Source organism: Deinococcus wulumuqiensis R12, from assembly GCF_011067105.1.
GTDB lineage: Bacteria > Deinococcota > Deinococci > Deinococcales > Deinococcaceae > Deinococcus > Deinococcus wulumuqiensis.
The window spans coordinates 1,145,007-1,257,296 of sequence record NZ_CP049357.1 but is presented as its reverse complement, the minus strand read 5'-3'; the positions used below and the strand labels follow the sequence as shown (position 1 = coordinate 1,257,296).

Sequence of the window (112,290 nt, the reverse complement as noted above, 5' to 3'; positions counted from 1 at the left end):
CACCTTCCGCGTTCGCCTGCCCCTGCCGGACGACGCCGACGAGGACGAGGACTTCGCCTGACCGGGAAGTCGTTCAGGTGAAGCGCAAAGGTCAGTAGCAAAGGTTAGTAGACGTGCCTTTCATTGTTCGTGCGCCGCACCCGCTATCCTCGCGCCATGAGCAGCAAAAAGACCCTGAACGTCACCTGGCTCGGTGAGCAGCGTTACCTCGGCGTGAGCGAAAGCGGGCACCAGCTCCTGATCGACAACAGCCCGGTCAAGGTGGGCGTCTCGCCCATGGAAGCCCTGCTCGGCGCGCTGGCGACCTGCACCGCCTACGACGTGGTCGAGATCATGAAAAAGCGCCGCACGCCGCTCGCCAGCTACCGCATCGAGGTCGAGGGCGAGCGGGCCGACACCGACCCCAAACGCTATACCCGCATCACCGTGCGTCACATCGCGGCGGGTGAGGGCGTAAGTGCCGAGGCCCTGAACAAGGCCGCGCACCTGAGTCACGAAAAATACTGCTCGGTGGCCGCCAGCCTGAACAGCGAAATCGTGGTCGAGACGCGGCTGGAAGGCGAGTCCGCCGCCTCGTGAACGCGGAGGAGGCCGCAGCGCCGCTTCCCGTCCGCTTCCGCGTCTTCGCGCCGCGTGGCCTGAACGGGGGGAGACAGGACGGGGGCAAGCAGGTCAGCGTCTTTGGGGACGCGGCAGGCGACCTTCAGGCACGGGCGGCAGGCGCAGGCACGCCCCTGAGTGTCTTTGTCGAGGCGGCGGGGCTGGAAGGGGTGCGGCTGCGCACCTTTACCCCGCAGCGCGAGAAGGGCGAAAGCGACTCGGCGAGCGTGGCGGCGCTGAGCTGGCTGCAAAGTCAGGGCCTGCTGGCCGACTTTGCCGAGGTGCAGACCGGCGAAAGCCGCACCTCCGCGCAACTGTGCGGCGGCGAGTGGCTGCTCTCGCAGGGAGCGCCGCAGGTGTCGTCGTGTCCGCTGGGGCTGCCTGAACTCTCGCGGCGGCTGGGGGTCCATGTCGTCAGCGCCCACCTGTCGAGCGCCGGGCGGCCCAACCTGGTGCTGGAGGTGCCGGACCTCGATGCTCTGGACGGGTACGTGCCGGACGCCGGGGCCATCGTCGCTGTCGGTGAAATGGCCCGGAGCACCGGGCTGGTGCTCTACACCCTGGCGGCACCTGACGAGGGACCGCAGCGCCGCGCCGACGTGAGCTTCCGGGCCTTCGGGCCACAGCGGGGCTTTCTGGAGGACGCCGCGAGCAGCAACATGGGCGCCTGTCTGGTCGCGGTGCTGGGGGAGCGCGGGCAGTGGCCCGAGGGCAGCAACGTCCTGCGGGCGGCGCAGCGGCAACCGGGCCAGCCTGCCCTGCTCACCGCACAGTTTTCGGTGCCCGGTGAAGCCGTCTGGGTGGGCGGACGGGCCGAAGCCCTGTCCACCGTCGGAGAGTAATTCCGTCCCGTATCACACGGATTCCGATTGAATCTGGTAGTTTCAGATTCAATCCGACTTGCAAAGCTGCGCAGCAGAGCGGATGCGAGTAGGAAAAAATACGGATTCCGCGATATGGATGCACAGGCGGCGCTTTCCCGACTGTGCAGGAATTAAGCGGAATCCGTATCAGACGGCCCCGGTGTGCAGGGACGTGCCGGACGCCGGGCAGATTCCGGGGCCAGACTCCGGGCGCAGACTCCGGGCCAGGCCACAGAACTTCGTCAGGTGCCGCCCCTATGCTGGCGTCCGATGAGACGACTGCGTTCCTGGCTCCTGTCCCGGGGGCGTCGGCGGCACAGGCTGCTCGCGGCGCTCGCACTGCTGGGAAGTGGGCTGGGGCACGCGCAGGGCCTGCAGGGGGTTCCCGTGGGCCTGGGTCCGGTGCGGCCCGCGCAGCCTTTGTTCGCACCCGCTTGCGCTGCGCCGCAAAGCCCGCTGCAACGGGTCGTCTGGGACGTGACCACGGCAGGCGGCACCCGCACCGACCTGAGTTGCCACAACGCTTTTGTCGGCCTGCCGCGCACGCCGCGCAGCCCCGCACTTCTGCACGACGCCTTCGACGACCTCGCCGCCCAGATTCGGGCCGCCCGCAGCGAGGTGCTGGTCGCCAACATGCAGTGGGACTTCGGCCTGGGGTTGCCCGGCAGCACGGTGGCGGGCGCGGTGGCCGACCTCTACGCGCAGGTCCGGGCACGCCCCGCCGACTACCCGCAGGGCATGGCGGTGCGGTTTTCGCTGGGCGGCTACCCCGACCTCGTGCGCACGGTGGACGGCGGCACGCAGGCCCTGTCCCTCGCCCGTGACCTGCGGCTGCGCGGGGTGCCGCTCAGCGACCCGGCGCTCGGCTGGCGTGTGAGCATCCTCAATTATCCGTACTTTCCGCACAGCCACGTCAAACTGCATGTGATCGACGGTCAGGACCTCACGGTGGCGGGCTACAACTTCAGCTGGACGCAACTGCCCCGCTCGGAAGGGGGCAACTCGCAGCACGACGTGGGCTTGCGGATGCGCGGGCCGGTGGCGCAGGCGGGGGTGGCGGCGTTCGACGACCTGTGGCGGCACTCGCAGCAGCTTCACTGCCCGCCGGACGTGCTGCCGGTGGACGTGTTCGCCCGCTGTGCGCTGGGACGCGCCGAGGCGCCCAGTCATCCCCTCGCCGCGCAGTTCGCGCTTCCGGCGGGGCAGGCACGGGGCTACCTGCTCTACCGCCGTCCCGGTGACGACCAGGCCGACCGGGGGCACCTCGCCCTCATCGCGGCGGCGCGGCGCAGCATCGACCTGATGCAGGTGGACTTCAGCCCCGAGCCGGTCTGCTGGGGGGCGCACCTGGGGCCGGACGGGTGCGGGGCCGATGCGCCCGGTTTTCCGGTCTACCTGCGGGCGCTGCTGGGGGCGCTGGAACGCGGCGTGCGGGTGCGGGTGCTGCTGATGCCCAACAGCTCCGGCCTGGAGCGGCCCGGCAACCGTGCGGGCGTGGCGCTGCTGCGGGCCGAGGCGCGGCGGCGCGGGCTGGAGCATCTGTTCGAGGCCCGCTTCGTCACCTTCACCATGCACGACAAGACCGTGACCTTCGACCGCGAACTGGCCCTGGTCGGCAGCATGAACTTTCATTTCAGCGCCTGGGGTCCGCTGGGGCTGAACGAGGCGGCGCTCGTCACCGACGACCTGCAGGCCGTTTCGCAGCAGGAAGCGACCTTTGACCGCGTCTGGCAGTCGGACACCCTCAGCCGCCCGGTGCCGCCGGAGTGGTGGCTGCCCTACGTGCGGCCCTTCCCCGCCGCCTCATCTGCGGGTGCGGGCGCTTCTCTACACTGACGCCATGAAACGTTTCGCGCTGCTCGTGCCCCTGGTCGTCGCGCTCGGTTCCTGCGCTCCGGCGGTGACGGGGCCGCAACTCGGGCGCATCGTCAACGGCAGCACCGGCGAGGAAGGCACGGTGTCCATCGTGCGCGGCACCCTGCGTCCGGTGGTGGCCGACCCCTTCGCGCCCGACAACGTGACCATCGAAATCGGCGGGCAGACCTACCGGGGCCGCTCGCAGGTGGTGGGCCGCGCCGGTGCTGCCCTGCCCGCAGGCTGGGGCCTGAGCGTGGGCGTGGGCGGCAGCACCCGACCCGGCGACGCTGGGCAGGCGGCGCTCGGCTGGGACACCCGCCTCGACAGCCCCCGTCCCGCCGAGGTGAGCTACAGCGGCAACCTGATTGCCCGCACCGCCGGCGCCCGTGTCCGCACCCTGACCTGCACCCTCACGGTGGACGCCCGCGAGCGCGGCTTCGGAGAATGCACGGGCGAAAACGGCACCAAGTACGCCCTGCAATTCTGACGCGGGTTGAGAGCAAAAAGAAAAGCGCCTCCGCACCGGCACTGGGCGGAGGCGTCACAGTTCCGGGTTGTCCCGCTCATACGGATTCCGCTTCATTCCTGCACAGTCGGGAAAGCGCCGCCTGTGCATCCATATCGCGGAATCCGTATTTTTTCCTACTCGCATCCGCTCGGATTGAATCTGAAACTACCAGATTCAATCGGAATCCGTATCAGGGCTTGATTTCGCCCTCGTCGCCGTTTTGCCAGTAGGCGATGCGGAGAGCCTCGACCCGAATCATGCACAGACCCGGCGTGTCCAGGCCCTGCTCGAACCACTGGCCCAGGTCCGGCGTCCAGTGCGGCTGCATGGTGGGCCGGTGCTCGGTAACGGTGGCGCGGCCCTCGACTGCCACGAACAGGCCGCCCTTGCCCTGAAAGCCGAGGCTGACCTTGGCGTCTTTCTCGATGTCCTGCACGGTGCGCGAGTCCTTCCAGGTGAAAAAGTACGAGTTGCCGTCGTACTCGACTTCCCCGTTGTTGCTCATGGGGCGCTGCGCGATGTGCCCGTGTGAAGTGTGGGTGGCGAACATGCACAGGTCAATGCCGCGCATGTCCTGCGCGAGCGCCTTCAGCGTTTTCTGGGCCATGACAGGAGTGTGCCGCGCCGCAGCGGGCCGGCGGATTGCAATTCTTTCAAGGGGACTTGGGAAAGGCGGCGCAGAGAGTGCAGATAGACCGCTGCCGCGCCCGCTGCGGACCGCCGTGCTTTCCTCTGGGCATGACCTTCCGCGTCCGTCCCGCCGTGCTTGCCGACGTGCCCGGCATTCTCGACATCTACAACCACGCCGTGCTTCACACCACCGCGACCTACGACCTCGAACCCGTTTCGCTCGACTCGCGGCTGAGCTGGTTCAGCGCCCGGCAGCAATCGGGCTTTCCCGTGCTGGTGGCCGAGGGCGAGGGGGCAGAGGTGCTGGGCTTCGCCTCCTACGGGCCGTTCCGGGAAAAAGCCGGGTACGCCGCCACCGTCGAGCACAGCGTCTACGTGCGTGAAGGACACCAGGGCGCGGGCCTGGGACGGGCGCTGATGACGCCCCTGATCGCTGCCGCCCGTGAGCAGGGCCTGCATGTGATGCTGGGCGGCATCGACGCCGACAATGCCGGGAGCCTCGCGTTTCACCGTCGCCTGGGCTTCGAGGAAGTCGCGCACTTCCGGCAGGTGGGGCGCAAGTTCGGGCGCTGGCTGGACGTGGTGTTTATGCAGCTGACGCTGGACTAGACTCGCAGCCATGCAAGAGCTGCTGACCGTCATGCGCCGCCTGCGCGGGCCGGGGGGCTGCCCCTGGGACCAGGAACAGACCCACGAGACGCTGCGTCTCTACCTGCTCGAAGAAGCGGCTGAGGCAGTCGACGCGGTGGCCCAGGGACCGCAGGCGCTCGCCGACGAACTGGGTGACGTGCTGCTTCAGGTCGCCTTCCACTCGGTGATTGCCGAGGGCGAAGGGACATTTTCGTATGCCGAGGTCGAGCGCGGCATCGTGGACAAGCTCGTTCGCCGTCACCCCCACGTCTTCGGGCAAACGCAGGTGAGCGGCAGCGAGGAGGTCGTAAGCAACTGGCAGGCGATCAAGGCCGCCGAGCGTGGGGGAAAGCCCCGCAGCGCCGCCGACCGCGTGCCCGCCGCGCTCGGGGCACTCGCCCGCGAAGCCAAGACGCAAAAAATTGCTGGAACAGCCAAAACGGGTCGTGAGGGGGTCGCCGCCGCCCTGAACGCCGCCCCCGACAGCGAAGGTGGCGTGGCCGAGGTCCTGGCCGCTGCCGTCGCCTGGGCCAGAGGGCTGGGCGTGGACCCCGAGGTCGCGCTGCGGGCGCACACGGCCCGGACCCTCGCCGCTCTGCCGGACGAGGCGCGATGACCGGCCCCCTGCACCACGACCCACTGGACGACGTGCAGGCCGACCCCTGGGCGCTGTGGCTCTCGGGCCGCACCCGCACCGCGCTCGACCTGCCGCACTACCGCCGCGCCGCCGTGCTGGTCGCCCTGACCCGCGAGGCCGACCCCCGCGTGCTGCTCACCGTGCGCTCGGGCGACCTGCCGACCCACAAGGGCCAGATCGCTTTTCCGGGCGGCAGCCTCGACGCGGGCGAGACGCCCACCCAGGCCGCCCTGCGCGAAGCCGACGAGGAAGTGGGCCTCGACCCCCGCCGGGTCACGCTGCTGGGGGAACTCGACGACGTGTTTACCCCGGTGGGCTTTCACGTGACGCCCGTGCTGGGGCGCGTCGCACCTGAAACGCTGGAGACCCTCTGCGTCACGCCCGAGGTGGCGCAGATCATCACGCCCACGCTGGCCGAGCTTCGGGCGCTGCCGCTGGTCCGCGAACGCCGCACCTTGCCTGACGGAACCGAGGTGCCGCTCTACCGTTACCCCTGGCGCGGCTTCGACATCTGGGGCATGACGGCGCGGGTGCTGCACGACCTGCTGGAGCAGGGGCCGGGTTGAGTGGTGCTCCCGCTTGATTGAGAACGCGGCATGTCCGTAGCACCTGTCGAGAAGCCACATTCCCTTTGCCATGAGCTATGAGCTATGGGCTCTGAACAGCCTCTTCATGGCTCAGTGCCAGTCGGCGCACGAGGCTTGTGACCAACTTTGCACGGTATCCATAAGAGGCTGCCACGTAAAAAACCCCCACCCGCGACGGGGAGGGGGCTTTGGCGCTCAGGACAGCTCAGCGAGCGGGGGTGATGGTGACCGAGGCGTTCTGGGTCACGTTGTAGGTGTTGACGAAGGTGCGGTAGCCGGGGGCGATGATCACGACTTCGTGGCTGCCACGGGCGACGTTCAGGGCCAGGCTGCCGTTGCGGATGGTGCCCGCTTCCACGCCGTCCACGAACACGCGGGCGCCGTTCACGCTGCTGCGCACGACGAAGCTGTAGGTGCTGACCACAGGGGCGGGCGCGGGGGTCGCGGTGCGGTTGAACTCCACGTTCAGGTTCGTGGTGGTGTTGGCACGCACGGTGATGGTGGTGGTGTAGTCGGCGAAGCCGGGAGCCTTGACGCGCACGGGGTAGCTGCCGGGGGCGATGCCGCTGTAGGTGGTGTTGGCGGCGCCCAGGGTGCGGCCGTTGATGATCACGCTGCTGCCGGGGACGTTGGTGCCCACGAACAGGCTGCCGGTGGTCACGGGAGCGCGGGAAGCGACGCTGAAGAACGCGGTGTCACTCACCCAGCTGTTCTGGGGAATGGGGTTGACCACGATGCTCAGGGCCTGGGCCAGCTGGTCCTGACCACGGGTCGAGGCCGTGGCGAACTGGTCCTGGGTGGTCTTGAACGAGGTGATCTGGTCGAGGTTCAGCGGCTCGAGGCTGGCGAGGGCCAGGACCTTGTTCAGACCCACGGGGCCGGCCACGTTGAAGGTGAAGTTGTCGCCCTGCGCGGGGAAGGAGACAGTGGTGTTCGCCTTGACGAAGTTGCCGCCGCTGTTGCTCAGGCGGTTGGGGAGAATCTGGGTCACTTCGCCGCTGCTGTCCACGTTGAACAGGTAGACGTAGGCGTCGCGGTTGACGGTGGTGCTGATCCGGATGGATTCACCGTCGATGTACACGGGGTTGGCGTTGCCGGTGTTGTCCTTGTCCACGCGCACGCTGACGCTCAGGTCAGGCTGGGTGGGGTTCACGATGATGCTCTGGGCGCTGATCTTAGGGGCGGCGAATGCGGAGCTGGCCAGCAGGGCCACCGGAATCATCAGAAACTTTTTCATGTCGTCCTCCGGGAAAGAGATTAAGCGGGCGAAAGTGACGGGCCATGAGCGAAACAGGCTGGAACATTAATAGTGATTCAGCCCACCGTCAGGAAGGTGACGTGCCGCGTCAGTTTGCCTGCGACGACATGCTCCCACCGACGCGCCAGGAAAGCGGCCCCTGGAGGTCAGCGCCCTCTGGGCGGGTTGATGATCGGCTTTTGCCCCGCCTTGCCGTACCAGTCCACCTTGGCCGTGAACAGGCCGCAGTCGTCCTGGCGCAGCGCCGTTACGAAGCGGTTGTCGTACTTCAGGTTGCTCTTGCCGGCCTGACGCGAGAGCACCTTGCCGCAGCCGGGCCGCTCGGGAAGCGTGAGGCCGATGTAGGTGCGCCGGGCCTGTTCGAGGTCGAGGCGCACCAGCGGCAGCCAGGCCCCGGTGGGAACCTCCAGATTCAGGCCGTAATCGAGCAGCACGGCGTATTTGCCGGTGTACCCCAGCAACTCGCCTGGCTTTTTGAACCGGATTTCGCCGCCCTCAAGCCCCGCCACGATCACGCGGGGAATCCGGGGCGGCCCCCAGACCGCCGTGACCAGCACCGTGCCCGCCGTGACGCCGCGCAGGTCGAGGTCGGTGGAGTCCTCGTCGGAAATGGGGGTCTGCCACAGCCGCTTGCCGGTGCCTGGGGCAAACGCGGTGAGGGAAGCGCGGCGGCTTTTGCCCTCGCTGCTCAGGACCAGCAGTTTGCCGCCGCTGACCAGCACTTCGAGCGTCTGCGCTTCCCGGAACAGGCCCTTGTTGCGCCACATTTCCCGCCCGCCCTTTTGCGCGACGAGGGCGCCGGGCCGGGCGATATACGTGACCTTGCCCGAGGTGGTCTGGGCACGGGGGGCGGCCAGGGCACAGGGCCACAGGGCCACACCGGAAACCAGGGCGAAGGTGGCAAGAACGCGGCGCATCCGCCCAGGCTAAAGGCCGCCCCGCCCCGGCGTCAGGGGCCAGAGCGGGAAGAGGGCAGGGGAAAAGATTTAGGGACGGGAGGTAGGCTTTCTCAGGGCTTGAACCCCTGCACGCTGACGGTCAGGACGTAGCCGCCGTCCTTTTCCCAGGGCCGGATGCCCAGCGTGCCGAGGGCCTCGCGCCCGTTGAGGTCTTTCAGGCCGTAGGTCACCACCCGCAGCGGCCCGGTGGCCGTGTCGGTCAGGGCCTTCCAGCCCGCCGCCTTCAGTTGCGCCGAGTAGTGGTTGAACACCTCGCCCGCCGCCTTGTCGGTCTGCACCCACACGCTGCTCAGGCTGCCGGAGGGGCCGGTGGCGGGGTACTTGACCGCACTCTTGCTGCCGGGCAGGGCACGTAAGAGCGGCAGGCTGGAACGCGGCATGTAATTCGGCTGCTTTTTCAGTTGCGCGAGTTGCTGCTGGCCGATGGGATTGAGGACGATTTCCACGTTGCTGCTCTTGCCGGTAGAGATGACTGTGGCGTTCAGGGCAAAGGGCGTGCTGCCTTCACGGTAGAAGTTGAGAAAGTTGGGCTGGTAGTTGCCCTCGAAGCCGATGGGTTGGCCGGATTGCTGCATTTTCCAGCCCTGCGCCGTGAGTTGGGCTTGCAGGGTGTCGCGGGCAGCGGAGGCGCCCAGCGGCGCACTGGCGAAGACCCGGTAAAAAGCCGTGCCGTTTCCCGGATATTTGGCGCGGACTGTTGCCGCCACCTCGAACGGCGCCGGGAGCTTGAGCGGCAGCGCGGCGGGCAGGCCGTAGGTGACTTCAGCCTGCGAACCGGGGCCGAAGTTGCTGAGCAGCAGCCGCTCGGCGAGTTTCTGCGCCTGCGCCGGGGTGGGGGCGGGGCCACTGAGCGTCACGGTGGGCGCCGCAGGCACGGTCTGGGCCAGGGCAGAAGAAGCGAGAAGGGGAAGCAGGAGAGAGAGTTTTTTCGACATGGGGTCAGTGTAGGCCGCGCTCCGGCCCCGAACATCCGACTTTCGGTGGAGGCGCGGCCCGGCCAGGAGAGGGCCTACACTGCGGGTGCGATGCTTGACGTTCTGTCTGCCCTGAGTACCCCCGAGGCCCTGGTGGGCGTGCTGAGCCTGACCCTGCTCGAACTCGTGCTGGGAATCGACAACATCATTTTCATTACCCTGCTGGCTTCTCGTCTGCCGCAGCGGCAGCAGGCCCTGGGGCGCACGCTGGGGCTGGGACTGGCGGTGGTCACCCGGCTGGCCCTGCTCGCCAGCGTGACGTGGTTGACCGGGCTGACGCAGGCGGTGGCGACCGTGTTCGGTCACGGCCTGAGCGTGCGTGACCTCGTGCTGCTCGCCGGGGGCCTGTTTCTGATGGTCAAGAGCGTGCGCGAGATGAGCAGCATGGCCGCCGACCCGCTGGGCACCGACCCCGCCAGCCGCCAGCCGATTTCGCTGGCCTCGGCGCTGCTTCAGATTCCGCTGATCGACCTCGTGTTCAGCCTCGACAGCGTGATTACGGCGGTGGGTGTCAGCGGCAACTTCCCGGTCATGGCGACGGCGGTCATTCTCTCCATGCTGGTCATGATCGCCGCCAGTGGGGCCATCAGCCGCTTCATGGACGAGCATCTGCCGGTCAAGCTGCTGGCGACCGCCTTCCTGCTGCTGGTGGGGTCCTCGCTGGTGGTGGGTGCTTTCGGCGTGGAAGTGCCGAGCGTCTACCTGTACTTCACCCTGCTGTTCGCCGGACTGGTGATGCTCTTTACCGTTCGGGCCGCCCGCAATGTCCGCAGCACGCTGGTCGAGCAGGCCCGCGCCGAAGCCCGCGAGGAGCTGCGCCGCGAGATGGAGGAGCAGGACCTGCTCAGGTAACAGGTCGCTGGGGGCAGAGAGAGGGCGCCGCGCGTGGATTGACTTCGCGGCGCCCTCTCTCTGCTCCTGCGTTGGGGGGCGAGTTCAGGACGGGCGGAGCTTGTCCGGGGCCGCCGCAGGCGAAACCGGCTGCCGCTCTTCCTCACTGTCGGGTTGTTCGAGCGCCGCCGCGAGGTCGAGGTCCCCTTCTTCCATCTGGCGGCTCAGCTCGGCTTCCTTGGCTTCCTGCTCGGCTTTTTCGGCCTCGGCCTTTTCTTCTTCCTCGCGGTCGAGCTGCTCCTCCACCTTGCCGCTGATCAGCGCCATCGCCACCGCGTCGGGGATGTCGGGGGCGTCTTGCAGGTAGAACTCCTGGTAGATGGCCTTGATGATGATGAGAAAAGGGACCGTCAGAAAGGCCCCCACGATGCCGAACACACTGCCGAACAGCAGCACGCCCACCGTGACCGACAGCGGGTGCAACTTGCCCGCGCCGCCGAGGAGAAACGGCCCCAGCACGAAGCCCGACACCTGCTGAAACGCGAAAACGAACAGCGCGACGTACAGGCCCTTTTGCGGGTCGTCGGCAGCGGCGAACAGCACCGAGGGAATGGTCGCCACAATCGGTCCGATGTTGGGCACGAGTTCGCCCAGCGCGGCCAGAATGCCGAAAATCAGCCAGTTGTCCACCTTCAGCAGCATCAGCCCGAGCGCGGTGCAGGCCCCTGTAACCAGCATGACGAGGACGGTGGCGCGGCCCCAGGCGCCGAGCTGCTTGAGAATCTGCGCCAGGGCGCGGGCGGCGGGCAGGCGGTGACGCGGCGGCACCGCGCCCAGCACGCCGTTGACCAGCGGCACCGGGTTGCTCAGCACGAACACCACCATCACCAGCATCACCAGGCCCATGAACAGCCCGCCCACGACGGTGGACACGACGTTGGGCAGCCGCTTGGCGGCGGAGGTGGTAAAGTCCCCGGCCTGCTCGATCAGCCGGTGAACGGATGCCTCGGTGAGCACCGCGTCGATGGCGGGATAGCGGTTGATCAGGGTATTGAGCCGCTGTTCCAGAGCCGGCACGCTGTTGGGCAGGCTGCTCACCAGCATGCTGCCCTGTGCGATGAGCGGCGGCACGGCAATCAGGCCGAGCAGGGCCAGCACCAGCACCACCAGCACGACCGTCAGGGCGCCGGCGACGGGGCGCGGCAGCCAGTGTTCCAGCCAGCGGGCCACCGGGTTGAGTGCCGTGGCGAGAATCAGGGCCAGCGTGATCACCAGCAGCGCTGCCCCCACCTGTCCGAAAAAACTTAGTGCCAGCAGGATGGCGATGATGCCCGCCGCCACCGGCAACAGGTTGACGACCTGTACGCTCCCGGTGTTTCGGGGGGGCGGCAGCGAAACCGGAGACCAACGATGCTTCGTCATGTGTTCCTCATGATGACGGGTGAAGGCTGACGTGGCCTTTAAGGAACGGCGGTGAGCACAGGCGCCCGCGCAGGTCGTGCGGGCGAAAAAGCCCCCATTTTCTGCTATTTTGGAGGCCACCAAACAAGCGTTTGTTTTGTCGCCCGCGCCCGGAGGTGCCCCCATGCCCATGAAGACGAAAAACGAGTGGATGCAGAGCGTCTACCAGCCTGCCACCCAGAAATTTCCCGAGCGCAAGTACAACTTCAAGAACCTGTCCGACATGGACCCGGAGCCGATTTACACCGCCGACGACCTGAAGGACTGGGACGCGGGGCGCGACCTCGGCTACCCCGGCGAATTCCCGTACACGCGCGGCGTGCAGAGCAGCGTGTACCGGGGCAAACTCTGGACGATGCGGATGTTCGCGGGCTTCGGCAGCGCTGAGCAGACCAACGAACGCTTTCACTCGCTCCTGAAGGCCGGGCAGACGGGCCTGAGTACCGCCTTCGACCTGCCCACGCTGATGGGCTACGACTCCGACCATCCGTTCAGCAAGGGTGAGGTGGGCAAGTGCGGCGTGGCGGTCAGCAGCCTCGCCGACATGGAAATCCTGTTCCGGGGCATCGACCCCGAAGCGGTCACGACCTCCATGACCATCAACAGCCCCGCCAACGCCATCTGGGCCATGTACATCGCCAACGCGCAGAAGCAGGGCAAAGACCTGACCAGAGTCGGCGGCACCATCCAGAACGACATCCTCAAGGAATTCATCGCGCAGAAGGAATTCATCTACCCGCCCAGCCCCAGCGTGAAACTGGTCATCGACACGTTCGAGTGGGGGCCGAAAGTGCTGCCCAAGTGGAACTTCATCTCGGTGAGCGGCTACCACATCCGTGAGGCGGGTGCGACGGGCGTGCAGGAACTGGCGTTTACGCTGGCCGACGGCTTCCACTATGTGGAAAAGGCGCTGGAACGCGGGCTGGACATCGACGAGTTCGCGCCGCGCATCAGCTTTTTCTGGGACATCCACAACGACTTTTTCGAGGAAATCGCCAAGCTGCGGGCTGCCCGCCGCATCTGGGCGCGGCAGATGCGTGACCGCTACGGCGCGAAAAATCCGAAAAGCTGGATGCTCCGCACGCACTCGCAGACCGCTGGCGTAAGCCTGCCCGCGCAGCAGCCGCTGAACAACATCGCCCGCGTCGCTATTCAGGCCCTCGCCGCTGTGCTGGGCGGCACCCAGAGCCTCCACACCGACGCCTTCGACGAGGCGCTGGCCCTGCCCACCGAGGAAAGCGCCGCGATTGCCCTGCGCACCCAGCAAATCATCGCCTACGAGACCGGCGTGGCGGGTGTTATCGACCCGCTGGCGGGCAGCTACTACGTCGAGAAACTCACCGACGACATCGAAGCCGCCGCGATGGGCTACATCGAGCAGATTCGCATGATGGGCGGTGTGGAAGCGGGCATCGACAACGGCTTTTTCCAGCTGGAAATGGCCGAGGCCGCCTACCGCTACCAGCGCGAGGTCGAGACCAAAGACCGCATCATCGTGGGCGTCAACGAGTACGTGCAGGACGCGGTGGAAGTGCCCATCCAGATCATCGACCCCGCCGTGGAGGAGTTGCAGGCCAGCCGTCTCGCCCAGGTCAAGCGCGAACGCGACCCGCAGCGGGCCGAGAGAGCACTGGGAGCTTTGCGCGACACCGCCGTGACAGGTGCGAACTCCATGCCCGCCTTCCTGGAATGCGCCCACGCCTACTGCACCCTGGGTGAGCAGATGGACGTGCTGAAAACCGTGTACGGCGAGTACACCGAGCCGGTGATGGTCTAAATCCAGTTTTTGAGGGGCGCGGCGGGCGGGGCAACTCGTGGGCCGCGTCCTCTTCGATGCCGTTGATGTCCTGGGAGATGAAGCACAAAAAAATCCGCCCTTCTCGGACGGTGATAAAGACAGAATAACGACCTATACGCCTCCTGTCAAATCGATGCATTTCGTCATAAAAAATGCGTGCTGGACGCCCTTTGGCTGAGGGGCGGAAGAACGTTATGCAGCCTGGGCGGGTCATCCGGCGCCGTCCGTCTGCTGACCAATTGAACCGCGCAAGCCCCTCCCTTCAGGGATGGGGTGAGCGGTTCGCCTCCAAAGGAGGCATTGAGGCTGAAGCCTTGCATTAGATAGCTGCCTCATATATAACGCCCTTATGGCGAAATTGGCGCTCCGGTACAAGTCCAATCGCAATGTGGTTTACTCCTGCAAGTACCACGTTGTCTGGACGCCCAAGTACCGTAGAAGCGTGCTGGTAGAAGGCGTAGATGTACGGCTCAAGGACATCCTGAACGAGCTTTGCACCGACAAAGCGTGTGAACTGCTGGCAGTGGAAATCATGCCCGACCACGTTCACCTGTTGGTGGAGGTAGACCCCCAGTTCGGCATCCACACGTTCGTCAAGCTCGCCAAAGGGCGTTCCAGTCGCATTCTGCGCCAAGAGTTCCCGTGGCTGAAATCCCGGCTCCCGACCCTCTGGACCAACTCGTACTTTGTTTCGACGGTGGGCGGCGCTCCGCTGTCGGTCATCAAGCAGTACGTCGAGAATCAAAAGGGCGTCTGAATGAGGGCCTTCCGCTATCGCCTCTACCCCACCAAAGCGCAGGAAACGGCGCTGCTGGACACCCTGCACCTCACGCGGGAGTTGTACAACGCCGCCCTTCAGGAACGCCGGGATGCCTACCGAAAGGCGGGCAAGAGCGTCTCTGTCTACGAACAGATGCGCTCCCTACCCGAAGTCAAGGCAGTGCGCCCGGAGTTCAAGAGAGTTCACGCACACGTCCTTCAGGGCGTGGTCACTCAACTGGACCGGGCCTTTCAAGGGTTCTTTCGGCGCGTGAAGCAGGGCGTCACGGCGGGCTACCCCCGGTTCAAGGGGCAAGACCGCTGGAACAGCTTTGCGTTCAAGCAGGTCTGGGACAACAGCCGAGGGACGTGGTTCGGTCCCGGAAAGGTGCTGGACACTGGGCGTATCTACCTCCCGAACATCGGTAACGTGCGGATGAAGATGCACCGCCCGATGGAGGGCAAGCCCAAGACGCTCACCATCAAGAAGGAGGGCAACGAGTGGTATGCGGTCTACGTCTGTGATGCCCCCACCCGTCCGCTGCCCGACACGGGCAGCGCCGTGGGACTCGACCTCGGCACCACCCACTTCCTCATCACCTCCGATGGGGAGTTCGTGGACAACCCCCGCTTCCTTCAGTCCACCCTGAAAAAGCTCCGGGTGGCTCAGCGGTCCCTGTCCCGCAAGAAGCGGGGCAGCAAGCGCCGCAGGAAGGCCAGGCAGCACGTCGCCAGCATTCATCGCAAAGTGGCGCGGCAACGCTTGGACTTCCACCACAAGGCGGCCCGCACCCTCGTCAATCAGCACGACCTGATCGCCCATGAAGACCTGAACGTGAAGGGTATGGGGCAAGGCAATCTTGCCCGCTCGATTCACGATGTTGGGTGGGGCCAGTTTCTCAACCTTCTCTCCCTCAAAGCGGCAGATGCTGGACGGAGAGTCATCGGCGTAGACCCGCGCTTCACCTCACAACGCTGCCATGCGTGCGGACATACCGAGAAGGCCAACAGGCGCTCTCAGGCGATGTTCGTGTGTGTGTCCTGCGGCCATGAGGCGAACGCCGACCACAACGCCGCAAAGAATGTTCTGGGACGGGCTGTCCCTTCGGGCCTTAACGGGAGAGGACAACCTCATGCCGTGGTCTGAGAAGCCCCTGCCTTTAGGCATGGGGCCTGTCACCGCTGCACTACCATGCCCCCATGTTTCGCCGCCGCCCGCCCCTGCCCCCGTTTCCCCCCGGCGCGGTGCTGGTCGGCGGCGCGGCGCGGGACTGGTTGCGGGGGGTGACGCCCAGAGACTACGACTGGGCGCTGCCCGACCCGGAGGCCGGGGCACGGGCACAGGCGGCGCAGGTCGGCGGCTCGGCCTTTGCACTCGACGAGGCACGCGGCTACTGGCGGGTGACGGCGGGCGACGTGCAGCACGACTTCGTGCCTTTGCCCGCCAGCCTGGAAGACGACCTGCGGCGGCGCGATTTCACGGTCAATGCGCTGGCGATTCGGGAGGGGGGCCGGGTGCTCGACCTGCTCGGCGGGCAGGGCGACCTGAAACGCCGCGTGCTGCGGATGGTCTCGGAGGACAACCTGCGGGCCGACCCGTTGCGGGCGTGGCGGGCGGCGCGGTTCGTCACCACCCTCGGCTTCACGCTGGAGCGGCAGACCGAACGGGCCGTCCGGCAGGTGGCGTCCGACCTGAAAGCGGGCCACCTGCCTTTTCCCGCCTGGGAGCGGATTCGCGACGAGGTTCACGCGCTGCTGCAGTCGCCCGAAGCGGCGCGGGGGTTGCTCACCCTGGACGACCTGGGGCTGCTCGCGCTGACGCTCCCGGAACTGCCGGAAGGGCGCGGGGTGGAGCAGGGCGGCTTTCATCATCTGGACGTGTTTCATCACAATCTGGAAGCGCTGCACCAGCTGCTTGGGCGCCGCCCCGACGCCGACCTGCCCCTGCGCTGGGCCGCCCTGCTGCATGACGTGGGCAAACCGCGCACCCTGGCCCTCGACCCGGAAACGGGCCGCCGCAGCTTTCACGGCCATGACCGGGTGGGGGCCGACCTGAGCACGCAGATGTTGACCCGCCTCAAATTGCCCGGCGAGGAGGTCAAGCGGGCCGCCGCGCTCGTCAAGGCCCACATGGTTCAGCTTCCGGCCAACGAGACGGAGGCGCGGCGCTTCGTTCACCGCCGCCGTGACCTGCTCCCCGACCTGCTGAGCCTGATGCTGGCCGACCGCGAAGCCGCGCGGGGGCCGAGCAGCACACCGGGCAGCCGTCATGCCTACGCCCTGGCGATGGAGCGCGTCCTGGCCGCCCTGGAGGAGCAGCCTGCCGCCCCCGCGCCGCTGCTGGGCGGAGAAGACGTGATGGCGCTGCTCGGCTTGCTCCCCGGCCCCCGGGTGGGCGAGGTGCTGCGGGCATTGGCCGAGGCGCGGGCCTTGGGCGAGGTGGGCAGTGTGGAGGAGGCGCGGGCCTTCGTGCGGGCCTGGCCTGGAGGGAGAAGGGCAGCGGAGACAGGAAGTTAAGAAAGGCGCGCCGCCCCGGGGGTGCGTGGAAAGGGGAGGGGCTTTTAGACTGGGCGGCGTGACTGCAGCCAAGACCGCCAAGATGGCTTTCAAGACCCTGCTGCCTGTTCTGGAGCGGGCCGTGGTGGTGACCGACCGGGCCTTCAGCGGCTATATCCAGCCCCGGCGACTGCGCGGCAAGCTGATTTTGCAGCCGTACGTGGGCTGGGGCACCCCCGCCGAGGTCGAGCTGACCGGGCGGGTGCTGCTCCCCCGCGCCCTGGCGCCCGCCCGCAAGGGTGACCCGCGCTGGCGCAACTTTCGCAATGTGGTGCGCCGCCTGTTCTCGCGCGAGGTGGGCGGGGTGCGCGTGGCGGGCACGCTGGGGGGGCAGACGGTCAGCGGCGTGAGCGACAGCGACGGCTATTTCACCCTGCGCTTTGCCCCCGCCGCGCCCGTGCCCGCCGGGTGGCACGAGGTCGAGTTGCAGATGGAGGGCCGCCAGGAGGGGGCCGCCCGCGCCCGCGTGCAGGTGGTGGCGGGCGCCCGGTTCGGCATCATCAGCGACCTCGACGACACCGTGATTCAGTCGGACGTGACCAGCCTGCCCCGGATGCTGATGACCAGTCTGACCGGCAACGCCCGCACCCGCTCGCCGTTTCCGGGCGTGGGGGCGCTGTACCGGGCGCTGACCCGCGAAGGCGAGGCCCGCAACCCCATCTTTTACGTTTCGAGCAGCCCCTGGAACTTTTTCGACCTGCTGTGGCAGTTTCTGGACTACCGGCGGATTCCGCTGGGGCCGCTCTTTTTGCGCAACTGGGGCATGGACCTGCTCGGCGGACACGGCGGTTACAAGCACGGCGTGATCGAGCGGATTTTCCAGCGCTACCCTGACCTGAAGTTCGTGCTGGTGGGCGACAGCGGCGAAAAGGACCCGGAAATCTATGCCGAGGTCGTGCGCCGTCATCCGGGGCGAGTGCTGGCCGTCTACATCCGTGACGTGACCGAGGCGGGGCGGGACAGCAGCGTTCTGAAGCTGCGCGAGGAGGTCCGCAAAGCGGGCGTGGACCTGGTGCTGGCCGCCGACAGCCTCAACGCGGCGAGTCACGCGCTGGCGATGGGCCTGATTACTCCCGGCGAGTACCGCAGCGTCCTGACGAGTGTGGCCCGCACCTACGAAACCTGACGCGCGGCGGCTTGTCGATCCGGGCCGCAGGGCACAGGTCATCGGGCCAGTGTTCATTGGGGGAGCAGGATTCATCTGTCGGGAAGGCCAGTGTGAAATTATTCGCATGATGCGACCTCACCGCTGCACCTCACTGCTTCTTTTGGGTGGCCTGGCCTGGCTGAGCGCCTGTGGAGGGACGCCTGCCCCTTCCGGCCCGCCCTCTGCGGTGGTCCGGGGATCTGTCCTGTTTCCGCCGCAGGCAGGGACCGCCACCCTGACCAGTGGCGCAGGCGCCCGGCAGGTCAAGGTCCTGACCGCCGAGGTGGACGCTGGCGGCGGCTATCTGCTGACCCTGCCTGCGACCCTGCCGGACGAGGTGGTGTCCGCGTCTCCCGAAAGCGGCCTGCCTGTGACGCTCTGGCAATCGGACAGGCCGCTCACCTGCCAGGGAAGGCCGGTGCTCGACCATCCGGCGGCGCACCTGCTGGTCGTGGACGGCGGGTTCTACAGCGTGGGGGGTAAACGTGTCGGGGAGTTGCTGCCGCAGTCCACGGCTCTGGCCGACGATTCGGGCACCGTGACGACCCTGAAGCTGCTCGTCTACGCGGACCGGTCCGCCACCGTTCAGGGCACCCTGAAGTGCAGCGTGGGGGGCAGGGATGTGAGCGCCGCGCGGGTCACGCTCGATTACCGCTTCAAGCGCGGCTGGAACATGGTGGTCGTGCGCAGCGAGCTGGCCGCGACGTCCACCGAGCTGGATATCCGGGGAAGTGTCAGCCTGCCCCAGGGGCCGAGCTGGAAGTTTCTGCCAACCTTACGCTGCCGGCCCGCGCTACCCTCGGGGCCATGACGCTCTTTCGTTACCGTGCCTTTACCGAACCCGACTTTGAGACCATGCAGGCCCTCGACCTGGCCGCCCAGCGCCGTGAGGCCCCCGGCTACGACACCTTGCCCGAACGCGAACGCGAAGGCCGCCTGAGCAGCAGCCTCGCCGCCCTGCGGCACTACGAGCGCAGCGGGCACTCCTTTGTCGCTGAGGACCACGACGACCGGGTGCGCGGCTACGTGCTTGCCCAGAGCGTGTGGCAGGGGGACCGTCCGGCCCTGCTGGTCCGCGCTCTGGTGCTGGACGACGCGCAGGACGAGGACATGCGCCGGGGCCTGCTGCGGGCGGTGGTCAAAAGCGCCTACGACACCGCCGTCTACGAGGTCCACCTGCCCGTTTCGCCCGAACTCCGCGCCGCGGCCCAGGCCGAGGAAGCCCACCTGACCGGGCACTACGCCGTCATCCACCTCGGCACCCGCGCCGAGAGTGCGCCGGGAGAAAAGCTGCGGCGCGATGGCTGAGGCTGGGAACGGGTAAGGGTCCAGAAGAACCTCAAACGAAAAGGGCCAGACACGAGCAGGTGTCTGGTCCTTTTCGAAGAAGTAGGGCTTATACGGATTCCGATTGAATCTGGTAGTTTCAGATTCAATCCGACTTGCAAAGCTGCGCAGCAGAGCGGATGCGAGTAGGAAGAAATACGGATTCTGCGATATGGATGCACAGGCGGCGCCTTCCCAACTGTATAGGCCCGACTGTGCAGGAATTAAGCGGAATCCGTATTACTTGCGGAAGCTCGGGTTGAGCACCTTCTTGCGCAGGCGGATGCTCTGGGGGGTCAGTTCGACGAGTTCGTCCTCGGCGATGTATTCCAGGGCGTCTTCGAGCGAGAGGCGCTTGGGGGGAATCAGGGTCAGGGCTTCGTCGGCGCCCGAGGAGCGGACGTTGGTCAGCTTCTTGTTCTTGCAGACGTTGACGTTCATGTCCTGCTCGCGGGCGTTTTCACCCACGATCATGCCCACGTACACTTCCTGCCCGGCGTCGATGAAGAAGCTGCCCCGGTCCTGGAGTTTCCAGATGGAGTAGGCGAAGGAGGTGCCGTCTTCCATGCTGACCAGCGAACCGTTCTGGCGGGTCTTGAGGTCCCCGGCCCAGGGCGCGTAGCCGTCGAAGATGTGGCTCATGATGCCTTCGCCCTGGGTCATGGACAGGAACTGGGTGCGGAAGCCGAACAGGGCGCGGGCCGGAATCTTGAATTCCACGCGCACGCGGCTGCCCTGGGGTTCCATGTTGACCATCTGACCCTTGCGGGCGCCCAGAACGCCAATCACGGTGCTGGCGTGCTGCTCGGGCACGTCGATGACGAGGTGCTCGACCGGCTCGTGCTTCACGCCGTCAATTTCGCGGGTAATCACGCGGGGGCTGCCGACCTGCACTTCGTACCCCTCGCGGCGCATGGTTTCGAGCAGGATGCTCAGGTGCAGTTCGCCGCGTCCGGACACCACAAATTCGTCGGGGCGCACTTCTTCCACCTTGAGCGACACGTTGGTCATGACTTCCTTTTTCAGGCGGTCGTTCAGGTGGCGCGAAGTGACGTACTTGCCTTCCTTGCCCGCGAAGGGGCTGGTGTTGGGCTGGAAGGTCATGCTCACGGTGGGTTCGTCCACGGTGATGATGGGCAGGGCCTCGGGTTCCGCGAGGTCGGCGATGGTTTCCCCGATCTGTGCGTCCTCGATTCCGGCCAGCGCCACGATGTCCCCGGCGCCCACTTCGTCCACCTCGATGCGCTTGAGGCCCATGTGGGTAAAGGGCTGCACGACGCGGGTCTTGGTCATGGTGCCGTCTTTGTGCATCAGCTGCACGAATTCGCCCTTCTTGACGGTGCCGCGCGCCACCCGGCCCAGCACGATGCGGCCCAGGTACTCGGAGTAGTCGAGGTTGGTGACCAGCATCTGGAACGGCGCTTCGAGGTCGACCTTGGGCGCGGGAATGTGCTCCAGCACCATGTCGAACAGTTCCTTGAAGTCCTCGCGGGGCTGCTCGAGGTCCTTGAACGCCTTGCCTTCACGGGCAATCGCGTACAGCACCGGAAAGTCGAGCTGGTCGTCGCTGGCGCCGAGTTCGGCCATCAGGTCGAAGGTCAGGTTGACGACTTCCTCGGGGCGGGCGTCATTGCGGTCGATCTTGTTGACCACCACGATGGGCTTGAGGCCCAGCTCGATGGCCTTTTTCAGCACGAAGCGGGTCTGGGGCATGGGGCCTTCGGCGGCGTCCACCAGCACCAGGGCGCCGTCCACCATGCCCAGCACGCGCTCCACTTCGCCCCCGAAGTCGGCGTGACCGGGGGTGTCCACGATGTTGATCTTGATGCCGCCGTACTCGACCGCCGTGTTCTTCGCCAGAATGGTGATGCCGCGCTCGCGCTCCAGGTCGTTGGAGTCCATCGCGCGTTCGGCGATTTCCTCGCCGTGCTTGAGTTCCAGCGTCTGCTTGAGCAGGCCGTCCACCAGCGTGGTTTTTCCGTGGTCGACGTGCGCGATGATGGCGATGTTCCTGTATTCCATAGTTGCTCCCTCGGTACGGAGCTTTTAGCTTTCGGCCCTCGGCCTTCAGCCATCAGCCCTTATGAGCCTGAATTGGCACAAAAAAACCCGCCGCAATTCCAGAGTTCGGAAGGTGGGCGGGATACCCGAACAGAGATTCTAGCAGATGAGGTCGAGGTGCAGTCAGCCGGGGGCACCTTTCGCGCCGCGCAGGCTGGCCGCGCTTGAGGGAACCGACCAAAGGAACAAACAGGAGCGGGAGGCCAGAGCGTCTTGCCCCGGCCTCCCACTCCTGTTTGTCTTGCCGTCTTACTGACGGCGGCTGCTGTGGTCGCCCTCGGCAAACTCCTCGATCATCTTCTTGTTGAAGGCGGGCAGGTCGTCCGGATTGCGGCTCGTCACCACGCCCTTGTCGGTCACGCACTCCTCGTCCACCCACTGCGCGCCGGCCAGCGTCAGCTCGCGCTTCAGGCTCGGCCACGAGGTCATTTTCAGCCCCTGGGCGATGCCGGTTTCCGAGAGGCTCCAGGGGCCGTGGCAGATGGCGGCGATGGGTTTGCCCGCGTCGTACATGTCGCGGACGAAGCGCATGGCGGTCTCATCCAGACGCAGGCTGTCGGGGTTTACGGTGCCGCCGGGCAGCAGCAGGCCGTCGTAGTCGCTGGCCTTGACTTCGGAAACGGTCCGGTCCACCTGGTATTTGGCCTGCGGCTCGATGTCGCCCTTCATGGACTGAATCTCGCCGGACTTGAGGCCGATGAGTTCCGTCTGGCCGCCCGCCGCTTCGATGGCCTGACGGGGGCTGGTCAGCTCGACTTCTTCCACACCGTCGGTGGCGAGGATGGCGATTTTCTTGCCGGTGAGGTCTCTGGTCTGGGTCATGGCCCCAGGCTGACATCCGGCGGTGAGATGCAGGCTCAGGAGGGCCTTAAGATGACCTTGAGCCGGGCTGGCCACAGGAGCAAAAAAAGACTGCCCACTGAGGGCAGCCTGGACCAAACGTGGTTACTTGAGCTTGGCGAGCATAGCCTGGGCCGTCGCCACGTCGCGCTTTTCCCAGAAGGTGCTGCCACTCATGCCGACGGCCTTTTCCAGTTGGGCCTTGGCGCCCGCCTTGTTGCCCTGAAGCAGCAGGGCGTTGGCGTACTCGATGCGGTGAACGGCCTTGCCCGGCTCCAGGGCGATGGCCTTCTCGAAGTTGGGCGCGATCTGTGCCCGGCTCGCTCCGGTGGAGCTGCGGGCGATGGCTCCCTTGGCGTCCAGGTTGGCATGCCACAGGCCCAGGGCAACGTAGGCGCTCGCCAGGTTGGGGTTGAGCTTGACGGCGGTGTCGAGGTTCTTCTTCATGTCCTTGGCCATGCCCAGGCTCTGAAGAATGCCGCTGAACTGAGCCAGGCGTCCCTGGGCGCGGGCCAGCTCGAAGTAGGCGTCGGCATTGTTCTTGTCGGCGGCGATGGCCTGCTTGGCGTAGTCCTGCGCCTTGCTGAACAGCGCCTTTTTCTGGCCGTCGGCCACCAGACCCGCACCGTTGGTGGTCGCTTCGGCAGCCAGGGCGTACCCGGCGCTGGTCTTCAGGGCGGCGGCGGCGTTGGCGGCGTCTTGCCACTTGCCCTGCGTGTACAGGGCCTGGGCGGAAGACAGGGACTGGGCGCCGGCGGTGCTCACGGCGAGGGTCAGGGCCAGGGCGGACAGGGCAAACACAGGGTTACGCATGGACATTCCTCCAGAACTGTGCCCGGCACGGCGGCCAGGGACAAACACGAAACGGATGGCTGGGTTGGTCGTTTGGGAAACTGAACCGAGTATACACAATCAGGGGGCACCCGGAGAAACCCCCCGTTGGGGGCACGCTCGCCGGGTTGTTCTGCACCCGGTGCAGTTCTGTACACGGTCCAAAAGTCGGCCTGCTGTGGCAAAACTCACTGCCGGTAGGCCAGGACTGCGGGTGGGGGCGAGGCGGCTGGCTGGACTTCACGTCACCGGGGGAAGCCACAGGGTCTAGAGCAGTTCTCCGAATTACGTGATGCGCGGAACAGCGCCCCGCATCACTCCATTCTCCGCCCTGCTCAGTGTTTTGCACTCGCTCCGCTCGCCAAAAAGACGCAACGTCTTTTTGTCAAATGCTCTAGAGCAGCTCTCCGAATTACGTGTGTGTCGGAAGCAGCACCGCCACCCGCTCCATTCTCTCCTGCGGAGCTGTACCAGTCTGCTTCGCAGCTTTACAAGTCCGTCCTGCTCGTCGAAATCTACTCGCTCCGCTCGGACAAAATCACTGCGTTCTTTTGTCGAATGCTCTAGGCTGAGAACGTGGACTGGAAAGCGGCCCTGGCCGAGATACGTGCCGCGCTTCCGCCGGGGGCAGGCGGGGTGCAGCGCGGCAGCCTGCGCTGGCTGGAAGCCGAGCTGCGGGCCAGGGGCGGCAACCCGGCGGCGCTGCGCAACATCGTGTACCGCGACGTGGGCACCGCCGCCGACAAACGCCTGCTCGCCGGGCTGCTGGGGGAGCTGGCTCAGGAAGCGGGCCTGTCGCTCGACCTGCTGACCCCGGCGCAGGAACCGGCCCCGTTGCCGCCCGAGCTGGAACTGCTGGGCCGCAGCAAGAAGCGGGTCTACAAGCAATTTCTGGCCGGGGTGCGGGCAGGCCGCAGTCCCCGGCTGGTGGTGGCGGGCCGCGCCGGGGCGGGCAAGACGGTGCTGCTCGACCACCTCGCGGCGGCGCTGCAACAGGCCGGGGTGCCAGTCGAGCGTCTCAACCTCAGCGGCGACCTGCTGGCTCTGGCGGGCGGAGCAGGGCTGCGGGACCGGTCGTTCGCGTCGCTGGCCGCCCGGCAGCTCGACGTGGTGCGGGCACTGTTGCCGCCTGACCGCTTGCCTGTGGGCAGCGCCCTGCTGGTGCGCGTGACCGAGAACCTGCATTTCGGCAACGACCCGCCCCGCTTGCCCGGCGGCGTCCCCACGACCGCCGCTGCCTGGGCCGCCGAGGTGCTGCGCCGCCACATCCCGCCCGGGGTCAGTGTGCTGTTCGCCCTGGAGGACACGGCGGGGTGGCCGCCGGACGCCGGGGAAATCACGGAGTTGCAGCCCCCCACCCTGACCGAGGCGCGGGCCTACCTGATGAGCCGCCTGGGGGTGCCCCGCCCGGTGGCCGACAGTCTGGCGCGGGAAACCGGGCGCAACCTTGACCGCCTGGCGCTGCTGGCCGGCGCGGGCGGCAACGCGGCGCGGCTGCTGTCCGACCCCGACGTGCGCCGCCTGGCCTGCGCGGCAGCGGCGCTGCTTCCCCCACCTGCGGGCGCCCGTGACGCGGTGGCGCCGCCGGGCAACGCCCCGGTCCTGGCTGCCGGGGCGCTGGCCCTGGCGCTGGGCGGCGAAGTCACGGCGCTGCCCCTGCACGCCCGCAGCCTGCTCGAAGCGGTGACGGGGCCAGCGGGCGAGAGTGCGTCTGGAGAAGGGGCGTCCGGGGAAGGCGCGTCTGGGCAAAGTTCAACGGGCCAGGGTGAAGCGGGCGAAGGCGTGCTGGGCTGGCGCCCCCGGCCCCTGCTGTGGCTGGCGCTGCCGCTGCTGCCCGAGGCCGAGGTGCAGGCGGCGACCCGGCGCTTCGTGCAGGCGGCGCAGGGCGACCCGGCCCCCGAGGTGGTGCCCTACCGACTGGCGGCTCTGGCGGCGCTGGGCGAATGGAGCCTGCTCGAGCGTCATGTCCGCGCCCGGCCCGACGACGCCCGGCACCTTCCGGCCCTGTGGCGCCGCATCCGGGCCGGGGCGACTTCCCCCGAGCGTGAGGGACTGGCGCGGGCCGTCGTCACCCACCACGCCAGCCGGGGCGAGTACCACGCCCCCGCCGCCCGTGACGCGCTGTTCGTGCTGCTCGAAGCCGAGGGCGCCGCGCACGCCTGGGCACGTGTCAAGCTGGCCGAGAGCAGCCTCGACGCGGGCGAGTTCGGGACGGCGCAGACCCAGCTGGAAAAAGCGCAGCTCGGGGAGTTGACGGGGGGCCGGACGGACGACTGGAGCCTGGCCGCCCAGTCCGACGGGCTGCTGGTGCAGGCGGCGCTCGCCCGCTGGCGGGGTGACATCGAGGAAGCGACGCGGGCGGTCAATGACCCACGCACCGCGCAGTCGGGACCCCGGGCGCGGCTGTGGCGCGGGCTGGTCGCCAAGGACGCCGGACGCTGGGCAGAGGCGCTCGACCACCTCGGCGCGGTGCCGGACAGCAGTCCGCTGCTTTCGGCGCGGGCGCGGTATCAGGAAGGGGACCTGCGGCTGCGGCTGGGGCAGCCCGCCGCCGCCTACGCCGCCCTGAGCGACGCCGCCCGCCGCCTGAAAGCGGCCGGGGCCAACCCCGAGGAGCGGGCGCGGGTGCTGGGCCGGGCTGCCACCGCCCAGCGTCGCCTGGGACACGCGGCGAATGCCCTGCGGCTGTTCGGGCAGGCGCTGGAGCTGCTTCCTGCCGACCGGCCCCGTTCGGTGGACGCGGTGCTGCGGGCGCGGCTGCTGTCCGAGCAGGTGCCGGTGCTGCTCGCCCTGGGCCGCCCGGACGAGGCGCTGACCCAGGCGGCCCAGGCGCTGACCCTGCTGCGCGGCGAGGGGGGACGCCGGGCCGAAGTGACCTACCGGGTCCGCCGCACCCAGTACCGCGTGGCCCTCGCCTACCTGACCCGGGGGCGCGGCGTGCCGTACCTGCAACCCTTCGGCGGCCCCGAACACGACGCCCCCGACCTGATGTACGCCCGCACCCTGCTTGGCGACCTGTTGCAGGTTCCTGCGGGCCAGAGTGACCGTGAGCAGCTTCTGGTGTTCGACATGCACCTGGCGCGGGCGCTGGCGCAGCCCGACCCCCGGCAGGCGCTGGAAGACCTCGGCCGCGCCCTCGACATGACCGACCACCCCTACGCCGAGGCCCAGGTGCGGGCGCTGAGGGCCGAGGCCTTCGTGCGGGCGGGCGACCCGGCCCCGGCCCTGGGTGAACTCGGGCGGGCACACGCCCTGCTGCGCCGGGTGCGGCTGGGCTTGCCCGGTGCCCAGGAAGCCGACCCGGCCCTCAGCGCCCAGCTGCTCGCGGTGGAAGTGCAGGTGCAACTGGCAGAAGCCCCCCGGCAGGCGGGCGAAACTCTCCTGGGCCTGCGTCAGGCGCTGACCGACCCGGCGCTGCGGCCTTTTCACGCCGGAATCTGGCGCGAGGCGGGCCGCGCCCTGGAACGGCTGCACCCCACCCCGCAGGACGTTCTGGACGCTCTTTTTCCCGGCAGCGGGCCTCTGCCGCTGCGGGTCTCCGACGCGCTGGTGGTTCTGGCCGCGCCCGACGACCCCACAGCGCCAGAGGGGGAGTAGGGCTTGATACGGATTCCGATTGAATCCAGCAGATTTCTGGATTCAATCCGACTGAAAGGAGTAGGAAAAGATACGGATTTCGCGATATGGATGCACAGGCGGTGTAGTTCCGACTGTGCAGGAATTTAGCGGAATCCGTATGAGACGAAGTTGTCCGAATCGTGGCTCTGGGGGATTCGGAAAGGGCCGCCCCCCGCCGCGCTCTGTTTGGGTGGCGTATCAGCGGGAATAGGTCAGCAGAATCTCGGCTTCTTCGCCGGGAACCCCGCGCAGCATGTTGGTGCGCTGGTAGGTCAGCAGCACCTGACCGCTGCCGAGCTGGTGCAGGCTGAGCTGGCCGTGAATCCCGTTTTGACTGATGGGGTCGTAGCCGTGCATCTTCCACTGCACGCCGCCGCGCAGGTCGATGCTGCGGTCGGTGGCGGTGCTGGCCGACACCCGCACGGGCTTGAAGCTGAAGCCTTCGGGCACCTGCACCTCACCGCTGCGCAGGTCGAAGCTCAGGCCGCGCAGCAGCGCCGGAACGCTGGACTGCTCGGGAAAGGTCAGGCGCTGGGACGTGCGCAGCAGCGGCAGTTTCAGGCTTTTGCCGCTCGGCACCAGCACCGGCTGAAAGGCGAGGTACGCCCCAAACTGCTCGCGGGTGATGCCCAGCCGTGCGTCGTAGCTCGGCACCTGCCCCCGCGCCGCCGAGGCGAGCACCGTCCGCAACGCCGCCGGGCTGCCTCCCACCGAGGTCACGTGCTGCTGAAGGTTGACGGTGGCGATTCGTGAGCCGCGTTTGACGACCTGTACCGTCTGCTCGGGGCCGGGCAGCAGGGCCGTCACCCGGGCCGCCAGCGCGGCGGGCAACTCCGCCGAGGCCAGCGCGGAGGTTCCGGGACCACCCAGCCCGGCCGTCCCCAGCCCCAGCAGGGCCACGAGCGGCAGAAGGGAGCAGCGGGAAGCAGACATGGCAGTCCCGAACATAGGCCCTCAAAGTGAGAACTGGGCGCCGCTGCCCTCATCTGCCTGACCCCTCCGGCGCGGAATTATTCTTTGGAATCGCCAGAAGAGGGGCGCCTTCCTCTGCCCCGGTTCATCCTGTCTTTTCTTTGACTCGCCCTGTTGGGAAAATAGACAGAAATGCCCCATCTATTGTTCAAAGGGGTGTCAGTCCAGAAATTGCCGCGCTTTCAGGTGACTGGCCCGCAGGGTAAAGCGCTCGGCGTCGCTCGCCCCGCACAGCCGCCCGACCTGGGCGCGCGAGGCGCGAAACTGTTCGGGGGTCCACTGCCACTTGTAGAACGCGTGGTAAAAGGCCATCACCTCGGCGGCCACGTCCGCAGTTTCGGTGGTGTCCACGAACACCTCGGGGTAAGGACTGGCCGGGGCGTAGTACTGATAAAAGCGCACCGGCTCCCGCCAGGCTTCGAGCCGCCGGATGTCCTCGCCGCTTTCCGGCGCCGCGTCCCCGCCGAGGTCGGGCGCGGGGGAGAGGGCCGCCGCCTCCGTGCCCGCCTCGTTCAGAATCTTGGGAATGCGGGCGAGCGTGAGGGCGTCAAACGCGATTTTGGCCGTCATGCGGTGGTCGGGGTGCGGGTGGTCGTCGCTCCAGGTGAGAACCGCGTGAGGCCGGAAGGTCGCGTAGAGCCGGGCGAGTTGCAGGGCCTCGTCGCGTCCGCCGGTCATGCGGCTGTCGCCCATGTCGAAAAAGTGGTAGGCCGCGCCGATTTTTTCCGCCACCCACGCGCCGTGTTCGCGCCGCACCCGCCGCACTTCTTCGTGCGGAGTGTCTCCGAACTGGCTGGCGAGTTCGCCCAGGGTGGTCCACACCAGCAGCACCTCGTCGCCGCGCCGGGCGTGCTTGGCGAGGGTACCGATGCACCCGATTTCGTCGTCAGGATGGGCAAAGACCGCCATGATTCGCATAGGCAGAGTCTAGAACTGCGCGGGGGCTTGCGGGGCGTGACCGTCTACGCTCGGCGCATGTCACAGGAAATGTTCGAGCGGGGGCTGGAAAAGCGCCGCGCCGTGATGGGCGCCGAGTTCGTGGAGCGGGCCTTTGCCGGTGGGGAAGACGCGTTCGGGGCCGACTTCCAGCGCTTTCTGACCGAGTACGCCTGGGGCGCCGTCTGGGGCCGGGGCGGGCTGACCGACCGCGAGCGCCACATGGTCACCATCGGCATTCTGGCCGCTCTGGGCCGGGAAAAGGAACTCGCGGGCCACCTCCGCGCCACCGCCAACACGGGCGTCAGCGAGCGCGACCTGAGCGACGTGCTGCATCAAGTCGCCGTCTACGCGGGGGTTCCGGCAGCCCTGAGTGCGGTCAAGGCGGCCCAGGACATCTTGAAGGGCGCCCCGGCAGGAGAACAGCCGAAGGAGTAAATTTCATTCAAATTTATACGAAAAAGAGGTGAACGGAAGGTCGCACGGAAAAGAAAAGGGAGGCCACGCCCGGGCAGACCGCCCCGGCTCCCGGCAGCGCCTCCGGTACACTCCCGCTATGCAACTCGCGCCCTACATCGACCACACGCTGCTCAAGGCCACCGCGACCCTGGCCGACATCCGTATCCTCTGCGAGGAAGCCCGTCAGCACTCGTTCTACGCGGTGTGCATCAACCCGGTCTTTATCCCGCACGCCCGCGCCTGGCTGGAGGGCAGCGACGTGAAGGTCGCCACCGTGTGCGGCTTTCCGCTGGGGGCCGTCAGCTCCGAACAAAAGGCCCTGGAAGCCCGCCTGAGCGCCGAGGCCGGGGCCGACGAAATCGACATGGTGATTCACGTCGGCTCGGCGCTGGCCGGAGACTGGGACGCGGTGGAAGCCGACGTGCGGGCGGTGCGCCGGGCGGTGCCGGAGCAGGTGCTCAAGGTGATTATCGAAACCTGTTATCTCAGCGACGAGCAAAAGCGCCGTGCCACCGAAGCCGCCGTGCAGGGCGGCGCCGACTTCGTCAAGACGAGCACCGGCTTCGGGACTGGCGGCGCCACGGTGGAGGACGTGAAGCTGATGGCCGAGGTCATTGCGGGCCGCGCCCAGATCAAGGCGGCGGGCGGCGTCCGCACCCCAGCCGACGCGCAGGCCATGATTGAGGCCGGAGCGACCCGCCTCGGCACCTCCGGCGGAGTGGGACTGGTGTCAGGCGGCGAGAACGGAGCGGGCTACTGATGACGGCGCCTCAGCCCCGCGTCATCCTCGCCTCGGGCAGTCCGCGCCGCCGTGAACTCCTGGGCAATCTCGGCGTCACGTTCGAGGTGGTCGTGAGCGGCGAGGCGGAAGACAGCCAGGAGCGTGACCCGGCGCGGCTCGCCCTCGCACTCGGGCAGCTCAAGGCCCGCGCCGTGGCTGCCGCGCATCCGGACGCGGTGGTCATCGCCGCCGACACGGTGGTCGCCCTCGGCGGCACCCTGCTCGCCAAACCCGCCGACGGAGCCGAGAACGCCGAGTTCCTGCGGCAGCAGTCGGGCCGCACGCAGCAGGTCTACACGGGTGTTTGCGTCATCTCGCCAGTGGGGGAGCAGAGCGGTGTGGAGCGCACCGACGTGACCTTCCGCCCGCTGACCGAGGCCGAAATCGAGTTCTACGCCCGCAGTGGCGAGGGGCTGGACAAGGCCGGAGGCTACGGCATTCAGGGCGTCGGCATGGCGCTGGTCGAGCGGGTGGAGGGCGACTACTCCAACATCGTCGGGTTTCCGCTGGCGCTGGTGCTGCGACTGCTGCGCGGGGCCGGGGTGTCAGCCTTCGGGCAATGAGCGGCGGCGCACTTCGCTGAAGGTGTCACGCAGCAGCCGCGCCGCTTCACCGGCCCGCACGCCGCCCTGCACCTCGGGCCGCCAGCCCCAGTGTCCGGCGAGCAGGTCGCTGACGCCGCCCAGCGCCCCCGCTCCCCGGTTCGCGGCGCCGTAGACAATGCGCCCGACCCGCGCTTCCAGGGCCGCCCCCAGGCACATCGGGCAGGGTTCGAGCGTGACCACCAGCGTGCAGCCGGTCAGGTAAGGCGTGCCGAGCGTAGCCGCCGCCTCCCGCAACGCGGCGAGTTCGGCGTGCCGCGTCATGTCTCCGTGTTCCTGTGAGGTGTTGCGGCCCCCGCCGATGACCTGCCCGCCCGGGCCGAGGACCACCGCGCCCACCGGGACTTCCTGCCGCTGCGCCGCCTGCCGGGCCAGGGCCAGCGCTTCGCCCATCGCGGCGTGCAGCGGGTCTACCGGCAGGCCGAGCGTTTCACGGGCGCCTGCTGCCCACAGCGGGGGCCGCGTCCCCACCCACTGCACCGCGCCGCGTTCGTCGGTCAGCAGCGGCAGGCGGTCACGCTCGGCGCGGGGCACCTGGGCGTCGGTCAGCACGTCGCTGAGTTTGCGGGTGCCGCCCGGCAGCCGAATGCGGTCGCCGGGTTGCCGGGTGCGCCGCGTCCAGCCGGGCGGCAGGTCGAAGTCCGGGTCCGGCCAGCGGTCCGGAGTGACATGCAGGCCTCCGCCGGTCACGGTCACCTCACGCTCGCCGGGCAGGGTCAGGTGCCGGGTCCGACCTTCACCCAGCGCCCCGGCGAGGTCGCGCAGGTGTTCGGCCCCGAAGTCCAGCCCCGCCGCCCGCAACTGCGCCGCCGCCCAGCGCCGCAGCACGGCGGGCGGCTGGCCCTCCAGCGGCGTGTGGGGGTTGAGGCGCGAGGCGAGCGCCCGCAGCGCTTCGTCGTCCTCGGCGCCGAGGTCGGCCACGCGGGCCAGGGCGACCTCGGCGGCGGGAAAACGCGAGAGCAGCAGCGGCATCACCTCCTGGCGAATCCAGGCGCGGGTCAAGCGCGGGTCGGCGTTGCTGGCGTCCTCGCGCCAGTCCTGCCCGAGCGCGTGCAGGTACGCCTCGATGTCGGCCCGCCCTACCTTCAGCCAGGGTCGCCGCACCCGCCCGCGCTGCGGCGGAATCCCGCGCACTGTCCCCTCGCCGCGCAGCACCTCGGTCAGCACCGTTTCGGCCTGGTCGCGCCGGGTGTGGGCGGTCAGGACGACCTCGCAGCCGTGTTCTTTCGCCGCCCGGCTCAGCACGTCGTAGCGCAGCCGCCGCGCCGCGTCCTCCAGATTCCAGCCGCGCCGCGCCGCCACCGCGCCCACATCGATTCGCGTCACGGTGTGGGCCACCCCCAGCTCGGCGCACAGCTCGCGCACCCACGCGGCGTCGTCTACCGATTCGGGCCGCAGGGCGTGGTCGAGGTGGGCCACCACCGGGCGGGCGTTCACCTCCAGCAGCGCCCGCAGCAGGCCCACCGAGTCGGCGCCCCCCGACACCCCCACCAGCACCGGGCGCCCGGCGTAGGGGCGCAGCGGCAAGGTCAGGAGGGCCGGGGCCTGCACGGTCATGGCCTGCACGGTCACGGCCGACACTCTAGAGCAGTTCTCCGAATTACGTGATGCGCGGAACGGCACCCCGCATCACTCCATTCTCTCCTGCGGAGCTTTGCAAGTCCGCCCTGCTCAGTGTTTTGCACTCGCTCTCTGCGAGCTGTCCCAGTCCGCTCGCCAAAAAGACGTAACGTCTTTTTGTCAAATGCTCTATATGTCCGCTCGCGGTTACACTCGGCGCATGACGCCCCGCCTCGGCCAGCCCGCCCCCCTGTTCCGCACCCGCAGCGACGACGGCCGCCTGATGGACCTCACGCAGCTCCGGGGCCGCTGGGTCGTGCTGTACTTCTACCCCCGCGCCGGGACGCCGGGCTGCTCGGTGGAAGCGCAGCGTTTCGAGGCGGCCCTGCCCGAGTTTGGGCGTCTGGGCGCCGAGGTCATCGGCGTGAGCACCGACACCGAGGCGCAGCAGGCCCGCTTCCGTGAAGGCTGCGGCCTGTCGTTTCCCCTGCTGCCCGACGGCGACCACGCCGTGGCCCGCGCCTACGGGGTGATGGGTGGGGTGGGGGGGCTGCTGGGCCTGGCCTCCCGGCAGACCTTCCTGATCGACCCGGCGGGCCAGCTCGCCTTTCACTGGAAGCGGGTGAATCCGCTGGGCCACGCGGCGGAGGTGCTGCGGACGCTGGAGCAGCGGGCGGGGGCACGCCCCGAGTGACGCTGCTCAGCGTGGACTGGGACGCCTTTTCAGGCCCGCGTGAACTGGTCTTCGACGCGCCTATCTGGGGCACCCCTGACCGCCCCGCCGACCGTCTGGACGCGTGGCAAGGCCGTGCCCGGCGACGGGGAGGCGAAAGCTGGGCCGCGCTGGACGCCGACTTTCCGCTGTACGCGGGCTGGCAGGCGCTGCGGCGTTACGCGGGGGTGCCTACGTTCGTCACGCTCAGCCACGCCGACGCCTGGGGCTGGCTCCGGCAGTTTCCCGGCAGCGACGTGCTCAATGTGGATTCCCACCACGACCTGACCAGCTTCAGTGGCGACCCGGCCCGGCTGCGCCCCGGCAACTGGGCCGGACTGGGTCTGGCGGCGGGGCTGATTCGGCACTATGTCTGTCTGTACCCCTGGTGGCACGCCGACTTGCCCGTTGCCGAGGGCCACGACCTCCAGCGCACCTGGGGCGAGTTCGGCCCCCGGTTGCCTCCAGAGTTGCACGGGCGGGTCACGCTGCGCCGCCAGACCGACCCCGACGACGGCTGGCCCGCTGCCCACGAGGTGAAGGCCCTGCTGCTGGTGCAGTCCCCCGCCTGGACCAACCCGGCCCACGACGCGGCCCTGACGGAAACGGCGCAGGCCCTGGCCGCCCAACCCCTGAACCCGCCGCTGGAACGCAGCTGGGTACATGGGTTTGGGGCGATGAAGCCGTAGGCGGTGTCGTCCTGCCTCTGGGGAAATTAGGCAGAGGTCCGTCTCTTCCTCATTCCACGGCTTTTCCAAACCTTATGGTAGTGTTGACAGGATGGTGCCGGGGGGAAAACCGGAGACCAGGGCCATGCGGGTCGGAGCCGTACCGGGGCAGAGGGGACACGCAAAGCCAACGAAGACCGTGCCGCCTCCCGGCCAGGTCCAAGCGGCCCGCCCACCTGCTTTTCCTTTTCCTGCGCCGGACCTGGAGTCACCGAGATGAACCCTGCAACCGAATCTGAAGTTCCGAGCTATCGCGTGGGCACCTTCGCCCTGGTGCGCCGTCAGGACGATGTGCTGCTGGTGCGCCCGCACCGCCTGCTGCTGCCGGGCGGTCCCCAGAGCCTGCCGGGAACGCTCGTGGACGTTCAGCACAGCGGGCTGGGGGTGGTCGAAACCGTGCTGCGGCGCCTGCTGCTCACGCAACTGGGCATCTCGGTCAGCGAGTTCTGGCTGGTCGGCAGCCACACCCTGCTTGCGCCGGGGGGGCCGGCAGGGAACGCCACGCCGCACCTGAACCTGATTTTCGGCACCGACTACTGTTCGGGCATCCTCAACCCGCAGCCGCTGGGCCTCAAGTCGGCCATCTGGGTGCCGCGCTCGCAGCTGAGGCAGCACGTTCCCGAGTGGCTGAGCGCCGCGCTGTTCGAGCTGGAAAAGGTCGTGCCTCCATCAGACCGCGAAGTCACGGCCAGGGTTCCCGCCACCGGGCGCTTTCCCTGGCGACGCTGATACGGGCACCGGAAGCCGGAACCCGCCCCAGAACCCGAAGAGAGCCGCCGGTCACCCCTGAAGTCGGGAAGTGACCAGCGGCTCTCTCAGCGGGTTTCTCCGGGCAAAAAGGTCAGCCCCCCGGAACCAGCATCACTTGCAGGCGCTCGCTTTCCGCTTTGGTCTTGTCGTAGCTGCACTGCATGTTGACCGGCACCAGTGGGCGGGTGGCTCCGGCGGTGTCCCGGAACTGAATTAGCACCGGCAGCGTCATCTGAAGCTGACCGTTTTCGCCGGCCTGCACGGCCTGGTCGGTCTGGGCCACGGTGGCGGTGCTCACGACCTGCAGCGTGTCGTTGGCCCGCATCTCTCCGGTGCCCTGCACCGCCGTGAGCAGCGGCTGGGTCTGACCCGGGCCCAGCATCAGGGGCAGCTCGTTGGGGGTATGCAGCTCTTCGCGGCACAGTTCGATGAAGTGGTACTTGCTCACGCCGTGGGCGTCGCGGTCACTGTAAATCGGGTTGGCGCGAACCGCCGTGGCCGTCACCCAGCCCAGCAGCAGCACCGTCAGCGCAATGGCGATCCAGAGCAGGGTGCGGCCCATGCCCCCACCGGAAGAAGAAGAGGAAGAGTGGCTCATAGCCCGCCCAGCATACCCCATGCCCCCGGCGGTTTACGTTGTTTGCCGCTCTGTTCCTGCCCCTGCTGGAAAGCGAACGGCGACGTTTAGAGCAGTTCTCCGAATTACGTGATGCGCGGAACGGCACCCCGCATCACTCCATTCTCCGCCCTGCTCAGTGTTTTGCACTCGCTCCGCTCGCCAAAAAGACGTTGCGTCTTTTTGTCAAATGCTGTAGAGCAGTTCTCCGAATTACGCGTGTGTCGGAAACGGCACCGCCACCCGCTCCATTCTCTCCTGCGGAGCTGTACCAGTCTGCTTCGCAGCTTTGCAAGTCCGTTCTGCTCGTCGAAATTCACTCGCTCTGCCGGGCAGCTCTCCGAGTCCGCTCTGCTTCGCAGCTTTGCAAGTCGGACAGAAACGCTCCGCTTTTTCTGTCAAATGCTCTATGGGGTAGGACCACAAGACAGCGTGGAGCGACTTTGAACGCGGTAATACGGGTTCCGCTTAATTCCTGCACAGCCGGGAAAGCGCCGCCTGTGCATCCATATCGCGTAACCCGTATTTTTTCCTACTCGCATCCGCTCTGCTGCGCAGCTTTGCAAGTCGGATTGAATCTGAAACTACCAGATTCAATCAGAACCCGTACAAGATGCCTTGATAGCCCTCCACCCTTGCGGGGGAGGGTTGGGAGGGGGGTAACGCAAAAGGTGTCCTAGAGCATTTGACAAAAAGACGCAACGTCTTTTTGGCGAGCGGAGCGAGTGCAAAACACTGAGCAGGACGGAGAATGGAGTGAGGCGGGGTGCCGTTCCGCGCATCACGTAATTCGGAGAACTGCTCTAGAGCGGCAAATTTCCAATCCCCACATTTTCCAAGTTGAGAGGTGGAACGCTTCACAACCTCTCTCCCGGCTTCCCCCCTGGGTCAGGATGAGCTAAAAACCGCGACTACGACAACTCCACGCTCTTCTGTGGTCCTACCCTCTATGGAATTCTGGATAGAATTTGGTGAGGAGCCGCTGGTTACACTGCGGGCCAGGAGAAGAAGTGAGCGTGTGAGTCAGTTGTCCCTAACCCTTCAAGACTATGTGCTGTCGCGTTCTATCGGGCGCGGCAACACGTCGGATGTGCGCCTGGCCACCGGGCCTGACGGCCGTGAGGTGGCCGTGAAACTGCCGCTGCCGGCCACACTGCGCCAGCATGACGCCGCCGAACGCTTCGGCAACGAGGTGAGGCTGACCCTGAAGTTTCAGCATCCGCATGTGGTGCGCGGGTTTGCGGGCACTCCTTTCGGTCCGGGGGCGTTTCTGGCGCTCTTTTACTACCCGGACGGCCCGCTGAGTGGGCGCCTGCGGGGTCAGCCGCTGCCGTCACGGGAGGCGCTGAGGATTCTGGCGGACATCGCTTCGGCGCTCGCGTACCTGCACCGGCTGGGCGCCGTCCACCAGGACGTCAAGCCGCAAAACGTCTACGTCAGCGACGGACGCGCGGCGCTGGGGGACCTGGGCAGCGCGTATTTCGTCGCTCAGGGGTCCAAGACCAGCGGCAGCCCGTATTACATGGCGCCGGAGGTCTACCACGGCGAGTCGACCAGCGGCGCCAGCGATGTCTACAGCCTGGGCGTGATGGCCTGGGAACTGCTCACGGGCGCCCGGCCCTTCACCGGCAACAGCTACGCGGAACTGATGGTGGCGCACCTGTCGCGTTTTCCGGCGCCGCTCGCCTCGCTGCGCCCGGAGTTGCCCCGCGCCCTGTGCCGCCTCCTTGACCGCACCTTCGCCAAGCGGCCCCACGAGCGCCCGACCGCCGACGCGCTTCACCGCGCCCTGCTCGAAGCCCTGGGTGAACCCCCACCGAACCACGAAGACACGCTGCCTGGCGACGCCTTGCCCGCCTCGGCCCAGCAGTCCGGGCGCCACACCGCCGCTCCCCGCGTGGCTCAAAGCCTGCCCGAAGCTCCGGGGAAGCCGGACGGCACCCGCCCGACGCGGCGCAACTGGAATCCTTTCCGGCGCAAGGGCTGATACGGATTCCGCTTCATTCCTGCACAGTCGGGCCTGTACAGTTGGGAAGGCGCCGCCTGTGCATCCATATCGCGTAACCCGTATTTTTTCCTACTCGCATCCGCTCTGCTGCGCAGCTTTGCAAGTCGGATTGAATCTGAAACTACCAGATTCAATCGGAATCCGTATGACAGGCCTTTCGTTGGCCCTGTAGCAATTGGCCCTGTAGCAATTGGCCCTGTAGAAATCTGTAGCAAAGAGGCGTTCCGTATCAGCGTTCCTCGAACGCCCCCAGTGAACGGAAGCGGGCGGCCCGCTGCGAGAGCAGCTCGTCGGGGCTGAGGGCGGAAAGGGCGTCGAGGTGACGGCTGACCGCGCTGCCCAGGGCCTGCGCGGCGGCTTCGGGGTCGAGGTGGGCGCCGCCCGGCGGCTCGGGGACGACTTCTTCGACGATGCCCAGGTCGAGCAGGTCGGCTGCCGTGACGCGCAGGGCTTCGGCGGCGAGGGGGGCCTGCGCCGCGTCGCGCCAGAGGATGCTCGCCGCGCCTTCGGGGGAAATGACCGAGTACCAGGCGTTTTCCTGAATCAGCACCCGGTTGCCCACCCCGACCGCCAGGGCGCCGCCCGAGCCGCCTTCACCGATCACGGTGCACACCGCCGGGACCCGCAGGCGCACCATGCGCTGAATGCTCTCGGCAATGGCCCAGCCCTGACCGCGCTCCTCGGCTTCCAGGCCGGGGTAGGCGCCCTGGGTGTCGATCAGGGACACCACCGGCAGCCCGAAGCGGTCGGCGAGATCCATCAGCCGAATCGCCTTGCGGTAGCCCTCGGGGTTGGCGCTGCCGAAGCGGCGCTTGATTTTGGTCTTGGTGTCGCGGCCCTTTTGCTGAAGCAGCAGCATGACGGGCCGCCCCTGCCAGCGGGCGGGGCCGCCGATGAGCGCGGGGTCGTCGCCGAAGCGCCGGTCCCCGTGCAGCTCGGTCCAGTCGCTGCACAGCCGCTCCACGTAGTCGAGCGCGGTGGGGCGTCCCGGCGTGCGGGCGAGCTGCACCCGGTCCCAGCGCGAGAGTCCGGCGGCGTGCTCGCGGCGCAGGGTGTCGAGTTGCTGGCGCAGCGGAGCGAGGGCCGCGTCGAGGTTCTGGCCGGTGCGTTCGGCGGTGGCTTCCAGGTCCTGCACGCGGGCCTGCAACTCGCGCAGGGCGTCGGCGGTGGTCTGGGAGGCAGTGGGTTGTGAGGCAGGGCGCGAGGGACTCACAGGCTCACCTCGCGGCGGGTGAGTACCCCGAGCAACTGCGCGAGGTGGCGGCGGTGTTCGCGGCGGTCCACCACGTTGTCCACCATGCCGTGTTCCAGCAGAAACTCGGCGCGCTGAAAGCCTTCGGGCAGGTTCTGGCGGATGGTCTGCTGAATCACCCGGGGTCCGGCAAAGCCGATCAGGGCGCCCGGCTCGGCGACGATCACGTCGGCAATGGTGGCGAAGCTGGCCGTCACGCCCCCGGTGGTGGGGTCGGTCAGGATGCTGACATACGGCACCCCGCGCTCCGTGAGGGCTTCGAGGGCCACCGTCGTTTTCGCCATCTGCATCAGCGAGAGCGCACTTTCCTGCATCCTGGCTCCGCCGCTGGCCGCGACGAGGAGCAGCGGGGTCTGGGTGGCGGCGGCGTGCTCGGCGGCGCGGGCGATTTCCTCACCCACCACGCTGCCCATGCTGCCCCCCGAGAACGCGAAGTCCATGACCGCCAGCGTGACCGGCAGGCCGTGCAGGGTCGCCGTGCCCGTCAGGATGGCGTCGGGGCGCCCGGTCTTGGCCTGGGCGCGGCGCAGCCGCTCGGGGTACGGCTCGGTGTCGGTAAAGTGCAGCGGGTCCACCGGATGCACCTGCCCCGAGAGTTGCCGGAAGCTGCTGGGGTCAGCCAGCACCTCCACCCGGCGCTCGGCGCTGAGGCGGAAGTGGTGGCCGCAGCGGGGGCAGACGTAGGCTTCCTGCTCGAGTTCGCGGTTGTACAGCCCCTCTTTGCAGGCCGGGCACTGCGTCCAGAGGTCCGGCAGGTCGCTGCCCGCCTGCTGCTGGGGGCGGCGCCTGCGGAAAAAACGGTCCAATGCCATATGCCCCACATTCTAGTCAGCGACCGGCGACCCGCAATGAACCGGGTGCAAGCGTCTGCCCGGGTTGGGACGCGGTTCAAGGCCCCTGCCCGAACCGGCGCCCCTCATCCCAGGCGGCGCTTGAGGTAATCGTCGAGCTGGGCGAGTTGCAGGCCGAGGTCGTCTTGCAGCGCGTCCACACGGTTCCGGAGGGCGGTGAGTTCGGCCTGGCTGGCGCCGCCGCCCTCGCCCAGGGACCGCTGCTCCAGGGTGTTCAGCCGCCCGTCGAGGTAGCTCTGAAGCTGGGCGAAGCGGCTGCCTTCCTGGGCGTCAAGGCTAGAGCGCAGCCCCTCCATGTCGCGCAGCAGCCGGGCGGTGTCGGCCTCGGCCCGCAGCCGGGTCAGGCCCGCCCAGAAATAGAAGACCAGCATGGGAATCAGCATCAGCATCAGCAGAAACAGGCCCAGCGGCAGTTCCCGGTAGGTGGCGAACCCCAGGTACAGGGTGTGGGGGTACATCAGAAAGTCGCGGTTGAGCACCGCCAGCACCCCCAGAAGAATCAGAAACAGCAGCAACACACCGAGGCGCAGGCCCATTCGCATGGTTCAAGCTAACAGAGGAGCGGGGGGGGGGCGCAGCGGAGCGGATTTGAGCGCTTCTTGGGGGAGAGGGGGGCCACAGGGAGGCAGACCTACACGGGGCGTAGAGTAGACAGGAACTTGGGCGTCCGTTTACGCTGGACGGGTGCTTTCTCTTCAAAAGGCGTCCAACATCCTGGGTGCGTTCAGCGCCGAGCAGCCCGAATGGGGGGTGCGTGCTCTGGCCGCCCACCTCGGGGTGCCGCGTGCCACCGCCCACGCCTACCTCGCCGGGCTGACCGAGGCAGGATTCCTGCGCCGCACCCCGCACGGCAAGTACCGGCTGTCCTGGCACATCGCCGAAATGGGCGCGCAACTCACCTCGGCGCTGCCCTGGTTTCAGGACGCCCGCGCCCTGCTCACGCGCCTGGCGCTCGACGTGCAGGCGGTGGCCTTCCTGTGCATTCTGGAAGGCGAGGACGTGGTGGCCGCCATGCGTGAGCGCCACCCGGACGCCGACATCGACCTGCCGCTCGACGTGTACCTGCCCGCCACCGCCACCGCGAGCGGCAAGCTGCTGTATGTCTACGCGGGCATGACCCCGCGTGAGTTCGCCCACTGCACCCAGAGCAGCATCACCACCGCCGACGAGTGGAAGACCGAGGTGGCGCGGGTGCGGCGCCTGGGCTACGCCTACTCCATCGAGGAATGGATTCCGGGCCAGTGCACCCTGGCCGTGCCCTACCACCACGGCGGCAGCGTGGTCGCCAGCATCGGCGTGCAGATGAGCGCCGGGCGTTACCTGCGCGAGGAACGCCAGATCCGCTCACGGGTGATGGACCTGGTGCGCGAGGCCGAGGAACTGGGCTGATCCCGCTTTGATTCCGCTTTGAAAAATGGATTGGGCGCCCGTTCAGATGACCAGCACGCCCGAGTGCTTGGCCTGGTCCTGCGGCTCCACGTGGATGGTGACGTGGGCGCCGCCGATGACGCGCTGAATGGCGTCTTCCAGGCGGTCACAGATGGTGTGGGCGTCACGCACCGTCATTTCGCTGGGCACGACGAGGTGAAACTCGACGAAGGTGAGCTGCCCCGAGTGCCGGGTGCGCAGGTCGTGGATTTCCAGGGCGCCGATGGCCTCCTCGCTGATGACCCGGCGCAGTTGCGTGTCGGTGTCGGGGTCCACCCCCGCGTCCATCAGGCCGCCCACGCTGCTGCTGAGCAGGCCCCAGCCGCTCCAGAGAATGTTGACCGCCACGAGCAGCGCGAGCAGCGGGTCGAGCACGTGCCAGCCGGTGAAGCGGGCGAGCACCACCCCGATCAGCACGCCCACGCTGGTCACCACGTCGCTCATGACATGCTTGCCGTCGGCGGTCAGTGCCGGACTGCGGCTCGCCTTGCCGAAGCGCAGCAGCACGCTGGCCCAGATCAGATTGATAATGCTGGCCCCCAGGTTGATGCCCAGCCCCAGCCAGGGGGCGTCCACCACCCTGGGGTGAGAAAGCTCCGGGACCGCCACCCGCAGGATGCTCAGCGCGGCCAGCACGATCAGCACCCCTTCGACCACGGCGCTGAGGTATTCCGCCTTGGTGTGGCCGTAGGGGTGCGAGGCGTCGGCGGGGCGGGCCGCCACCCACAGCGCCAGCAGCGCCGCGCCCGAGGCCACCACGTTGATGATGCTTTCCAGGGCGTCGGAGTACAGCGCCACGCTGCCGGTCAGGCGGTAAGCGACGAACTTCAGCCCCAGCACCAGCAGGGCCACCCCCACCCCCAGGGCGGCGACCCGCACAGGAGGCAGAGAGGACATAGCGGCGGGCGAGGCGGCGCTCATACGCGGGCAGGCTAACAGGACGAAGCAGGAGGGAAACTGGCACCGCGCCGGGGACACTGCCCGCCGGGGGGCGAAATCGGGGGTGCTCAGGCGCCCAGGCGGGCCACCTCGGTCTGCAGGGCTTCCACCCGCGCCCGCAACTCTGCCGAACGCTCCGCCGCGCCGCTCAGTTGCTCGCGCTGCTGCTCGGTAAAGCGGGTAAAAGGCAGGGTCGCTTCGCTCAGCCGGGCGTCGGCCCGTTCCTGCTCCTGCTCGTACTCGCGGCGAACGATGCGTTCGAGGGCTTCACGCAGCTCGGCCACCCGCTGCCGCAGTTGCCGGTGCGCCTGGGTGCGCTTGCCGGGCAGCAGCAGCAGGCCCAGGCTGCCGAGGGTCAGCCCCGCCAGAATGCCCCCCGTAAAGTCGAAGGCGGTGGCCCCGATCAGGGCGCCGACACCCGCGCCGATGCCCACGCCCCCGGCCAGACTGCCGATGACTCCTTTCATGGCGTCCTCGGCGTCCTGCGAGAACTGCCGGGCGAGGTGGTGCTCGGTGGTGGCCGAAAGCTGCTCGCGGGCACTTCCGGCGATGCCCTCAAGCAGCGCTCCCCGGTCATAGGAAAAGCGGGTGCGGGCGACCTCGCCGCTGGGCTGGCGGCGAATGAGCAGGGTCTGCACGTCTTCCCAGAAGTGCAGGTTGGTCTCGACGAAGCGGTCGATCATGGCCCCGAACTGCCGCTCGATGGCCTCCGGCAACTCGGCCACCGCTTCACGACGGAACTGCTCTTCGAGATCGCGCGAGTTCATCAGGCCGCGCAGGTTGCCGAAACGCAGCTTGTCGTCGATGAACTTGTCGGCCCGCACCTCGAACTCGCTGAGCAGCCGCCCCACCCGCCCGAGTTGCGCGTCGAGTTCGCCCCGCGTCGCCTCGCGGTGCCGCTCCCGCTGCTGCTCCAGCTCGCGCAGGACGCGCAGGTCTTCATGCAGGGTGGCCCGCGCCGCCTCGGTGCGCTGCGCCTCGCCGCTGAGCAGTTCCGCCGCCGTGCCCAGCGGCGAGGCGAGCTTGAGCCGCGCCCGCTCGGTTTCCGAGAGCCGCTCACGCAGCGCCCCGCGCAGCGCAGCAAAGCCCGCGTCGCCTCCCCGCTGCTCGCGCCGGGCGCTGACCAGAAACACCGGCGGGTTCAGCCCCAGCACGCCCCGCGCGCCCGTTTCCACGAAGGCCCGCACCTGCTCGGCCTGTTCGGGGGTTTCCAGCAGGTCGGCCTTGTTGACCACCATCACCACACTGCGGCCCCAGCGGGCGGCCAGGGTCAGGAACTGCCGCTCGGACTCGGTAAAGGGCCGGTCGGCACTCGTCAGGAACAGCACCAGGTCGGCGCGGGGCAAAAAGCCCTCGGTCAGCGCCTGGTGTTGCCGGATGATCGCGTTGGTGCCGGGCGTGTCCACCAGCGCCACCCCTTCGAGACTCGGGAGAGGGTGGGTCAGGCGGCTGACGAAGGGGTCACGGGTGGGTTCGAGCTGTCCGGGCGTCTCGCCGTGGACCAGCACGTAAATCCGGTCGGTGGTGGGGGTGACGCCTTCGGGCAGCACCTGGGCACCGAGCAGCGCGTTGACGAAGCTGCTCTTGCCCGCATTGAATTCTCCGACCACCACCAGCAAGAACGCCTCGTCGAGCATGCGTGTGGCAGTCCGGGCGTGCTCGACGACCTCGGGCGGAGCGCCCTGCGCCTCCAGAAACGCTTGCAGGTCCCCGAGCAGTTCGCGTTCGCGTGACAGAAGATGCTGAACCGGACTGGAAACGAGCATGAAACCCAGTGTAGAGCCTGCGGGCACAGGCCCCTACAGCTTCCTGCAAAATCTGGACGTTCCAGCATGAGGGTCGAGCCACCCGGCTGTCAATTGGAGGCGATTTTGCCGAGGTTTGCCGGATAGATGGTGATGGTGTAGGTGCCTGTCTGGTCAGGCAAGCGCAGGACTTTGCCGCCTGTATTGCGGGTGGTCGCGAGCTTGAGGGTGACGCCGCTCACCGGGTTGGTAGAGGACGTGGCAGCGCCATTGGCCGAAATCAGCGTAAACATCCTGTAAGTGTTGCTGCTGGTCGTAAACCCGCTGGTGGCGTAGGTGGGGGCCAGGTAATCGGTCAGGAGGTTGGCGTCCCCACCGTCCAGCGCCGTCGGAACGGCTGAATCCGGAGTGAAGCCGTACAGGGTCTTGCGGTACTCGGCCAGCACCCAGACGTTGTCGTTGGCTGGCTCGTCGCCGGGATTGCTGGCCGACGGCGCAGAAGTGCCGCCGGTGCCGCTGACCCAGACGGAACGCTTGACCGGGTAGTAGGCGAAAAAGCGGTAACAGAAGTCGGCTCCGGCTGCCTTGACCGTTGCGGTCGCGCTCTCTGCGGGACAGGTGCCTGCCGCTCTGGGCGGCAAAACCATCGCCAGCACTGGGTCAGAGCCCGTCAGCCAGTTTGCGTAGCCTGTTCTAGCCGTGTTCGGGATAGGGTTTTGCCGCAGGTTCGCCGTGCTGGTTGCTGATGCTCCCAATTGCAATGTATAACCTGCCGGGTAGACGTACCACGCTTCTTTCAGGCGCCCAGCGATAAGCTGCTGAGCGTTCAGAATTTCCTGCTGCAACTCTGCGCGGCTGCCGGATTCGGTCGCAACGCGGCTGCTTTGGCTGAAGAAGGCCACAAGTGCCGAAAGGACGACAGCCAGTAAAGCTATGGCCACGAGCAGCTCAATGAGGGTAAAGCCCTCAGCCCTTACGCGTTTGTCTGGAACATTCATTCTTGTGGTCTCAGTACATCAAGAGTCAAAGAGAAGTCTTGCGGCCCAATGACCTGCGAGCCGTCTGCCGCGGCCGTTCCCGATTGCACCACGAGACGCCGAAGAGCAGGCACCGATAGGGCCGTCCCACTTCCTACACTTGCACCAGTTGCTGCCGTACAAGCTGCCTGGAGAGAAACTGGGTTGCTTGGTGGCCCTGCGTTGGTCGGATTGGGATTCGGAGCTTGCCAAAGGGTGCCGTTCGCATTGAGTGGAGCAGCACGCGAGTTGAGGTTGATGAACCTGACGCTGTACCCAGTCGGTACTGGAACGCTGGGCGCACAAGCGCTGTCATAATTGCTTTGCGTCTTCCAAGCGGCGCGCACGTTTTCGACAATGGCCTGAACCTGTGTGGTGGTGTCAAGCTGTTTCTGTGACTGCCTGTTAAGACTGAGTGATCCGGTCAAGGTAGCGGTTAAAACAGCAGTCAGGATCCCTAGAAGAGCAATGGCGACCAGAAGCTCAATGATCGTCAGCCCCTGTTCGCGTTCCTGTAACTGTCGGTGCAACCTACTTTCATCCTGAGACACCACTTAGCCCCCCGCTTTTGCAAGGATAATCTTGCCGGTCACGCCCACAATTCTGATTTCATAGTCACCGATTCCACTCATGGGGCTCCTGACGATATAAATGCTACCTATGGCACCCAATTCGCCGTATGGTGCCTGATAAGTCACGTTCGTTGTCGTGCTGGTGCCGCAGTTGGATCTACAAATCAGTCGCACTCCATAAGGAATAGATTTGACGTTGGTATCCACCTTGTAAGTGTTTGCCCCTGCGCTTCCTGGAAGCACGAGAACGATGTCGCTGCTGCTGCGTTGCGCCAGCGAACGCGCCTGACGCAGATCTACAGCCACCTGGGCTGCCGCTTCCCGCAGTTCGGCGGCTCTGATGCTGCGTATCATATTCCACCCAAAAATGCCCATCAGAATGCCGATGATCGCCAGTACCACGAGCAGTTCGATAAGGGTAAGTCCCCCTTGGTGCCACCTCATCAGAAGCTCAACCCTCTGGAAGACGACGTCAGGGGCACGATGCTTGCCAGGCTGTTCTGCGATACCGCAGAGGCCGGTTTCACATTCCACCGGGGAGAGACCGGGAAAAATGGTGGGGTGATACCCCTGTTCAGACGCACGTCGTAGGTAAAATCACGACCGTAACCTGTGTTGCTGCTGCCGTACTGTCCAAACGCGCCGTACCAGTTTTCAATCAGGCTACCGATCAGCTTGACATTTCCGCTCTGAGCACGCGAATTGTAATTCTCGACTGTCGCCTCTCCAGTGCTCGCCATAATTGCGGCGTGGATGTTGACGTTTCTAGGAGTCGTCGTTCTCACGATGACGTTGCCGCTCTGACTGTAAATACCGAGAACATTGCCAGGATTACGTGTGCAAGGTGGCGTCGCCCTCGTTTCAGAGAAAGTGCAGGGCGTCTGCGACAACGTCAGATCGGAACCAAGGCCAATGTCGCCACTTGCGGCCAGGGTGATCTTGGCAAACGAAGCCAGAGCAGGGGGTGCCCTGTCAAGCGCTCCGGTGGTATCGCCGCCAATCCGTGCCGGGCCAGTCACTGTCGTCATATTCTGTCCAAAGATGACACCGTTGAAATTGGTGCGAACCGCCGTCGCTTGCGACCAAGCTCCGCCCGCCGGTTTCTTTTGCAGGACCATGTCCGGCCCATAACGGTACTCGTCAGTAATAACTGTACTGGAGACTGTACTTTGACAGGTCACACTCCTGACGTAGTAATGCGAGCTGCTATATTTCTTAAGTGAAGTCCCTGTTTCAGGGTCAGAGCTGGGCCAGTCGATATAAGTCTGAGTCGGGTAGTATTTCCAAGCAATGAAACTCCAGTAGTCTTCTTGCCGCCAGCTTGAAACCGTGCAGCTTCGAGTGATTTCACGACGCTTGACAGTAATGTACTGATAGATATTACCAGCGGCCTCATTCCACTTGCTATTGGCGTAGGTTGAAAGCGGTGTGCCGTTTCCGTCGGCTGCCTTCAGCTCCACTGAATCCACCTGACCGCTCAATGCGAGCCCGGCGTTGTTGGCCGCCGCCATCTGATCGCTTTCATTCTCCGGCAGAGGTTTGTAATCGGCGGTAAAATTCGTTTTAGAATAATCGATTTGCGTGCTGTCGCTCGGTGTCTTGACAAAACTGACCGTGCGCGGTGACTCAGCTACCTTATCTGCAATCCACTTGCTTCTCTTGGCATTTGTGTCCGCCGTGGTCGGTGGTGTTTGAATCTCTCTGGCGATGTAAACACCTGCTGCCTTGGCACAGTCGCCGCTGGCCGGGCGCCCATTACGCGGCAGATCTGTACAGCCCACACTGCTGACCTGGTCGAGGAACTGAGCGCTTGCGCTGCCGTCGAAGAGAAACTTCTCGTTGGTGTGGATGGAGCCGTCAAAGCGTTGGTCGGTGAAGTTGACGCTCGGTGCCCCCGCTGGCTCATAGGTCGCAGTGCTGGAGGGCTGAGAGCGGTGGTGGTTGGTCATGAGCACGTCTTCAAGCAGATTGGGCAGCTCAATCTGAAACCACCATTCGCCGTCCTTTGCTCTTGACGCCGTCATGACACGTGTGGCGTTGCCGACGATGCCGCGCGTTCGGGCGTTCTGAACTCCGAAGAAAAAGCGGTAGACCGTCGGTGTCAGCTGCACCACTCGCAAGGCACGGACGCCTAGACGCCAGTTGGTGGTCCCGATATCAGTGGTGAGCAGTGTTTTCCACCAAGCCTTGAGGATGGCTGGGTCGTTCACGTCACTCGGCCGCTCATCAGCGTTCTCAAGAACATTGTAAGCCTGCGACGTGACCAGAGCAGCGAGAATCGCAAACTGCTCGGCATTGTTGACCGTATTGTCAACTGCGCATTCCTTGGCATCGGGATAGAGTTCGTCATCAAGCGTGGAGCGTGCAGCGGCGTAGGCGGTAGTGGCAACCCAGGGATTGCTCACCCCTGCCTTATTACAAAATTGCTTGCCATAGGCTTCGAGGTCTGCAATGGTCGTACCGGGGGGGACCTGCAAATGGGTGATGCTGCCGCCGTCGGCTCCGGGAATTTCCGCAGTCAGTAACTTTTGGTAATCCTGAAGTCGGCGCGTGACCATCGCCATTTGCGACTCCGCCGCGTACTGGGCCTTTAAAGTCGCTGCCTGATCGGCCGTGTTCTGCCGACTCCCCAGGCTCAGGCGCACCGTGGCGGCCAGAATCCCGGCGAGCAGCAGCAGGGTCAGCAGGACCACCATGATCATGGTGGCCCCCTGAGTTGCTTGTTGTCGACGCATAGGTGCAATTCTGAGCGCACAGCCCCCAAACAGATAGCCCCCGGACAGGGGCCAGAACAGGCGGGGGCTCCGCCCGCTTCCCGGTGTCCTCGCCTCACGGCTCTGTCTCTGTCGCCCTCTGCTCCGCTGCTCTCTGGTGACTGGTCTGTAAACTCCTGCCCTTTAAGATGGGTGCCGTGAGCCTCGTCCACCCCGATTCGCCCCTGCGAGGAGACCTCCACGACCTGCCACTGCCTGGCCTGCTGGACCTGCTGCATGACACCCGCCAGACCGGGGTGCTGCGGGTCGAGGCGGCGGTAAACGGTCGGCCGCTGCCGTTTCAGGTGTCGCTGGTGCGCGGCGAGGTGACGGGGGGCGCCGTCGTCGACTGGTCGGGCATGGACGCGCTGATGAGCTGCCCGCCGGAACCGCAGCGGGGAAGGTTCGAATTCGTGGTGCGGCCCCAGGGCGGAACACCTCCGCTGCCCTACGCGCAGTTCGTGGCCGAATGGGCGCGGATCAGCGACGAGTGGCGCCGCATCTGCGCCGTGATCGGCAGTCCCAGCCGTCGCTGGCAGGCAGCGCTGCCGGGCTTCGAGCACCCGGAGGGACGCAGCGTCCGCGCCGCGTTGCCCCAGAGCGGCCAGACACTGCCCAGCCTTGCGGGGGCGCTGGCTCAGGCGGTCCTGGGCGGGCAGGCCAGGCCCATCGGACGTTTTGCCTGGTTCGGGCTGCGGCTGGACAGGGCCGCCCCGCACCTGACCGGGCACCCCGTGGCCCGGTGGATCGACGGGCAGCGTGACCTCGGGGCGCTGGCCGACCTCACGACCACCGGCGCGGCGCGGGCCTACCTGCTGGCCGAACTCGAAGCGGGACTGCGGTTTCCAGGCTGCGGCTGGGTCTGGCGTGACCTGCTGTGGGAAACGGAAACTCTGGACGAGCCGGGTTGAGGTGGAGGTGGCTGTGCGGCTGGTGACGCTGTGTCCCGCTTGGGCGCTCCTCCTGAACTTCTGACCAGCGCGAAGAATGGAGTGATGCGGGGTGACGTTCCGCGCATCACGTAATTCGGAGAACTGCTCTAGACTCGGCCCTGGTCCTTATGGTCGCCCTGCCCCCTGCCCTTGCCCAGGCGAGCACCGTGCCCGCGTTCGGGACGCTGCTGGCCGCCTACGCCTGTGAGCAGACCGGCGCCCACGGCGCGCGGGTGTGGGCCGCGTCTGCGGGCGAACTGCACGAGGTCGCCTGTGAGGGCCGGGGCCTGGCCCTGAGTGACGGCAGTCTGGCGCGGCGGGCGCTCGACGGGGGCAGTGTGCAGGCGGCGGGCATGCTCAGCGCCCTGCCGTTCGGCTGCGGGGTGCTGGAACTGGTGGGGGCGAGCGAGGAAGGGCAGACGCAGCTTCTGGGCCTCGCGCCGCTGCTGGCGCTGGCGCTGGAAGGGGTGCAGGCGCGGGAAGCGCGGCGGGGGCGGGGCCGGATTGCCGAGACGGTGGAGAGTCTGGTGCGGCGGCTGGCGGGCAGCCTCGACCTCGGGGTGGTGCTGCGCGGAACGGCGGAAACGGCGGCGCAGGCCCTGGGCTTTGGCCGCGCCTTCGTGGGGCTGTTCAGCGAGTACGGCGAAGGCCGGGCGCGCACGGGCGAAGTCTTTACCTTCGGCTTCGACGGGCCGTTTACCGGCGGCATCGGCGTGGGGCCGGTCACCTTCGAGAAGCTGGTGCGGCGGGGCGAAACCATCCGGTTCGAGCGGGCGCGGGACGAACATACCCCGCTGGCCCGCAGCCTGAGCGAACTCAGCCCCGAGGCCGCCGTGATCGCCCCGCTGAGTGCGCGGGGGCGCCCGCTGGGGCTGCTGTACGTGGACAGCCGCACGCCCGGCGCGGCGGCCAGCGACGACGACGCGAGGCTCGTGCTGGCGCTGGCCGAGCAGGCGAGTCTGGCCATCGACAATGCGCGGCTCTACGCCATCGAAACCCGCAAGCGCGAGGCCGCCGAGGCGCTGCGCGAGGCGGGAGCGGTCCTGGCGGGCAGCCTGCACCTGTCCGACACCCTGCCGCGCGTGCTGGAAGGAGCGCAGGCCCTGTTTCAGGCCGACGCCGCCGCCGTGTACGAGCAGCAGGCCGATGGCCGGACCCTGAACATCACCTCGGCGCTGGGGCTGAGCAGCGAGTACGTGCTGCGGGTGCGGGCCAAGTTCGGGGCGGGCGTGACCGGGCAGGCCGCCGCCCGGCGCGAGGCCGTGGTCGCCCGTGACCTCCCGCGTGAGGGCTGGGGCGGAGGCAGCCGCTACACGCGCGGCCTGCTCGCGCGGGGCGAGTACCCCTACCGGGGCGTGCTGGGGCTGCCGCTGCTCACCCGGGGCGGGCTGTTCGGAGTGCTGACCCTGTACTGGAAAGCCGAATTGCCGCTCGACAGCGACGAACTCGCGCTCGCCAGCGTGTTCGCCGCGCAGGCGAGTCTGGCCATCGAAAACGCCCGGCTGTACGAAGAAGAGCTGCGCCGTGAGCGCGAAGCCGCCGTGCTGCTGGGGGTGGGGCAACTGCTCAGCGAGGACCGGAGCGACCCCGAGCGCCGGCAACAGGCGCTGGCCGAAGCGGTGCGGCTTTGCGCCCTCGCGCTGGGCGCCGGGCGCGGCCTGCTGGTGCTGAACGGCGAGGACGGGGGGCTGCGCTGCGCGGCCTACAACCTGCACCCCCCGTCGCCCGAGGAACTCGCGCACCTCGCCGGGCAACTGGGCCGGGGGCCGCGCCCGCTGACGCGCCGGGTCTGCCTGCCCACCGCCGGAAGCGCCCTGATCGTGCCCCTGGTCGGCGGCGAGGACGGCAGCGAGGTGCTGGGCTTTCTCTACGCCGATGACCCGGATACGGTTCCGCCCGGGGACCGGGTGCTGGGCCTGGCCCGCTCGGTGGCCGACCAACTCGCCCTGACACTGACCCGCGAGCGGCTGCTCACGGCGCTGCGGCGCGAGGAAGCCCGTTACCGGCAGCTGGCCGAGGGCGCCCACGACCTGATTCTGAGTGCGGACGCGGCGGGACAGGTCACCTACGCCAACCCCGCCGCCTGCCGCCTGCTCGAACCGCTGACCGGCCCGCTGACCGGAGCGCCGCTGCTCTCGTTGCCCACGCCGGACACCCGTGAGACGCTGCGCCTGGCCTGGGACATGGCGCTGGCCCATCCCGCCGGGGGCCGCGCCGAGATCACGGTGGCGGGGTTTCGACTCGAAGTGCGCCTGAGCGCGGTGCAGGCAAACGGTGCGGGCGGCGTGCTGCTGGTCGCCCGTGACCTCTCCGAATTGCAGACGCTGGCCGACGAGATCGCCCGGCGCGGGCAGGCGCTGGAAGCCGCCACCAGCCGCCAGAGCGAACTGCGCAGTTACCTCGCCCTGTTTACCCAGGCGCAGGAGGAGGAGCGGCGGCGCATCAGCCGCGAGCTGCACGACGACACCGCGCAGGTGCTGATCGCCACCACCCGCCGGGTCACCCGACTGGCGCGTGAGCTGAGTGGCCCGCAGCGTGAGCGGGCCGACGACATCCGCGCCGACCTCGACACTGCCATCGAGAGCGTGCGGCGCTTTGCCCGCAACCTGCGGCCCTCGGTGCTCGACGACCTGGGGCTGCTTCCGGCGCTGGAATGGCTGGCGTCGCAGGCGCAAACTGCTGCCCGGCTGGAGGTCAGCGGCCCCGAGCGCCGATTGTCGCCCGCCGCTGAGCTGACCGTGTTCCGGCTGGCCCAGGAAGCCCTGAGCAACGTGGACAAGCACGCCCAGGCCGCCAGCGCCGCGCTGCGCATCACCTTCGGGGAGAGCGCCGTGCGCCTGAGTGTCAGCGACGACGGCCAGGGCTTTACCCCGGACCAGGCCGAGGCCCGCGCCCAGGCCGGGCACCTGGGGCTGCTGGGCCTGCGCGAACGGGTGGCGCTGGCCGGCGGGCAACTCACGGTGGACAGCGCCCCCGGACGGGGAACGACCCTGGTGTTCGAGCTGCCGGGCTGAGGCTCATACGGATTCCGATTGAATCTGGTCGTTTCAGATTCAATCCGACTTGCAAAGCTGCGCAGCAGAGCGGATGCGAGTAGGAAAAAATACGGATTCCGCGATATGGATGCACAGGCGGCGCCTTCCCAACTGTATAGGCCCGACTGTGCAGGAATTAAGCGGAATCCGTATCAGTCCCCTGGCCCTGTCCCGCTCTCTGTTCCCGCCCCGCCGTGCCGGGCCAGAAACGCCTCGCGGGTCATCCAGGCCATTTTGGGCAGGCCCTCGCTGGGCGGGCGGGCGGTGCCGTAGGCCAGCCGCAGCAGCCGGAAGCCCAGGCCGTACCAGTGGGCCTGAAGGGGCGGCAACTCGGCCACGGTAAAGCCCGCCTTTTCCAGCGGCCCGAACAAGAGTGTCACGCCGAAGACGACCTGGGCCCGGGCCAGTTCGGGGCGGGTTTGCAGGGCGCGGGCCACGTCGCCCCAGCTGCGGGTGTGGGCGCGGTAGGCGGTCAGTGGGCTGCGGGCGGCGAGGCCCACCACCCGGGGCGAGTGCAGGTGCAGCTCGGCGGTGGGGGTGCGGGGCGGAAAAGGCAGCGGCGGCGGCGCGTGGTCCAGGGGCGCAATCCGCATCACCCCGTCGGCCCGCTGCGTCAGGTCGATGAGGTGGCTCTGGGCGCTGAAACGGTCCTCGACCAGCCGCATGTAGACGTGCTGTGCGAGGTCAGCGGGGGTCGCCGTCCGCAGCCCCGGCAACTCGCGCACCGGCACCGGGCGGTAGCCCCGCGCCCGCCAGTCGTCCAGCCGAACCCGAAGGTCGGCGGGGGAGACTTCGGCGGTGCCGCCGGGTTCGGGCGCAGGCAGCGCGGGGGGCAGGGGGTGGATGTCCCAGGCCGCCAGGGTGCGCAGGGCCGCCCCGTTTCGCTCGCTGGGCCGCAGCCGCCACGCCGTGACCTGTTGCCCGGCGACGGTCTGCAACAGGGCCAGTTCGCCCGCTCCCCTGGTCAGGCCGTCGCCCGCAATTTCGTGTCCGGCACGGGTGGCGGCCCGCAGGAGGTCGGGTGCGGTGCGTGCCAGGGCGGGCGGGCAAAGCAGGGTGACGTGGGCGCCGGTGCCGGTCAACCGCTCCAGAGCCAGCCCCAGCTCGGCGGGGGTGGGGACCGGCACCGTGACGCCCAGCGCCGGATATCCGGGGTGCCCGCCGCGCAGCGCTCCGAAGGCCCCGGCCCGCAGCAGGGGCGACCACAGAGCGCGGGTCCATGGCCCGTGCAGAAGGGGGGGGCAGGCAAAACGGCTCACGGCTCCGACTCTAAAGCATTTGACAAAAAGGACGGCACGGCTTTCTGGCGAGCGAAGCGAGTGCAAAACACTGAGCAGGACGGAAAATGGAGGCGTCTGGGGTGCCCTTCCACGGACGCCGTAAAAGACAAGGGGCATCCTTTTTCAAAGCGGTACGGGGGCTTTTGACCGGGTAATACGGATTCCGCTTAATTCCTGCACAGGCGGGAAAGCGCCGCCTGTGCATCCATATCGCGTAACCCGTATTTTTTCCTACTCGCATCCGCTCTGCTGCGCAGCTTTGCAAGTCGGATTGAATCTGAAACTACCAGATTCAATCGGAATTCGTATAAGCGGGGACGGCGCAGGCAGAGTGGGTCCCAAAGAGAGGGCAAGGCGGCCTGCGGTTTCTTCCGGAACTGGGGGGACTCGCGGCCTCCGGGTGTCCCGGCGTCGTCTCATGGTCTTTCGGCGTATGCTCCTGGGCAGATGCTTCAGGTTTCCTCCTTCCGGGTCCGGGGCAAGGCGTTATGAACCCTCTGAGAATCGGCCTGTTTACCGACACCTTCCTCCCCGACCAGAACGGCATCGTGACCAGCGTCTGCCTGCTGAGCGACGAGCTTCGCGCCCTGGGACACCGGGTGGACGTGGTCGCCCCGCAGTTTCCCGAGCATCTCGACCGCCGCGCCGACGTGCGCCGGGTGGCGAGTGTGCGTTATCCGCTGCTGCCGACCTACCGGCTGGCGTGGCCCACCCGCAAGTCCTTCGAGCAGCGCTACGACGTGGTCCACACCCACACGCCGCTGACTCTGGGCCTGGCCGGGGCGCGGCTGGCCCGCAAGTGGCGGGTGCCGCACGTGGCGACCTACCACACCCACCTGGAGGCCTACACCCACTACGTGCCGGGCATGACGCAGCTCAACCGCGCCGTGCATTTCATGCCCAGAGTCGTCGGGCGGCTCTACGGCGAGGCCGACGCCGTCATCACGCCGACGGCGGGCACCCTGGACACGCTGCGGCAGGCCGGAATCGAGGACGCGGTGGTGATTCCCACCAGCATCGACCCGGCGGTCCTGGAAGCTGCGCCGCCCATCGCCGACCCCTGGCCCTCCGGCACGCGCCGGCTGCTCACGGTGGGGCGGCTGGCCCGCGAAAAGCGCTTCGATCTGGTGCTCGACGCGCTCGCGCAGCTTCCCGGCGCCCACCTCGTGATGCTGGGAGAAGGCCCGGAACGTGCCCACCTCGAGGACCACGCCGAGCGGCTGGGGATCTCGGGGCGCGTCACCTTCGTGGGGGTGCGGCCCTGGACCGAAATCGGGGCGTACTACCGCCTCGCCGAGCTGTTCGTCTTCGCCTCGGACACCGAGACGCAGGGGCTGGTGCTGCAAGAAGCGCAGCTCATGGGTGTGCCGGTGGTCGCGGTGGGCGCCCGGGGCACCCTGACCGGCGTGCAGAGCGGCTACAGCGGCTATCTGGTGCCTCCCGGCGACGTGGCCGGGCTGGTGGGGCGGTCGCTGGAGCTGCTGAGCAGTCCCGCCGAGCACCAGCGTTTCTCCCGGCAGGCCCGCGAATTCGGGGGACGGACCACGCCCGCCGGGGTGGCGCGGCAGGTGCTGGCGGTGTACGCCCGCGTGCTGGGCCGGTCCGACCTTACTCTGCCGGGTCCTGGTCAGGGGGCGGCGGAGGAAGGCGATCATCCCCGAAATACCCCCGCGTATGGCCGGTGAGGTTGCGCAGATGCTGAACGAGAAAAGGTCCCACCCCCCGGTCCAGACGCCGGGCGCTCGTTTCCACCAGGGCACGCGGCACGTAACCGATGGCGCCGAGGCGGGCGAGGTTCTGGCCCAGAATCACGTCCTCATAGGCTTCGACCTCGGGGTAGCCCCCGGCCAGCAGCGCGGCCTGACGCGAGAACGCCATGTTGCCCCCCGCCAGGTTGGGGCGACCGATCACCCGGCAGACATGCAAAAAGGCGCTGTAGGCCAGTCCCGACGCCCGGCCCCAGGGTTCGTTCAACCCCCAGAACCGCATGGGGCCGTACAGGGCCACCCGCCCCGGCGCCCCCTGCGCGTAGGCCGCCAGCCAGTCGGGGCACGGGCAGGAGTCGGCGTCGGTGGTCGCCACCCAGGAGCTGCGGGCCGTTTCCAGGCCCAGTTGCCGGGCGCGGGCCACGCCCCCGACCGGGCAGGGAAGCACCTGCGCTCCCCAGGCCCGCGCAATCTCGGCGGTCTGATCACGGCTGGCGTTGTCCACCACCAGCACCTCATGGGGGGGCAGGGTCTGCTGTTCCAGGGCCTGAAGGGTTCTCGGCAGGTACGCCGCTTCGTTGCGGGCGGGAATGATGACCGAAAACTCTGGCACCCGGACAGGGTAGCAGGCCGCAAGGTGAGCGGCCTTACACAGCCTGACCCCGCCTGGCCCCGTGTGCGGGGAAAACAGTTATGACGGGCAGGGCCGCAGGGCTGCGTGGGCGCCTGCCCCTGCACCCCGGCACCCTGCGGCGGGTGCTCGCCGGGGTCTTGCTGCTTTCCTGCGCCGAGTTCGTGCGCAGCGGCCTGTACGCCGGGTATCTGCCGCAGGTGGTCGGTGACCTGCTGGGGCTGCCCAAAGCCGACGCGGTGGTGTTCAGCGGCTCGGCGTTTACCGCGCATTTCATCGCCGACACCGCCATGCGTGGCCCGGCGGGGGCGGCGCTGCTGCGCTTCGGGCTGCGTCCGGTGGTGCTGGCCGGCGCGGCGCTGAGTCTGCTCGGCCTGTTTCTGATGAGCGTGACCCACACCGGCTGGGTGCTGCTGCTCGCCGCCGCACTGCACGGCGCAGGCTTCAGTCCCCTGTGGCCCGCCGTGATGAGCCTGACCACCGCCTCGGCGCACTCCACCCACCAGGGCCGGGTGCTGACCACGGTGTCCATGAGCGTGATGCCGTTCATAGGCCTGAGCGTGCTGACCCTGGGCGCCCTGGCCGACGCCCCGCGCAGCGCCGTGTTCGGTCTGTGCCTGGGGCTGCTCGCCGCGTCGCTGGCCCTCGGCCTGCTGCTGCCCCAGCGCCTGCCGGCCGCGACCGCCGCGCCCGCCACCCCGCAAGGCAGGCGCCAGGGCGTCCGGGTGGCGGCGCAGGCGCTGGCCCCGCTGATTCCGGCGGCCTTCCTGCAAACCCTGACGATGGCGCTGCTGGGGCAACTGCTGTTCACGCTCTACAAGGACCTGGGGCTGACCTACTGGGGCATGGTGGCGCTGCTGGGGCTGGGCGGGGCGGTGGCGTTCGGCTCCATGCCCCAGACCGGCAAGCTGGCCGACCTGGGCCGCGCCCGCCTCGCCGTCACCCTGGGTTTTGCGTGTCTGGCCGTGGCGCTGGGCGGCATCGCGCTGCGGCCTGCGGTCTGGGCGCTGTATCCGCTCGCGGCGCTGCTGGGGCTGGGCTACGCCTTCATCGCGCCGGGCTGGGCGGCCCTGGTCGCGCAGCGCCTGCCCGAAGCGCAGCGCCCCGCCGCCTGGGGCACCCTGATGACGGTGGAAAACCTCGGCACCTCGCTGGGGCCACTGCTCGGCGCCTTCGCCTACCGCACGCTGGGGGTGCCCGGCCCTTTCGTGACGGGCGCGGCGCTGTCGCTGCTCGCTGCTCTGGGTTACGTGGTGTTCCGGCGCCTGCTCGACACGCCGGTGGGGGACCCGGCGAACACTGAAGCGGCGCCCGCCTTACCCCCCGGCGCTCCCCGGCCATGAGGGGCCGCCCCGAACTCGGCGTGTTCGGACTCGGCGTGTTCGGGCTGGGCCTGCTCGCGGCAGGTCTGGTCGCGGCGGCCCTGGCCGACCTGCTGGGCCGCGCGGCGGGCTTCGGGGCGCTGGGGGCGGGCAACGCCCCTGACCGGGTGGCCCTCACCTTCGACGACGGGCCTTCGCCGCGCACGCCGGAGTTGCGGGCGGTGCTGGAGCGGCACGGGGCGCAGGCGACCTTCTTCGTTCTGGAAGCGCACTGCCGCGCTTTTCCCGCCGAGGTCCAGGCCCTGCGCGACGCCGGGCACCAGCTCGAGTCGCACGGCAGGTGGCACCGGCACGCGCTGCTGCTGCCGGGGCAGGAGTGGGCGCAGGTGCGCTGGCATCCCGACGGGCCGGACAGGAACGGCGGACTCTACCGCCCCCCCTACGGCGGCCACAGTCCGCTGACCCGGCTGCTGGCCCGGCTCGCCGGACGCGAGATTGCTCTGTGGGACACCGAGAGCCGTGACTGGACAGCCGCGCCCGCTGCCGACCTCGCCGCGCAGACGCTGGCGCGGGTGCGCCCCGGCAGCGTGGTGCTGCTCCACGACGGCCCGGCGGTCACGCCCGAGCTGCTCGACCTGCTGCTGCGCGGCCTGCACGGGCGCGGTTTGCGGCCGGTGCGCCTGGGCGACCTGCCTCCGCAGCGCATCGGCTGGCGGGCGGGGCTGCGGCGGCTGCGGCAGAGCTACGGCGGGTAGAGCATTTGACAAAAGGATGGCACGGGTTTTTGCGAGCGAAGCGAGGGCAAAACATTGAGCAGGACGGAAACTGGAGGCGTCTGGGGTGCCCTTCCATAGATGCCGTCATTTGGAGAACTGCTCTAGCGTTCCCGTCATTCCCGGAGAACGGCTTCAGGACTCGCCGCCCAGGCTGAGCAGCAGCGCCGCGCCGATGACCAGGGCCGCGCCCCCCAGGGCCAGGGGCGAGAGCCGCTCTCCGAACAGCAGGGCGGCCAGAAGAGCGGCCACCACCGGTTCCAGGCTGGCGATGACGCTGGCGCGGGTGGCGGGCAGGTGCCGCAGCCCGGCGCTGTAGGCGAGGTAGGCGAGGTAGGTACACAGCAGCGCCAGCCCCCACAGACTCAGCCACACACTGGGAGGTTTGGGCACGAAGTCCACCAGCGGAAGCAGCCCCAGAGCGCCGACCGGCAGCGCCACCGCGAACAGGGCGGCGGGCGAGTAGCGGCTGAAAAAGGCCTTGCCGTACAGGTAATACAGGCTGTAGGTCAAGCCTGCGAGAAGACCCCAGGCCAGCGCGACCGGACTGGCGGTCACGCCCTGCCCCCCGCCGAAACTGATCAGGCCGATGCCGACCAGCGTGCCGCCGACGGCCAGCAGTTCGCGCCCGCCCAGCCGCTCGCGCAAAAAGCCCCAGCCCAGCAGCGCCACGAACGCAGGGGCCGTGTAGAGCAGCACGCTCGCCAGACTGGCCCCACCGAACTTCACCGCGAGTTGGTAGGCGGCGTAGAACAGGCTGCCGCCGACCAGCCCGAAGGCCACCGTCACCGCCAGGTCGCGCCCCCGGGGCAGGCGGGCGCGGGTCAGCAGCGCGTGCAGCCCGAAAATTCCGCCAGCCAGCGTCGCCCGCCAGAAGGCGACTTCCAGCGGCCCCAGCCCCGCCGCCTGCGCCTGTTTGCCCAGGATACCGAGCAGCCCCCACAGCACGGCAGCGGCCAGAATCAGCAGTGGCGCGAGCGCGGGGCGCCCGACTGCGACCCGGCTCACCCTCTGTCCCGCGCCTGCCACGAACGCCACAGGCTCAGGCCGGTCAGCGTCAGGCCCAGGGCCCCCAGCCCGGCCAGCGTCGTCAGCCTCCAGTCGCGGGTCTGGCCCACGGCGCCCAGCACCCCTTCCGTGTAGGCGCGGCGGTCTGCCGGGTCGGCCAGAACGTCCACCGGCACCGGTCCCCGGTCGGCGTTGGCTTGCAGGCCGCTGGGGTTGACCGTCGCCGTCGGCACCAGATGACCGTCGCGGCTCAGGGGGGTGTACACGCTGCTCGTGACCCAGTAGGCGTGTCGTCCAAAGGGCAGCTCCGGCGCCTCGATAATCAGGTCGGTGCCTTCCATGCGGACCCGGGGAGGCGGCAAGCGGGTGAGCTGCTCGCCGCGCAGGTGCTCCAGGGAAGCGCCGGCGCCGCTGACCTGCACGTGGTACTGCCAGCCGCTTTCGCCCGCCGTGCGCAGGTTCAGCCCCGGCAGGCTCCGCTCGCCGCCCGCGTCGGTCTTGACGAAAATGTCGGTCACGCCCGCCGAAAAGCCGCTCGCCAGCTCCCAGGGGTTCTGGTGCCCGCCAAAGCCCACCGTGAAGCGGGTGCCACCTTCAAAGGGCCGCGCCTCGAAGGACCGCAGGTCGAGGGCCTCCGCCGACACGGCCGGGCGCTGCGGCAGCAGGTAACCCCCGTCCCCGTGCGCGTCTCCCGCCGGGTCAGCGAAGGTCAGGGCAGCAGCGAACAGCGTCAGCAGGGGCACGGCGGCGAGTATGCCAGATTCTGCCGATTCGGGCCGTGCTGCCGGAGGCTCAAGGAGGTCTGGCGGCGCTTTCCCGCAGTCCCGACGGCCACGCCGAATACCCTACACTGCCGCCATGCCCGCCCGGTCCCTGCTCCTGTTGCCCGACCTGGGCGACCTGCTGCGCACGCAGCCGCAGTACAACGCCGCCACGCTGGCCGAACTGCTGGCGGCGCTGGGCGAGCGCGAGGTCTGGTGGGCCAGCTCTCCCGACCCCGAGCACCCCCTGCGCGACGCCCTGCCCGCCGCCGGGGTCATCCTGCGCGAGTTGCCGTTGCCCGACTGGGGGTGGGCCGACGCCGAACACGAGCAGCTTGTGACGTTCCTGGAGCTTTACCCCCAGGGCCGCGAGCGCCTGCGGGCGGCTGCGCAGGCCGAGGCGGAGTTCGCCCGTCACCTGGGGGAGCCGCTGACCCCTGCCGACGTGCTGGGGGGCGATCTGTTCACGGCGGCCAGCGAGTACCGAGCCGCCACCGCCGCCGCTCTGGACGAGGGTCCCGGCACGCGCTGGCACGCCCGGCGGCTGGACGAGGTGGCCACGCTCGCCCGTGACCTTTCCGGCGTAATGCTTGCTCCGCTGGACGACCTGCCGGGCCTGCTCGAACGGCTGCCCGGCGCCGCGCTGCCCGGTCTGCCCGGCTTTGTCCCCGGCGAGGCGAGCCGCCTGCGGGCGCTGGCCGACCGTGCCTGGCACCTGCGCGACGAGGACGACCCTGCCGCCCTGCTCGCGGCCCTGGAACGCGAGGCGGGCGACCGGACGACGCCCCGAGCCGAACTCGACGCCGCCGCTGCCAACCTCTACTTCGCGGCAGGCGACCTGCCCGGTGCCCGCTTCTGGCTCGAACGCGCGGCCCACGCGCTGCCGCCCGAGCACCCGCGCTCGCTGGCGGGGCTGGTTCTGGCGCGGCTGGGGCAGGTGCGCGACGCCCTGGGAGAACGCGACCTCGCCCGGCGCACCTATCAGGCGGTGCTGGCGCTGGCGTTCGCTCCGGCGGTGGCCCGTGAAGCGGCGGCGGCGGGCCTGCAAACGCCTTTCGTGCTGGACCTGACTTCGTAGGAATAGGGTCAGTTGGAAAAATAGATTGGGCATCCAGCCTGGTTTCCGGGCGCCTTTCCAGCCTCTCCAAAGGTTGCTACGAAAGGTTGCTACACCTCGGCCAGGGCGCTCATGCCACGGGCGTAGCCCTGGACCGCGCTGCGCCGCGCACTGTTCAGGATGCTTCCCACCAGTCCGAAGCCGCGCAGGGCCACCTCGTGGTGGCTGCTGATCAGCAGGGTCACCCGGTCGTCGGGGTGGCGCTCGATAAGCAGCCGTTCCCAGAGGTGGTACACCTGCCCGCTCAGGCTGCCCAGGGTAAAGCCCCAGTCGTGTTCGCTTTCCAGCAGGGTCAGCACCCGGCAGCCCTGAAGCACCGTCACCAGCCCGGCCCGCTGCTCCAGCAGCACGTCGCGTCCCACCACGGGGGGGCCGTGGGTGTGGACCTTGACCCCTGCCTGACGGTGGGGCCGCCACGACCACAGTGCCGAGCGGGCGTTGAGAAAGGTGCTTTCGCCTTCGCCCAGCTCGATCATCATTCGCATGTGGGTCGAGGAACCGATGTCGGGCAGTTCGGGTTCGTGCCCGGCCAGTGCCCGCAGCGAGGCGTCCACCGTTTCCTGGTCGAGCGCGCCGAGGACGTAAGGCCGGGGTGCGGCGGGCGGGAGGTCTGCGGGGCCAGCCTCAGGGGAGGGCAGCGGTGCGGGCAGCGCGTCGTGCCGTCCCCGCTCGCTGGGAGGGCGCAGCGCCCAGTCGGCCCCTGGAGTCGCCATCGGCTCGGCGGGGGCCGGGTCGCTCCGGGACAGGCGGTAAGCGGGCAATTCGGGGGTTTCCAGCAGTTGCATCAGTTGCAGCTCGCCCAGACTGCTCAGCCCTGGCCCCCGCGCCCCACCCAGGCAGCGGCTTCCGTGCGAGCGCAGGCCCAGGCCGGGGTCGAGCAAAAGCTCCAGGGGCGAAGCGTCCGGCGCGGGGGCCGGGGGAAGGCGCCCTGGCAGCTCAGGCAGGGCGGGAACCGTCTGCCTGCCCTGCCCCGCCGCGCTTTCCGGGAAAAGAACACTCCGGCCCTGTTCCGACCCCAAGCGCCGCTCGGACTGTTTGAGGCCCGGGTCCAGAGGGTCGGGGGTGGGCGGAGCGTGGTTCACCCCAGGATTGTCTCATAGTGTGGCCGGGTGGGGGCCGACCGTCGGACAGGGGCGCCCAGGTCCGGTCAGGCGCTCACCCACTCGCGCAGCACCTGTTCCAGATGCGCGTCGTCGAGTTCGTTCTGTTCGGCCAGCGCCTTGATGTGGTCGGTCACGCGCCGCAGGGCGTCCTCGCCGTAATGCAGCCCGAGTTCACGGGCCTTGTAAGCGATCGCGTGCTTGCCCGTCACTTTGCTGCCCGCCTGAATGCGGCGGCCCACCCCGAACACGCCGGGCGGAATCGCTTCGTAGGCGCCGGGGTTGAGGTAAATGGCCTTGAGGTGCATGCCCGCTTTGTGGTTGTAGGCGAATTCGCCGGTCAGGTAGTTGTTCCAGGGCACCGGCAGGTCCACCATCCGGGCAATCATCCGGTCGAGTTCGGGCAGCAGTTCGAGGTGGTACTTGTCGATCAGGCCCTGCGGGTCGAAGGTGAACATGCGGGCGAGCAGCCCCCCGAGCGGCGTAATCCCGTTGCGTTCCCCGATGCCCAGAATGGTTGTGTCGATGTGCGTGGCCCCCGCCTCAACCGCTTCGTAGGCGTTGCTGACCGCGCAGCCGGTGTCGTTGTGGCCGTGAAACTCGATGCCGCACCCTTCGTGAATCACCTTGCGGACCTCGCGCACCAGCGTGTACACCTGCCGGGGGGTCGCCACGCCGACGGTATCGGCCAGGCCCACCCGGTCCACGCCCAGCCTGGACACCGCGGCGTACACCGCCATCAGGTCGGCTTCTTCCGAACGGAAGGTGTCTTCCGCCGAGAAGCGGATTTCGAGGTCGGGGTGGTGCGTCTTGATCCAGCCGATGACCTCGCTCGCCGTGTCGATGATCTGCTCGATGCTCTTGCCGTGCGAAAACTCGCGCAGGAAGGAACTGGTGCCGAACAGCAGGTCCAGCCCGTCTACGCCGGTATCCACCGCCCGCTGCACGTCGTCCATGTGGCAGCGCACGTGGGTCAGGAACTTGGCCTTCAGCCCCAGCCCGGTCAGCTTGCGGATGTCCTGCCGGGTCCGCTCGCTCACCATCGGGGTGGTCACTTCGATGTACTCGGCCCCGAACGCGTCGAGCGCCCGGGCGATTTCCACCTTGTCGTCCGTGCCGAAATTGCCGCGTGCGAACTGCTCCCCCTCGCGCAGGGTCGAGTCGATGATGGCCCAGGAACGGGCAGGAATCAGAGGGGGCGGGGCATCGGTCATAAAAATCCCGGCCATTGTGCGCTCCCTCCTGCTAAATGTCAACAATTTCCGGGCTTTTATTTTCAAATGATAAGTCAGATGTCTATGTCGCCTCCTGCTGTTTACTCCCCGGCGGGGCGCTTGTGAAACAGCATGGTGCGTTTGCACTGCGCCACCAGTTCGCCGCGCTGGTTGTAGGCGCGGTGCTCGGCGGTCACGAGGCCCTGCCCGGCGCGGCTTTTGCTCTCGCGGGCCTCGATGATTTCGGACTCGACCCGCAGGGTGTCGCCGTGAAACACGGGTTTCGGAAACGTCACGTCGGTCAGCCCCAGGTTGGCGACCAGCGTCCCCAGGCTGAGTTCGTGCACGCTGATGCCCACCATCAGGGAGAGGGTCATCATCGAGTTGAACAGCGGCCTGCCGAACTCGGTCTTGCTGGCGAAGTCGAAATCCAGGTGCAGCGGCTGCGGGTTCATGGTCAGCGTCGTGAACAGGATGTTGTCCGACTCGGTGACGGTGCGGGTGACGCGGTGCCGGATGACGGTCCCCACCGGCAACTCCTCGAAGTAGCGGCCAGCGGGACGGTTGAGGTCTTCGTTCATGGGGCCTCCTGAAAAGGAAAGGGTCAAAGGTCGTGACTCAAAGGTGGTGGCTTAGAGCATTTGACAAAAAGACGCAACGTCTTTTTGGCGAGCGGAGCGAGTGCAAAACACTGAGCAGGGCGGAGAATGGAGTGATGCGGGGTGCCGTTACGCGCATCACGTAATTCGGAGAACTGCTCTAGAGCATTTGACATAATCAAGACATGCGAAGAGTCGGGGGAGCAGGGTACGGGAACGATCTGCGGGAGCGCATTGTTGAGGCCAGGCATGCCGGGATGAGTACCCGTGAAGTGGCAGCGCGCTTTCAAGTTGGTGTGATCACGGTTCAGGAGTATCTCCGTAAAGAGAAGGCTGGGACACTCACTGAACGTATCCGTCCACCGGGCCGCCCCAGGAAGATGCAACCAGAACACGAAGAACAGCTCCTCAAGCAAGTTGAGGAGCGTCCAGACGACACTTTACAGGAGCATGCCGACAAGCTCTTTGAATGCACTGGTTTCAAAACGTCGTATCGCACCGTTGATCGCGTCTTCCGACGGCATGGGATCACCCATAAAAAAAACGCTGGTCGCCAGCGAGCGGAATGAGGAACTGCGAACGCAGTTCCAGGGCGATATTTCCGCTGTGCTTCCGACACCAGCAAAATTGGTTTTTTTGGACGAATGCGGCTTTAACACCGCGCTCACTCGTCTGTATGGCCGAGCGCCAAGTCATCAACGGGCAACAGGGCAGACTCCACGCAACTGGGGCAAAAATCAGACGCTGATTTGTGCACTCCAGGCGAGCGGTCCTTTTGCGCCGCTCGTTATTGAGGGTGCCGTAAACGGCACTATTTTCGAGTGGTACATCCGCGAAGTGTTGTGTCCAGCCCTGACCCCAGGGCAAGTGGTCGTGCTCGACAATCTCTCCGCGCATCATCGGGCCAGTGTGAAGCAACTGATTGAGGAGCGTGGGTGCACGCTCCTCTTCCTGCCGCCTTACAGCCCAGATTTCAATCCCATTGAGATGATGTTCTCCAAGCTCAAAGCCCTGATTCGTGCTGGCCAGTGGCGGGAAGTTCACCTTCTGATTGAGGCGATAGGTCTCGCCTTGTCTCAGGTGTCTCTCAAAGACATTTTTGGCTGGTTCACCCACGTATATCGCAGCATATCTTTCTGTCAAATGCTCTAAAGGTCGTGACTGAGCAGGGCGCGGGCCTTGGCGAGCATCGGTTCGTCCACCATCTGCCCCTCGAAGCTGAAGGCGCCGTGCCCGCGTGCAGCGGCCTCGGCGGCGGCGTCCAGCAGGCGGCGGGCGCGGGTCAGGTCGGCCTCGGTCGGGCCGAAACATTCGTGCGCCAGCGCCACCTGCGCGGGGTGAATGCACAGCTTGCCGCTGTAGCCCAGGGCGCGGCCCTGCTCGGCGTCGGCCCGGAAGGCATCAGGGTCGTTCAGCGCCGTCACCACGATGTCGAGCGCCGACACCCCGGTCAGCCGCGCGGCGAGCGCGACCTGCGAGCGGGCGTAGAGCACTTCCAGATTGCCCGGCGTGCGCTTGCCGCCGAGGTCGGTGGTGTAGTCCTCGGCCCCGAAGTAGGCCCAGGCGACCTCGGGCACCTCCATGATTTCACGGGCATTCCAGACCCCGGCTCCCGTTTCCAGGCCCGCCAGAATCGGCAGCGGCAGCCCGCGCTCTCTCAGGGTCTGCGCCACCTGCCGCGCCTGCGCCCCCGTTTCCAGCTTGGGCACCACCACGCCGCTCAGTTCGGGAGTCAGCACGCCGAGGTCGTCCGCGAAATACGGTGAATGCAGGGCGTTGACCCGCACGAACACGGCCAGGTGCGGCGCGGCGGCGATCAGGTCACGCGCCGCGTCGTGCGCCACCGGGCGGGCGGCGGCCTTCGCTTCAGGCGTACCGGGCACGGCGTCTTCGAGGTCGATCACCACCGCGTCCGGTGCGCTGCGCGGCAGCTTGGCAATGAGGTCGGCGCGGTTGCCCGGCGCGAACAGCACCGAGCGGAGCAGGGTCGGGGCGGCCTTCACGACCTGCCCCTTCACGACTTGCCCCGCTGCAAACGAACGTTTGTTGGCATGGCCTCAGGATAAGCCAGTCTCCCTGGCTCAGTACGCCACGTCCTGCACCACCGGATGCAGCAGAATCTCGTCGATCCGGACGTGTGCGGGGGCGCTCAGCGCGTACAGCACCGCCCCGGCCACGTCGCCGGGTCTGAGCCACGCGGCCTTGTAGTCCTCGCCCTGGCGCGTATCGCCGAAAAAGGTGTCCACCATGCCGGGGCGCACCTCGGTCACGCGCAGGCCGTAGGCGTGGCCCTCGTGGGCGAGCGCCTGCGTCACGGCCCGCTGCGCGTACTTGCTGGCGGTGTAGAGCGCTCCGGTGGCGAAGGTCCGCGCCGACACGTCGCTGGTGACGTTGACCACCTGCCCGCCGCCCCGGTTCCGGAAGTGCCCAATCAGGGCGCGGGTCGTGAGCAGGGTGCCCAGCACGTTGGTGTCCATCACGCGGCGGTAATCCTCGGGGGTGATTTCCTCGACTGGCCTGAAGGTGCCGACCCCGGCGTTGTTCACCAGGGCGTCGGCTCCGGCGGCGCGGCAACGGGCGGCGAAGGCGTCCACACTTGCTTCGTCGGTCACGTCGAGGGAGCAAAACTCGGCGCCCGGCACCTTTCCCCCGCCCACGTCCCGCGCTCCGCCGATGACCTGGGCGCCGTGTGCGGTCAGAAGCTGCGCGATGCTCAGGCCGATGCCCTTGCTGGCGCCCGTCACGGCGATGACGCGGCCCTGGAGGGCTGGCCCGGTCTGTCCTTTCAAATCGCTGGTCATGGTCGGCAGGATAGGGGCCGGGCGAGGCCTGACCGGCGAATGACCCGCCCTGCACACTCCTCATAGAAGCTTCATGGTGGCGTCTGGTGCAGCGGGTAGGGTAGGCGGCAATGACTCGTGCGTTCCCGATTTCCCTGCGTGCCCTTCGTGCCGGTGCTGTCCGTGCGGGTGCCCTGGGCCTGCTGCTCGTGGGCCTGGCCTCGGCAGCGCCGCTGAAGCTGAGTAACCTGCCGGTCACGGTCGAACCCAGCGCCAAGCTGCTGACCCTGACCCCGGCAGGCATCCGCAGCGCCTTTCCCTCGGCGGCGGGGCGGCCCGGAGCGGTGTTCATGACCGAGGACCGCAAGGTGAGCGTGGCGCTGGAGTGGCGCAGCGGCAAGCTGGCCCCGAACGAAGTCGAGAAGCTGGTGGCCCAGTTCCCCACCGTCATTCGCGCCCAGGTGCCGGGGGTCAAGGCGCTCAAGGCCAATCTGGTGCAGCTCGGTGGCAAGCCCTGGGCACAGTTCATCTTCACCACCCCCGGGCAGGGCGACGACCTGCGCCGCGAACTCCTGATGACGAGCGCGGGCGGACGCATCCTGGTGATGACCATCGCGGGCAACGTGCGCGACTACAGCCGCAACGAGACGCTGATTCGCAGCTTTGCCAGCAGCGTGCGCGTGAACTGATACGGATTTCGATTTCATCGTGCTGGCCGCCGCTGACAGAAGTGGAGGCGCACACCGCAGGAGCGTGGACGGGAAGGACCGGTCCACGCTCCTTCTTCAATAGAGCTTCAATTGGGAGACCGGTTCTCAAGCGGCACGGGCCTGCCGGGTAGAATGCTGAGCCGTGTTCAGCCTGCCTGCCCCTGTTCCGATTGCCGACCTGGAAGTCACGACCTACCGTTCGGGGGTCGAGGGCGGCCACGGCGTCTGGCAGGGGCAGCAGGTCTATGTCAAGACCCTCCTCAGCGACGACCCTGACCGGGTGGCGATGTTTCACCACGAAGGCGCTGTGGCGGCGCGGCTGGCGCATCCCCTGGTCACGCCGCTGCTCGCGCACACGTCCAGCCAGCTGGTTTTTCCGCTGCAGCGCGGGGGCACCCTCAGGGACCTCGTGCGCTGCGGGCCACTGGACGCCGACGCCGCCAGTCAGGTCACCTGGGGCGTGCTTCAGGCGGTGGCGCACCTGCATCGGCGGGGGGTCACGCACCACGACCTCAAACCGGAAAATGTCCTGCTGGTCGGCGGCGAGCCGCGCGTGGGCGCCGTACGCCTGATCGATTTCGGCATGAGCCACGCGGTAGACCTGCCCCTCGACATCCACTCGGGCACCCGCATGGGCACCCCGCAGTTCATGGCCCCCGAGCAGTTTCAGGGGGTGCGTGGGGACCCCCGCAGCGACCTGTACTCGGTGGGCGTGCTGCTGTTCGACTGTCTGGCCGGGCATCCCCCGTATGCCGACGCCCTGGGCTGGCTGGTCGGCATCAGCGAGGAGCGGGCGGCGGCGCCGGGACCCGCCGCGCTGCACCCTCTGATGCTGCGGGCGATTCAGCGTGACCGTGACCGCCGCCCGCAGAACGTGCAGCAGATGATCGCCGCTCTCGCGCTCGCCCGGCGGCAGTTGGATTTGCCTGAGCTGCCCGACTGTTCCGCAGCTCTGCCTCCTTGCTCCCCTTCGCCCGCCTCCGGAGACGCCTGACCCATGCCGATTCTCGCCCTGACCGGCAACCGCTTTCTGGCCGACGAAACCCTGCGTGACGTGCTGAGCGGGCGCGGCCTGAACGCCCGTGACCTGCCCCGCTTTTCCGGCGAGGACGTGAACGTGGACACGTTGGGACCGCACCTCGCCCCGAGTCTGTTTGGAGACGGAGGCGTCATCGTCGATTTCGAGGGCCTCAAGCCCGACAAGGCGCTGCTGGAGCTGCTCGCCTCGGCGCCGGTCACGGTGGCGATTCTCGACGAGGCGCCGCCCGCCACCCGGCTCAAGCTCTACGAGAAGTCGGGCGAAGTCGTCGCGTCGCCGGCCCCGAGCAAGCCCGGCGACGTGACCGGCTGGGTGGTCACGCGGGCCAAAAAGATGGGCCTGCGCCTGGAGCGCGACGCGGCGGGCTATCTGGCCGAGGTGTTCGGCGCCGACCTCGCGGGCATCGCCGGAGAGCTGAACAAGCTCGAGCTGCTCGGCGGGCCGCTCAGCCGGGAGCGGGTGCAGGGCGTGGTGGGCCGGGAGCCGCCCGGCGACTCGTTCGCCATGCTCGGCGCGGCGACGGCGGGCCGCCCCGGTGAGGCGGTGCTGCAACTGCGCCGCCTGCTCGCCTCGGGCGAGGACCCTTTTCGGCTGCTCGGCGCGGTGGTGTGGCAGTACAGCCTGATTGCCCGCACGGTGGGGCTGTTGCAGGAACAGGGCCGCGTGAGTGACACGGTGGCCGCGCAGCGCCTGGGCGTCAAGCCTTTTCCGGCGAAAAAAGCCCTGGACGTCGCCCGGCGGCTGAACGAGGCCCGGATTCGCGCTCACCTGGGGGCCATTCTCGACGCCGACCTCGCCATGAAGCGCGGCCTGGACCCGCAGGTGGCGCTGGAGCGGCTGCTGGTCAAACTGAGCGTGTAGCCGCACGTCAAAGAAAGTACGGCAAAGAAATAAAAAAGGGCGGACCCGCAGGCCCGTCCCGTTCTTGAGTGCGGCTCCGGCTTACGCCTGGGGCTGCTGAATCTGCATGCCGTCCTGGGGCACGAAGCCTTCGAGGGCGGCGTAGTCGTCCTGGAAGTGCATCAGCACGCCGCCGAACAGCGTGTCGAAGGTTTCCTGGGGCATTTCGGCCAGGGTGGGGTAAAAGCCCACGTATTCCAGCCAGACGTTGCCTTCCCCGTCGATGCTGCGGGCAAAGGCACGCTCGCGGTTGCGGTCGTTGAGCATCATGGCGACTTCATTGCGGCGGTCCATGTACTGCTTCTGGGTCACGCAGGTGATTTCCAGGCGGCTGGTGTTGTTGGGGCCGTCGTTGACCGACACCAGCACGGCGGCGTCGCCCATCTCGAAGCGCCAGCCCATGCGAATAAAGCGCTGGCCGCCGTTTTCTTCGATGTCGAGCTGAACTTCCTTTTCCTGCAGGTACTTGGCGAGGGTGTCGAGGGTGAGCAGTGCAGTGTCCATGGTCATGGGAATTTCCTCCTGGGGGATTGATAAGGCGGGCCAGTCAAGCTCAGGCCCGGTCGCTGGACCCGAACGATTCTAACACCTGCCTTCTCATCTTCGGGCCAGCCGGGCAGGTCTGCTGGGATATCTCAAGGCCGCGACAGAATTCTCAGCGTCACCGGGGCCACCCCTTCGCTCAGGATGCCCAGGCTGCGGGCCGCCGACGTGGACAGGTCGATGACGCGCCCGCCGCCGTTGAACGGCCCCCGGTCGTTGATTTTGACCGTCACGCTGCGGCCCGTGCGGGTGTGGGTCACCTGCACCCACGTCCCGAAGGGAAGGGTGAGGTGCGCGGCGGTCATCACCGTCTGGGCGTCACGCCGCCCGCCGTAGTAGACGGCGTAGCCGCGCTGATAGACCCCTGCCTGGGCCGGGGCCACCGGCTGGGCAGCGGTGGCCGCCCCAGCGGTCTGCAACTGCTGCCCCGGCGTGATGACGGTGGAATGCAGGCCGTTGAGCCGCATCAGGGCCTCCACAGTGGTGCCGTGCTGCCGGGCGATGGCGTAGAGCGTGTCGCCGCGCTGCACGGTATAGGCGCCCGCCTGGGTGAGCAGCGCCAGCGCCGCCGCCAACCCCCAGGCCGCGAGCGCCTGGCGCTTCACACGCTCTCCTTGGGCGAGTGGCTCAGCACCTCGTAGCCGCCCTCGGTCACCAGCACGAGGTCCTCGATTCGCACGCCCCCCACACCGGGCAGGTACGCGCCGGGTTCGATGGTGATGACCATGCCCGCTTCCAGCACGTCCTGGCTGGTGCCGCGCAGCCCCGGACCCTCGTGGACTTCCAGCCCGACCCCGTGCCCCAGCGAGTGCGCGAACGCTTCGCCCAGGCCGTGCCGGGTCAGGATGTCGCGGGCGAGCTTGTCGAGGTCCGAAGCCCTCACGCCGGGCCGGATGGCGGCGACGGCGGCTTCCTCGGCTTCCAGCACGGCGCCGTACACCCGCTTCATTTCGGCGCTGGGGGTGCCCACCGCGACGGTGCGGGTCATGTCGGAGTTGTACCCGTCGAGACGGGCGCCCATATCAATGGTCACGAGGTCGCCGTCCTCAATCACGCGCTCCGAGGCGTGGCCGTGCGGCTTGGCCCCGTTGGGACCGCTCGCCACGATGAGGTCGAAGGCGCTGCTGCCCCCCGCGCGGCGCAGGCGGGTTTCGATTTCCAGGGCGATGTCGAGTTCGCGCGCCCCCGCCCGAATCAGCGGGCGCACCTCGCCATACACCTGGTCGGCGAGCTTTTGCGCGGCGCGGATGGCCTCGACTTCTTCCGCCGTCTTGACCGCCCGCAGGCCGCCGAGCGTGCCCCGCAGCGGCACCAGGGTCGAGTCGGGCCACGCCGCTCGCAGGTCCTCGAGTTCGGCCACCGTCAGGCTCTCGGCCTCGAAGCCCACGCGCAGGCCGCGCACCGTGTTCGCCGCGTGTTCGTAGGTGGCGGGCGGACGGGCGATGTGCTGCGGCAACCCCGATTCCTCCTGGGCCTGCACGGTATAGCGCGCGTCGGTGTAGAGGGTGGCCCCGCCCGGCGTGACCAGCACCTTGCCGTCCTCGGCACTCGTGAAACCCGACAGCCAGCGCACGTTGGCCGGGGCACTGACCCACAGCGCGTCCACCCCGGCCCGCCCCAGCACGGAGCGCAACAAGTCGATTTTGCTCATGGGGGCGAGGGTAACACGCCCGCGTGAGGTGTCCGGCCAAGCCGCGTCTGTCCCCGTAGGGGAGACAGAGTCTGACGAGCGGCGTCAGAGGTCTATACTCGTTTATCGGGACAAATGAACATCTGCGGCCCCCCCCACACCCACCGGGGGGTCATTCCCACCACAGGAGGCAAGACCGTGAAACTCCACGAGTATCAGGGCAAGGAAGTGCTGCGCGAGTTCGGCGTGAACGTGCAGGAAGGCAAAGTCGCCACCACCCCCGAAGAAGTGCAGGCCATCTACAAGGAATACGGCCAGCCGGTCGTGGTCAAGGCACAGGTGCACGTCGGCGGACGCGGCAAGGCGGGCGGCGTGAAGTTCAGCGCCACCGAGGAAAAGGCGCTGGAAAACGCCAGGAACATCCTCGGCATGGACATCAAGGGCCTGACCGTCGAGAAGGTGCTGGTCACTAAGGCCGTGGACATCGACGCGGGCACCGAGTACTACGTCGGCATGATCGTGGACCGCAACGTCCAGAGCTACACCCTGATGGCCTCCGCCGAGGGCGGCATGGAAATCGAGGAAGTGGCCGCCGCCACCCCCGAAAAGATCATCAAGCACCGCGTGGATCCCGTTACCGGCCTGCGTCCCTACGAAGCGCGTGAAGTCGCCATCAAGGCGGGCTTCAAGGGCAACCTGAACAAGATCGCCGACATGATGGTCAAGATGAGCAAGGCCGCCTTCGAGCGTGACGCCGTGCTCGTCGAGATCAACCCCCTGTTCGTGGACGCTGACGGCAACCCCCTGGCGCTGGACACCAAGTTCGAGGTGGACGACAACGCCATGTACCGCCACAAGGACATCGCCCACTACCGCGAACTGTCCGCCGAGCACCCCCTCGAGGTGGAAGCCAGCGAGTACGGTTTCGCCTACGTCAAGCTCGACGACGGCAACGTGGGCGTGCTGGGCAACGGCGCGGGCATCGTGATGACCACCCTGGACGTGGTGAACCGCGCCGGGGCCAAGCCCGCCAACTTCCTCGACATCGGCGGCGGCGCCAAGGCCGACGTGGTGTACAACGCGGTCAAGCTGGTCAGCAAAGACCCCGACGTCAAGGCCATCTTCATCAACATCTTCGGTGGCATCACCCGCGCCGACGAGGTCGCCAAGGGCGTGATTCAGGCGCTGGACGAAGGCATCCTGACCAAGCCCGTGCGTATGCGCATCGCCGGAACCGCCGAGGACGAAGCCAAGGCGCTGCTCGCCGAGAAGAACAGCGACCTGATCAAGATGTACCCCACCATGTTCGAGGCTGCCGGTGAGGCCGCCAAGGAAGCGAACGCACTGGGAGGCAAATAAGCATGGGCATTCTGGTTGACAAGAACAGCAAAGTCGTCGTGCAGGGCATGACCGGCAGCGAAGGCGCGAAGCACAGCCGCGCCATGAAGGAATTCGGCACCCAGGTCGTCGCGGGCGTGACCCCCGGCAAGGGCGGCCAGGACTTCGAGGGCTGGCCGATCTACAACTCGGTGGCCGAAGCCAAGGAAAAGCACGGCGCGAACGTGAGCATCATCTTCGTGCCTCCCGCTGGCGCTGCCGACGCCGTGCTGGAAGCCGCGCACGCGGGCATTCCCCTCATCGTCCTGATCACCGAAGGCGTGCCCACCGTGGACATGATGCGCGCCGTGCAGGAAGTCAAGCAGCTCGACGCCGAGAGCCGCGCCAACGGCGGTCAGGGCATCCGCCTGATCGGTGGCAACTGCCCCGGTCTGGTCACCAACGGGGAAGCCAAGGTGGGCATCATGCCCAACCGCATCTACGAGAAGCCCGGCCGCATCGGCCTGATTTCGCGCTCCGGCACCCTGACCTACGAGGCCGCCAAGCTGCTCAACGACGCGGGCATGGGCACCTCCACCACCGTCGGCATCGGGGGCGACCCCGTGATCGGCACCACCTTTGCCGACGTGCTCCCCATGTTCGAAGCCGACCCGGACACCGACGCCGTCGTGGTCATCGGTGAAATCGGTGGTGCCGACGAAGAAGCCGCCGCCGAGTACATCAAGCAGAACATGAAAAAGCCCGTCGTGGCCTTCATTTCTGGCCGCTCGGCTCCTGCGGGCAAGCGCATGGGTCACGCCGGAGCCATCATCATGGGCGACGTGGGTACCCCCGAGAGCAAGCTGGCTGCGTTCAAGGCCGCCAATGTGCCTGTGGCCGACACCATGCCCGAAATCATTGACCTCGTGAAGCAGGCGCTGGGCAAGTAAGCGCCAGCGAATGAGAAAGCCGGGGGCTGAGGCTCCCGGCTTTTTTCGTGCCGGGAAGGGCCGTCATACGGATTCCGATTGAATCTGGTAGTTTCAGATTCAATCCGAGCGGATGCGAGTAGGAAAAAATACGGATTCCGCGATATGGATGCACAGGCGGCGCTTTCCCGACTGTGCAGGAATTAAGCGGAATCCGTATCACACATCGGTCAGGGACCGGGCGTAGACTGACCGCATGAAACGAGCCGTGGCTTTCCTGCTGACCCTGTTTGCGCCCCTGCTGGCGGGAACTGCCGGCGCGGCGGGCCTGGTGCGCGGTGTGGTGGAAGGGGACGTGGCGCCGGACGGCCGCCTCGGGGTCTGGGCCGTGTCGCCGTTCGGCCAGCCGCTGCAACAACTCGCCGACGCGCCGGTGCAGGGGGGCGCCTTCGCCCTGACCCTGCCGGGCGCCGCGCCCACCGAGCGGCTGCAATTTGCGGTGGACGAGCGCACGAGCTGGCCGGGTCTGGTGAACTTTGCCGGAACGAGCGTGCCCTTGAGGGCCGCCGAGCTGAAGTTCTTCCTGTACCGCGACGCCAACGGCAACGGCGTGCGCGACGACGGCGAGGCCCTGCGCGAGGTGCGCCCCAGCGTCGGCAAGGGTGAGCTGTTCGTGGTCTGGGCCGCCAGGGCCGCCACGGTGAAGGGAGCCGGCGGATACGAGGCCGACTTGCAGGCGGGCTGGAACACGCTGGTGGTCGAAGTCCGCCGTCCGGTGCGGGTGCAGCCCTATGCCGGGGCGCCCGTTCAGATCAACCTGGGCCGCTGAGTCCCGGACACGGCAGGACGCCCTGCGGCATTCGGCGGTCATCCCGCTGGACCAGGGCGGCAGCAACAGAAAGAGAGAAAGCCGAGGCCCACGCCCCGGCTTTCTGTGTTCCCCTTTAGCTCAGTCCTTGACGAGTTCCACGCCCGCCAGTTCGTCAATCGGCAGGCCCCATTTGTTCATGGCGGCGAAGAAGGGGTCGGGGTCGAGCTGCTCCACGTTCCACACGCCGGGCTGCTTCCACTCGCCCGTGAGCATCAGCATCGCGCCGATCATGGCGGGCACGCCAGTCGTGTAGCTCACGCCCTGCGCCTGCACCTCGCGGTAGCACTCGGCGTGGTCCTTGACGTTGTAGACGAAGTGAACCTTGGGCTGACCGTCCAGGCCGATGCCCTTGGCCTGCACGCCGATGCAGGTCTGGCCGGTGTAGTTCGCGGCGAGCGACTCGGGCGCGGGCAGCACGGCTTTCAGGAATTCGATGGGCGCAATCTGCTGGCCCCGGAACTCGATGGGTTCGATGGAGGTCATGCCGATGCCCTCAAGGACGTTCAGGTGCTTGATGTACGCCTCACCGAAGGTCATCCAGAAGCGGGCGCGCTTGATGGTCGGGAAGTGCTTGACCAGCGACTCCAGTTCCTCGTGGTAGAGCACGTAGCTCCTCCGGGTCGCCACGTTGGGGTAGTAGATGTCCTGCGAGATTTCCAGCGGCTGGGTCTCGACCCACTCGCCGTTTTCCCAGTAACGCCCGTTGGCGGTGATCTCGCGGATGTTGATTTCGGGGTTGAAGTTGGTGGCGAACGCCTTGCCGTGGTTGCCGTTGTTGCAGTCCACGATGTCGAGGTAGTGGATTTCGGAAAAGTGGTGCTTGGCGTGATGGGCGGTCATCGCCTGGGTCGCGCCGGGGTCGAAGCCGCAGCCGAGCAGCGCCATCAGGCCCTTTTCCTTGAACTTGTCCTGGTAGGCCCACTGCCACGAGTACTCGAACTTCGCCACGTCCTTGGGCTCGTAGTTGGCGGTGTCGAGGTAATGCACGCCGGTTTCCAGGCAGGCGTCCATGATGGTCAGGTCCTGGTAGGGCAGCGCGAGGTTGATGACCATTTCGGGCTTAAAGCCGTTGATCAGTTCCACCAGCGCGGGCACGTTGTCGGCGTCCACGGTGGCGGTGCTGAACTTGGTTTTGGAGTTCGGGAAGTGCTCGTGGATTTCGGCCACGATCTTGTCGGCCTTGCTGACCGTGCGGGTGGCGATCAGGACTTCGGTAAACACCTCGTCGTTCTGGGCGCACTTCTTGGCGGTGACGTTGGCGACGCCCCCGGCTCCGATGATGATGACTTTGCTCACGCCGGACAGTGTAACGGGTGGGGGTCAGCACGGCGTAAGCACGGCTGGCAACAGAAGGGGAAACCGGAAGTCGGTGCCCCTTCAGCGCGGGCCTGCGCCGAGGTCCTGAACGTCCCCGCTGCCGGGCGCTAGCCTGGGCGGATGAGTGCTCCTTCCCGCCCCGAACAGCGCGAAATCACGCCCGCCGAGCGCTGCAAGATGACCCGCACGTTCCTGCTGATCGTGCTGCTCTTTCTCGGTGGCGTCGCGGCGATGGTGGCGGTCATGAGCGTGCAGGGCCGCGCCGCCCGCGAATACGGGGGCATGGTGATTCGGGCCGCCGGGCCTCAGAGCACGCAGGTCAACTTCGACCGGCCCTGCACCGACGTGCTGCCCGGCAAAGCGGTGCCGCCCAACGTGACCGCCTGCACGCTGGAAGTGCGCGGCGGCGCGGCGAGCGTGGTGCTTGAGGTGGAAGGAGAGCGGCAGTACCGGGTGACGCGGTAGGCCGCTTTACTGTCCCTTTACTGCCCTAGTTCCGCGAACACCGCGCGGCTGATGACGAGCTGCTGAATCTCGGAGGTGCCCTCGTAAATCTCGGTGATTTTGGCGTCGCGGTAGAGCTTTTCCACCGGGTACTCGGCGCTGTAGCCGTTGCCGCCGAAAATCTGCACGGCGTCGCGGGTCACGTCCACGGCGGCCTCGCTGCCGAGCAGTTTGGCGATGCTGGCTTCCTTGGAAAAAGGCTGGCCCTGGTCCTTGAGCCACGCCGCTTTGAGGGCGACCAGCCGCGCCGACTCGATGCGGGCGGCCATCCGCGCAATCTTGAAGGACACGCCCTCGAACTCGCGGATTTTCTTGCCGAACTGCTCGCGCTCGCTGGCGTAGGCGGCGGCGTGTTCCAGCGCGGAGCGGGCAATCCCAATCGCCAGCATCCCGATGCCGACGCGCCCCGAATCGAGGCTGGACAGCGCGATAATGAGGCCCTGGCCTTCCTCGCCGACCATGTTGGCGTGCGGCACGCGCACGTGGTCAAAGGTGACGGTGGTGGTCTGCGCGGCGTGCTGGCCCATCTTGTGTTCTGGCTTGCCGCTGCTCAGGCCTGGCGTGCCCTTTTCCACGATAAAGCAGCTGATTCCCCGTGCGCCGGGGCCACCCGTGCGGGCCATGACGAGGAAGGTGTCGGCGTGGTTGCCGCTGGTAATCCAGGCTTTGGAACCGTTCAGAACCCAGTCGTCGCCGTCGCGCTCGGCCTTCAGGCGCAGGCTGGCGGCGTCGCTGCCCGCGTGGGCTTCGGTCAGGCAAAACGCCCCGATGTGCTCACCGCTGGCGAGCGGGCGCAGGTATTTTTCGCGCTGCGCGTCGGTGCCGTACTTCAGAATCATTTGTTCGGGCAGCCCGTTTTGCACGCTGACAATCACGGCCACACTGGAGTCGGCGGCGGCGATTTCCTCCAGGCACAGCGCGTAGGTCACGCTGTCCAGTCCCGCGCCGCCCCACGCTTCGGGCACGGTCGCCCCCATCAGCCCCAGCGCGGCAAGGCCATCGAGCTGAGGGCGCGGATACTCGCCGCTGCGGTCGAACTCGGCGGCACGCGGGGCAATCTCGGCGCGGCAAAAGTCGCGCACATGCTGCACAATCATGCGCTGCTCGCCCGTCGGCGCAAAGCTCATTCCAGTGTCGGTCATAGGTAGCAGGCTACCAAACGGGCGTTAGGTTCCTGGGCGGTCCAGCAACTCGGCGAGCGCTTCCTCGATGCCGCGTCCGCGCCACGCGGGTTCGGTGCTCTGCGCCTCGCCGCCTTCCCAGCGCAGGTGGGCGCCGATGACCGAGCCGCCCGCGATGGCGAGGGCCGCCGCCGTCAGGTCGGCGGGGGCTTGCGGGCACAGCCGGGACGCGGCCTGGGCCAGCGCCGGGGCGAGCGGCAGGGGAGGGCGGGACACACGGACACGGGCGGGCAACTTCATGGGCTTCAGGGTAGAGCAGTAGAGCAGGGGTGCAGGAGATGGGCCGGGGCGTGAAGCTGACCTTGAGCGCTCCGGGGGCCGGGCCTCACCCCGCCGTGGTGGGATGGGGCCTGGTCAAACGCATCGTGACGGCGGCGTTTCTCGGTCTCGTGGGTGCGGCGCACGCGCAGGGCGGCCCCCTGCCACAGCTCCGGGCGCCCGCCGGGTTCAAGGTCGGCCTCTATGCCAGCGGCTTTGAGCAGCCGCGCTTTATGGCGCTTTCGCTTTCGGGCGACCTGTTCGTGAGCGACCCGCAGGCGAGCACGGTGGTCGTCGCGTCCGACCGCGACCGGGACGGGGTGGCTGACGGCAAGGCGGTCTTCGTCTCGGGCCTGAACCGCCCGCACGGGCTGGCCTTTCACGGCGGCTTTCTGTACGTCGCGAACACCGACGGCGTGGTGCGCTTTCCGTACAGGTCCGGCGACCGCAAGGCGAGCGGCCCCGCGCAGAAGCTGCTGAGCCTGCCGGAGGGCGGGCACTGGACGCGCACGGTGGTGTTCGGGCCGGACGGGAAAATGTACGTGTCCACCGGCAGTTCGTGCAACGTGTGCGAGGAAGGCGACAGGCGCCGCGCCGCCGTGTGGGTGTACGACGCCGACGGCAAGAACGGCAAACCCTACGCCACCGGCCTGCGCAACGCGGTGGGGCTGGAATGGTTCGGCGCCGCGTTCTACGCCACCAACAACGGGCGCGACCAGCTCGGCGACGACCTGCCGCCCGAGGGGTTTTACAGGCTCAGGGCGGGCGGCTTTTACGGCTGGCCGTACTGTTATACGGATTCCGATTGAATCTGGTCGTTTCAGATTCAATCCGACTTGCAAAGCTGCGCAGCAGAGCGGATGCGAGTAGGAAAAAATACGGATTCTGCGATATGGATGCACAGGCGGCGCTTTCCCGACTGTGCAGGAATTAAGCGGAATCCGTATTGCGGCACCAAAGCGGGGCAGCCGCAGGTCTGGGACCGCGACTTCGGCAAGAAAAATGCCGCTGCCTGTGCGTCGGCCACGCCCGCCTTCGCCCTGACCACCGCGCACTCGGCGCCGCTGGGCCTGGCGTTCTACACCGGCAAAACTTTCCCGGCGAGTTACCGGGGGCAGCTGTTCGTCGGGCTGCACGGGAGCTGGAACCGCTCGGAGAAAAGCGGCTACAAGGTCGTCACCATCGACCCGAAAACGGGGCGGGTGAGCGACTTTCTGACTGGCTTTCTCAGCGGCCAGAACGTGCTGGGGCGCCCGGTGGACCTTCAGGTGATGCCCGACGGGTCGCTGCTGCTCACCGACGACGGCGAGGGGCGCATCTGGCGGATTCAGTTCGTCGGGCGCTGAAGACGGGGGCCACCTGCGCTGACCGGGCAAAACCGCGCTAGACTGCGGGATGTGTTTATTGCCGTCATGCAGGACAGCGGGCGCCGACCAGCGCAGGTGAGACCTTGAAACTCAGTCGCCTGCCGCACGGTTTTGCGCTCGATACGGCAGCCCAGGCTCTGGCGCTGCGCCAGGAAGCGGTGGCGGACATTCAGACCGCCTGGACCGCGCAGGGCTGGCGGGCCTCGGGCAGCGTGACCGACTCGGGGCAGCACTTTCAGGCCACCGCCGAGCTGACCGCGCCGCCCGAGCCGCGCCTGCTCGATTCTTCCTGCACCTGCGGGCGCCACCGCTGCCGCCACGTGGCCGCGCTGGTGCTGTCCACCGACCCGCCCGACGGTCCGCCCCCGCTGGCCCCTGGCCCCGCCGCCCCCGGCGCCGTGACCGAGGCACTCGACCCCCGGCTCAAGCAGTGGCTGGCGGGCCTGGAAAGCGAGCCGGACACCGGCAGCGGGCGCGGGCGGCAGTACGAACTGCGCTACGTGCTGCGGGTGCAGCCCGTCAACGTACATGGCGGTTCTCCTGGGCAGACCCGCCGCGCCGTGCTGGACGTGCAGCGCGTGCCGATGAAGGGCGGCGTGCCCAACCTCGGCGCCGCCGAAACCTACCCGCTGGCCCGCAAGCTGGGCACCTGGCCGGGGTTCGTGCAGCGCGACGCCGACGCCCTGGAACTGCTGACGGTGGCGACCCGCCCGGCGCATGTCTCGGGGCGCTGGCACGACCCGCTCTATGCCCTGATGGACCACCCGGCGACCAGCCTGCTGCTTTCGACGTTGCTGGACACCGGGCGGCTGTGCTGGAACGACGTGACTGCCCCCCTGACCCGCGCCGAGCCGGTGAAGGGCCGTCCCGGTTGGCGCACCGACGAAAGCGGGCACCAGACCCCGGCGCTCGAGTTCGACGGGGCGCCGGACGGGGCGCCCGACGGGGCGCCGGACCGGGAGCAGGTCGTGCTGCCCCTGGGCCGCCCCTGGGTGGTGGACCCGCAGGCGCTGACCCTCGGGCCGGTGGAGGTGCCCGGCCCGCCCGACCTGCTGGCCCGTTTCCTGACTGGCCCCTCTGTGCCGCCTGCTCAGGCTCCGGCGCTGGCGCAGGCGATGACCGCCGCCGCCCTGCCGGTGCCTGCCCCAGTCACCGTGGGCACCCGGCAGGAAAAGCTGCCCTATACGCCCCGGCTGCACCTCAGCGGGCGCACCGTGACCTACCGCGACCTCTGGAACGGCGCGGGCCGCACCGAGACCTTCGCGGTGGCCGAACTGCGCCCGGCTTACGGGGGACACGAACTGCGCGGCCCGCTGTCGGGCAAGGTCGCCACGGTGCTGACCGGGCAGACCGTCTTGCAGGTGCCCCGCAACCGCGCCGCCGAGAAACGGGCCGTGACCGCCTGCCGTGAGGCGGGCTTCGTGCCGCTCGAACTCGCTTTTCCCGAATACGACTTTCCCGACGCCGCCGCCGCTCTCCTGACCCTTGGCGACGAGGAAGCGTGGCTGGAGTTTATGCAGGGGGGCCGCGAGGCGCTGGGGCGTCAGGGCGTCGAACTGCTCATCCACCCCGATTTTCCGCTGCACTTTGCCGAAGTGGACGACTGGTACGGCGAGGCGCAAGAAGGCGGCGGCTGGTTCACGCTCGACCTCGGCATCGTGGTAGACGGGCAACGCATCAGCCTGCTGCCGGTGCTGGCGAACCTGATTGCCGCGCAGCCCGAACTGTTCACGCCCGGCGCCCTGGCCGAACTGGAGGAAGACGAACTGATTTTCGCGTCGCTCGACGACGGGCGCAAAGTGCCGCTGCCCGCTGGAAGGGTGCGCTCCATTCTGGGCGTGCTGGTCGAACTGCACCTGCGCGAGTTGCCCCCTGGCCCGCTGCGGCTGCCGCTGCTCGACGCCGCCCGCCTCGCCGAACTCGAAAGCGCGGTGCGTGCCCGCTGGGTGGGGGCCGAGAAGCTGCTCGAACTCGGTCAGCGCCTGCGTGACTTCGGCGGCATTCAGGAGGTTGCGCCGCCGGCGGGCCTGCGGGCCGAGATGCGTCCCTATCAGCTTCAGGGCCTCGCGTGGCTGCAATTCCTGCGCGAGTACGAACTGGGCGGGATTCTGGCCGACGACATGGGGCTGGGCAAGGCCCAACCGCTGGACGCGCGGGTGCTCACCCCGCTCGGCTGGCGCGAAATGGGCCAGTTACAGGTGGGGGACTACGTGATGGGTCGCAGCGGGCAGCCGACGCAGGTGGTCGGGGTCTATCCGCAGGGCGAGCGCCCCATCTACCGCCTGACCCTGACCGACGGGGCCACAGTGGAAGCCGACGAGGAGCACCTCTGGGCCGTCAACACCCCCGTTCGCAAAAAGCGCGGCCTGCCCGAGCGCACGCTGACCACCGCCCAGATTGCCGCCGACCTTCAGGACGCGGCAGGCAACCTCAAGCATTACCTGCCGCTGGTGGAGGCGGTGCAACTGGCCGAGCGTGATTTGCCGCTCGACCCCTACACGCTGGGGGCGCTGCTGGGAGACGGCTGTTTCGTTCATTCCGTGCAGGTCACCACCGAAGACGAACTGGTAGCCGCACTGCCTCTGCCCGCTGGTGTAGAAGCGCGGCTGGACAAACGACTGACCCCGAGCGTCAGCACGTCGCGGCTGGTCACAGCGGGGCAATGGACGCCCAATCCGCTCAAAGACGCACTGCGCCGACTCGGGCTGCATGGCAAAAGCGGGCGCGACAAGTTCATTCCGCCCGACTACCTGTTGGGCAGTCCCGCGCAACGGCTGGCGCTGCTCCAAGGGCTGCTGGACACCGACGGGCACGCGGGCGAAGTGGTGGAATACGTCAGCGTGTCCGAGCGCCTGGCGCGGGGCGTGGTGGAGCTGGTGCAGTCGCTGGGCGGCACCGCCCGCATTCACCGGAAGGCCACATCGCACACCTACGGCGGCGAGAAGAAAAATGGTACGGCCTGGCGCGTCACGCTCAAGTTGCCGCCTCATCTGGAACCGTTCCGCCTGAGCAACAAACGGGCCGCGTACCGCCGTCCGACCAAATACCCGCCTACGCGCGGCATCAAGGCGGTTGAGTTCGTGGGATACAAGCCCGCCCAGTGCATCGCCGTGGCGGCGGCTGACCATCTCTACGTCACCGACCACTACATCGTGACCCACAACACCCTGCAAACCCTCGCCCACCTGCTCAAGGAAAAGGAAGAGGGCCGCGCCGACCGCCCCACGCTGGTCATCGCGCCCACGTCCGTCATCGGCAACTGGCAGGCGGAAGCGGCCAAATTCACGCCGGACCTGCGGGTGCTGCTGCTGCACGGCAAGGACCGTCACACCGAGTTCGCCAGGATTCCGCAGGCCGACGTGGTGCTCACCACCTATCCGCTGCTCCCCCGCGACATCGACGAACTGCGCCAGCACGAGTACCACCTCGTGATTCTGGACGAGGCCCAGAACATCAAGAACAACAAGACGGCGGCGGCCAAAGCGGCGGGCAGCCTCACGGCCCGGCACCGCCTGGCGCTCACCGGCACCCCGCTGGAAAACCACCTCGGCGAACTGTGGTCGCAGTTCAACTTTCTGGCGCCGGGCCTGCTGCACGACGAAAAGACCTTCCAGAAGCTCTACCGTACCCCCATCGAAAAGCGGGGGGACACGGCGCGGCAGGCGGCACTCTCGGCCCGCGTGCGGCCTTTTATCCTGCGGCGCGAGAAAAAGGACGTCGCCCGCGAACTGCCGCCCAAAACCGAAATTCCGGTGCGCGTGACCCTGGAAGGCGACCAGCGCGACCTCTACGAAACGGTGCGCGTGACCATGCAGAGCCGGGTGCGCGAGGAACTCGCGGCGCGGGGGCTGGCCCGCTCGACCATCGCCATTCTGGACGCGCTGCTCAAGCTGCGGCAGGCCGTCACCGACCCCCGACTGGTCAAGCTGGACGCCGCCCGCACCGTGGAAGGCAACGCCAAGCTGGAGTGGCTGGAAGCCAACCTCCCGCAGATGGTGGAGGAGGGCCGCCGGGTGCTGATTTTCTCGGGCTTCGCCACCCTGCTCGGGCACCTGGAAGACACGCTGCGGCGCGAAGGCATCCCGTATTCCAAAATTACCGGGCAGACCAAGGACCGCCAGAAGCAGATCGACGCCTTCCAGAGCGGCGAAACGCACGTCTTTCTGATTACGCTCAAGGCCGGGGGCGTGGGCCTGAACCTGACCGCCGCCGACACGGTCATCCACTACGACCCCTGGTGGAACCCCGCTGCCGAGGACCAGGCCACCGACCGCGCCTACCGCATCGGGCAGGACAAGCCGGTGTTCGTCTACAAGCTGATTGCGGCGGGCAGCGTGGAGGAGCGCATTCTCGACCTTCAAGCGAGGAAGGCGGCGCTCGCACGCGGCGTGCTCGACGGTGGCCTGACCGACGCCACGCAGCTCACCGTGCAGGACCTCGACCGTCTGTTCGCGCCGCTGGAACTGGTGGAAGAAAAGCAGGAGGTGGAGGCTTAGAGAGGGTAATACGGATTCCGCTTAATTCCTGCACAGTCGGGAAAGCGCCGCCTGTGCATCCATATCGCGGAATCCGTATTTTTTCCTACTCGCATCCGCTCTGCTGCGCAGCTTTGCAAGTCGGATTGAATCTGAAACTACCAGATTCAATCGGAATCCGTATTAGAGCAGCTCTGGCCCGACCGTGCCCCGGCCCCGCATTTCCCCGCTGCCGAGCAGGTCAGCGGCAAAGTCTCCGAAGGGTGAGTTGGCCCGCGCCCAGGCGACGGCGCCCGCCACGTCGTAGGCCACGGCACGAAAATCCACGTTCCAGTGCGGCCCGCGCCGTTCCAGTAGCGTCCAGCGGGCGCGGGGGTCGCCGTCCACCTGGTCGCTGACCGCGCCGCAGTTGACCACCAGCGTGTCGCCTGCGCGGGTGGCTCCGGCGCGGTGGGTGTGCCCGCACAGCAAGACTTCGGCGCCCAGGGGCTGAACCATCCGGCGCAGTTCGCGGGGGTCGCGGCTGCGGTAGAAGCCTCCTGCCATATCCCAGACCCACAGCAGACTGTCCCAGGCGCTGTCCGGTGTGCCGTGGCAGGCCAAAACGCCTTCCACGCGGGCACTCAGCGGCAAGGCGGCGAGGCGGTCACGCTGGGCCGGGGCAACCTGGGCTTCCAGCCACGCGCCCACCGCCAGGGTCAGCGGGGTGCGGCGGCCTCCCGGCCACAGTTTTTCCTCGTTGTTGCCGCGCACTTCGGTGGCGCCCAGCTCGGCTTGCAGGGCAGCGGCGCGGGCGGGGTCGGCGCAGCCCTCGATCTGGTCGCCGAGGTTGAAGATCAGGTCGGGCGCGGTGTCTTTCAGGTCGCGCAGGACCGCTTCCAGCGCGTAGGCGTTGCCGTGAACATCCGAAATGACCGCGATTCTCACGGCTTCAGGCTAGAGCAGTTCTCCGAATTACGTGATGCGCGGAACAGCACCCCGCATCACTCCATTCTCCGCCCTGCTCCGTGTTTTGCACTCGCTCCGCTCGCCAAAAAGACGTTACGTCTTTCTGTCAAATGCTCTAGAGCATCGGCCCCTCGTCATGATCCGGCGCCCGCTCCACCTTCCGCGCTGCCTGCTCCCCGAGAGCCGGGCGGCAGTGAAACTTCAGGAGGCTTCAGGAAGTCCGGAAATAGAGTTGTTCCCCCCGCACCTCACAGCCACTGCGCGCAAAAATGCGGCGCATGGCGGGGTTTTCTGCCTCGGTGCGGCCCACGTGGCAGCCGAACTCCCTCGCGGCGCGGGCCAGCAGGTGCGCGTGCAGGCGGGTGCCCAAACCTTGGCGCCGGGCCGCCCCGCGCACCCCGATCAGGTTGATGCTGGCCCAGTCCGGGCGACCACTCGGACCGAACGCCCCCAGCGCGGCGGGCTGTCCTTCATCGTCCAGCAGGGCCGCCAGATGCCAGCCCTCGTCCAGTTCCAAGTCGGCCTGTCCCAGTTCGGCCAGCAGTGCGGCGATGTCGGGCCTCTCCAGCAGCTCCGCGCCGCCTTCGTGCGCGTCCGGCGCGGGAGTCCAGGTGCGGGCGGTGAGGTCGGTTTCGTATGTGACCTGCGCGTCGTCCAGCCGCCAGCCGGCAGCGAGGGCGGGGGCCGGGTCGAACACGTTCAGGATGCTGTCGAGCACCAGGGTGCGGCCCGGTTCGGCTTCGCGCAGGAAAGCGTAGAACTGCGTCAGGCCCGCGTGCGGCGTGTCGGCCCGGCTGCGGGAAAGCAGCGGAACGTGCGGGTTGTTGGAGACGAGGGTGACCGCCTCTGCTCCCCGCCCGGAGCGCAGCAGGACGAACTGCTCGGGGCTGACTTTGCCCGCCTCCATCCGTTCGCGGAACTGGGCGAGGCGCCGCTCGGCGTCGGCGCGGTCAGGGTGCAGGGCGTAGGCGTCGGGAAGGGTGGCGAGGGTCGCGCGTTCGACAGTAAAAGTGTTCAAGGGATGACCTCTGGGGGCGGGTCACCGGAGGCTGGAGGCCGTGAGAATCGCGTTTTCCTCACGGCTCCTGGCTCAGCGCCTGTTCAGACCCGCGCGGGGGGCGAAAAACCGGGGAAGCGTCGTCTGTTCGGTCATGGGGTGCTTGGTCATAGGGCACACTCCTGGCGCTGCGGGCCGGGCAAAGGCAGCTTTGAGATGGAGCGCAGCTTAGTACATTGAACCTGACATTTCGCATTTTCGGAACAGAACCGAAAACGCTTCATTTCCGGTTCGACGTACTTTTTTCGCCACTCGCTTCGCTCGGTTAATCTAAAGATTAACTTCGACCTACTTAGCTCAGGAGGCGGAGGCCGGACATAGGCCACATGGCGGAGTGAGGGGCGGCGCCGGACGCTATCCTGACCCCGATGACCAAAGACGGTGGCAAGCAGCAAAAGCAGGACAACAAAGCCCAGCAGTACGGCGTGACCCCCCAGAGCGCCGACTTCAACGACTGGTACAACGAAGTCGTGAAAAAGGCCGACCTCGCCGACCACTCGCCGGTGGCGGGCGCGATGGTGGTGCGGCCCTATGGCACGGCGCTGTGGGAAAACATTCAGCGCGGCCTGGACGACCGCTTCAAGGCGACCGGGCACCAGAACCTGCTGTTCCCGACCCTGATTCCCATGAACTTCATCATGAAGGAGGCCGAGCACGTGGAGGGCTTCGCGCCCGAACTGTTCACGGTCAGCAAAATCGGCACCGAGGTTTTGAGTGAGCCGTACGTGATGCGCCCCACCAGTGAAACCATCATCGGGCACATGTGGGCGGGCTGGCTCAACTCCTACCGTGACCTGCCTTTCCTGCACAACCAGTGGGGCAGCGTGTTCCGCGCCGAGTTGCGGACCAAGCCCTTTTTGCGCACCTCCGAGTTCTTCTGGCAAGAAGGCCACACCGCCCACGCCAACGAGGACGAGGCGCGGGCCGAAGTGCGGCAGCAACTCGACGAGTACCACGCCTTTTGCCGTGACGTGCTGGCCCTGCCCGTGGTGCGCGGCGAAAAAACGGCTTCCGAACGCTTTGCCGGAGCCGAGAACACCTACTCCATCGAAGGCATGATGCGCGACGGCAAGGCGCTGCAATCGGGCACCAGCCACTACCTCGGCCAGAACTTCTCCCGCGCCTTCGGGGTCAAGTTCCAGACCCGCGAGCAGAAGGAAGAATTCGCCTTCACCACGTCCTGGGGCCTGTCGAGCCGCATCATCGGGGCCATCATCATGACCCACGGCGACGACTTCGGCCTGATGATGCCGCCGCGTATCGCGCCCATTCAGGTGGTCGTGATTCCGGTGGGCCGCAAGGATAATTTTGGCGAGATGGTGCAGGAAGGCGAGAAGCTGGCCGCCGAACTCCGTGCCCAGGGCCTGCGCGTGAAGGTGGACGGGCGCGACGGCGTGACCAACGGTTTCAAGTACAACGACTGGGAACTCAAGGGCGTGCCCGTGCGCATCGAACTCGGCCCCCGTGACCTGGAAAGTGGCGTGGTGGTCGTCAAGAGCCGCCACAGCGAAGAAAAAGAAACCCTGCCCCGCGCCGAAGCGGTGGCGGGCATGGCCGCCCGCGTGGACGCCCTTCACGACTGGCTCTACCAGCGGGCCAGCAGCTTCATGCAGGAGCGCACCGCCGAGGTGGACGACTTCGAGGCCTTCAAGCAGAACATCGAAGAAGGCCGCTGGGTCCGCGCCTACCACTGCGCCGACGCTGCGTGCGAAAAGAGCATCAAGGAAGAAACGAAGGCCACCGCCCGCAACGTGCCCTTCGACGACGCCGAGTTCTTTGCCGACAGGGGCGAGGGCCAGTGCGTCAAGTGCGGTCAGCCGAGCGCCTACGGCAAGCGCGTGATTTTCGGACGCCAGTACTGATACGGATTCCGCTTCATTCCTGCACAGTCGGGAAAGCGCCGCCTGTGCATCCATATCGCAGAATCCGTATTTTTTCCTACTCGCATCCGCTCGGATTGAATCTGAAACTACCAGATTCAATCGGAATCCGTATGATACGACGGTCACGCAGGCTGCCGGGTGGGGCCGGGGTTGGACCGCTGGGAGGCGCCCTGAGCATTCAGTGAAATCCGTGCTCGTCTGCTGGCAGCTGGCGCGTGGAATGATGCCCGGTGATGAACTCTGCCTTTCTCCGCTCCGCCCTGCTGACGGGCCTGTTGATCGCCGGGGTCAATGTCCTGTTTGCCGGACTCGACCACGGCTTCGACCGCCTGCCTGTGTGGTTTTATCTCGTTCAGCTTCTGATTCTTCCGGCGATGGTGCTGCCGCTGCGCATCTTTCCGCAGGCGGCCATGACCCCCGAGTACCTTCGCCGCGCCGGACTGTACGCGCTCGGCTGGGCGGTGCCCTACGCCATCTACAAGTTCTCGTCCGACGCGCTCAACCCGGCGATGACCCCGGCGGCCTCGCTGGTGAGTTACCTGTTCACGGTCATTGTCTTCGCGCTGCTGTTCGCGGCCATTCGTAAGCCGCCCGTCCAGAAATAATCGTCAAAAAGAGGGGAGAGGGAAGGCGGCGCGGCCCTCCCTCCCTTTTTGCCCTCTGCTCTCTACCCTGCGCCCTCTGCTCCCCTCAGGGGAACATGCGCGTCAGCATGCGCGGGAAGGGAATCGCCTCGCGGATGTGGTCGATGCCCGTGACCCAGGCAATGAAGCGCTCCAGGCCCATGCCGTAGCCCGCGTGGGGCATGCTCCCCACCCGGCGCAGGTCGAGGTACCACTCGAACGCGTCCATCGGCAGCCCCTGCGCCTCGATGCGCGATTTGAGCAGGTCGTAGTCGTGGATGCGCTCCGAGCCGCCGATGATTTCGCCGTAGCCTTCGGGGGCGATCATGTCGTCGCACAGGGCCACGCGGGGGTCGGCGGGGTCGGGCTGCATGTAGAAGGCTTTGATGCCGACCGGGTACTTCTCGATGATGACGGGGCGGTCGAAATGGTGGCCCAGGATGGTTTCGTGCGGCGCACCGAGGTCGTCGCCCCACTCGACGGGCTGAACGTCGTCTTGCACGTTGGGCGGCAGGTCGCGGTCTTCAATGTGCTGGCGGATGATGTCCAGCGCCTCGGTGTAGGTCACGCGGGGGTAGTTCCCTTCGGCCGCCCCGGCCAGCTTGGACACGTCGCGGCCCAGCAGGTCGAGTTCGGTTTGGCATTCGCTCAGGACTTTACGCACCAGAAAGCTGACCATGCGCTCTTGCAGCGCCATGTTCTCGGCGTGGCTGCTGGGCGCGACTTCGGGTTCGATCATCCAGAATTCGAGCAGGTGGCGCCGGGTCTTGGACTTCTCGGCGCGGAAGGTGGGGCCGAAAGTGTAGACCTTGCCGAACGCGAAGGCGCCCGCCTCGGCGTGGAGCTGCCCGGTCTGAGAGAGGTACGCCTTGTCCTCGCCGAAGAGGTCGATTTCGAAGAGTTCGGTGGTGTCCTCGGCGGCGTTGGGCGTGAAAAACGGCGCGTCGAAGCGCACGAAGCCTTCGCCGTGAAAAAACTCGACGATGCCGCGCTGAATGCAGTCGCGCACCCGCAGAATCGCCCAGGGGCGGCGGTGACGCAGCCAGAGGTGGCGGTGGTCCATCAGGAACTCGATGCCGTGTTCCTTGGGCGTGATGGGGTATTCGCCCGCGTTTTCCGAAATCACTTGCAGGTCGCGCACGCTGAGTTCCACGCCGCCGGGAGCGCGTTCGTCGGCCCGCACTTCGCCCGTGACGGTCACGGCCTGTTCCTGCGTCAGGCGCTTGGCGGCCTCGAACACGTCTTCGGACACGTCGCCCTTGAACACGGTGCCCTGCACGAAGCCGGAGCCGTCGCGCAGCTTCAGAAACTGGATTTTGCCTTTGCCGGACTTGTCTTGCAGCCAGGCATGGACCCGGACGGTCTGCCCGACGTGTTGCCCAAGGTCACGAATATTGGAGTGGGTACTCATCGGCCCCGATTATGCCCGATGAGGGCAAGGGCGCGGGAAAAACCGGGCGTGTGGCGTCACTCCAGTTCGGGCCGTTCACAGCTTTCACGGAAGACGAACTGCTCCAGCCGTTTGCGGTGGCGGCTGCTCCAGTCGATGGAGGGCCGCGCCTCGTCTTCGGGCAGGTAGCCCAGACGGTAGACGGCCATCAGTTCGAGGTCGTCCGGCACGCTTAGCAGCTCCTGAATGGCCTGCCAGTGGCGCGGAATCTCCATCGGCGTGCTGACGAACTGAATGCCCATGTTCAGTGCGCCCACGGCGTTCCAGATGTTTTCCATCGCTGCGCCGAGGCCGAAGACCGAGTAGAACCCGCTGAGTTCGCCGGGTCGGTACTCGGTCTTGTCGAGCAGCGCGGCGAGCAGCAGCGGACTGCCCGCCACCAGCTTGCGGTTGTCTTCACCCAGTTTTTTCGGCACGCCGAGTTGCCGCATCAGCTTCAGCCCCGCGTCGGAAAATACCTGCCGGGTAAAGGGCCTCAGCGGTCCCGGCAGCCGGTCGATATGAATGCCGTCGCGCCGCTCATTCATCTCCTGCTCGGAGAAGCGGAAGTAGCGGCGATAGCGCTCGAAAAAGACGCCCGCCTCGATCAGTTCGGTCATGCTCTGCCCCGCAATTTCGGCCACCCGCGCAATCGTCCGGGGGTCTTCGATCAGCACGAAGCGCCAGGGCTGCGAATTGAAGTGGCTGGGCGCCGCCTGCGCTGCGCGCATCAGCAGGTGCTGGTGCTCGCGGCTCACGGGGTCGGGTCGAAAAGGGCCGTTGGTGGTGCGCCGGGCGAGCATGCCTTCAATCAGTTCCATCGCCCGGCAGGCTAGCGCGGGAAAGCGCGAAAAAAGCCCCGTGCCTTTACCAGGCCCCCCACAGCCCCGCCCCGAACGCCAGCGCACAGGCCAGCGCCCGCCGCCAGTGGTCCCCCCGGCCCGGTTTGGTGCGCGGCATACTCAGCAGCAGCGCCAGCGCGGGCAATAGCCACAGGCCGCGCGTGCCCGCGAGAACACCAGACAGGCCGACGCCCAGGCACACCGCAAAAAACAGCGCGTGGTGCGGCCAGCGGGCCAGCCGTTTGCCCGGCGAATCGCGCCGCCAGCCGAGTTGCAGCGACAGCCCGAGCACGAGCAGCGCGAGCAGCAGCGCGGCGGTGACGGTCAGCGCGAGGCGGTGAGGAGGCATGCTCAGGCGCTGGCCCGCTGCTCGGCCTGCTCCTCAGCCTGCTCTTCGGCCTGTTCTTCGAGCTGCTCAGTGATCTTTTCCTCGATCTTGCCCAGGCGCCGGGTCGCCGGGTCGGTGGCGACCAGGGTGGCCAGAAGGACCATCAGCGCGGCGACCGTGCCCTGAAGCTGCCGGGCGTCGAGGTCCACGGCGCTCAGTCCCGCCACGAGCAGGGCGCCGAGCAGCAGCGCGGTCAGGCTGCGGTCCCCGCCGGTGATGCCTGCCGTTCGGCGCGAATTCCAGCGCAGAAACGCCAGGGTGACCAGCGCTCCCGCCAGCGGCCACACCACGAACTGCTGCTGCGCGGCGACCTCCTCGGCAGTGTCGCTGCTGATGCCGTGTCCCAATCCCACCCCCAGCATGACCACGCTGAGGGTAAAGGGCAGGTGACCGTAGAGCCAGGCCAGCGTCCCGCTGAGGCGGCCCTGTGTGCGGGCCTGGAGCAGCGGCAGGGCGCGGGCCTGATCGAAGTACAGCCGCCAGAGCGACACCACGGTCAGAATCGAGAAGAAGGCCGGGAGCAGCGTGACCCAGCCGAGTTTCTGCTGCCGACTGCCCGACACCACTTCGGTGATGATGGCCCCCAGCGCGATGATCTGAAGCAGGCCCACCCGCTCGGGCAGGTGCCCCTCGTGCGGCAGGGCCTGAAGGTTGCGGCGGCGGGCGAGCAGCGGGACGAGCAGGTCCACCAGCAGCGCCGCGCCCCAGACGAGCAGTTGCGTCTGCGAGCCGCCCGGCAGCAGGGCCGAACCCAGCCACAGCAGCGCCGCGCCCCCCACCACGCCCGCCGTACGGCGCGAGAAGGTGACCTCGTCGGGCGTCGCGCGGTCGGCCCACAGGTGCAGCCCGGCGTGCAGCAGGCGGTTCATGCCGAACGCGAGCGCGAAATACGTCCCGGTCTGCGCGAGGTCGCCGCGCAAGATCACCGCCAGCAGTGCCACCGAGATCAGCTCGCCCACCGTGCCCCAGCGGTACACGCGGCTTTCGTTGCCGTAGCGGGCCGCAAAGGTCGAGTTGCTGGCCCAGGCCCACCAGATGGCCGTGAACATCAGCGCGAAAATGCCGATGTTGACCGGGCTGACCGAGTCCCCCAGCCGCTTGGCGAGCTGGTCGAACGCCACCACGAAAATCAGGTCGAAAAACAGCTCCAGCCAGCTGACCTTCTGTTCCTGCCCCGGGGGGGTGCCGGGCACGTCGCCCGCCTGCTCCTGGGCGGCGTGGTTACTGACCGTCTGCTGCTGCAGGCTCAGGTCGTCGGGTTGGCCCTGCGTCACCGCAGCCGCCCGAGGGCCTTGCGAATCAGGGTGTCGGCGCTGGCCTCGGGGTCAGCCCCCAGCAGCTCGGCCACCGCCGCCCGCACCTGCGCCTCGCGGAACCCCAGCGCCAGCAGCGCGTCCACCGCGTCGTGGCCCGCCGTGCTGCTCACCCGCGCCTGACGTGTGCTGCCCGCCGCGCCGCCGCTCGCCGCGAGGTGTTCGGGCACCTTGCCGCTCAGCTCCAGGGCGAGGCGCTCGGCGGTCTTTTTGCCCACGCCCGACACGCTGGAGAGCAGCTTCACGTCGCTGCCGAGCAGCCCCGCCGCCAGGGCCGACAGCGGCATGGCCGAGAGCAGGGCGAGGGCGAGTTTGGGTCCCACCCCGGACACGCTGGTGAGCAGGTCGAACAGCTTGAGGTGGTCGGCGTCGGGAAACCCGAACAGGAGCTGCGCGTCCTCGCGGACGATGAAGCGGGTGGAAAACTCGGCGGCTTCTCCGGGCCTGAGCCGGGCGAGCATCCCCGCCGGGCACTGCACCTCGTAGCCCACGCCGCCTGCGACGACCACGGCGCTTCCCTCGCGCACCTCGCGCACCACGCCGGACAGATAAGCAATCATCAGACCGGAAGTTTAGGGTCTGTGCCCCCACGCTGACCCCGGCGACGTTTACACTCCCCCCTCACCCCCCCCCACTGCGGCAGCCTCCACCACCCTCTACCGCCACCCTCCACCGCCAACCTCCACCGTCAGGTCGCGGGCAGCGTGGGCAGGTCAGGCAGGCGGCTCTATACTCCGGCGCATGATTGACGCGGCCCAAATCGACCATCTCGCGGCGCTGGCCCGGCTGGAACTGACCGCCGAGGAGCGCCAGACCATGCAGGACGACCTGACGCGCGTTCTCGGCTACTTCGAGCAGCTCAGAGACGTACCCACCGGGGGCGCCGAGCCTATGCAGCGCCCCGTCACGCTCGTCAATGTCCTGCGTGACGACGTGCCCGGCGAAACGTTCCCGCAAAGCGTGGTGTCGGCGCTCGCTCCCGAAACCGAGGGCGGGTTTATTCGCGTGCCGCGCACCGTCGAGGCCGACTGACATGCTCGACCTGAAATTCATCCGCGAGAATCCGGACGCCGTGCGCGAGGCCATTCGGGTCAAGAACGTGGCCCTCGACCTGGGCGACCTGCTGCAACGTGACCGCGACCTCGTGGCCCTCAAGCAGCGCGTAGAGGCCATGCAGACCGAGCGCAACGCCAACGCCAAGCTCGTGCCCAAGGCCAGCCCCGAGGAGCGTCCCGCCCTGATCCAGAGGGGCAAGGACCTGGGCGAAGAACTCAAGGCGCTCGAACCCGAGCTGCGCGGGGCCGAGGACGCCCTGAGGCAACTGCTGCTGCGCGTGCCCAACATTCCTCTACCCAGCGTGCCCGTCGGCAAGGACGACGAGGACAACGTGGAGCTGAGGCGCGAAGGCACGTTGCCCAGCTTCGACTTCACGCCGCTCGACCAGGTCGAGATTCTGGAAAAGCAGGGCTGGGCCGACTTCGAGCGCGTGGCCCGCGTGTCGGGCAGCCGCAGCTACCTCCTGAAAGGCGAAGCGGCGCTGCTGGAAATGGCCGTGCTGATGTTCGCGATGGATTTCCTCGCGCAGCGCGGCTTTACCCCGCTCTCGACCACCGCACTGGTCCGGCGCGAAACGCTGGTTAACTCCGGCCACTTTCCCGGCGACGAGGAATCGGTCTACAAGCTGGGGGACGACGACCTCCTGCTTGCCGGAACCGCCGAGGTGCCCATCAACAGCCTGTATGCGGGCGAGCAGCTCTCCTACGAACAGTTGCCGATGACGTTCGCGGGCCTGAGCGCCGCCTTCCGCCGTGAGGCCGGGAGCGCCGGGCGCGACGTGCGCGGGCTGATTCGCGTCCACGAGTTCCGCAAGGTCGAGCAGTACGTGCTGTGCGAGGCCAGCCAGGAAGAGGGCCTGAAGTGGTTCGAGAAGCTGCTTGCCAACGCCGAGGGCATCTTGCAGGCGCTCGAACTGCCCTACCGCGTCATTCAGAACTGCACCGGCGACATGGGCGCGGGCAAGGTGCTGATGTACGACATCGAAACCTGGGTGCCGAGCGAGCAGCAGTACCGCGAAACCCACTCCTGCTCGTACCTGGGCGACTGGCAGGCCCGCCGCACCGGCCTGCGCTACCGCGACGAGAACGGCAAACTGCTCTACGCCCATACCCTCAACAACACCGGCGTCGCCAGCCCGCGCATCCTGGTGCCGCTGCTCGAAAACCACCAGCAGCGTGATGGAACCGTGCGCGTGCCCGCCGCGCTGCGCCCGTATCTCGGCGGCCGGGAAGTGCTGGGGCGGCCGCTGCGCTAATACGGATTCCCTTCATTCCTGCACAGTCGGGAAAGCGCCGCCTGTGCATCCATATCGCGGAATCCGTATTTTTTCCTACTCGCATCCGCTCTGCTGCGCAGCTTTGCAAGTCGGATTGAATCTGAAACGACCAGATTCAATCGGAATCCGTATAAGTACCTGGCCGGGCCAGAGAGCCCCTCCCCACGGCCTGTGCGGGGAGGGGCTCTCTTTTGCGGTTTAGCGCCGAATCAGCGTCTTGAGGTCAGGCGTCCGGCGAATGTAGCCGGCTTCCACGTTCAGGTCGGCGTATTCCTGGAGGGCCGCCGGGTCGATGGCGGTGGTGAAACGGGTGCGGGCGTAGGCACGTTGCAGCACGCGCAGGTTGAGCGCTTCGCCGGTCAGTTTCTGCAGCTGCCGGTTCACGGCGTTCTGGGCGGCGGCGGGCGACTTGTTCAGGAACGCCACGGCGCTCGCGTGGGCTTTCAGAAAGGCGGCCACGAGGTCGGGGTTGGCCTGCGCGAACCGGGTGTTCACGATCAGGATGGCGCTGGGGTAGCGGCCACCGCGCCACACGGTCTTCTCGTTGCCGATGACCCGGTGCCCCTGCGCTTCGAGCGCCGCGCCCCAGGGCTCGGGCACCAGGGCGGCGTCGGCCCGCTTGCCCGCGAAGGCCGCCACCACGTCTGCCGGGGGAATCGGCACCACGGTGACGTTGCCGCCCGCCGCCTTGTCCTTCAGGCCGTTTTCGCCGAGCAGGTGCCGCAGGCTGATGTCCTGGGTGTTGCCCAGGCTGGGCACGGCGACGACCTTACCGGCGAGGTCGCGCGCCGAGCGGACGCCGCTGTCTTTGCGGGCGACGAGCACCGCCCCCGCTTCGGCGGCGCCTGCCAGAATTTGCAGCGGCATGCCCCGACTGGCCGCGCTGATGGCCGGCCCCGGCCCGATATAGGCCAAATCAAGCTGACCCGCCGCGAACGCCTCGGAGAGCGTGGTGCCCGAAACGAAGGTGCGGGCGTCGAGCTGGGTTTTGCCCAGCGCCTTTTGAAAGGTGCCGCGCTCCAGCCCCACGAGCGCCGGAGCGTGCGTCAGGTTGGGAAAGTACCCCAGCCGCACGGTGGCAGCACTTTGGGCGCCGGCACTCTGGACAGTGGCGCTGGGTAAGGTCAGGGCGGCGAGCAGCAGCAAACGGGTGCGGTTCATGGAAGCTCCTTGGAGGGGGGGGCGGGTCAGGAAGAGCGGGCGGGCGAGAGGGTGGCGCGGGTGGTCTGTTGCGCCGCCCCGAGCGGCGCGGCACCGACCTGCCTCGCAGGGTAGGCCCTAAAGATGACCAAAAAGGTCAACTGTTTAGGCAGCTTCGGGGGCCGGCTGTTTGCTGATACCACTTTGAAAAATAGTTTGGATCATCAAACTCTTTTTCCGAACGGATTTGTAAAGCTGCGAAGCAGAGTGATACGGTTTCAAATTGAGTCCCGGACATGTCCGGGCGCAATTTTGCGCGGAGCGCATGGAAAAAATACGGTTTTAAGGAGATGGACGGGCATCCGGCGCCTTTCCGACATCTCTGAAGAAGAGTTCAGCTCCGTATGACTCCTTCTTGTCCCTGCCTTTCTAACCTGCCCCGCCGCCCCGCCCGCCGCGCCGCGCCATACTCGCCGGGTGAGAACCGTCACCGTAGGGGTCCTGGGCAGCGGCACCGTGGGCCAGAATGTCTTGCAACTCATCGAGCGCCGCCGGGCCATTTTCGACGACCTGGGCGTGCGGGTCGAGGTCGCGGGCGTGCTGGTGCGCGACGTGAACAAACCGCGTGACCTGCCCGCCGGCATTCGCGTGACCGACAACTGCGACTTTTTGCAGGAGTGCGGCGTGGTCATCGAGGCGATGGGCGGCGTAGAGCGCCCGCTGGAGCTGCTGCGGCCCTACCTCAAGAGTGGCCGCCCGGTCATCACGGCGAACAAGGCGCTGCTGGCCGAGAAATGGGACGAACTGCGCCCCTACGCGCTGGGCGGCGACCTGTACTACGAGGCGTCGGTGATGGCCGGAACGCCCGTCATCGGCCCCATGAGCACCGTGTTGCGGGCGAGCACCTTTACCCGCTTGCAGGCGGTCCTGAACGGCACCTGCAACTTCGTGCTGACGCAGATGGAGGGCGGCAAGGACTACGCGGCGGCGCTGGCCGAGGCGCAAGCCCTCGGGTACGCCGAGGACCCCCCCACGCTGGATGTCGGCGGCTTCGACACCGCGCACAAGCTGGCGGTGCTGGCGCGGTTTTGCGCCGACGGCAATTTTCCCTATGAGCAGATCGAGGTGCGCGGCATCGAGGACGTGACGCTGGCCGACATCGAGCAGGCCCGGCAGCGCGGCGAGCGCATCAAGCTGGTGGCCGAACTGCGCCGGGAAGGGGAGGGCTGGCGGGCGACGGTGGCGCCCCGCAGTCTGCCCGCCGACCACCCGCTGTGCGCTGCCGGGGGAGGGCGCAACGCGATGGTCTACGAGGGCGAGGAATGCGGCTCGCTCATCTTCGCGGGCGGCGGCGCGGGCGGCATGGTCACGGCCTCGGCGATGGTGGGCGACCTGCTCGACTTCCTGCTGGGCTTTCCGGGGCACGTGCCGCTGCACTGAGGACTGCGGCGCACAGGCGTTCCCTTGACAGTTTCAGGGCATACACTCTTGGTCCTCCTCATCCGGACGCCGTAAGATGAGAGTCAGACGGCAACCCACTTTGCTTCCGGAGTGCCGCCCCCAGGAGGATTCATCATGGCTTACACCCTGCCCCAGCTTCCCTACGCCTACGACGCCCTCGAGCCTCACATCGACGCCCGCACGATGGAAATCCATCACACCAAGCACCACCAGACCTACGTGGACAACGCGAACAAGGCGCTCGAAGGCACCGAGTGGGCCGACCTGCCCGTCGAAGAACTGATTCAGAAGCTCGACCAGCTGCCCGCCGACAAGAAGGGCGCCCTGCGCAACAACGCGGGCGGCCACGCCAACCACAGCCTGTTCTGGCAGGTCATGGGCCAGGGCAAAGGCGGCCAGCCGAGCGGCGAGCTGATGGACGCCATCGGCAGCGCCTTCGGTTCTTTCGACGCCTTCAAGCAGAAGTTCGAGGACGCCGCCAAGACCCGCTTCGGCTCGGGCTGGGCGTGGCTGGTTGTGCGTGACGGCAAGCTCGACGTGGTCAGCACCGCCAACCAGGACAACCCCCTGATGGGCGAAGCCGTGGCGGGCGTGAGCGGCACCCCGATTCTGGGTGTGGACGTGTGGGAGCACGCCTACTACCTCAACTACCAGAACCGCCGCCCCGACTACCTCGCCGCCTTCTGGAACGTGGTGAACTGGGACGAAGTGGCGAAGCGCTACGCCGCCGCGAAGTAATTCCCGGTTTCCAAAAGGCCCCGGCTCTGGCTGGGGCTTTTTTGCTGGCCCTTGTCATGGCCCTCAACCCTGGCCCCTCGACCCTCTACACTCCCCCCATGCGAGTTCTTTTTATCGGCGACGTGTTCGGGCAACCGGGGCGGCGCGTCCTTCAGAACCATCTGCCCGTCATTCGCCCGCAGTTCGATTTCGTCATCGTCAACATGGAAAACTCGGCGGGGGGGTTCGGCATTCACCGCGACGCGGCGCGGGGCGCACTCGAGGCGGGCGCGGGCTGCCTGACGCTGGGCAACCACGCCTGGCATCACAAGGACATCTACCCGATGCTCGCGGAGGACACCTATCCCATCGTGCGCCCGCTGAACTACGCCGACCCCGGCACCCCCGGCGTGGGCTGGCGCACCTTCGACGTGAACGGCGAAAAACTGACGGTGGTCAACCTGCTGGGCCGCGTGTTCATGGACTCGCTGTCCAATCCCTTCCGGGCGATGGACGACCTGCTGGAGCGCGACGACCTCGGCGCCGTTTTCGTGGACTTCCACGCCGAGGCGACCAGCGAAAAGCAGGCGATGGGCTGGCATCTGGCGGGCCGAGTGGCAGCCGTCATCGGCACGCACACCCACGTCCCCACCGCCGATACCCGCATCCTGAAAGGCGGCACCGCCTACCAGACCGACGCCGGGTTTACCGGGCCGCACGACTCCATCATCGGCTCGGCCATCGAAGGCCCGCTGGGACGCTTTCTGACCGAGCGCCCGCACCGCTACGGGGTGGCGGAGGGCCGCGCCGAACTCAACGGCGTGATTGTCCAGATAGAGGGGGGCAGAGCGGCGGCGGCGGAGCGTTACCGTTTCGTCGAGGACGACTGAGAAAAGCTCTCGTACCAGCATCAGCACCGATAATACGGATTCCGCTTCATTCCTGCACAGTCGGGAAAGCGCCGCCTGTGCATCCATATCGCAGAATCCGTATTTTTTCCTACTCGCATCCGCTCAGATCGAATCTGAAACGACCAGATTCAATCGGAATCCGTATAAGGGGAAACCGCATGGCACTCAACAACGATGTCAACCGCCTGGGCCGCATCCTGGGTCAAGTCCTGAAAGAGCAGGAGGGCGAGGCGTTTTTCGACCTCGTCGAACGCACCCGCGCCCTGGTGCGCGACGTGCGCTCCGGGGGCGACCCCGCCGAACTGAACGCGCTGCTTTCGGGCCTCAGCGAACATGACGCCTCCAACCTCACCCGGGCGTTCACGTGGTACTTCCAGCTCGTCAACATCGCCGAGGAATACGAGCGGGTGCGGGTGTTGCAGAGCCGCAGCGGCGTGCGGGCGCAGAGTCTGGCGCAGGCCCTCGCGGACCTCAAGGCGCAGGGCCTGAGCGCCGAAGAGACCGAGGCGCTGCTCGCCCGCGTGGAACTCGAACTCACCTTCACCGCCCACCCCACCGAGATGCGCCGCCGCACCGTGCGCTCGCATCTGGAAGACGTCGCCCGCGAGTTGCCCGACCTGGAGCGCGAATCGGCGCAGGAACGGGTGGCGGCGCATGTGGAGGCGCTGTGGCGCACGCCCGAGCTGCGGCGACTGCGGCCCACCGTGCTGGACGAGGTCAAGGGCGGCCTCAACTACATTTCCACGATTGCCGAGGCGCTGCCCAAACTGGAGCGCGACCTGTCGGGGGCCTTCCGCGAGGTGTACGGACGCGAGACGGCGGCGCACGTGCCGCTGCGCTTCTCGTCGTGGATGGGCGGGGACCGCGACGGCAACCCCTTCGTGACCCCCGAGGCCACCCGCGAGGCGCTGCACCTGCACCGCGAGCGGGCGCGGGAGCTGCTGCTGGCGGCCATTCGCCGGGCCTATACCGACCTCAGCCAGGAGGAAGAGGAGGACGCCGCCGAAGGGTCCTACCGCGCCGAGTTGCGCGCCCTGCACGATGCGGTGCGTGACGGGGAGCGGGTCGAACTTTTGCCGCGTCTGGAAGCCCTGAATGCCCGCCTGCACGCCGAGGGACAGGCCCGCACCGCCCGGCACCTGCTGATGCCGCTGCTGTCGGCGGCCCGCGTGTTCGGGCAGCATCTGGTCAGCCTCGACATCCGCGAGCATTCCGGGCAAACGGGCGCGGCGGTGGCCGAACTGCTGCGGGCGGCGGGCGTGGAGGCCGATTACCTCGCGCTGTCCGAAGACGCCAAGCTGCAGGTTCTGACCCGCGAACTGCGCTCGCGCCGCCCGCTGTGGCCTGCGGGCGAGGCGCTGACCGAGCCGCTCGAAACGGTCATCGGCCCCATCCGCGAAGTTCAGGCGGCGGCGCGGCAGGTGGGCGAGCGTGCCTTCGGGCACTACGTCATCTCCATGGCCGAAAGCGTCAGCGACGTGCTGGAGCCGCTGCTGCTGGCCCGCGAGGTGGGTTTCCGGGTACTGCCCGTGCCGCTGTTCGAAACCCTCGACGACCTTCAGCGTGCGCCGCAGATTGTCCGGGACCTGCTCTCGCTGCCCGAGTACCGCACCGTGCTGGGCGACGACCTCCAGGAAATCATGCTCGGGTATTCCGACTCCAACAAGGACGCGGGCTTTCTGGCGGCGAACTGGGCTTTGCACGAGGCGCAGCGCAAGATCAGCGACGTGTGCCGCCGGGCGGGGGTGCGCTGGCGGTTTTTCCACGGGCGCGGCACCTCCATCGGGCGCGGGGGCGGGCCAGCGAGCCGGGCGATTCTGGGGCAACCCGCCGGAACCATCGACGCGGGCGTGCGGATTACCGAGCAGGGTGAAGCCCTGGCCGACAAGTACAGCCACCCGGTGCTGGCGCGGCGCAATCTGGAACAGGCCCTGTACGGCGTGCTGCTGGCGGCGGCCCGGCCCGCAGGTGACCCCCCCGCCGACTTCATGGCGGCCATGACCCGCGCCGCAGAAGCGAGTGCGGCGGCCTACCGCGCCTTCGTGCAGGACCCCGAGTTCCTGGCCTTTTTCGAGCGGGTCACGCCCATTCACGAAATCAGCCGCCTGAATATCGCCTCGCGTCCGGTGCGCCGCGCCGGAGCACCCTCGCTGCAAAACCTCCGCGCCATTCCCTGGGTGATGAGCTGGACGCAAAACCGCGCCAACCTCCCCGGCTGGTACGGGCTGGCCGAGGGGCTGGACGAAATCGGCCCGGAGCTGGCTGCCCGCATGTACGCCGAGTGGCCCTTTTTCCGCTCCATGCTGGGCAACGCGCAGATGAGCCTCGCCAAGAGTGACCCGCTGGTGTTCGCCGAGTACCTGACGCTGCTGGGCACGGACGGGCATCGTCTGGCCGACCATGTGCGCAGCAGCTACGCCCGCACGGTGGCGGCGGTCGAACGTGTGGTGGGCGGCGAACTGATGGCGAGCGAGCCGCGCCTGAAAGAAACCATCGCGCTGCGAAATCCCTACATCGACCCCATTCACCGCCTGCAGGTCGAACTGCTGCGCCGCTCGCGCTCACGCGAAGGCGGCCTGGACGAGTACGAGCGCCCGCTGCTGCTCACGCTTCAGGGGATTGCGGCGGGGGTGCGGAACACGGGCTGATACGGACGGCTACGGGACGGAAGGGAGCGGGGCCGCCCCGTGTCGGCCCTCATACGGATTCCGATTGAATCTGGTCGTTTCAGATTCAATCCGACTTGCAAAGCTGCGCAGCAGAGCGGATGCGAGTAGGAAAAAATACGGATTCTGCGATATGGATGCACAGGCGGCGCCTTCCCAACTGTATAGGCCCGACTGTGCAGGAATGAAGCGGAATCCGTATCAGCCGTCCAGCACCGTGTCTATCGCATCCAGAATCCGCGCGCCGTACGCCTCGATTCGCTTTTCCCCCAGCCCCGGCACCTCGGTCAGCTCGGCCAGTGTGCGCGGTTGCCGGGCGGCGAGGGCTTCGAGGGTGGCGTTGGTAAACACGACGTAGGCGCTGTGGCCCGTTTCCCGCATCAGTTCGCGGCGCAGCTCGCGCAGGGCTTCGCTGAGGTCGGGGTGGGGGGCGGGCGGCGCCGCTTCCTCGAGCAGCGCGGCGGGGACCGGGGTGTCCACCGGGCTGTCCTCTCTTCCCGTCAGCTCGGCGCGGATGGTTTCTACAATCCGGTCCCCGAAAGACTGGATGCGCCGCCCGCCCAGTCCGAAGATGTCCTTCAGTTCCTCGGTGCGGGTGGGCAGCTTGCGGGCGAGGTCGTCGAGGGTCGCTTCCGGAAACACCCACGACAGCGAGCGCTCCTGCTCGGCGGCCAGGGTGCGGCGCAGGTCGCGCAGGGCGCCGAGCACGCCGGGGTGCGCGGGCCTGGGCTGGGGCTGCAAGGCCTTGGCACCGCCGAGCACGTCCAGCACCGCGCCGTTGTTGCGGGCGCCGCGCACTGCTAGGTCGAAGGCCGGACTGTCCAGCAGGTTTTCCGGCTCACCCTTCGCGCCGCCGGTAAAGTCGCGAACCACCTGCAACACCTCGTCCCCGTAGGCGGCCAGTTTGCGCCCGCCCACGCCGCTGACCGTGCCCAGCGTGGCGTGGCTGCCGGGGCGCAGCTCGGCAATGGTTCTGAGGGTCGCGTCGTGAAAGATGGTGTAGGGCGGGAGTCCCAGTTCCTTCGCTTTCTGAAGGCGCCAGGCCCGCAACGCCTCGAACAGCGGCGCGTGCTCGCTGCTCACGGCGGCGCGGCTGGCACTCGCCCGCTCTCTCTTGCCCTTGCCTGCTTTGGGCAGCAGGGCGTCCTCGCGCAGCAGCAGTTTCTGGCCCTCTTTCAAAATGGCCCGTGACTTGCCGGTGGCCCGCAGCCCGAAATGGTCGTCGGCGCTGAGATACCCCAGGCTGACGAGCTGGCGCAGCACCGAGCGCCACAGCTTTTCGTCGTGCTCCCGGCCCACGCCGAAGGTCGGCAGGAGGTGGTGCCCCTGCGCCAGCACCTTGTCCGTCTCGCGGCCCAGCAGCACGTCGGTCAGGTGCGCCGCCCCGAAGCGGTTGCCAGTTCGGATGGCCGCGCTCAGCGCCATCTGCGCTTCCCGCGTCAGGTCACGGACCTGCGGCGGGGTGTGGCACAGGTCGCAGTTGCCGCACGGCCCCGGCAAGTCCTCCCCGAAATACTGGAGCAGCACCTGACGGCGGCAGGTGGCGGCCTCGCAGTAGGTCAGCAGCGCGTCGAGCTTGGCGCTTTCCACCCGCTTGACCTCCTCCGGCGCGTCGCTGCCCGCCAGCATCCGGCGCACGTTGACCACGTCCGAGAGGCCGTAGACCATCCACGCGGTACTCGGCAGCCCGTCGCGCCCGGCGCGGCCCGTTTCCTGGTAGTAGCCCTCCATGCTCTTGGGCAGGTCGAGGTGGGCGACGAAGCGCACGTTGGGCTTGTCGATGCCCATGCCGAAGGCGACGGTGGCGCACACGACCACGCCTTCCTCGTTCAGGAAGCGGTCCTGCACGCGGTTTCTCTCTGCGGGCGAGAGGCCCGCGTGGTAGGCGAGCGCGTCGAGGCCCTGTGCCGAAAGCCACTTCGCCGTCTCTTCCACCGACTTGCGCGAGAGGCAATAGACGATGCCCGCGTCCCCGGCGTGCTCCTCGCGGATAAAGTGCAGCAGTTGCGACTTGGGACTGTCCTTGAGGCCCACCCGGTACTGGATGTTGGGCCGGTCGAAACTGGACACGAACTGCGGCGCGTCCCAGAGGTGCAAGACACTTTTGATGTCGGCCCGCGTGCGCTCGTCGGCGGTGGCGGTCAGGGCCACGCGGGGCAGCCCCGGAAAGCGCCCTGGCAGCACGCTGAGTTGCTGGTACTCGGGCCGGAAGTCGTGCCCCCACTGGCTGACACAGTGCGCCTCGTCCACCGCGAACAGGGCGACGGGGGCGCGTTCGAGCAATTCGAGCGTGCGCGGCAGCAGCAGCCGCTCCGGGGCCACGTACAGCAGGTCGAGGTGCCCGGCGAGCAGCGAGTCCTCCACCTCCCGCGCCTCGTGGGGCAGCAGCGTGGAGTTGAGAAAAGCCGCCCGCACGCCGTTTTGCCGCAGGGTGTCCACCTGGTCTTTCATCAGGGCAATCAGCGGCGAAACGACGATACCCACACCGGGCCTCAGCAGACTGGGCAACTGGTAGCACAGGCTCTTGCCGCCGCCGGTGGGCATCAGCACCAGCGCGTTGCCGCCCGCTGCCACCTGCGCCACGATGTCGGCCTGCACGCCCCGGAACTCGGGGTAGCCCCAGATGGTCTGAAGCAGGTGCAGGGCGCGGGCGTGAAGGTCGGCAGGAGCAGCGGTCATCGCCCCACAGGATAGCGCGTTTACGTTGTGGGCAGAATCAATCAGCCCCCCCGCCGTGCGCCTTGACACCCCCCCGGCCCGCCCCTACCCTGAGGCCATCATTTCCGTCCTGGCGTCACGCAACTCAGCAGGCCCGTCCTCAGGGGCAGGGCCTGCTCCGTGCGCCCTTGATCTGGAGGCTTCATGAAGAAACTGCTTCTCACCGCCGCCCTGCTCGCTTCTCCCACCGCCGCCGCGCAGAGCGGTACCCTGGTCTACGGGGGCAACGGCGAACCCATCAGCCTGGAATCCGGCAACATCACCGACGGGATTTCCATCAACGTGCAGCGCCAGATCTACGACACCCTGATCGACTTCAAGGACGGCACCACCGAACTCGTGCCGGGTCTGGCGACGAGCTGGAAGCCCAACGCGAACGCCACGAGCTGGACTTTCACGCTGCGCAAGGGCGTCAAGTTCCACGACGGCACGCCTTTTAACGCCGACGCGGTGGTGTTCAACCTGACGCGCTGGTGGGACAAGAACCACCCCTACGGCCTGCGCAAGGACGGGCGCACCTTCGAAATCGTGGGCGACCTGCTCGGCGGCTACAAGGGTGACGCCACCTCGGTCATCAAGAACGTGGTCAAAGTCAACGACTCCACCGTGCGGGTGGACCTCAACAAGCCTTCGAGCGTGTTCCCCGACGCCATCGCCTCGGGCTACTTCGGCATCGCCAGCCCCGCTGCCATCAAGTCGCAGGGGGCCAAGTACGGCACCCCCGCAGGCAAGGCGGTGGGCACCGGCCCCTTCGTGTTCCAGAGCTGGCGCAGCGGCGACCGCGTGACCCTCACGGCCAACAAGAGCTACTGGGGCACCAAGCCCAAAGTCGCCACCCTGATTATCCGCGCCATCAAGGACCCCAGCCAGCGCCTCAACGAACTCAAGGCCGGGACCATCGACTTCGCCAGCGACATGGCCCCCGACTCGCTGCGCTCCATCCAGAACGACAAGAATCTGGTGGCCGTCAAGCGTCCGAGCTTCAACGTGGGCTTCGTCAGCCTGAACAACCGCAACAAGTACCTCAAGAACGCCAAGGTCCGGCAGGCCGTCAGCATGGCGCTGAACAAGAAAGCCATCGTGGACGCCTTCTGGCCCGGCCTGGGCACCAGCAACGCCAGCTTCGTGCCCCCGGTCCTGAGCCGTTACAACAGCAGCAAGGTTCCCGCCGACTACAAGTTCGACCCGGCTGCCGCCAAGAAGCTGCTGGCCGAAGCGGGCTACCCCAACGGCTTTGCCATGGACCTGTGGTACATGCCCGTGTCGCGCCCATACTTCCCCAGCCCCAAGCCGATTGCCGAAGCGATGGCGGCTGACCTCGCGGCCATCGGCATCAAGGTCAACCTCAAGACCGAGGACTGGGCCAAGTACCTCGAAGACCGCAACAAGGCCCCCGGCTTCGACATGTACATGATCGGCTGGACCGGCGACTACGGCCACCCCGACAACTTCTACTCGGCCTACTACGGCCCCAACGGCAGCAGCGACATCGGCTACAACTCGGTGCAGATTCAGAGCCTGCTCGAAAAGGGCCGCGCCGCCAAGACCGAAGCCGAGCGCAAGGCCGCCTACAGCCAGATTCACGAGCTGACCTACAAGGCCATGTACCGCATCCCCATCGTCCACAGCCAGCCGCTCGCCGCCGCCCGCAGCTACGTCAAGGGCTGGGTGCCGAGCCCGCTGGGCAGCGAACCCTTCAACACCATTTCGCTGGTCGGCAAGAAGTAAGGCAAGTTTCGAGGGAAGCGTGGGGGAGACCCTGCGCTTTCTTTTTTGTCGATGGGTGATGGTTTCGCTTCGCTGATGGTTGATGGTGGGGAAAGGCAAACGCCAGTCTCCCTGTCTTGAACAGGGCCGCTGGCGTTTAGACCTTTAGACGTTTTGACCGCGCCGTTCCGCGCTCAAACCTTGACCAGATACGCCGACTCGATCACGTCCAGATCCCGAATCGCCTGCAACTGCTCCGGGGTCAGGTTGTCGTCGAGGGTCAGGGTAAAGAGGGCCTGCCCGCCCTTCTCGGCGCGGCCCAGGGCCATCCCCGCGATGTTGATGCCCCAGGTGCCGAGCAGGTTGCTCAGCTTGGCGACGGCCCCCGGTTTGTCCTGGTTGGAGGCGATCAGGATGTAGCCCTCGGGTTCGAGTTCGACGCGGTAGTGGCGCAGGCGGGTCAGGCGCGGCGACTTGCCGAAGACCGTGCCGCCGACCTGCCGCACGCGCTCCTTCTCGCCGCTGCGGGTTAGGACGCGCACGATCACCTCGGTCTGGTAGTCGGGGCTGTCTTCCTCCTCGCGCACGCTGAGGGTCACGCCGCGCTCACGGGCCAGGGCGCGGGCGTTGATCATGTTGGGCGTCTCGTCGGTGCTGCCCGAGAGGTAGCCGACCAGCACGGCGGTGACCACGGGCGCGGGGTCGGCGGGAAATTCGCCCCGGAAGGTGACCTCGACCTCGTGGCCGCCGGGCAGAAGCTGCGTCAGGATGCGGCCCAGTTTCTCGCCCAGGTCCAGATACCCGCCGAGCTGCTCCATCGTCTTGGCGTCCAGGGCCGGGGCGTTGACCGCGCCCTTGCTCACGTCGCCCCGCAGAGCGTCGAGCACCCGGCTCACGATTTCGGCCCCGACCCGTTCCTGGGCCTCGCGGGTGTTGGCCCCCAGGTGCGCGGTGATGCCCAGGTTCGGGGCACCGAGGAAGATGTGCTCCGGCGCGGGCGGCTCGTCCACGAACACGTCCACGCCTGCCGCGAACAGCTTGCCGCTGTGCAGCGCGTCCACCAGCGCCTGCTCCTCGACGATGCCGCCCCGCGCCGCGTTGACCACGATGGCGTCCTGTTTCAGCCGCGCCAGTTGAGCCGCGCCGATCATGCCGCGTGTCTCGTCGGTCAGCGGGGTATGCACGGTCAGGGCGTCCACCCGTTCCAGCAGGTCGTCCAGGCTGGCGGCCCGCTCCACGCCCAGGCGCTCGAACTTGCTTTCGGGCACGTAGGGGTCGTAGGCGACGACCTTCATGTGCAGCCCCTGCGCCCGGTCCGCCACGATGGAGCCGATGCGCCCCAGACCCACGATGCCCAGCGTCTTGTCGGTGAGTTCCAGGCCCAGAAATTTGCGGTCCCATTCCCCGGCGCGGGTCTTGCGGTCGCTGCGCGTCAGGCCCCGTGCGGCGGCCATCAGGTGCATGACCGCGAGTTCGGCGGCAGAGACGTTGTTGCTTTCCGGCGCGTTCAGGACCAGCAGACCCCGGCGGCTGGCGTACTCCAGGTCGATGTTGTCCACGCCCACGCCCCCGCGCCCGATGACCTTCAGGCGCGGCCCGGCGGCGTCGAGCAGTTCGCGGTCCACCCGGGTGCGGCTGCGGGTGATCAGGGCGTCGTACTCGGGCAGGCGGCGCAGCGTCTCGGCACGGTCCATGTTGCCCTCGTAGTCGATCTCGAATCCGGCGTGTGTCAGGTTGCCGGGGTTCATCTCGTCGCAGATCAGTACGCGCAGCGGCGTGACTGGTGTGCTGGGGGCAGGCGTGCTGGGGGCAGGGGAAACCATGGCTTAGAGGGTAGTCCCCCCGCTTCCCCAGGGTGGAGGGCTGGCTAGGGAGATGACGGCAGAGAGCAGGGGGCGGGCCGCCCGGCACGGCGAGGTGCGGTCCGTGAAGGGGGCGGGTTATCCTGGGCGACATGACCGAACCCGCTTCACAGTCCCCCGCTGCCGGGGCGGCGCAGCACCGTCAGGAGGCTCCCCGCAGCGTTCGTGCCGCCGTGGTGACCGTGAGTGACACCCGCACGGCGGAGAGCGACGAGAGCGGGCGGTACCTCGCCGAGCAGCTGCTGGCCGGGGGGCACGAACTGGTCGAGAGACTGATCGTGCGCGACGACGCGGTCGAAATCCGCTCGGCGGTGGTCCGGCTGATGCGCAGCGCCGACGTGGTGCTGACCACGGGCGGCACCGGCATCGCCGGGCGTGACGTGACGGTGCCGGTGATCGAGTCGCTGCTCGTCAAGCCCATTCCGGGCTTCGGCGAACTGTTCCGCATGCTCTCCTACGGGCAGGTGCGCGGCGCGGCCATGCTCTCACGCGCACTCGGCGGGCTGGGGCGCGGGGCGCTGGTGTTCGCCCTGCCCGGCAGTCTGGGCGCCGTGCAGACCGCCTGGGAAGGCATCCTGCGCGACGAACTCGGGCACCTCGTTCACGAGATGGTGCGCCAGGGCCAGCCCCGGACCGTGCATACGGTTCCCGTGCCCGCAGCTCCGGAGGCGCTGTTTACCGACCTGTCCAGCCCGGCGCCCCTGGACCTGCCCGACACGCCGCTGCCTGCCGCGCCCGACCGGGACTGGAGCGGACATCTGCGCGGCGCGGCGGCCAACGCTGGCAACGGGGAAACGGGCCTGAAACTGGGGCGCCACAGCCAGCACCCCAGCACCTACGAGCGCACGCCGCTGGTCAAGCCGGACGACCTGGCCGCTCCCCGCGCCGAACGGGAACACTGACCCCGGTGTGCCGGGCGGCTCTCTGCTATAAGTCGGCGCCATGACGGACCTGTCCCTCGCGCTGCTGACCCCCACCGGACTGCCGGGGGTGACCTGGCTCTACGCGCTCGCGCTCGCGGCGCTGGCGGTCTTCTGGTGGGTGCGCGTCGCCCGGGAAGCGCGGCGGGGCCGGATTCCCCGGCAGGGGTGGTGGTTCGTGCCGGGGCTGCTCTCCCTGCTGCTGGCGGGGCCGACCGAGCTGCCTGCCCTGTTCGGGGTGGGCGTCGCCCTGCTGCTGCTGGCCGAGTTCTGGCCGCTGGCCTACGTGCGGCCCAGGCGCATTCCCGGACATGCACCGGAGAGGACACGCCGCCCGCGCCTGGGCTGGCCGCTGTTCGGGCTGGTGGGGGGCTTCCTGCTGCTCTCCAGCGCGCTGATGGCGGGCGAAGCCAACCTCGCCACGGTGCTGAGTGTGGTGGCTGCCCTGGTCGCCGGGGTGGGCGGCCTGCTCGCCGCCACGCTGCTGCCCCGCCCCGCCCGCCGCCCCCCCAACGAACCGGGATTCGCCCTGCGCTGGCAGACCCCGCTGGTGCCCGAGTGGCCCGAACTCAGCCTGTCCCTGACCGGGGAGGGAGCGCAGCTGACCAACACCTCGCCGCAGTCGGTGCAGGTGGCGGGGTGGTCGCCTGCCCGCACCAACGCCTGGTTGCGGCTGCGCACGGCGGAGGGGACGCCCCTCGACACGCTGCCGGCGGGCCAGAGCGCCTACCTGCCGCTTCAGCCCCACGCCTCGGGGCTGCGCGTGTGGTACGTCCTTTCGAGCGACCCGCAGCGTCCCCGACTGTTCCGGGCCGACTGGACACCCCCGGTGGCGCAGCCGCAGCGGGTTTTGAACTGATACGGATTCCGATTGAATCTGGTAGTTTCAGATTCAATCCGACTTGCAAAGCTGCGCAGCAGAGCGGATGCGAGTAGGAAAAAATACGGATTCCGCGATATGGATGCACAGGCGGCGCCTTCCCAACTGTATAGGCCCGACTGTGCAGGAATTAAGCGGAATCCATATGAGGAGAGACCTTTCCGCCGGAGAGTGAGGGTCGTGCGGGCACCCCCGAACGCAGCGTATCCCGCCAGACCACGAAAAAAGGCCCCACTCGGGGGCCTGAGTTCGTCGCGCTTGCGGTTTACTTCTTGCTGACCTTGACGCCCTGCGAACGCAGCAGGCGGCGGGCGGTGTCGGTGGGCTGGGCGCCCTGGGCGATCCAGTGGTTGGCACGCTCGACATCGATCTTCAGGAAGTTCTCGGTGGTCTTGCGGGGGTCGTAGTGACCCAGGTTCTCGATGTAGCCACCGTCGCGGGGACGGCGCACGTCGGCGACGACGATGCGGTAGTGGGGGTTGTGGGCCGAGCCGAAGCGGGACAGACGAATTTTCACCATGTGCAGTAGACCTCAGGGGTTGATTTCGAGGGTGTCGTCTCCGGAGTAGGATGCCCGGAGAACATGCGCCCGTCAGCAGCCAACCGGGAGCGCACCGAACAACCCTATCAGAAAGCTGGGAGAGGGAACAAGGGGGAAAGCGAGAAAGGCAGATGACGCCCCGGCCCGCCCCGGCCCTGCGGCCTATGCTGGGCGGTGATGCCCCGGCCCCGTCCTGCCCTGTCTCCGCGTGCCCCGTCTCCGCGTGCCCTGCCGCTGCCCCCGCTGCCCGCGCTTCTGCTCGCCATGCTGAGCATTCAGGGCGGCGCGGCCTTTGCCAAGTCGCTGTTTCCGGCGCTGGGGCCGGGGGGGACCACGGCGCTGCGGGTGACGCTCGCGGCGGCGCTGCTGCTGCTCGCCTTTCGCCCGAACCTGCGCGCCCTGACCCGCGCCGACTGGCAGGCCATCGTGCCCTACGGCGTGGCACTGGGGCTGATGAACCTGAGTTTCTATTTCGCCTTGCAGCGCCTGCCGCTGGGTCTGGCGGTCACGCTGGAATTCGTGGGGCCGCTGCTGCTCTCTCTCTTTCTCTCGCGCCGGGTCACCGACGTGGGGTGGGTGCTGCTCGCCGCCGTGGGCATCGCCCTGATTGCGCCGGTGGGGGAGAGCGCCGGACACCTCGACCTGCCCGGCGCGGGGCTGGCGCTGCTCGCCGGGGCGTTCTGGGTCGCGTACATCCTGGCCGGGGGCGCGGTGGGGCGGCGGGTGCCGGGCGTGACCGGGGTGGTGGCGGGCATGCTGGTGGCGGCGCTGGTGGCCCTGCCGTTCGGGGTGGCTCAGGCGGGCAGCGGGCTGCTGCGGCCCGACCTCCTGCTGGCGGGGCTGGCGGTGGCGCTGTTTTCCTCCGCACTCCCGTACTCGCTGGAAATGGCGGCGTTGCGGGCCATTCCCCCGCGTGTCTTCGGTGTGCTGATGAGCATGGAGCCGGCCATCGCCGCCCTGAGCGGGTGGCTGCTGCTGCACGAGGCCCTGAGTCTGCGGCAGTGGCTGGCGCTGCTGTGTGTGGCGGTGGCGAGCGCCGGAATCTCGCTGACCGCCCGTCGCCCGGAGGCGGAGCGCGCAGCAGTCTGAAGGTCCGGTTGGCCCCCTGCCCCCCTGCCGGTTGCTAGGCTGAACGTCTGATGCCTGTGATGCCTCTTTGTCTTCCTCTTTCCATGACCCGGAGCGCTCCGTGAGCGGCGGTCTGGTGGCCCTGCTCGACGACGTGGCGGCCATCGCCAAGCTCGCTGCCGCGTCGATTGACGATATCGGTGCGGCGGCGGGCCGGGCCGGGGCCAAGGCGGTCGGCGTGGTGGTGGACGACACCGCCGTGACGCCGCGCTACGTGGCCGGGTTCCAGCCCGAGCGTGAGCTGCCGGTGATCTGGCGCATCGCCAAGGGGTCGCTGTTCAACAAAATCGTGCTGATTCTGCCGGTCATCCTGCTGCTCAGCCAGTTTCTGCCCTGGGCGCTCAATCCGCTGCTGATGCTGGGCGGCGCTTATCTGTGCTTCGAGGGCGCCGAAAAGCTCTACGAGGCTCTGACCGGCGGCGGTCACGAAGAAGCCGAGGACGTGGCGGCCCTCGGCACCCCGGAGCACGAAAAACAGATGGTGAGCGGCGCCATTCGCACCGATTTCATCCTCTCGGCGGAAATCATGGTGATTGCGCTGGCCGAGGTCGCCACGCTGCACCTTGGCGTGCGGGCCGCCACGCTGGTGGCCGTCGCCCTCCTGATTACGGCGCTGGTGTACGGCGTGGTCGGTTTGATCGTCAAGATGGACGACATCGGCCTGAAGATGGCGCAGGGTCGTCTGGGAGGCACCCGCGCCCTGGGCCGCGCCCTGGTCAAGGGGATGCCGGTGGTCATGTCGGTGCTGTCGGTGGTCGGCACGGCGGCGATGCTGTGGGTCGGCGGTCACATCGTGGTGGCGGGGCTGGAGAAGTTCGGGTTCGGCTGGCTGGCGCACGCCATCCACCACGACGCCGAAGCCGCCGCCCACGCCGTTCCTGCCCTGTCGGGCGCCGTGCTCTGGTTGGTCGAGACGCTCGGTTCGGCCATGGTCGGCCTGGGCCTCGGCGCGGTCATCGTCGTCCTGATGCACCTCATTCCCCGCAAGGGGGGCGCTGGCCACTGAGGCGCCTGCCTCTCCCCGCGCCTTTCCCGTGCCCGCGCCGCTCCAGTTTCCGGGGCGGCGCGGCTTTTGGCGCAGACGCAGAGGCCCACCCACCCGGCTTGGGGGCTTGCCGCACTATCGCCGGGCCGGCCAGCGCTATACTGTCTGGCTGTGACGTGCGCCGCCTGACGTGAACGAGGCTTTCCCCGGCGCACCCCGGACGAGTAAGCCCCCCGACGCTGAACCGAGGCCCCCAGCGTGGCCTCTCAGGAGAATTTTGAGCTACTGGCGCAACGAAATTAAACCGCTGCTGGACGCCGAAACCGGCACCCTCTTCAAGCAGGCCCCCGTCCGCGTGACGCTGGCTTTTCCCAACCGCTACTCGGTGGGGATGGCGTCGCTCGGCTATCAGGTCATCTACCGCATGTTCAACCAGGAAGAAGGGGTCGCCTGCGAGCGGGCCTTTTTGCCGGACGACGTGGACGCCTTCGAGCGCACGGGGCAGGCGCTGCCCACGGTGGAGTCGGGCCGGGACGCGGGCGACTGTGAACTGTTTGCTGTCAGCGTGAGCTTTGAACTCGACCTGACCAACATCATCCGCTTGCTCGACGTGGCAGGCATGGCGCCGCTGCGCGAGGAGCGCGACGAAAGCGACCCGGTGGTGATGGTGGGTGGACCGTTCACGTCGTCCAACCCCTACCCCCTGACGCCGTTTGCCGACATCATCATCATCGGTGACGGCGAGCAGATCGTCCCGGTGGTGGCCGACGCCCTGCGCGAAGCGAGCAGCCGTGAGGACTTCTACGACCTGATTGACGGCGTGCCCGGCGTCTTTTTGCCCGCCCGCCACGTCCACGAGCCGACCTGGGCCACCGCGCCCAAGGAACTGCTGCCCGCCTATAGCCAGATTGTGACGCCGCACTCGGAACTGTCTAACATGTTCCTGGTCGAGGCCCAGCGCGGCTGCCCCCGCCCCTGCACCTTCTGTCTGGCGCGGACGATGTACGGCCCCAACCGCAACAACCAGGCCCAGGAACTGCTCGACGTGATTCCCGACTGGGCAGAAAAAGTGGGGTTGGTGGGCGCGGCGCTGTCCGACTTTCCACACACCAAGTACGTGGGCAAAACG

103 protein-coding genes (2 of these 103 running past the window's edge) are annotated in these 112,290 nt (G+C 67.6%); 56 read left to right on the top strand and 47 right to left on the bottom strand.

From position 1 onward, the window contains the following. The 5 genes from G6R31_RS06220 to G6R31_RS06200 all read left to right on the top strand — a co-directional run. Nucleotides 1–61: the 3' portion of a hybrid sensor histidine kinase/response regulator gene (locus tag G6R31_RS06220; RefSeq protein WP_017869941.1), read on the top strand. The gene continues 1,124 nt to the left of window position 1, outside the view; 61 of the gene's 1,185 nt are visible here — the last part of the coding sequence; the start codon falls outside the window, past its left edge; it ends in the stop codon at nt 59–61. A gap of 95 nt (nt 62–156) precedes the next feature. After that, nucleotides 157–579, top strand: a complete 423-nt coding sequence (locus G6R31_RS06215) for an OsmC family protein (protein WP_017869940.1) — start codon at nt 157–159, stop codon at nt 577–579. Then, complete coding sequence (locus G6R31_RS06210; RefSeq protein WP_017869939.1) at nt 576–1,442, top strand: PhzF family phenazine biosynthesis protein; 867 nt, start codon at nt 576–578, stop codon at nt 1,440–1,442. The genes G6R31_RS06215 and G6R31_RS06210 overlap by 4 nt, the downstream gene beginning before the upstream one ends. Nucleotides 1,443–1,733: 291 nt before the next feature. Further along, on the top strand, nt 1,734–3,299 hold the full coding sequence (locus G6R31_RS06205) for a phospholipase D-like domain-containing protein (RefSeq protein WP_017869938.1): 1,566 nt from the start codon (nt 1,734–1,736) through the stop codon (nt 3,297–3,299). A gap of 4 nt (nt 3,300–3,303) precedes the next feature. Then, complete coding sequence (locus tag G6R31_RS06200) at nt 3,304–3,807, top strand: hypothetical protein (protein WP_017869937.1); 504 nt, start codon at nt 3,304–3,306, stop codon at nt 3,805–3,807. A 211-nt stretch (nt 3,808–4,018) separates the two neighbouring features. Here the strand turns inward: G6R31_RS06200 and G6R31_RS06195 are convergent, their stop codons facing one another. Beyond that, a complete protein-coding gene (locus G6R31_RS06195; RefSeq protein WP_017869936.1) occupies nt 4,019–4,435 on the bottom strand; it encodes a pyridoxamine 5'-phosphate oxidase family protein in 417 nt (138 codons plus the stop codon). A gap of 131 nt (nt 4,436–4,566) precedes the next feature. Here G6R31_RS06195 and G6R31_RS06190 point away from each other — a divergent pair, with 131 nt between their 5' ends. From G6R31_RS06190 to G6R31_RS06180, 3 genes are read left to right on the top strand one after another with little or no spacing between them, the layout of a single operon-like run. Beyond that, on the top strand, nt 4,567–5,067 hold the full coding sequence (locus G6R31_RS06190) for a GNAT family N-acetyltransferase (RefSeq protein WP_017869935.1): 501 nt from the start codon (nt 4,567–4,569) through the stop codon (nt 5,065–5,067). Nucleotides 5,068–5,077: 10 nt separating this feature from the next. After that, a complete protein-coding gene (locus G6R31_RS06185; protein WP_017869934.1) occupies nt 5,078–5,704 on the top strand; it encodes a MazG family protein in 627 nt (208 codons plus the stop codon). Further along, the gene (locus tag G6R31_RS06180) at nt 5,701–6,291 is read left to right on the top strand and encodes an NUDIX hydrolase (protein WP_017869933.1); all 591 of its coding nucleotides are present in this window, start codon (nt 5,701–5,703) and stop codon (nt 6,289–6,291) included. The genes G6R31_RS06185 and G6R31_RS06180 overlap by 4 nt, the downstream gene beginning before the upstream one ends. A 226-nt stretch (nt 6,292–6,517) precedes the next feature. Here G6R31_RS06180 and G6R31_RS06175 read toward each other — a convergent pair whose 3' ends face one another. From G6R31_RS06175 to G6R31_RS06165, 3 genes are all read right to left on the bottom strand, one after another. Further along, nucleotides 6,518–7,549, bottom strand: a complete 1,032-nt coding sequence (locus tag G6R31_RS06175; RefSeq protein ID WP_017869932.1) for a PEGA domain-containing protein — start codon at nt 7,547–7,549, stop codon at nt 6,518–6,520. 167 nt (nt 7,550–7,716) lie between these two features. Then, nucleotides 7,717–8,487: a PQQ-binding-like beta-propeller repeat protein gene (locus G6R31_RS06170; RefSeq protein WP_017869931.1), complete on the bottom strand. Its 771-nt coding sequence runs from the start codon at nt 8,485–8,487 to the stop codon at nt 7,717–7,719. A 92-nt stretch (nt 8,488–8,579) separates the two neighbouring features. Further along, nucleotides 8,580–9,464, bottom strand: coding sequence for a hypothetical protein (locus tag G6R31_RS06165; RefSeq protein ID WP_017869930.1), 885 nt, complete (start codon nt 9,462–9,464; stop codon nt 8,580–8,582). A gap of 90 nt (nt 9,465–9,554) precedes the next feature. On the opposite strand from G6R31_RS06165, the gene G6R31_RS06160 reads away from it, so the two are divergent. Further along, complete coding sequence (locus G6R31_RS06160) at nt 9,555–10,355, top strand: TerC family protein (protein ID WP_017869929.1); 801 nt, start codon at nt 9,555–9,557, stop codon at nt 10,353–10,355. 84 nt (nt 10,356–10,439) lie between these two features. Here the strand turns inward: G6R31_RS06160 and G6R31_RS06155 are convergent, their stop codons facing one another. After that, a complete protein-coding gene (locus tag G6R31_RS06155; RefSeq protein WP_017869928.1) occupies nt 10,440–11,756 on the bottom strand; it encodes an AI-2E family transporter in 1,317 nt (438 codons plus the stop codon). Between the two features lie 169 nt (nt 11,757–11,925). On the opposite strand from G6R31_RS06155, the gene G6R31_RS06150 reads away from it, so the two are divergent. The 7 genes from G6R31_RS06150 (at nt 11,926) to G6R31_RS06120 (ending at nt 19,363) form a co-directional block, all read left to right on the top strand. Beyond that, the gene (locus tag G6R31_RS06150; RefSeq protein WP_025567349.1) at nt 11,926–13,572 is read left to right on the top strand and encodes a methylmalonyl-CoA mutase family protein; all 1,647 of its coding nucleotides are present in this window, start codon (nt 11,926–11,928) and stop codon (nt 13,570–13,572) included. Nucleotides 13,573–13,951: 379 nt separating this feature from the next. After that, nucleotides 13,952–14,350 (top strand): IS200/IS605 family transposase, encoded by a 399-nt coding sequence (gene tnpA / locus G6R31_RS06145; protein ID WP_152423542.1) that lies wholly within the window; start codon nt 13,952–13,954, stop codon nt 14,348–14,350. Further along, entirely contained in the window at nt 14,351–15,499 is a 1,149-nt protein-coding gene (locus tag G6R31_RS06140; RefSeq protein WP_017869925.1) for an RNA-guided endonuclease InsQ/TnpB family protein, read from the top strand. A gap of 53 nt (nt 15,500–15,552) precedes the next feature. Continuing rightward, nucleotides 15,553–16,869: an HD domain-containing protein gene (locus G6R31_RS06135; RefSeq protein WP_017869924.1), complete on the top strand. Its 1,317-nt coding sequence runs from the start codon at nt 15,553–15,555 to the stop codon at nt 16,867–16,869. 82 nt (nt 16,870–16,951) lie between these two features. Then, entirely contained in the window at nt 16,952–18,034 is a 1,083-nt protein-coding gene (locus G6R31_RS06130; protein ID WP_040384160.1) for an App1 family protein, read from the top strand. 106 nt (nt 18,035–18,140) lie between these two features. Beyond that, nucleotides 18,141–18,866: a hypothetical protein gene (locus G6R31_RS06125; protein ID WP_225983357.1), complete on the top strand. Its 726-nt coding sequence runs from the start codon at nt 18,141–18,143 to the stop codon at nt 18,864–18,866. Next, nucleotides 18,863–19,363, top strand: coding sequence for a DUF1999 domain-containing protein (locus G6R31_RS06120; RefSeq protein ID WP_017869921.1), 501 nt, complete (start codon nt 18,863–18,865; stop codon nt 19,361–19,363). Before G6R31_RS06125 ends, G6R31_RS06120 begins: the two co-directional genes overlap by 4 nt. Before the next feature lie 258 nt (nt 19,364–19,621). Here the strand turns inward: G6R31_RS06120 and typA are convergent, their stop codons facing one another. The 3 genes from typA to G6R31_RS06105 all read right to left on the bottom strand — a co-directional run bounded on the left by typA (nt 19,622) and on the right by G6R31_RS06105 (nt 23,095). After that, nucleotides 19,622–21,403: a translational GTPase TypA gene (typA, locus tag G6R31_RS06115; RefSeq protein WP_017869920.1), complete on the bottom strand. Its 1,782-nt coding sequence runs from the start codon at nt 21,401–21,403 to the stop codon at nt 19,622–19,624. Nucleotides 21,404–21,691: 288 nt separating this feature from the next. After that, complete coding sequence (locus tag G6R31_RS06110) at nt 21,692–22,264, bottom strand: type 1 glutamine amidotransferase domain-containing protein (protein WP_017869919.1); 573 nt, start codon at nt 22,262–22,264, stop codon at nt 21,692–21,694. 123 nt (nt 22,265–22,387) lie between these two features. Then, nucleotides 22,388–23,095, bottom strand: coding sequence for a tetratricopeptide repeat protein (locus G6R31_RS06105; protein ID WP_025567332.1), 708 nt, complete (start codon nt 23,093–23,095; stop codon nt 22,388–22,390). Nucleotides 23,096–23,689: 594 nt separating this feature from the next. Here G6R31_RS06105 and G6R31_RS06100 point away from each other — a divergent pair. After that, entirely contained in the window at nt 23,690–26,710 is a 3,021-nt protein-coding gene (locus G6R31_RS06100) for a helicase HerA-like domain-containing protein (RefSeq protein ID WP_017869917.1), read from the top strand. A gap of 219 nt (nt 26,711–26,929) precedes the next feature. Here the strand turns inward: G6R31_RS06100 and G6R31_RS06095 are convergent, their stop codons facing one another. Together G6R31_RS06095 and G6R31_RS06090 are read right to left on the bottom strand one after the other, a co-directional pair. After that, a complete protein-coding gene (locus tag G6R31_RS06095; RefSeq protein ID WP_225983356.1) occupies nt 26,930–27,664 on the bottom strand; it encodes a hypothetical protein in 735 nt (244 codons plus the stop codon). Between the two features lie 198 nt (nt 27,665–27,862). Continuing rightward, nucleotides 27,863–28,621 carry a PIG-L deacetylase family protein gene (locus G6R31_RS06090; protein ID WP_025567330.1) on the bottom strand — a complete coding sequence of 253 codons (759 nt, stop codon included), beginning with the start codon at nt 28,619–28,621 and terminating at the stop codon, nt 27,863–27,865. 57 nt (nt 28,622–28,678) lie between these two features. Between G6R31_RS06090 and pcaC the strand changes: the two genes are divergently transcribed. The 3 genes from pcaC (at nt 28,679) to G6R31_RS06075 (ending at nt 30,442) form a co-directional block, all read left to right on the top strand. Then, a complete protein-coding gene (pcaC, locus tag G6R31_RS06085) occupies nt 28,679–29,077 on the top strand; it encodes a 4-carboxymuconolactone decarboxylase (RefSeq protein WP_017869914.1) in 399 nt (132 codons plus the stop codon). A gap of 118 nt (nt 29,078–29,195) precedes the next feature. Beyond that, nucleotides 29,196–29,858 carry a deoxyribose-phosphate aldolase gene (gene deoC / locus G6R31_RS06080; protein ID WP_017869913.1) on the top strand — a complete coding sequence of 221 codons (663 nt, stop codon included), beginning with the start codon at nt 29,196–29,198 and terminating at the stop codon, nt 29,856–29,858. Beyond that, complete coding sequence (locus G6R31_RS06075) at nt 29,858–30,442, top strand: Maf family nucleotide pyrophosphatase (protein WP_017869912.1); 585 nt, start codon at nt 29,858–29,860, stop codon at nt 30,440–30,442. Before deoC ends, G6R31_RS06075 begins: the two co-directional genes overlap by 1 nt. On the opposite strand, the gene tilS is transcribed toward G6R31_RS06075, so the two are convergent. After that, the gene (gene tilS, locus G6R31_RS06070) at nt 30,425–32,038 is read right to left on the bottom strand and encodes a tRNA lysidine(34) synthetase TilS (RefSeq protein ID WP_029732762.1); all 1,614 of its coding nucleotides are present in this window, start codon (nt 32,036–32,038) and stop codon (nt 30,425–30,427) included. The genes G6R31_RS06075 and tilS overlap by 18 nt on opposite strands. A gap of 223 nt (nt 32,039–32,261) precedes the next feature. Between tilS and G6R31_RS06065 the strand changes: the two genes are divergently transcribed. The 3 genes from G6R31_RS06065 to G6R31_RS06055 all read left to right on the top strand — a co-directional run bounded on the left by G6R31_RS06065 (nt 32,262) and on the right by G6R31_RS06055 (nt 34,210). Then, nucleotides 32,262–32,735: a peroxiredoxin gene (locus tag G6R31_RS06065; protein WP_017869910.1), complete on the top strand. Its 474-nt coding sequence runs from the start codon at nt 32,262–32,264 to the stop codon at nt 32,733–32,735. Continuing rightward, nucleotides 32,732–33,442: a hypothetical protein gene (locus G6R31_RS06060; protein ID WP_017869909.1), complete on the top strand. Its 711-nt coding sequence runs from the start codon at nt 32,732–32,734 to the stop codon at nt 33,440–33,442. Before G6R31_RS06065 ends, G6R31_RS06060 begins: the two co-directional genes overlap by 4 nt. 255 nt (nt 33,443–33,697) lie before the next feature. Continuing rightward, nucleotides 33,698–34,210 carry an NUDIX hydrolase gene (locus tag G6R31_RS06055; protein WP_081608220.1) on the top strand — a complete coding sequence of 171 codons (513 nt, stop codon included), beginning with the start codon at nt 33,698–33,700 and terminating at the stop codon, nt 34,208–34,210. A 112-nt stretch (nt 34,211–34,322) separates the two neighbouring features. On the opposite strand, the gene G6R31_RS06050 is transcribed toward G6R31_RS06055, so the two are convergent. Further along, nucleotides 34,323–34,829: a hypothetical protein gene (locus G6R31_RS06050; RefSeq protein WP_040384156.1), complete on the bottom strand. Its 507-nt coding sequence runs from the start codon at nt 34,827–34,829 to the stop codon at nt 34,323–34,325. 1,069 nt (nt 34,830–35,898) lie between these two features. On the opposite strand from G6R31_RS06050, the gene G6R31_RS06045 reads away from it, so the two are divergent. After that, nucleotides 35,899–36,834 (top strand): serine/threonine-protein kinase, encoded by a 936-nt coding sequence (locus G6R31_RS06045; protein ID WP_051056504.1) that lies wholly within the window; start codon nt 35,899–35,901, stop codon nt 36,832–36,834. 250 nt (nt 36,835–37,084) lie between these two features. Here the strand turns inward: G6R31_RS06045 and G6R31_RS06040 are convergent, their stop codons facing one another. The 3 genes from G6R31_RS06040 to G6R31_RS06030 form a co-directional block, all read right to left on the bottom strand. Next, on the bottom strand, nt 37,085–38,068 hold the full coding sequence (locus G6R31_RS06040) for an acetyl-CoA carboxylase carboxyltransferase subunit alpha (protein ID WP_017871139.1): 984 nt from the start codon (nt 38,066–38,068) through the stop codon (nt 37,085–37,087). Continuing rightward, a complete protein-coding gene (accD, locus tag G6R31_RS06035; protein ID WP_025567396.1) occupies nt 38,065–38,919 on the bottom strand; it encodes an acetyl-CoA carboxylase, carboxyltransferase subunit beta in 855 nt (284 codons plus the stop codon). Before accD ends, G6R31_RS06040 begins: the two co-directional genes overlap by 4 nt. Before the next feature lie 104 nt (nt 38,920–39,023). Beyond that, the gene (locus G6R31_RS06030; RefSeq protein ID WP_017871137.1) at nt 39,024–39,494 is read right to left on the bottom strand and encodes a hypothetical protein; all 471 of its coding nucleotides are present in this window, start codon (nt 39,492–39,494) and stop codon (nt 39,024–39,026) included. Between the two features lie 148 nt (nt 39,495–39,642). Between G6R31_RS06030 and G6R31_RS06025 the strand changes: the two genes are divergently transcribed. Further along, entirely contained in the window at nt 39,643–40,347 is a 705-nt protein-coding gene (locus tag G6R31_RS06025; protein WP_017871136.1) for an IclR family transcriptional regulator, read from the top strand. A 42-nt stretch (nt 40,348–40,389) separates the two neighbouring features. Here G6R31_RS06025 and mntE read toward each other — a convergent pair whose 3' ends face one another. From mntE to G6R31_RS05995, 6 genes are all read right to left on the bottom strand, one after another. Further along, nucleotides 40,390–41,307, bottom strand: a complete 918-nt coding sequence (gene mntE / locus G6R31_RS06020) for a manganese efflux transporter MntE (RefSeq protein WP_114671626.1) — start codon at nt 41,305–41,307, stop codon at nt 40,390–40,392. 86 nt (nt 41,308–41,393) lie between these two features. Further along, complete coding sequence (locus tag G6R31_RS06015) at nt 41,394–43,091, bottom strand: dynamin family protein (protein WP_017871134.1); 1,698 nt, start codon at nt 43,089–43,091, stop codon at nt 41,394–41,396. A gap of 89 nt (nt 43,092–43,180) precedes the next feature. Continuing rightward, a complete protein-coding gene (locus G6R31_RS06010) occupies nt 43,181–44,068 on the bottom strand; it encodes a PulJ/GspJ family protein (protein ID WP_025567400.1) in 888 nt (295 codons plus the stop codon). Further along, a complete protein-coding gene (locus G6R31_RS06005; RefSeq protein WP_229659259.1) occupies nt 44,065–44,637 on the bottom strand; it encodes a type II secretion system protein in 573 nt (190 codons plus the stop codon). Before G6R31_RS06005 ends, G6R31_RS06010 begins: the two co-directional genes overlap by 4 nt. 3 nt (nt 44,638–44,640) lie before the next feature. Then, nucleotides 44,641–45,102, bottom strand: a complete 462-nt coding sequence (locus G6R31_RS06000; protein ID WP_017871132.1) for a pilus assembly FimT family protein — start codon at nt 45,100–45,102, stop codon at nt 44,641–44,643. After that, nucleotides 45,102–47,360 (bottom strand): hypothetical protein, encoded by a 2,259-nt coding sequence (locus G6R31_RS05995; RefSeq protein WP_017871131.1) that lies wholly within the window; start codon nt 47,358–47,360, stop codon nt 45,102–45,104. The genes G6R31_RS06000 and G6R31_RS05995 overlap by 1 nt, the downstream gene beginning before the upstream one ends. 200 nt (nt 47,361–47,560) lie before the next feature. On the opposite strand from G6R31_RS05995, the gene G6R31_RS05990 reads away from it, so the two are divergent. Next, on the top strand, nt 47,561–48,322 hold the full coding sequence (locus G6R31_RS05990; RefSeq protein WP_017871130.1) for a DUF4388 domain-containing protein: 762 nt from the start codon (nt 47,561–47,563) through the stop codon (nt 48,320–48,322). 149 nt (nt 48,323–48,471) lie between these two features. Then, on the top strand, nt 48,472–51,357 hold the full coding sequence (locus G6R31_RS05985) for a GAF domain-containing protein (RefSeq protein WP_017871129.1): 2,886 nt from the start codon (nt 48,472–48,474) through the stop codon (nt 51,355–51,357). A gap of 173 nt (nt 51,358–51,530) precedes the next feature. On the opposite strand, the gene G6R31_RS05980 is transcribed toward G6R31_RS05985, so the two are convergent. After that, nucleotides 51,531–52,637, bottom strand: coding sequence for a YkoP family protein (locus G6R31_RS05980; protein ID WP_017871128.1), 1,107 nt, complete (start codon nt 52,635–52,637; stop codon nt 51,531–51,533). A gap of 509 nt (nt 52,638–53,146) precedes the next feature. Here G6R31_RS05980 and G6R31_RS05975 point away from each other — a divergent pair. Beyond that, nucleotides 53,147–54,343, top strand: a complete 1,197-nt coding sequence (locus G6R31_RS05975) for a glycosyltransferase family 4 protein (protein WP_017871127.1) — start codon at nt 53,147–53,149, stop codon at nt 54,341–54,343. On the opposite strand, the gene G6R31_RS05970 is transcribed toward G6R31_RS05975, so the two are convergent. Then, nucleotides 54,267–54,977, bottom strand: coding sequence for a glycosyltransferase family 2 protein (locus G6R31_RS05970; protein WP_017871126.1), 711 nt, complete (start codon nt 54,975–54,977; stop codon nt 54,267–54,269). The two genes, G6R31_RS05975 and G6R31_RS05970, sit on opposite strands and share 77 nt — an antisense overlap. A gap of 80 nt (nt 54,978–55,057) precedes the next feature. Between G6R31_RS05970 and G6R31_RS05965 the strand changes: the two genes are divergently transcribed. After that, entirely contained in the window at nt 55,058–56,338 is a 1,281-nt protein-coding gene (locus tag G6R31_RS05965; RefSeq protein ID WP_017871125.1) for an MFS transporter, read from the top strand. Continuing rightward, nucleotides 56,335–57,072: a polysaccharide deacetylase family protein gene (locus G6R31_RS05960; RefSeq protein WP_017871124.1), complete on the top strand. Its 738-nt coding sequence runs from the start codon at nt 56,335–56,337 to the stop codon at nt 57,070–57,072. Before G6R31_RS05965 ends, G6R31_RS05960 begins: the two co-directional genes overlap by 4 nt. 153 nt (nt 57,073–57,225) lie before the next feature. Here G6R31_RS05960 and G6R31_RS05955 read toward each other — a convergent pair whose 3' ends face one another. Then, a complete protein-coding gene (locus tag G6R31_RS05955; RefSeq protein ID WP_040384537.1) occupies nt 57,226–58,098 on the bottom strand; it encodes a DMT family transporter in 873 nt (290 codons plus the stop codon). Continuing rightward, the gene (locus G6R31_RS05950; protein ID WP_017871122.1) at nt 58,095–58,841 is read right to left on the bottom strand and encodes a glucodextranase DOMON-like domain-containing protein; all 747 of its coding nucleotides are present in this window, start codon (nt 58,839–58,841) and stop codon (nt 58,095–58,097) included. Before G6R31_RS05950 ends, G6R31_RS05955 begins: the two co-directional genes overlap by 4 nt. 115 nt (nt 58,842–58,956) lie before the next feature. On the opposite strand from G6R31_RS05950, the gene G6R31_RS05945 reads away from it, so the two are divergent. After that, nucleotides 58,957–59,937, top strand: coding sequence for a hypothetical protein (locus G6R31_RS05945; protein WP_017871121.1), 981 nt, complete (start codon nt 58,957–58,959; stop codon nt 59,935–59,937). An 89-nt stretch (nt 59,938–60,026) separates the two neighbouring features. On the opposite strand, the gene G6R31_RS05940 is transcribed toward G6R31_RS05945, so the two are convergent. From G6R31_RS05940 to G6R31_RS05930, 3 genes are all read right to left on the bottom strand, one after another. Further along, on the bottom strand, nt 60,027–61,058 hold the full coding sequence (locus G6R31_RS05940) for a DUF1990 family protein (protein ID WP_017871120.1): 1,032 nt from the start codon (nt 61,056–61,058) through the stop codon (nt 60,027–60,029). A 65-nt stretch (nt 61,059–61,123) separates the two neighbouring features. Beyond that, nucleotides 61,124–62,305: a homocitrate synthase gene (gene lysS, locus G6R31_RS05935; protein ID WP_017871119.1), complete on the bottom strand. Its 1,182-nt coding sequence runs from the start codon at nt 62,303–62,305 to the stop codon at nt 61,124–61,126. Nucleotides 62,306–62,391: 86 nt separating this feature from the next. Beyond that, entirely contained in the window at nt 62,392–62,871 is a 480-nt protein-coding gene (locus G6R31_RS05930) for a MaoC family dehydratase (RefSeq protein WP_017871118.1), read from the bottom strand. Between the two features lie 203 nt (nt 62,872–63,074). On the opposite strand from G6R31_RS05930, the gene G6R31_RS05920 reads away from it, so the two are divergent. Further along, a protein-coding gene (locus G6R31_RS05920) for an IS630 family transposase (protein ID WP_404826292.1) occupies nt 63,075–64,041 on the top strand; the annotation gives its coding sequence in 2 pieces (ribosomal slippage) (nt 63,075–63,425 and nt 63,427–64,041; 966 coding nt in all). On the opposite strand, the gene G6R31_RS05915 is transcribed toward G6R31_RS05920, so the two are convergent. Next, entirely contained in the window at nt 64,038–64,892 is an 855-nt protein-coding gene (locus G6R31_RS05915) for an HpcH/HpaI aldolase/citrate lyase family protein (protein ID WP_025567873.1), read from the bottom strand. The two genes, G6R31_RS05920 and G6R31_RS05915, sit on opposite strands and share 4 nt — an antisense overlap. A 78-nt stretch (nt 64,893–64,970) precedes the next feature. Beyond that, the gene (locus G6R31_RS05910; protein WP_017869905.1) at nt 64,971–65,690 is read right to left on the bottom strand and encodes an SDR family oxidoreductase; all 720 of its coding nucleotides are present in this window, start codon (nt 65,688–65,690) and stop codon (nt 64,971–64,973) included. A gap of 110 nt (nt 65,691–65,800) precedes the next feature. On the opposite strand from G6R31_RS05910, the gene G6R31_RS05905 reads away from it, so the two are divergent. The 3 genes from G6R31_RS05905 (at nt 65,801) to holA (ending at nt 68,279) form a co-directional block, all read left to right on the top strand. Then, nucleotides 65,801–66,358, top strand: a complete 558-nt coding sequence (locus G6R31_RS05905; RefSeq protein WP_017869904.1) for a hypothetical protein — start codon at nt 65,801–65,803, stop codon at nt 66,356–66,358. A gap of 163 nt (nt 66,359–66,521) precedes the next feature. After that, complete coding sequence (locus tag G6R31_RS05900; protein ID WP_017869903.1) at nt 66,522–67,373, top strand: serine/threonine-protein kinase; 852 nt, start codon at nt 66,522–66,524, stop codon at nt 67,371–67,373. Nucleotides 67,374–67,376: 3 nt separating this feature from the next. Further along, nucleotides 67,377–68,279 carry a DNA polymerase III subunit delta gene (gene holA, locus G6R31_RS05895; RefSeq protein WP_017869902.1) on the top strand — a complete coding sequence of 301 codons (903 nt, stop codon included), beginning with the start codon at nt 67,377–67,379 and terminating at the stop codon, nt 68,277–68,279. 81 nt (nt 68,280–68,360) lie between these two features. Here the strand turns inward: holA and G6R31_RS05890 are convergent, their stop codons facing one another. The 3 genes from G6R31_RS05890 to G6R31_RS05880 form a co-directional block, all read right to left on the bottom strand. Beyond that, nucleotides 68,361–68,828 carry a YbjN domain-containing protein gene (locus G6R31_RS05890; protein WP_017869901.1) on the bottom strand — a complete coding sequence of 156 codons (468 nt, stop codon included), beginning with the start codon at nt 68,826–68,828 and terminating at the stop codon, nt 68,361–68,363. A gap of 125 nt (nt 68,829–68,953) precedes the next feature. Then, complete coding sequence (locus tag G6R31_RS05885; protein ID WP_017869900.1) at nt 68,954–69,466, bottom strand: septal ring lytic transglycosylase RlpA family protein; 513 nt, start codon at nt 69,464–69,466, stop codon at nt 68,954–68,956. Further along, nucleotides 69,463–70,512, bottom strand: coding sequence for a M24 family metallopeptidase (locus tag G6R31_RS05880; protein ID WP_017869899.1), 1,050 nt, complete (start codon nt 70,510–70,512; stop codon nt 69,463–69,465). Before G6R31_RS05880 ends, G6R31_RS05885 begins: the two co-directional genes overlap by 4 nt. A 177-nt stretch (nt 70,513–70,689) precedes the next feature. On the opposite strand from G6R31_RS05880, the gene sucC reads away from it, so the two are divergent. From sucC to G6R31_RS05865, 3 genes are all read left to right on the top strand, one after another. Continuing rightward, nucleotides 70,690–71,850: an ADP-forming succinate--CoA ligase subunit beta gene (sucC, locus tag G6R31_RS05875; protein ID WP_025567870.1), complete on the top strand. Its 1,161-nt coding sequence runs from the start codon at nt 70,690–70,692 to the stop codon at nt 71,848–71,850. A 2-nt stretch (nt 71,851–71,852) separates the two neighbouring features. After that, nucleotides 71,853–72,758 (top strand): succinate--CoA ligase subunit alpha, encoded by a 906-nt coding sequence (gene sucD, locus G6R31_RS05870; protein ID WP_017869897.1) that lies wholly within the window; start codon nt 71,853–71,855, stop codon nt 72,756–72,758. Nucleotides 72,759–72,993: 235 nt separating this feature from the next. Beyond that, nucleotides 72,994–73,566 carry a hypothetical protein gene (locus tag G6R31_RS05865; protein WP_025568121.1) on the top strand — a complete coding sequence of 191 codons (573 nt, stop codon included), beginning with the start codon at nt 72,994–72,996 and terminating at the stop codon, nt 73,564–73,566. Between the two features lie 120 nt (nt 73,567–73,686). Here G6R31_RS05865 and G6R31_RS05860 read toward each other — a convergent pair whose 3' ends face one another. Continuing rightward, a complete protein-coding gene (locus G6R31_RS05860) occupies nt 73,687–74,904 on the bottom strand; it encodes a saccharopine dehydrogenase family protein (protein WP_017869895.1) in 1,218 nt (405 codons plus the stop codon). Nucleotides 74,905–75,045: 141 nt separating this feature from the next. Between G6R31_RS05860 and G6R31_RS05855 the strand changes: the two genes are divergently transcribed. Further along, nucleotides 75,046–75,390, top strand: coding sequence for a hypothetical protein (locus G6R31_RS05855; protein WP_017869894.1), 345 nt, complete (start codon nt 75,046–75,048; stop codon nt 75,388–75,390). A gap of 17 nt (nt 75,391–75,407) precedes the next feature. On the opposite strand, the gene G6R31_RS05850 is transcribed toward G6R31_RS05855, so the two are convergent. Continuing rightward, the gene (locus tag G6R31_RS05850; RefSeq protein ID WP_025568120.1) at nt 75,408–76,571 is read right to left on the bottom strand and encodes an acyl-CoA dehydrogenase; all 1,164 of its coding nucleotides are present in this window, start codon (nt 76,569–76,571) and stop codon (nt 75,408–75,410) included. A 24-nt stretch (nt 76,572–76,595) separates the two neighbouring features. Beyond that, nucleotides 76,596–76,850, bottom strand: a complete 255-nt coding sequence (locus tag G6R31_RS05845; protein ID WP_017869892.1) for a hypothetical protein — start codon at nt 76,848–76,850, stop codon at nt 76,596–76,598. Nucleotides 76,851–76,900: 50 nt separating this feature from the next. Between G6R31_RS05845 and G6R31_RS05840 the strand changes: the two genes are divergently transcribed. The 3 genes from G6R31_RS05840 to G6R31_RS05830 all read left to right on the top strand — a co-directional run bounded on the left by G6R31_RS05840 (nt 76,901) and on the right by G6R31_RS05830 (nt 82,731). Continuing rightward, a complete protein-coding gene (locus tag G6R31_RS05840; RefSeq protein WP_373284345.1) occupies nt 76,901–77,677 on the top strand; it encodes a PQQ-dependent sugar dehydrogenase in 777 nt (258 codons plus the stop codon). Nucleotides 77,678–77,764: 87 nt separating this feature from the next. Next, nucleotides 77,765–78,214: a PQQ-dependent sugar dehydrogenase gene (locus G6R31_RS05835; RefSeq protein WP_017869890.1), complete on the top strand. Its 450-nt coding sequence runs from the start codon at nt 77,765–77,767 to the stop codon at nt 78,212–78,214. A 104-nt stretch (nt 78,215–78,318) separates the two neighbouring features. Then, complete coding sequence (locus G6R31_RS05830) at nt 78,319–82,731, top strand: DEAD/DEAH box helicase (protein WP_017869889.1); 4,413 nt, start codon at nt 78,319–78,321, stop codon at nt 82,729–82,731. Between the two features lie 162 nt (nt 82,732–82,893). Here G6R31_RS05830 and G6R31_RS05825 read toward each other — a convergent pair whose 3' ends face one another. Continuing rightward, nucleotides 82,894–83,637, bottom strand: coding sequence for a metallophosphoesterase family protein (locus tag G6R31_RS05825; RefSeq protein ID WP_017869888.1), 744 nt, complete (start codon nt 83,635–83,637; stop codon nt 82,894–82,896). Between the two features lie 232 nt (nt 83,638–83,869). Next, on the bottom strand, nt 83,870–84,676 hold the full coding sequence (locus G6R31_RS05820) for a GNAT family N-acetyltransferase (RefSeq protein WP_017869887.1): 807 nt from the start codon (nt 84,674–84,676) through the stop codon (nt 83,870–83,872). A 407-nt stretch (nt 84,677–85,083) separates the two neighbouring features. On the opposite strand from G6R31_RS05820, the gene proS reads away from it, so the two are divergent. Together proS and G6R31_RS05810 are read left to right on the top strand one after the other, a co-directional pair. After that, on the top strand, nt 85,084–86,577 hold the full coding sequence (gene proS, locus G6R31_RS05815) for a proline--tRNA ligase (protein ID WP_017869886.1): 1,494 nt from the start codon (nt 85,084–85,086) through the stop codon (nt 86,575–86,577). Between the two features lie 254 nt (nt 86,578–86,831). Continuing rightward, the gene (locus tag G6R31_RS05810; RefSeq protein WP_017869885.1) at nt 86,832–87,203 is read left to right on the top strand and encodes a hypothetical protein; all 372 of its coding nucleotides are present in this window, start codon (nt 86,832–86,834) and stop codon (nt 87,201–87,203) included. Between the two features lie 85 nt (nt 87,204–87,288). On the opposite strand, the gene asnS is transcribed toward G6R31_RS05810, so the two are convergent. The 5 genes from asnS to ruvA are packed head-to-tail and all read right to left on the bottom strand — an operon-like array spanning nt 87,289 to nt 91,753. Next, nucleotides 87,289–88,632, bottom strand: a complete 1,344-nt coding sequence (gene asnS / locus G6R31_RS05805; protein WP_017869884.1) for an asparagine--tRNA ligase — start codon at nt 88,630–88,632, stop codon at nt 87,289–87,291. A 56-nt stretch (nt 88,633–88,688) separates the two neighbouring features. Beyond that, nucleotides 88,689–89,471 (bottom strand): nitroreductase family protein, encoded by a 783-nt coding sequence (locus G6R31_RS05800; protein ID WP_017869883.1) that lies wholly within the window; start codon nt 89,469–89,471, stop codon nt 88,689–88,691. A 46-nt stretch (nt 89,472–89,517) separates the two neighbouring features. Continuing rightward, nucleotides 89,518–89,841, bottom strand: a complete 324-nt coding sequence (locus G6R31_RS05795) for a hypothetical protein (protein ID WP_017869882.1) — start codon at nt 89,839–89,841, stop codon at nt 89,518–89,520. A gap of 2 nt (nt 89,842–89,843) precedes the next feature. Beyond that, nucleotides 89,844–91,154 carry a low temperature requirement protein A gene (locus tag G6R31_RS05790; protein WP_017869881.1) on the bottom strand — a complete coding sequence of 437 codons (1,311 nt, stop codon included), beginning with the start codon at nt 91,152–91,154 and terminating at the stop codon, nt 89,844–89,846. Further along, a complete protein-coding gene (gene ruvA, locus G6R31_RS05785; RefSeq protein WP_017869880.1) occupies nt 91,151–91,753 on the bottom strand; it encodes a Holliday junction branch migration protein RuvA in 603 nt (200 codons plus the stop codon). Before ruvA ends, G6R31_RS05790 begins: the two co-directional genes overlap by 4 nt. Before the next feature lie 181 nt (nt 91,754–91,934). On the opposite strand from ruvA, the gene gatC reads away from it, so the two are divergent. After that, complete coding sequence (gene gatC, locus G6R31_RS05780; protein WP_017869879.1) at nt 91,935–92,225, top strand: Asp-tRNA(Asn)/Glu-tRNA(Gln) amidotransferase subunit GatC; 291 nt, start codon at nt 91,935–91,937, stop codon at nt 92,223–92,225. A gap of 1 nt (nt 92,226) precedes the next feature. Continuing rightward, nucleotides 92,227–93,504: a serine--tRNA ligase gene (gene serS / locus G6R31_RS05775; protein WP_164993967.1), complete on the top strand. Its 1,278-nt coding sequence runs from the start codon at nt 92,227–92,229 to the stop codon at nt 93,502–93,504. Between the two features lie 219 nt (nt 93,505–93,723). Here the strand turns inward: serS and G6R31_RS05770 are convergent, their stop codons facing one another. Beyond that, nucleotides 93,724–94,686: an aliphatic sulfonate ABC transporter substrate-binding protein gene (locus G6R31_RS05770; RefSeq protein ID WP_017869877.1), complete on the bottom strand. Its 963-nt coding sequence runs from the start codon at nt 94,684–94,686 to the stop codon at nt 93,724–93,726. Nucleotides 94,687–95,142: 456 nt separating this feature from the next. Between G6R31_RS05770 and G6R31_RS05765 the strand changes: the two genes are divergently transcribed. The 4 genes from G6R31_RS05765 to G6R31_RS05750 all read left to right on the top strand — a co-directional run bounded on the left by G6R31_RS05765 (nt 95,143) and on the right by G6R31_RS05750 (nt 100,402). Continuing rightward, nucleotides 95,143–96,105: a homoserine dehydrogenase gene (locus G6R31_RS05765; protein ID WP_025568029.1), complete on the top strand. Its 963-nt coding sequence runs from the start codon at nt 95,143–95,145 to the stop codon at nt 96,103–96,105. Between the two features lie 135 nt (nt 96,106–96,240). Then, the gene (gene sodA / locus G6R31_RS05760) at nt 96,241–96,864 is read left to right on the top strand and encodes a superoxide dismutase [Mn] (protein ID WP_017869875.1); all 624 of its coding nucleotides are present in this window, start codon (nt 96,241–96,243) and stop codon (nt 96,862–96,864) included. 98 nt (nt 96,865–96,962) lie between these two features. Next, nucleotides 96,963–97,733 carry a TIGR00282 family metallophosphoesterase gene (locus G6R31_RS05755; RefSeq protein ID WP_025568031.1) on the top strand — a complete coding sequence of 257 codons (771 nt, stop codon included), beginning with the start codon at nt 96,963–96,965 and terminating at the stop codon, nt 97,731–97,733. A 179-nt stretch (nt 97,734–97,912) separates the two neighbouring features. Next, nucleotides 97,913–100,402: a phosphoenolpyruvate carboxylase gene (locus G6R31_RS05750; protein WP_017869873.1), complete on the top strand. Its 2,490-nt coding sequence runs from the start codon at nt 97,913–97,915 to the stop codon at nt 100,400–100,402. Nucleotides 100,403–100,621: 219 nt separating this feature from the next. On the opposite strand, the gene recQ is transcribed toward G6R31_RS05750, so the two are convergent. Further along, nucleotides 100,622–103,099, bottom strand: a complete 2,478-nt coding sequence (gene recQ, locus G6R31_RS05745; RefSeq protein WP_017869872.1) for a DNA helicase RecQ — start codon at nt 103,097–103,099, stop codon at nt 100,622–100,624. Nucleotides 103,100–103,282: 183 nt separating this feature from the next. On the opposite strand from recQ, the gene G6R31_RS05740 reads away from it, so the two are divergent. Further along, the gene (locus tag G6R31_RS05740) at nt 103,283–104,866 is read left to right on the top strand and encodes an ABC transporter substrate-binding protein (RefSeq protein ID WP_017869871.1); all 1,584 of its coding nucleotides are present in this window, start codon (nt 103,283–103,285) and stop codon (nt 104,864–104,866) included. Between the two features lie 173 nt (nt 104,867–105,039). Here the strand turns inward: G6R31_RS05740 and serA are convergent, their stop codons facing one another. After that, nucleotides 105,040–106,668, bottom strand: a complete 1,629-nt coding sequence (serA, locus tag G6R31_RS05735) for a phosphoglycerate dehydrogenase (RefSeq protein ID WP_025567941.1) — start codon at nt 106,666–106,668, stop codon at nt 105,040–105,042. A 131-nt stretch (nt 106,669–106,799) separates the two neighbouring features. Between serA and G6R31_RS05730 the strand changes: the two genes are divergently transcribed. Next, entirely contained in the window at nt 106,800–107,609 is an 810-nt protein-coding gene (locus G6R31_RS05730) for a MogA/MoaB family molybdenum cofactor biosynthesis protein (RefSeq protein WP_017869869.1), read from the top strand. A gap of 40 nt (nt 107,610–107,649) precedes the next feature. After that, a complete protein-coding gene (locus tag G6R31_RS05725) occupies nt 107,650–108,486 on the top strand; it encodes a hypothetical protein (RefSeq protein WP_017869868.1) in 837 nt (278 codons plus the stop codon). A gap of 286 nt (nt 108,487–108,772) precedes the next feature. Here G6R31_RS05725 and rpsP read toward each other — a convergent pair whose 3' ends face one another. After that, nucleotides 108,773–109,027, bottom strand: a complete 255-nt coding sequence (gene rpsP, locus G6R31_RS05720; RefSeq protein WP_017869867.1) for a 30S ribosomal protein S16 — start codon at nt 109,025–109,027, stop codon at nt 108,773–108,775. 198 nt (nt 109,028–109,225) lie between these two features. On the opposite strand from rpsP, the gene G6R31_RS05715 reads away from it, so the two are divergent. From G6R31_RS05715 to G6R31_RS05705, 3 genes are all read left to right on the top strand, one after another. Next, on the top strand, nt 109,226–110,137 hold the full coding sequence (locus G6R31_RS05715) for an EamA family transporter (RefSeq protein ID WP_017869866.1): 912 nt from the start codon (nt 109,226–109,228) through the stop codon (nt 110,135–110,137). 100 nt (nt 110,138–110,237) lie between these two features. Beyond that, nucleotides 110,238–111,182, top strand: a complete 945-nt coding sequence (locus tag G6R31_RS05710; RefSeq protein ID WP_017869865.1) for a DUF808 domain-containing protein — start codon at nt 110,238–110,240, stop codon at nt 111,180–111,182. A 256-nt stretch (nt 111,183–111,438) separates the two neighbouring features. Continuing rightward, nucleotides 111,439–112,290: the 5' portion of a B12-binding domain-containing radical SAM protein gene (locus tag G6R31_RS05705; RefSeq protein WP_017869864.1), read on the top strand. It continues 681 nt past the right edge of the window; only the first 852 of its 1,533 coding nucleotides appear in the window; its start codon is at nt 111,439–111,441; its stop codon lies off the right edge, out of view.

Excerpts from the sequence above, each read along its gene's own strand:
- G6R31_RS06215 (WP_017869940.1), top strand. The coding sequence starts at position 157 with ATGAGCAGCAAAAAGACCCTGAACGTCACCTGGCTCGGTGAGCAGCGT.
- G6R31_RS06205 (WP_017869938.1), top strand. The coding sequence starts at position 1,734 with ATGAGACGACTGCGTTCCTGGCTCCTGTCCCGGGGGCGTCGGCGGCAC.
- G6R31_RS06200 (WP_017869937.1), top strand. The coding sequence starts at position 3,304 with ATGAAACGTTTCGCGCTGCTCGTGCCCCTGGTCGTCGCGCTCGGTTCC.
- G6R31_RS06195 (WP_017869936.1), bottom strand. The coding sequence starts at position 4,435 with ATGGCCCAGAAAACGCTGAAGGCGCTCGCGCAGGACATGCGCGGCATT.
- G6R31_RS06190 (WP_017869935.1), top strand. The coding sequence starts at position 4,567 with ATGACCTTCCGCGTCCGTCCCGCCGTGCTTGCCGACGTGCCCGGCATT.
- G6R31_RS06185 (WP_017869934.1), top strand. The coding sequence starts at position 5,078 with ATGCAAGAGCTGCTGACCGTCATGCGCCGCCTGCGCGGGCCGGGGGGC.
- G6R31_RS06180 (WP_017869933.1), top strand. The coding sequence starts at position 5,701 with ATGACCGGCCCCCTGCACCACGACCCACTGGACGACGTGCAGGCCGAC.
- G6R31_RS06175 (WP_017869932.1), bottom strand. The coding sequence starts at position 7,549 with ATGAAAAAGTTTCTGATGATTCCGGTGGCCCTGCTGGCCAGCTCCGCA.
- G6R31_RS06170 (WP_017869931.1), bottom strand. The coding sequence starts at position 8,487 with ATGCGCCGCGTTCTTGCCACCTTCGCCCTGGTTTCCGGTGTGGCCCTG.
- G6R31_RS06165 (WP_017869930.1), bottom strand. The coding sequence starts at position 9,464 with ATGTCGAAAAAACTCTCTCTCCTGCTTCCCCTTCTCGCTTCTTCTGCC.
- G6R31_RS06160 (WP_017869929.1), top strand. The coding sequence starts at position 9,555 with ATGCTTGACGTTCTGTCTGCCCTGAGTACCCCCGAGGCCCTGGTGGGC.
- G6R31_RS06155 (WP_017869928.1), bottom strand. The coding sequence starts at position 11,756 with ATGACGAAGCATCGTTGGTCTCCGGTTTCGCTGCCGCCCCCCCGAAAC.
- G6R31_RS06150 (WP_025567349.1), top strand. The coding sequence starts at position 11,926 with ATGAAGACGAAAAACGAGTGGATGCAGAGCGTCTACCAGCCTGCCACC.
- G6R31_RS06140 (WP_017869925.1), top strand. The coding sequence starts at position 14,351 with ATGAGGGCCTTCCGCTATCGCCTCTACCCCACCAAAGCGCAGGAAACG.
- G6R31_RS06135 (WP_017869924.1), top strand. The coding sequence starts at position 15,553 with ATGTTTCGCCGCCGCCCGCCCCTGCCCCCGTTTCCCCCCGGCGCGGTG.
- G6R31_RS06130 (WP_040384160.1), top strand. The coding sequence starts at position 16,952 with ATGGCTTTCAAGACCCTGCTGCCTGTTCTGGAGCGGGCCGTGGTGGTG.
- G6R31_RS06125 (WP_225983357.1), top strand. The coding sequence starts at position 18,141 with ATGATGCGACCTCACCGCTGCACCTCACTGCTTCTTTTGGGTGGCCTG.
- G6R31_RS06120 (WP_017869921.1), top strand. The coding sequence starts at position 18,863 with ATGACGCTCTTTCGTTACCGTGCCTTTACCGAACCCGACTTTGAGACC.
- typA (WP_017869920.1), bottom strand. The coding sequence starts at position 21,403 with ATGGAATACAGGAACATCGCCATCATCGCGCACGTCGACCACGGAAAA.
- G6R31_RS06110 (WP_017869919.1), bottom strand. The coding sequence starts at position 22,264 with ATGACCCAGACCAGAGACCTCACCGGCAAGAAAATCGCCATCCTCGCC.
- G6R31_RS06105 (WP_025567332.1), bottom strand. The coding sequence starts at position 23,095 with ATGCGTAACCCTGTGTTTGCCCTGTCCGCCCTGGCCCTGACCCTCGCC.
- G6R31_RS06095 (WP_225983356.1), bottom strand. The coding sequence starts at position 27,664 with ATGTCTGCTTCCCGCTGCTCCCTTCTGCCGCTCGTGGCCCTGCTGGGG.
- G6R31_RS06090 (WP_025567330.1), bottom strand. The coding sequence starts at position 28,621 with ATGCGAATCATGGCGGTCTTTGCCCATCCTGACGACGAAATCGGGTGC.
- pcaC (WP_017869914.1), top strand. The coding sequence starts at position 28,679 with ATGTCACAGGAAATGTTCGAGCGGGGGCTGGAAAAGCGCCGCGCCGTG.
- deoC (WP_017869913.1), top strand. The coding sequence starts at position 29,196 with ATGCAACTCGCGCCCTACATCGACCACACGCTGCTCAAGGCCACCGCG.
- G6R31_RS06075 (WP_017869912.1), top strand. The coding sequence starts at position 29,858 with ATGACGGCGCCTCAGCCCCGCGTCATCCTCGCCTCGGGCAGTCCGCGC.
- tilS (WP_029732762.1), bottom strand. The coding sequence starts at position 32,038 with ATGACCGTGCAGGCCCCGGCCCTCCTGACCTTGCCGCTGCGCCCCTAC.
- G6R31_RS06065 (WP_017869910.1), top strand. The coding sequence starts at position 32,262 with ATGACGCCCCGCCTCGGCCAGCCCGCCCCCCTGTTCCGCACCCGCAGC.
- G6R31_RS06055 (WP_081608220.1), top strand. The coding sequence starts at position 33,698 with ATGAACCCTGCAACCGAATCTGAAGTTCCGAGCTATCGCGTGGGCACC.
- G6R31_RS06050 (WP_040384156.1), bottom strand. The coding sequence starts at position 34,829 with ATGAGCCACTCTTCCTCTTCTTCTTCCGGTGGGGGCATGGGCCGCACC.
- accD (WP_025567396.1), bottom strand. The coding sequence starts at position 38,919 with ATGGCATTGGACCGTTTTTTCCGCAGGCGCCGCCCCCAGCAGCAGGCG.
- G6R31_RS06030 (WP_017871137.1), bottom strand. The coding sequence starts at position 39,494 with ATGGGCCTGCGCCTCGGTGTGTTGCTGCTGTTTCTGATTCTTCTGGGG.
- mntE (WP_114671626.1), bottom strand. The coding sequence starts at position 41,307 with ATGAGCGCCGCCTCGCCCGCCGCTATGTCCTCTCTGCCTCCTGTGCGG.
- G6R31_RS06015 (WP_017871134.1), bottom strand. The coding sequence starts at position 43,091 with ATGCTCGTTTCCAGTCCGGTTCAGCATCTTCTGTCACGCGAACGCGAA.
- G6R31_RS06010 (WP_025567400.1), bottom strand. The coding sequence starts at position 44,068 with ATGAATGTTCCAGACAAACGCGTAAGGGCTGAGGGCTTTACCCTCATT.
- G6R31_RS06000 (WP_017871132.1), bottom strand. The coding sequence starts at position 45,102 with ATGAGGTGGCACCAAGGGGGACTTACCCTTATCGAACTGCTCGTGGTA.
- G6R31_RS05995 (WP_017871131.1), bottom strand. The coding sequence starts at position 47,360 with ATGATCATGGTGGTCCTGCTGACCCTGCTGCTGCTCGCCGGGATTCTG.
- G6R31_RS05990 (WP_017871130.1), top strand. The coding sequence starts at position 47,561 with ATGGGTGCCGTGAGCCTCGTCCACCCCGATTCGCCCCTGCGAGGAGAC.
- G6R31_RS05985 (WP_017871129.1), top strand. The coding sequence starts at position 48,472 with ATGGTCGCCCTGCCCCCTGCCCTTGCCCAGGCGAGCACCGTGCCCGCG.
- G6R31_RS05975 (WP_017871127.1), top strand. The coding sequence starts at position 53,147 with ATGAACCCTCTGAGAATCGGCCTGTTTACCGACACCTTCCTCCCCGAC.
- G6R31_RS05965 (WP_017871125.1), top strand. The coding sequence starts at position 55,058 with ATGACGGGCAGGGCCGCAGGGCTGCGTGGGCGCCTGCCCCTGCACCCC.
- G6R31_RS05960 (WP_017871124.1), top strand. The coding sequence starts at position 56,335 with ATGAGGGGCCGCCCCGAACTCGGCGTGTTCGGACTCGGCGTGTTCGGG.
- G6R31_RS05945 (WP_017871121.1), top strand. The coding sequence starts at position 58,957 with ATGCCCGCCCGGTCCCTGCTCCTGTTGCCCGACCTGGGCGACCTGCTG.
- lysS (WP_017871119.1), bottom strand. The coding sequence starts at position 62,305 with ATGGCCGGGATTTTTATGACCGATGCCCCGCCCCCTCTGATTCCTGCC.
- G6R31_RS05930 (WP_017871118.1), bottom strand. The coding sequence starts at position 62,871 with ATGAACGAAGACCTCAACCGTCCCGCTGGCCGCTACTTCGAGGAGTTG.
- G6R31_RS05910 (WP_017869905.1), bottom strand. The coding sequence starts at position 65,690 with ATGACCAGCGATTTGAAAGGACAGACCGGGCCAGCCCTCCAGGGCCGC.
- G6R31_RS05905 (WP_017869904.1), top strand. The coding sequence starts at position 65,801 with ATGACTCGTGCGTTCCCGATTTCCCTGCGTGCCCTTCGTGCCGGTGCT.
- holA (WP_017869902.1), top strand. The coding sequence starts at position 67,377 with ATGCCGATTCTCGCCCTGACCGGCAACCGCTTTCTGGCCGACGAAACC.
- G6R31_RS05890 (WP_017869901.1), bottom strand. The coding sequence starts at position 68,828 with ATGACCATGGACACTGCACTGCTCACCCTCGACACCCTCGCCAAGTAC.
- G6R31_RS05880 (WP_017869899.1), bottom strand. The coding sequence starts at position 70,512 with ATGAGCAAAATCGACTTGTTGCGCTCCGTGCTGGGGCGGGCCGGGGTG.
- sucD (WP_017869897.1), top strand. The coding sequence starts at position 71,853 with ATGGGCATTCTGGTTGACAAGAACAGCAAAGTCGTCGTGCAGGGCATG.
- G6R31_RS05865 (WP_025568121.1), top strand. The coding sequence starts at position 72,994 with ATGAAACGAGCCGTGGCTTTCCTGCTGACCCTGTTTGCGCCCCTGCTG.
- G6R31_RS05855 (WP_017869894.1), top strand. The coding sequence starts at position 75,046 with ATGAGTGCTCCTTCCCGCCCCGAACAGCGCGAAATCACGCCCGCCGAG.
- G6R31_RS05850 (WP_025568120.1), bottom strand. The coding sequence starts at position 76,571 with ATGACCGACACTGGAATGAGCTTTGCGCCGACGGGCGAGCAGCGCATG.
- G6R31_RS05845 (WP_017869892.1), bottom strand. The coding sequence starts at position 76,850 with ATGAAGTTGCCCGCCCGTGTCCGTGTGTCCCGCCCTCCCCTGCCGCTC.
- G6R31_RS05835 (WP_017869890.1), top strand. The coding sequence starts at position 77,765 with ATGCACAGGCGGCGCTTTCCCGACTGTGCAGGAATTAAGCGGAATCCG.
- proS (WP_017869886.1), top strand. The coding sequence starts at position 85,084 with ATGACCAAAGACGGTGGCAAGCAGCAAAAGCAGGACAACAAAGCCCAG.
- G6R31_RS05810 (WP_017869885.1), top strand. The coding sequence starts at position 86,832 with ATGAACTCTGCCTTTCTCCGCTCCGCCCTGCTGACGGGCCTGTTGATC.
- asnS (WP_017869884.1), bottom strand. The coding sequence starts at position 88,632 with ATGAGTACCCACTCCAATATTCGTGACCTTGGGCAACACGTCGGGCAG.
- G6R31_RS05800 (WP_017869883.1), bottom strand. The coding sequence starts at position 89,471 with ATGGAACTGATTGAAGGCATGCTCGCCCGGCGCACCACCAACGGCCCT.
- G6R31_RS05795 (WP_017869882.1), bottom strand. The coding sequence starts at position 89,841 with ATGCCTCCTCACCGCCTCGCGCTGACCGTCACCGCCGCGCTGCTGCTC.
- ruvA (WP_017869880.1), bottom strand. The coding sequence starts at position 91,753 with ATGATTGCTTATCTGTCCGGCGTGGTGCGCGAGGTGCGCGAGGGAAGC.
- gatC (WP_017869879.1), top strand. The coding sequence starts at position 91,935 with ATGATTGACGCGGCCCAAATCGACCATCTCGCGGCGCTGGCCCGGCTG.
- serS (WP_164993967.1), top strand. The coding sequence starts at position 92,227 with ATGCTCGACCTGAAATTCATCCGCGAGAATCCGGACGCCGTGCGCGAG.
- G6R31_RS05770 (WP_017869877.1), bottom strand. The coding sequence starts at position 94,686 with ATGAACCGCACCCGTTTGCTGCTGCTCGCCGCCCTGACCTTACCCAGC.
- sodA (WP_017869875.1), top strand. The coding sequence starts at position 96,241 with ATGGCTTACACCCTGCCCCAGCTTCCCTACGCCTACGACGCCCTCGAG.
- G6R31_RS05755 (WP_025568031.1), top strand. The coding sequence starts at position 96,963 with ATGCGAGTTCTTTTTATCGGCGACGTGTTCGGGCAACCGGGGCGGCGC.
- G6R31_RS05750 (WP_017869873.1), top strand. The coding sequence starts at position 97,913 with ATGGCACTCAACAACGATGTCAACCGCCTGGGCCGCATCCTGGGTCAA.
- recQ (WP_017869872.1), bottom strand. The coding sequence starts at position 103,099 with ATGACCGCTGCTCCTGCCGACCTTCACGCCCGCGCCCTGCACCTGCTT.
- G6R31_RS05740 (WP_017869871.1), top strand. The coding sequence starts at position 103,283 with ATGAAGAAACTGCTTCTCACCGCCGCCCTGCTCGCTTCTCCCACCGCC.
- serA (WP_025567941.1), bottom strand. The coding sequence starts at position 106,668 with ATGGTTTCCCCTGCCCCCAGCACGCCTGCCCCCAGCACACCAGTCACG.
- G6R31_RS05730 (WP_017869869.1), top strand. The coding sequence starts at position 106,800 with ATGACCGAACCCGCTTCACAGTCCCCCGCTGCCGGGGCGGCGCAGCAC.
- G6R31_RS05725 (WP_017869868.1), top strand. The coding sequence starts at position 107,650 with ATGACGGACCTGTCCCTCGCGCTGCTGACCCCCACCGGACTGCCGGGG.
- rpsP (WP_017869867.1), bottom strand. The coding sequence starts at position 109,027 with ATGGTGAAAATTCGTCTGTCCCGCTTCGGCTCGGCCCACAACCCCCAC.
- G6R31_RS05715 (WP_017869866.1), top strand. The coding sequence starts at position 109,226 with ATGCCCCGGCCCCGTCCTGCCCTGTCTCCGCGTGCCCCGTCTCCGCGT.